Source organism: Achromobacter sp. 01N37, assembly GCF_056399725.1.
On the sequence record NZ_JBFTRX010000005.1, the window covers coordinates 576,717 to 691,146 of the forward strand.

Annotated in this window: 103 protein-coding genes and 3 tRNA genes (2 of these 106 only partly in view); 44 read left to right on the top strand and 62 right to left on the bottom strand. The window is 63.3% G+C overall.

Annotated features, from left to right (window positions below):
• The 4 genes from AC1DSJ_RS14125 to AC1DSJ_RS14140 all read left to right on the top strand — a co-directional run.
• On the top strand, positions 1–1,484 hold the 3' portion of the coding sequence (locus tag AC1DSJ_RS14125) for an efflux RND transporter permease subunit (RefSeq protein ID WP_441370618.1). 1,681 nt of this gene lie to the left of the window's left edge; the window shows 1,484 of its 3,165 coding nt (coding positions 1,682–3,165); the start codon falls outside the window, past its left edge; its stop codon occupies positions 1,482–1,484.
• A gap of 2 nt (positions 1,485–1,486) precedes the next feature.
• The gene (locus AC1DSJ_RS14130) at positions 1,487–2,959 is read left to right on the top strand and encodes an efflux transporter outer membrane subunit (protein ID WP_441370617.1); all 1,473 of its coding nucleotides are present in this window, start codon (positions 1,487–1,489) and stop codon (positions 2,957–2,959) included.
• A gap of 351 nt (positions 2,960–3,310) precedes the next feature.
• Entirely contained in the window at positions 3,311–4,447 is a 1,137-nt protein-coding gene (locus AC1DSJ_RS14135; protein WP_441370616.1) for a C45 family autoproteolytic acyltransferase/hydolase, read from the top strand.
• Between the two features lie 35 nt (positions 4,448–4,482).
• Positions 4,483–6,045: an ABC transporter substrate-binding protein gene (locus AC1DSJ_RS14140; protein ID WP_441370615.1), complete on the top strand. Its 1,563-nt coding sequence runs from the start codon at positions 4,483–4,485 to the stop codon at positions 6,043–6,045.
• A gap of 1,035 nt (positions 6,046–7,080) precedes the next feature.
• Here AC1DSJ_RS14140 and AC1DSJ_RS14145 read toward each other — a convergent pair.
• The 7 genes from AC1DSJ_RS14145 to AC1DSJ_RS14175 form a co-directional block, all read right to left on the bottom strand.
• The gene (locus AC1DSJ_RS14145; protein ID WP_054424199.1) at positions 7,081–8,634 is read right to left on the bottom strand and encodes an ABC transporter substrate-binding protein; all 1,554 of its coding nucleotides are present in this window, start codon (positions 8,632–8,634) and stop codon (positions 7,081–7,083) included.
• A 198-nt stretch (positions 8,635–8,832) separates the two neighbouring features.
• Positions 8,833–9,453, bottom strand: a complete 621-nt coding sequence (locus tag AC1DSJ_RS14150; protein ID WP_054424201.1) for a GntR family transcriptional regulator — start codon at positions 9,451–9,453, stop codon at positions 8,833–8,835.
• Positions 9,454–9,536: 83 nt separating this feature from the next.
• Complete coding sequence (locus tag AC1DSJ_RS14155) at positions 9,537–11,192, bottom strand: ABC transporter ATP-binding protein (RefSeq protein ID WP_441370614.1); 1,656 nt, start codon at positions 11,190–11,192, stop codon at positions 9,537–9,539.
• Positions 11,189–12,010: an ABC transporter permease gene (locus AC1DSJ_RS14160; protein ID WP_054424205.1), complete on the bottom strand. Its 822-nt coding sequence runs from the start codon at positions 12,008–12,010 to the stop codon at positions 11,189–11,191. The genes AC1DSJ_RS14155 and AC1DSJ_RS14160 overlap by 4 nt, the downstream gene beginning before the upstream one ends.
• Positions 12,007–12,951 carry an ABC transporter permease gene (locus AC1DSJ_RS14165; protein ID WP_006223711.1) on the bottom strand — a complete coding sequence of 315 codons (945 nt, stop codon included), beginning with the start codon at positions 12,949–12,951 and terminating at the stop codon, positions 12,007–12,009. The genes AC1DSJ_RS14160 and AC1DSJ_RS14165 overlap by 4 nt, the downstream gene beginning before the upstream one ends.
• Positions 12,952–13,012: 61 nt before the next feature.
• Positions 13,013–13,882 (bottom strand): alpha/beta hydrolase family protein, encoded by an 870-nt coding sequence (locus AC1DSJ_RS14170; RefSeq protein WP_175171712.1) that lies wholly within the window; start codon positions 13,880–13,882, stop codon positions 13,013–13,015.
• A 207-nt stretch (positions 13,883–14,089) separates the two neighbouring features.
• Positions 14,090–15,007 carry a DUF808 domain-containing protein gene (locus AC1DSJ_RS14175; protein ID WP_441370613.1) on the bottom strand — a complete coding sequence of 306 codons (918 nt, stop codon included), beginning with the start codon at positions 15,005–15,007 and terminating at the stop codon, positions 14,090–14,092.
• Between the two features lie 168 nt (positions 15,008–15,175).
• Here AC1DSJ_RS14175 and AC1DSJ_RS14180 point away from each other — a divergent pair, with 168 nt between their 5' ends.
• Positions 15,176–15,484 carry a DUF1272 domain-containing protein gene (locus AC1DSJ_RS14180; RefSeq protein WP_342066144.1) on the top strand — a complete coding sequence of 103 codons (309 nt, stop codon included), beginning with the start codon at positions 15,176–15,178 and terminating at the stop codon, positions 15,482–15,484.
• Between the two features lie 34 nt (positions 15,485–15,518).
• Here the strand turns inward: AC1DSJ_RS14180 and AC1DSJ_RS14185 are convergent, their stop codons facing one another.
• The 4 genes from AC1DSJ_RS14185 to AC1DSJ_RS14200 form a co-directional block, all read right to left on the bottom strand.
• Entirely contained in the window at positions 15,519–15,875 is a 357-nt protein-coding gene (locus AC1DSJ_RS14185) for a gamma-glutamylcyclotransferase family protein (protein ID WP_054424213.1), read from the bottom strand.
• Positions 15,876–15,961: 86 nt separating this feature from the next.
• On the bottom strand, positions 15,962–16,492 hold the full coding sequence (locus AC1DSJ_RS14190; RefSeq protein ID WP_054424215.1) for a hypothetical protein: 531 nt from the start codon (positions 16,490–16,492) through the stop codon (positions 15,962–15,964).
• Between the two features lie 86 nt (positions 16,493–16,578).
• Positions 16,579–16,836, bottom strand: a complete 258-nt coding sequence (locus AC1DSJ_RS14195; RefSeq protein WP_054424217.1) for a hypothetical protein — start codon at positions 16,834–16,836, stop codon at positions 16,579–16,581.
• Positions 16,837–16,876: 40 nt separating this feature from the next.
• Positions 16,877–17,080 carry a cold-shock protein gene (locus AC1DSJ_RS14200; protein ID WP_054424219.1) on the bottom strand — a complete coding sequence of 68 codons (204 nt, stop codon included), beginning with the start codon at positions 17,078–17,080 and terminating at the stop codon, positions 16,877–16,879.
• A 463-nt stretch (positions 17,081–17,543) separates the two neighbouring features.
• Here AC1DSJ_RS14200 and AC1DSJ_RS14205 point away from each other — a divergent pair, with 463 nt between their 5' ends.
• Positions 17,544–17,981: a hypothetical protein gene (locus AC1DSJ_RS14205; RefSeq protein WP_054424220.1), complete on the top strand. Its 438-nt coding sequence runs from the start codon at positions 17,544–17,546 to the stop codon at positions 17,979–17,981.
• Positions 17,982–18,175: 194 nt separating this feature from the next.
• Here AC1DSJ_RS14205 and AC1DSJ_RS14210 read toward each other — a convergent pair whose 3' ends face one another.
• Complete coding sequence (locus AC1DSJ_RS14210; protein WP_427950227.1) at positions 18,176–18,664, bottom strand: RcnB family protein; 489 nt, start codon at positions 18,662–18,664, stop codon at positions 18,176–18,178.
• A 203-nt stretch (positions 18,665–18,867) separates the two neighbouring features.
• On the opposite strand from AC1DSJ_RS14210, the gene AC1DSJ_RS14215 reads away from it, so the two are divergent.
• Positions 18,868–20,220, top strand: a complete 1,353-nt coding sequence (locus AC1DSJ_RS14215) for a hypothetical protein (RefSeq protein ID WP_441370612.1) — start codon at positions 18,868–18,870, stop codon at positions 20,218–20,220.
• Between the two features lie 105 nt (positions 20,221–20,325).
• Here AC1DSJ_RS14215 and AC1DSJ_RS14220 read toward each other — a convergent pair whose 3' ends face one another.
• On the bottom strand, positions 20,326–20,676 hold the full coding sequence (locus AC1DSJ_RS14220) for a hypothetical protein (protein WP_441370611.1): 351 nt from the start codon (positions 20,674–20,676) through the stop codon (positions 20,326–20,328).
• A gap of 120 nt (positions 20,677–20,796) precedes the next feature.
• On the opposite strand from AC1DSJ_RS14220, the gene AC1DSJ_RS14225 reads away from it, so the two are divergent.
• The 3 genes from AC1DSJ_RS14225 (at position 20,797) to AC1DSJ_RS14235 (ending at position 21,899) form a co-directional block, all read left to right on the top strand.
• On the top strand, positions 20,797–20,979 hold the full coding sequence (locus AC1DSJ_RS14225) for a type II toxin-antitoxin system HicA family toxin (protein WP_082387125.1): 183 nt from the start codon (positions 20,797–20,799) through the stop codon (positions 20,977–20,979).
• Positions 20,980–21,030: 51 nt separating this feature from the next.
• Positions 21,031–21,423 carry a type II toxin-antitoxin system HicB family antitoxin gene (locus AC1DSJ_RS14230; protein ID WP_175171709.1) on the top strand — a complete coding sequence of 131 codons (393 nt, stop codon included), beginning with the start codon at positions 21,031–21,033 and terminating at the stop codon, positions 21,421–21,423.
• 71 nt (positions 21,424–21,494) lie between these two features.
• On the top strand, positions 21,495–21,899 hold the full coding sequence (locus AC1DSJ_RS14235) for a GCN5 family acetyltransferase (protein WP_441370610.1): 405 nt from the start codon (positions 21,495–21,497) through the stop codon (positions 21,897–21,899).
• 33 nt (positions 21,900–21,932) lie between these two features.
• Here the strand turns inward: AC1DSJ_RS14235 and AC1DSJ_RS14240 are convergent, their stop codons facing one another.
• Entirely contained in the window at positions 21,933–22,673 is a 741-nt protein-coding gene (locus tag AC1DSJ_RS14240) for an SDR family oxidoreductase (protein ID WP_054424713.1), read from the bottom strand.
• A 72-nt stretch (positions 22,674–22,745) separates the two neighbouring features.
• Positions 22,746–24,296 (bottom strand): CitMHS family transporter, encoded by a 1,551-nt coding sequence (locus tag AC1DSJ_RS14245; protein ID WP_441370609.1) that lies wholly within the window; start codon positions 24,294–24,296, stop codon positions 22,746–22,748.
• Here AC1DSJ_RS14245 and AC1DSJ_RS14250 point away from each other — a divergent pair.
• The 6 genes from AC1DSJ_RS14250 to AC1DSJ_RS14275 all read left to right on the top strand — a co-directional run bounded on the left by AC1DSJ_RS14250 (position 24,222) and on the right by AC1DSJ_RS14275 (position 30,837).
• Entirely contained in the window at positions 24,222–24,986 is a 765-nt protein-coding gene (locus AC1DSJ_RS14250; RefSeq protein ID WP_441370608.1) for a response regulator, read from the top strand. The two genes, AC1DSJ_RS14245 and AC1DSJ_RS14250, sit on opposite strands and share 75 nt — an antisense overlap.
• 4 nt (positions 24,987–24,990) lie before the next feature.
• Positions 24,991–26,418, top strand: a complete 1,428-nt coding sequence (locus tag AC1DSJ_RS14255; protein ID WP_441370607.1) for a sensor histidine kinase N-terminal domain-containing protein — start codon at positions 24,991–24,993, stop codon at positions 26,416–26,418.
• On the top strand, positions 26,411–27,550 hold the full coding sequence (locus AC1DSJ_RS14260) for an ABC transporter substrate-binding protein (protein ID WP_441370606.1): 1,140 nt from the start codon (positions 26,411–26,413) through the stop codon (positions 27,548–27,550). The genes AC1DSJ_RS14255 and AC1DSJ_RS14260 overlap by 8 nt, the downstream gene beginning before the upstream one ends.
• A gap of 166 nt (positions 27,551–27,716) precedes the next feature.
• Positions 27,717–29,417, top strand: coding sequence for a DUF6138 family protein (locus tag AC1DSJ_RS14265; protein WP_441370605.1), 1,701 nt, complete (start codon positions 27,717–27,719; stop codon positions 29,415–29,417).
• Positions 29,418–29,651: 234 nt separating this feature from the next.
• Complete coding sequence (locus AC1DSJ_RS14270; protein WP_082387104.1) at positions 29,652–30,380, top strand: LuxR C-terminal-related transcriptional regulator; 729 nt, start codon at positions 29,652–29,654, stop codon at positions 30,378–30,380.
• A 133-nt stretch (positions 30,381–30,513) separates the two neighbouring features.
• On the top strand, positions 30,514–30,837 hold the full coding sequence (locus tag AC1DSJ_RS14275) for a DUF4148 domain-containing protein (RefSeq protein WP_175171706.1): 324 nt from the start codon (positions 30,514–30,516) through the stop codon (positions 30,835–30,837).
• Between the two features lie 143 nt (positions 30,838–30,980).
• Here the strand turns inward: AC1DSJ_RS14275 and AC1DSJ_RS14280 are convergent, their stop codons facing one another.
• The 4 genes from AC1DSJ_RS14280 to AC1DSJ_RS14295 form a co-directional block, all read right to left on the bottom strand.
• Complete coding sequence (locus AC1DSJ_RS14280) at positions 30,981–31,409, bottom strand: VOC family protein (RefSeq protein WP_346552100.1); 429 nt, start codon at positions 31,407–31,409, stop codon at positions 30,981–30,983.
• A gap of 208 nt (positions 31,410–31,617) precedes the next feature.
• On the bottom strand, positions 31,618–32,667 hold the full coding sequence (locus AC1DSJ_RS14285) for a hypothetical protein (protein ID WP_441370604.1): 1,050 nt from the start codon (positions 32,665–32,667) through the stop codon (positions 31,618–31,620).
• A 216-nt stretch (positions 32,668–32,883) separates the two neighbouring features.
• Positions 32,884–33,867, bottom strand: coding sequence for a Bug family tripartite tricarboxylate transporter substrate binding protein (locus AC1DSJ_RS14290; RefSeq protein WP_441370603.1), 984 nt, complete (start codon positions 33,865–33,867; stop codon positions 32,884–32,886).
• Positions 33,868–33,918: 51 nt separating this feature from the next.
• Entirely contained in the window at positions 33,919–35,514 is a 1,596-nt protein-coding gene (locus AC1DSJ_RS14295) for a sulfatase family protein (RefSeq protein ID WP_441370602.1), read from the bottom strand.
• Between the two features lie 474 nt (positions 35,515–35,988).
• Between AC1DSJ_RS14295 and AC1DSJ_RS14300 the strand changes: the two genes are divergently transcribed.
• Complete coding sequence (locus AC1DSJ_RS14300) at positions 35,989–38,451, top strand: penicillin acylase family protein (protein ID WP_441370601.1); 2,463 nt, start codon at positions 35,989–35,991, stop codon at positions 38,449–38,451.
• A gap of 67 nt (positions 38,452–38,518) precedes the next feature.
• Here AC1DSJ_RS14300 and AC1DSJ_RS14305 read toward each other — a convergent pair whose 3' ends face one another.
• Positions 38,519–39,241: an META and DUF4377 domain-containing protein gene (locus tag AC1DSJ_RS14305; protein WP_342066131.1), complete on the bottom strand. Its 723-nt coding sequence runs from the start codon at positions 39,239–39,241 to the stop codon at positions 38,519–38,521.
• Between the two features lie 480 nt (positions 39,242–39,721).
• Between AC1DSJ_RS14305 and AC1DSJ_RS14310 the strand changes: the two genes are divergently transcribed.
• On the top strand, positions 39,722–40,801 hold the full coding sequence (locus tag AC1DSJ_RS14310; protein ID WP_441370600.1) for a hypothetical protein: 1,080 nt from the start codon (positions 39,722–39,724) through the stop codon (positions 40,799–40,801).
• Positions 40,798–41,190: a hypothetical protein gene (locus AC1DSJ_RS14315; RefSeq protein ID WP_441370599.1), complete on the top strand. Its 393-nt coding sequence runs from the start codon at positions 40,798–40,800 to the stop codon at positions 41,188–41,190. Before AC1DSJ_RS14310 ends, AC1DSJ_RS14315 begins: the two co-directional genes overlap by 4 nt.
• Positions 41,191–41,278: 88 nt before the next feature.
• On the opposite strand, the gene AC1DSJ_RS14320 is transcribed toward AC1DSJ_RS14315, so the two are convergent.
• The 3 genes from AC1DSJ_RS14320 to AC1DSJ_RS14330 form a co-directional block, all read right to left on the bottom strand.
• Positions 41,279–47,419 (bottom strand): DUF3320 domain-containing protein, encoded by a 6,141-nt coding sequence (locus AC1DSJ_RS14320; RefSeq protein WP_441370598.1) that lies wholly within the window; start codon positions 47,417–47,419, stop codon positions 41,279–41,281.
• A gap of 166 nt (positions 47,420–47,585) precedes the next feature.
• Positions 47,586–48,416 carry a lysozyme inhibitor LprI family protein gene (locus tag AC1DSJ_RS14325; protein WP_441370597.1) on the bottom strand — a complete coding sequence of 277 codons (831 nt, stop codon included), beginning with the start codon at positions 48,414–48,416 and terminating at the stop codon, positions 47,586–47,588.
• A 36-nt stretch (positions 48,417–48,452) separates the two neighbouring features.
• The gene (locus AC1DSJ_RS14330; RefSeq protein ID WP_441370596.1) at positions 48,453–49,715 is read right to left on the bottom strand and encodes a COG3904 family protein; all 1,263 of its coding nucleotides are present in this window, start codon (positions 49,713–49,715) and stop codon (positions 48,453–48,455) included.
• Between the two features lie 230 nt (positions 49,716–49,945).
• Between AC1DSJ_RS14330 and AC1DSJ_RS14335 the strand changes: the two genes are divergently transcribed.
• Positions 49,946–50,884: a hypothetical protein gene (locus AC1DSJ_RS14335; RefSeq protein ID WP_054424262.1), complete on the top strand. Its 939-nt coding sequence runs from the start codon at positions 49,946–49,948 to the stop codon at positions 50,882–50,884.
• A gap of 15 nt (positions 50,885–50,899) precedes the next feature.
• Here the strand turns inward: AC1DSJ_RS14335 and AC1DSJ_RS14340 are convergent, their stop codons facing one another.
• The 3 genes from AC1DSJ_RS14340 to AC1DSJ_RS14350 form a co-directional block, all read right to left on the bottom strand.
• A complete protein-coding gene (locus tag AC1DSJ_RS14340) occupies positions 50,900–51,955 on the bottom strand; it encodes a sensor domain-containing diguanylate cyclase (protein ID WP_476760332.1) in 1,056 nt (351 codons plus the stop codon).
• A gap of 183 nt (positions 51,956–52,138) precedes the next feature.
• Positions 52,139–52,738 (bottom strand): nitroreductase family protein, encoded by a 600-nt coding sequence (locus AC1DSJ_RS14345; RefSeq protein WP_054424265.1) that lies wholly within the window; start codon positions 52,736–52,738, stop codon positions 52,139–52,141.
• Between the two features lie 159 nt (positions 52,739–52,897).
• Positions 52,898–53,830, bottom strand: coding sequence for a LysR substrate-binding domain-containing protein (locus tag AC1DSJ_RS14350; RefSeq protein ID WP_441370595.1), 933 nt, complete (start codon positions 53,828–53,830; stop codon positions 52,898–52,900).
• Positions 53,831–53,935: 105 nt separating this feature from the next.
• Here AC1DSJ_RS14350 and AC1DSJ_RS14355 point away from each other — a divergent pair, with 105 nt between their 5' ends.
• The gene (locus tag AC1DSJ_RS14355; RefSeq protein WP_476760333.1) at positions 53,936–54,751 is read left to right on the top strand and encodes an aminotransferase class IV family protein; all 816 of its coding nucleotides are present in this window, start codon (positions 53,936–53,938) and stop codon (positions 54,749–54,751) included.
• A 42-nt stretch (positions 54,752–54,793) separates the two neighbouring features.
• Here AC1DSJ_RS14355 and AC1DSJ_RS14360 read toward each other — a convergent pair whose 3' ends face one another.
• The 3 genes from AC1DSJ_RS14360 to AC1DSJ_RS14370 are packed head-to-tail and all read right to left on the bottom strand — an operon-like array spanning position 54,794 to position 57,557.
• Positions 54,794–55,759 carry a Bug family tripartite tricarboxylate transporter substrate binding protein gene (locus AC1DSJ_RS14360; protein ID WP_054424269.1) on the bottom strand — a complete coding sequence of 322 codons (966 nt, stop codon included), beginning with the start codon at positions 55,757–55,759 and terminating at the stop codon, positions 54,794–54,796.
• 50 nt (positions 55,760–55,809) lie between these two features.
• Positions 55,810–56,295: a DUF3237 domain-containing protein gene (locus AC1DSJ_RS14365; RefSeq protein ID WP_054424271.1), complete on the bottom strand. Its 486-nt coding sequence runs from the start codon at positions 56,293–56,295 to the stop codon at positions 55,810–55,812.
• On the bottom strand, positions 56,292–57,557 hold the full coding sequence (locus AC1DSJ_RS14370; RefSeq protein WP_441370593.1) for a flavin-dependent oxidoreductase: 1,266 nt from the start codon (positions 57,555–57,557) through the stop codon (positions 56,292–56,294). Before AC1DSJ_RS14370 ends, AC1DSJ_RS14365 begins: the two co-directional genes overlap by 4 nt.
• Before the next feature lie 137 nt (positions 57,558–57,694).
• Between AC1DSJ_RS14370 and AC1DSJ_RS14375 the strand changes: the two genes are divergently transcribed.
• A complete protein-coding gene (locus tag AC1DSJ_RS14375) occupies positions 57,695–58,189 on the top strand; it encodes a MarR family winged helix-turn-helix transcriptional regulator (RefSeq protein WP_175171694.1) in 495 nt (164 codons plus the stop codon).
• Positions 58,190–58,270: 81 nt separating this feature from the next.
• Positions 58,271–59,062, top strand: coding sequence for a tyrosine-protein phosphatase (locus AC1DSJ_RS14380; RefSeq protein ID WP_441370592.1), 792 nt, complete (start codon positions 58,271–58,273; stop codon positions 59,060–59,062).
• Between the two features lie 28 nt (positions 59,063–59,090).
• On the opposite strand, the gene AC1DSJ_RS14385 is transcribed toward AC1DSJ_RS14380, so the two are convergent.
• Positions 59,091–59,318: a hypothetical protein gene (locus tag AC1DSJ_RS14385; protein WP_082387107.1), complete on the bottom strand. Its 228-nt coding sequence runs from the start codon at positions 59,316–59,318 to the stop codon at positions 59,091–59,093.
• A 105-nt stretch (positions 59,319–59,423) separates the two neighbouring features.
• On the opposite strand from AC1DSJ_RS14385, the gene AC1DSJ_RS14390 reads away from it, so the two are divergent.
• Positions 59,424–59,729 carry a hypothetical protein gene (locus AC1DSJ_RS14390; protein WP_342066119.1) on the top strand — a complete coding sequence of 102 codons (306 nt, stop codon included), beginning with the start codon at positions 59,424–59,426 and terminating at the stop codon, positions 59,727–59,729.
• A 152-nt stretch (positions 59,730–59,881) separates the two neighbouring features.
• Here the strand turns inward: AC1DSJ_RS14390 and AC1DSJ_RS14395 are convergent.
• From AC1DSJ_RS14395 to AC1DSJ_RS14425, 7 genes are all read right to left on the bottom strand, one after another.
• Positions 59,882–59,966, bottom strand: a tRNA-Leu gene (locus tag AC1DSJ_RS14395).
• Positions 59,967–60,076: 110 nt separating this feature from the next.
• Positions 60,077–62,533, bottom strand: coding sequence for a TonB-dependent siderophore receptor (locus AC1DSJ_RS14400; protein ID WP_476760334.1), 2,457 nt, complete (start codon positions 62,531–62,533; stop codon positions 60,077–60,079).
• A gap of 96 nt (positions 62,534–62,629) precedes the next feature.
• Positions 62,630–63,652 (bottom strand): FecR domain-containing protein, encoded by a 1,023-nt coding sequence (locus tag AC1DSJ_RS14405; protein ID WP_441370590.1) that lies wholly within the window; start codon positions 63,650–63,652, stop codon positions 62,630–62,632.
• A 24-nt stretch (positions 63,653–63,676) separates the two neighbouring features.
• Positions 63,677–64,237, bottom strand: coding sequence for a sigma-70 family RNA polymerase sigma factor (locus AC1DSJ_RS14410; protein ID WP_054424285.1), 561 nt, complete (start codon positions 64,235–64,237; stop codon positions 63,677–63,679).
• A gap of 185 nt (positions 64,238–64,422) precedes the next feature.
• The gene (secG, locus tag AC1DSJ_RS14415) at positions 64,423–64,899 is read right to left on the bottom strand and encodes a preprotein translocase subunit SecG (RefSeq protein WP_054424287.1); all 477 of its coding nucleotides are present in this window, start codon (positions 64,897–64,899) and stop codon (positions 64,423–64,425) included.
• Positions 64,900–64,920: 21 nt separating this feature from the next.
• Entirely contained in the window at positions 64,921–65,667 is a 747-nt protein-coding gene (tpiA, locus tag AC1DSJ_RS14420; RefSeq protein WP_054424289.1) for a triose-phosphate isomerase, read from the bottom strand.
• A gap of 130 nt (positions 65,668–65,797) precedes the next feature.
• On the bottom strand, positions 65,798–66,775 hold the full coding sequence (locus tag AC1DSJ_RS14425) for an NAD(P)H-quinone oxidoreductase (RefSeq protein WP_054424291.1): 978 nt from the start codon (positions 66,773–66,775) through the stop codon (positions 65,798–65,800).
• A 107-nt stretch (positions 66,776–66,882) separates the two neighbouring features.
• On the opposite strand from AC1DSJ_RS14425, the gene AC1DSJ_RS14430 reads away from it, so the two are divergent.
• From AC1DSJ_RS14430 to AC1DSJ_RS14450, 5 genes are all read left to right on the top strand, one after another.
• Positions 66,883–66,970, top strand: a tRNA-Ser gene (locus tag AC1DSJ_RS14430).
• Positions 66,971–67,203: 233 nt separating this feature from the next.
• On the top strand, positions 67,204–67,641 hold the full coding sequence (locus AC1DSJ_RS14435; protein WP_054424293.1) for a universal stress protein: 438 nt from the start codon (positions 67,204–67,206) through the stop codon (positions 67,639–67,641).
• Between the two features lie 128 nt (positions 67,642–67,769).
• Entirely contained in the window at positions 67,770–68,852 is a 1,083-nt protein-coding gene (locus tag AC1DSJ_RS14440; protein WP_342066113.1) for an RDD family protein, read from the top strand.
• 28 nt (positions 68,853–68,880) lie between these two features.
• The gene (locus AC1DSJ_RS14445; RefSeq protein ID WP_441370589.1) at positions 68,881–70,416 is read left to right on the top strand and encodes a tetratricopeptide repeat protein; all 1,536 of its coding nucleotides are present in this window, start codon (positions 68,881–68,883) and stop codon (positions 70,414–70,416) included.
• Positions 70,417–70,995: 579 nt separating this feature from the next.
• A complete protein-coding gene (locus tag AC1DSJ_RS14450; protein WP_254600754.1) occupies positions 70,996–71,544 on the top strand; it encodes a PIN domain-containing protein in 549 nt (182 codons plus the stop codon).
• 59 nt (positions 71,545–71,603) lie between these two features.
• Here the strand turns inward: AC1DSJ_RS14450 and AC1DSJ_RS14455 are convergent, their stop codons facing one another.
• The 6 genes from AC1DSJ_RS14455 to rpsO all read right to left on the bottom strand — a co-directional run bounded on the left by AC1DSJ_RS14455 (position 71,604) and on the right by rpsO (position 78,698).
• On the bottom strand, positions 71,604–73,109 hold the full coding sequence (locus AC1DSJ_RS14455; RefSeq protein ID WP_175171684.1) for a tripartite tricarboxylate transporter permease: 1,506 nt from the start codon (positions 73,107–73,109) through the stop codon (positions 71,604–71,606).
• 9 nt (positions 73,110–73,118) lie between these two features.
• Positions 73,119–73,541, bottom strand: coding sequence for a tripartite tricarboxylate transporter TctB family protein (locus AC1DSJ_RS14460; protein WP_175171683.1), 423 nt, complete (start codon positions 73,539–73,541; stop codon positions 73,119–73,121).
• Between the two features lie 489 nt (positions 73,542–74,030).
• The gene (locus tag AC1DSJ_RS14465) at positions 74,031–75,248 is read right to left on the bottom strand and encodes a threonine ammonia-lyase (protein ID WP_054424307.1); all 1,218 of its coding nucleotides are present in this window, start codon (positions 75,246–75,248) and stop codon (positions 74,031–74,033) included.
• Positions 75,249–75,263: 15 nt separating this feature from the next.
• On the bottom strand, positions 75,264–75,989 hold the full coding sequence (locus AC1DSJ_RS14470) for a hypothetical protein (RefSeq protein ID WP_441370588.1): 726 nt from the start codon (positions 75,987–75,989) through the stop codon (positions 75,264–75,266).
• Between the two features lie 182 nt (positions 75,990–76,171).
• Entirely contained in the window at positions 76,172–78,334 is a 2,163-nt protein-coding gene (gene pnp / locus AC1DSJ_RS14475; RefSeq protein WP_054424311.1) for a polyribonucleotide nucleotidyltransferase, read from the bottom strand.
• A 94-nt stretch (positions 78,335–78,428) separates the two neighbouring features.
• On the bottom strand, positions 78,429–78,698 hold the full coding sequence (gene rpsO / locus AC1DSJ_RS14480) for a 30S ribosomal protein S15 (protein WP_006223612.1): 270 nt from the start codon (positions 78,696–78,698) through the stop codon (positions 78,429–78,431).
• 370 nt (positions 78,699–79,068) lie between these two features.
• Here rpsO and AC1DSJ_RS14485 point away from each other — a divergent pair, with 370 nt between their 5' ends.
• Positions 79,069–79,596 carry a hypothetical protein gene (locus tag AC1DSJ_RS14485; RefSeq protein WP_342066109.1) on the top strand — a complete coding sequence of 176 codons (528 nt, stop codon included), beginning with the start codon at positions 79,069–79,071 and terminating at the stop codon, positions 79,594–79,596.
• A gap of 112 nt (positions 79,597–79,708) precedes the next feature.
• Here the strand turns inward: AC1DSJ_RS14485 and pssA are convergent, their stop codons facing one another.
• From pssA to AC1DSJ_RS14505, 4 genes are all read right to left on the bottom strand, one after another.
• Positions 79,709–80,482 carry a CDP-diacylglycerol--serine O-phosphatidyltransferase gene (pssA, locus tag AC1DSJ_RS14490; RefSeq protein ID WP_054424315.1) on the bottom strand — a complete coding sequence of 258 codons (774 nt, stop codon included), beginning with the start codon at positions 80,480–80,482 and terminating at the stop codon, positions 79,709–79,711.
• A gap of 174 nt (positions 80,483–80,656) precedes the next feature.
• Positions 80,657–81,673, bottom strand: coding sequence for a ketol-acid reductoisomerase (gene ilvC / locus AC1DSJ_RS14495; protein ID WP_054424317.1), 1,017 nt, complete (start codon positions 81,671–81,673; stop codon positions 80,657–80,659).
• Between the two features lie 76 nt (positions 81,674–81,749).
• Entirely contained in the window at positions 81,750–82,241 is a 492-nt protein-coding gene (ilvN, locus tag AC1DSJ_RS14500; RefSeq protein ID WP_006223608.1) for an acetolactate synthase small subunit, read from the bottom strand.
• A gap of 10 nt (positions 82,242–82,251) precedes the next feature.
• Positions 82,252–84,021 carry an acetolactate synthase 3 catalytic subunit gene (locus AC1DSJ_RS14505; RefSeq protein ID WP_476760339.1) on the bottom strand — a complete coding sequence of 590 codons (1,770 nt, stop codon included), beginning with the start codon at positions 84,019–84,021 and terminating at the stop codon, positions 82,252–82,254.
• A gap of 498 nt (positions 84,022–84,519) precedes the next feature.
• Between AC1DSJ_RS14505 and AC1DSJ_RS14510 the strand changes: the two genes are divergently transcribed.
• Positions 84,520–86,742 carry an FUSC family protein gene (locus AC1DSJ_RS14510; RefSeq protein WP_054424319.1) on the top strand — a complete coding sequence of 741 codons (2,223 nt, stop codon included), beginning with the start codon at positions 84,520–84,522 and terminating at the stop codon, positions 86,740–86,742.
• Positions 86,743–86,836: 94 nt separating this feature from the next.
• Here the strand turns inward: AC1DSJ_RS14510 and yaaA are convergent, their stop codons facing one another.
• The 3 genes from yaaA to AC1DSJ_RS14525 form a co-directional block, all read right to left on the bottom strand.
• Positions 86,837–87,613 carry a peroxide stress protein YaaA gene (gene yaaA / locus AC1DSJ_RS14515; protein WP_054424321.1) on the bottom strand — a complete coding sequence of 259 codons (777 nt, stop codon included), beginning with the start codon at positions 87,611–87,613 and terminating at the stop codon, positions 86,837–86,839.
• Positions 87,614–87,628: 15 nt separating this feature from the next.
• Entirely contained in the window at positions 87,629–88,411 is a 783-nt protein-coding gene (locus AC1DSJ_RS14520) for a 3-hydroxybutyrate dehydrogenase (protein WP_476760335.1), read from the bottom strand.
• 103 nt (positions 88,412–88,514) lie between these two features.
• On the bottom strand, positions 88,515–89,861 hold the full coding sequence (locus AC1DSJ_RS14525; protein ID WP_441370587.1) for a cation:proton antiporter domain-containing protein: 1,347 nt from the start codon (positions 89,859–89,861) through the stop codon (positions 88,515–88,517).
• Positions 89,862–90,071: 210 nt separating this feature from the next.
• Here AC1DSJ_RS14525 and AC1DSJ_RS14530 point away from each other — a divergent pair.
• The 3 genes from AC1DSJ_RS14530 to AC1DSJ_RS14540 all read left to right on the top strand — a co-directional run bounded on the left by AC1DSJ_RS14530 (position 90,072) and on the right by AC1DSJ_RS14540 (position 91,034).
• A tRNA-Ser gene (locus AC1DSJ_RS14530) sits at positions 90,072–90,162 on the top strand.
• A 60-nt stretch (positions 90,163–90,222) separates the two neighbouring features.
• Positions 90,223–90,447, top strand: coding sequence for an antitoxin VbhA family protein (locus tag AC1DSJ_RS14535; protein ID WP_245636351.1), 225 nt, complete (start codon positions 90,223–90,225; stop codon positions 90,445–90,447).
• On the top strand, positions 90,444–91,034 hold the full coding sequence (locus tag AC1DSJ_RS14540; RefSeq protein WP_441370586.1) for a Fic/DOC family protein: 591 nt from the start codon (positions 90,444–90,446) through the stop codon (positions 91,032–91,034). Before AC1DSJ_RS14535 ends, AC1DSJ_RS14540 begins: the two co-directional genes overlap by 4 nt.
• 11 nt (positions 91,035–91,045) lie before the next feature.
• Here AC1DSJ_RS14540 and AC1DSJ_RS14545 read toward each other — a convergent pair whose 3' ends face one another.
• From AC1DSJ_RS14545 to AC1DSJ_RS14560, 4 genes are all read right to left on the bottom strand, one after another.
• Positions 91,046–92,668, bottom strand: a complete 1,623-nt coding sequence (locus AC1DSJ_RS14545; protein WP_054424329.1) for a methyl-accepting chemotaxis protein — start codon at positions 92,666–92,668, stop codon at positions 91,046–91,048.
• Between the two features lie 331 nt (positions 92,669–92,999).
• Positions 93,000–93,617, bottom strand: coding sequence for a flavin reductase family protein (locus AC1DSJ_RS14550; RefSeq protein WP_054424331.1), 618 nt, complete (start codon positions 93,615–93,617; stop codon positions 93,000–93,002).
• A 3-nt stretch (positions 93,618–93,620) separates the two neighbouring features.
• Positions 93,621–94,580: a carbon-nitrogen hydrolase family protein gene (locus tag AC1DSJ_RS14555; RefSeq protein ID WP_175171677.1), complete on the bottom strand. Its 960-nt coding sequence runs from the start codon at positions 94,578–94,580 to the stop codon at positions 93,621–93,623.
• A 16-nt stretch (positions 94,581–94,596) separates the two neighbouring features.
• Entirely contained in the window at positions 94,597–96,249 is a 1,653-nt protein-coding gene (locus AC1DSJ_RS14560) for an MFS transporter (protein ID WP_441370585.1), read from the bottom strand.
• Positions 96,250–96,420: 171 nt separating this feature from the next.
• Here AC1DSJ_RS14560 and AC1DSJ_RS14565 point away from each other — a divergent pair, with 171 nt between their 5' ends.
• A complete protein-coding gene (locus AC1DSJ_RS14565; RefSeq protein ID WP_054424338.1) occupies positions 96,421–97,281 on the top strand; it encodes an IclR family transcriptional regulator in 861 nt (286 codons plus the stop codon).
• A 26-nt stretch (positions 97,282–97,307) separates the two neighbouring features.
• Here AC1DSJ_RS14565 and AC1DSJ_RS14570 read toward each other — a convergent pair whose 3' ends face one another.
• Both AC1DSJ_RS14570 and AC1DSJ_RS14575 read right to left on the bottom strand, forming a co-directional pair.
• The gene (locus tag AC1DSJ_RS14570) at positions 97,308–98,291 is read right to left on the bottom strand and encodes a Bug family tripartite tricarboxylate transporter substrate binding protein (protein WP_175171675.1); all 984 of its coding nucleotides are present in this window, start codon (positions 98,289–98,291) and stop codon (positions 97,308–97,310) included.
• Between the two features lie 138 nt (positions 98,292–98,429).
• Positions 98,430–99,557: a mandelate racemase/muconate lactonizing enzyme family protein gene (locus AC1DSJ_RS14575; protein ID WP_054424342.1), complete on the bottom strand. Its 1,128-nt coding sequence runs from the start codon at positions 99,555–99,557 to the stop codon at positions 98,430–98,432.
• A 162-nt stretch (positions 99,558–99,719) separates the two neighbouring features.
• Between AC1DSJ_RS14575 and AC1DSJ_RS14580 the strand changes: the two genes are divergently transcribed.
• The gene (locus tag AC1DSJ_RS14580; protein ID WP_441370584.1) at positions 99,720–100,604 is read left to right on the top strand and encodes a LysR family transcriptional regulator; all 885 of its coding nucleotides are present in this window, start codon (positions 99,720–99,722) and stop codon (positions 100,602–100,604) included.
• Positions 100,605–100,650: 46 nt separating this feature from the next.
• Here the strand turns inward: AC1DSJ_RS14580 and AC1DSJ_RS14585 are convergent, their stop codons facing one another.
• Both AC1DSJ_RS14585 and AC1DSJ_RS14590 read right to left on the bottom strand, forming a co-directional pair.
• The gene (locus AC1DSJ_RS14585; protein ID WP_441370583.1) at positions 100,651–101,841 is read right to left on the bottom strand and encodes an amidohydrolase family protein; all 1,191 of its coding nucleotides are present in this window, start codon (positions 101,839–101,841) and stop codon (positions 100,651–100,653) included.
• A 63-nt stretch (positions 101,842–101,904) separates the two neighbouring features.
• Positions 101,905–102,102 (bottom strand): hypothetical protein, encoded by a 198-nt coding sequence (locus tag AC1DSJ_RS14590; protein ID WP_054424350.1) that lies wholly within the window; start codon positions 102,100–102,102, stop codon positions 101,905–101,907.
• 191 nt (positions 102,103–102,293) lie between these two features.
• On the opposite strand from AC1DSJ_RS14590, the gene AC1DSJ_RS14595 reads away from it, so the two are divergent.
• Entirely contained in the window at positions 102,294–102,791 is a 498-nt protein-coding gene (locus AC1DSJ_RS14595) for an ASCH domain-containing protein (protein WP_054424352.1), read from the top strand.
• Between the two features lie 279 nt (positions 102,792–103,070).
• Positions 103,071–103,418 (top strand): virulence factor, encoded by a 348-nt coding sequence (locus tag AC1DSJ_RS14600; protein WP_054424354.1) that lies wholly within the window; start codon positions 103,071–103,073, stop codon positions 103,416–103,418.
• Between the two features lie 252 nt (positions 103,419–103,670).
• Here AC1DSJ_RS14600 and AC1DSJ_RS14605 read toward each other — a convergent pair whose 3' ends face one another.
• The 4 genes from AC1DSJ_RS14605 to AC1DSJ_RS14620 form a co-directional block, all read right to left on the bottom strand.
• On the bottom strand, positions 103,671–103,919 hold the full coding sequence (locus AC1DSJ_RS14605) for a hypothetical protein (RefSeq protein WP_082387111.1): 249 nt from the start codon (positions 103,917–103,919) through the stop codon (positions 103,671–103,673).
• Positions 103,920–104,162: 243 nt separating this feature from the next.
• Positions 104,163–105,509 (bottom strand): serine--tRNA ligase, encoded by a 1,347-nt coding sequence (gene serS, locus AC1DSJ_RS14610; protein WP_441370582.1) that lies wholly within the window; start codon positions 105,507–105,509, stop codon positions 104,163–104,165.
• A 45-nt stretch (positions 105,510–105,554) separates the two neighbouring features.
• Positions 105,555–106,895, bottom strand: a complete 1,341-nt coding sequence (locus AC1DSJ_RS14615) for a replication-associated recombination protein A (RefSeq protein ID WP_054424359.1) — start codon at positions 106,893–106,895, stop codon at positions 105,555–105,557.
• Between the two features lie 90 nt (positions 106,896–106,985).
• The gene (locus tag AC1DSJ_RS14620; RefSeq protein WP_441370581.1) at positions 106,986–107,777 is read right to left on the bottom strand and encodes a deaminated glutathione amidase; all 792 of its coding nucleotides are present in this window, start codon (positions 107,775–107,777) and stop codon (positions 106,986–106,988) included.
• Between the two features lie 210 nt (positions 107,778–107,987).
• Here AC1DSJ_RS14620 and AC1DSJ_RS14625 point away from each other — a divergent pair, with 210 nt between their 5' ends.
• The 6 genes from AC1DSJ_RS14625 to AC1DSJ_RS14650 all read left to right on the top strand — a co-directional run.
• The gene (locus AC1DSJ_RS14625; RefSeq protein WP_427952037.1) at positions 107,988–109,256 is read left to right on the top strand and encodes an amino acid deaminase; all 1,269 of its coding nucleotides are present in this window, start codon (positions 107,988–107,990) and stop codon (positions 109,254–109,256) included.
• A 113-nt stretch (positions 109,257–109,369) separates the two neighbouring features.
• On the top strand, positions 109,370–110,929 hold the full coding sequence (locus AC1DSJ_RS14630; protein ID WP_054424364.1) for an ABC transporter substrate-binding protein: 1,560 nt from the start codon (positions 109,370–109,372) through the stop codon (positions 110,927–110,929).
• A gap of 131 nt (positions 110,930–111,060) precedes the next feature.
• A complete protein-coding gene (locus tag AC1DSJ_RS14635; RefSeq protein WP_441370580.1) occupies positions 111,061–112,002 on the top strand; it encodes an ABC transporter permease in 942 nt (313 codons plus the stop codon).
• A 1-nt stretch (position 112,003) separates the two neighbouring features.
• Positions 112,004–112,879: an ABC transporter permease gene (locus AC1DSJ_RS14640; RefSeq protein ID WP_054424368.1), complete on the top strand. Its 876-nt coding sequence runs from the start codon at positions 112,004–112,006 to the stop codon at positions 112,877–112,879.
• A gap of 2 nt (positions 112,880–112,881) precedes the next feature.
• Positions 112,882–113,889: an ABC transporter ATP-binding protein gene (locus AC1DSJ_RS14645; protein ID WP_054424370.1), complete on the top strand. Its 1,008-nt coding sequence runs from the start codon at positions 112,882–112,884 to the stop codon at positions 113,887–113,889.
• Positions 113,886–114,430 carry the 5' portion of an ABC transporter ATP-binding protein gene (locus AC1DSJ_RS14650; RefSeq protein ID WP_441370579.1) on the top strand. 457 nt of this gene lie beyond the right edge of the window, so 545 of the gene's 1,002 nt are visible here — the first part of the coding sequence; the start codon lies at positions 113,886–113,888; its stop codon lies beyond the right edge, outside the window. The genes AC1DSJ_RS14645 and AC1DSJ_RS14650 overlap by 4 nt, the downstream gene beginning before the upstream one ends.

The following is a 114,430-nucleotide window of genomic DNA, read 5'->3' on the forward strand; positions in this document are numbered from 1 at the left end:
AGCTGGTGCCGCAACAATTCTTCCCCAGCTCGGACCGCACCGAGCTGCTGGTGGATGTGCGCTTGCAGGAAGGCGCGTCGTTTGCCGCCACGCTGCGTCAGGTGGAACGCCTGGAGAAGGCGCTGGAAGGCCGGCCCGAGATCGATCATTCGGTCAGCTTCGTTGGCACCGGTGCACCGCGCTTTTATCTGCCGCTGGACCAGCAACTGGCCACGCCGAACTTTGCACAACTGGTCATCACCGCCCATTCGGTGGAAGACCGCGAAAAGCTTGCGCAGTGGCTCACGCCGATGCTGCGCGAGCAGTTCCCGGCCGTGCGCACCCGCTTGTCGCGCCTGGAAAACGGGCCGCCCGTTGGCTATCAGGTGCAGTTCCGCGTCAGCGGCGACAAGATCTCGGACGTGCGCGCGGTGGCGGAGAAAGTGGCCGCCGAAGTCCGCGCCGATACCCGCTCGGTGAACGTGCAGTTCGACTGGGATGAACCTTCTGAGCGCTCGGTGCGCTTTGAGATCGACCAGCAGAAGGCGCGCGAGCAAGGCATCAGCACCCGCGACATCTCGGATTTCCTGGCGATGACGCTGTCGGGCTACACCGTGACGCAGTACCGCGAGCGCGACAAGCTGATCAACGTCAGCCTGCGCGCGCCGCAAAACGAACGCATCGACCCCGCACGCGTGGCGACGCTGTCCATGCCCACGGCCAACGGCCCGGTGCCGCTGGGCAGCCTGGGGCACGTGCGCTATGGCCTGGAGTACGGCGTCATCTGGGAACGCGACCGCCAGCCGACCATCACGGTGCAGGCGGACGTGACCAGCGGCGCGCAAGGCATCGACGTCACGCACGCCATCGACAAGAAGTTGAACGCCCTTCGCGCCGAATTGCCGGTGGGGTACCGCATTGAAGTCGGCGGCCCGGTGGAAGAAAGCGCCAAGGGCCAGGCGTCGATCAACGCGCAGATGCCGTTGATGGCCGTGGCGGTGCTGACCTTGCTGATGGTGCAGCTGCAAAGCTTCGCCCGCGTGATGATGGTGGTGCTGACCGCACCGCTGGGCCTGATCGGGGTGGTGGCTGCGCTGCTGCTGTTTGGCAAACCGTTCGGCTTTGTCGCCATGCTGGGGGTGATTGCGATGTTCGGCATCATCATGCGCAACTCGGTGATTCTGGTGGACCAGATCGAGCAAGACATCCTGAACGGCCACAAGCGCGTGGACGCGATTGTGGGCGCCACGGCGCGGCGGTTCCGCCCCATCGTGCTGACGGCTGCCGCCGCCGTGCTGGCGCTGATTCCGCTGTTGCGCAGCAACTTCTTTGGCCCCATGGCCACCGCACTGATGGGCGGCATCACCAGCGCCACGGTGCTGACGCTGTTCTTCCTGCCCGCGCTGTATGCCGCCTGGTTCCGCGTGCGCCATGACGAGCGCGACGAACCCGAAGGCGTGCCGCCCGGCGCCAACGCTGGCGACACGCTGGAACGAGGAGCCTGATGATGAAGACCCCTCCAATTCGCGCAGCAAAGCTGCCGCTGGTATTGCCCCTGCTGCTGGCGCTAAGCGCTTGCGCGTTCGCCCCCGACAGCAAACCGCCTGCGGTAGCGTCCCCCGCCCAGTACGGCGCGCAAGCCACGCCCGAGGCCAGCGCGTCGGCAGGCGGCGTGGCGCAACGCTTTGAGCGCGGCGCGCGGCCCGTGCCCGAATGGTGGAAGCGCTATGGCTCTGATGCGCTGAATGCGCTGGTGGAGGAAGGCCTGGCCAACAGCCCCAACCTGGCGGCGGCCGAACACAATCTGGCGGGCGCGCGCGAACAGTTGCGCGGGCAGGTGAATTCGTCGCTGCTGCCGTCGGTGGATGCGGGCGCGAACGCCACGCGCAATCGCGCGCTGACCATGCCCAACCTGCCGCAGCCCACCGCGCTTTACAACGTGTTCACCGGCCAGATCCAGGCCAGCTATGACCTGGACTTGTTCGGCGCGGCGCGCTTTGCCAATGCGTCGCTGGCGGCGCAGGTGGAGCAGCAGGCATTCCAGCTGGAGTCCGCACGGCGCTCGCTGGCCGGCAACATCGTCACAGGCGCCATCACCTCGGCGTCGCTTGCCGAACGCGTGGCGCTGACGGAAAAGCAGGTGGTGCTGTTGCGGCAGGTGGCGCGTGATACCCAACGGCGGTACGAATTGGGGTCCGCCTCGCAAAACGATGCGCTGAGCGCCGACCAGGATGCCGCCACGCTTGAGGCATCGCTGCCCGGCTTGCGTGCGCAATGGCAAGCCACACGCCATGCGCTGGCCGTGCTGCTGGGCCGCAGCCCCGATCAGGCGCCGGACGATCTGCCCTTCAGCATGCTGGCCGTGCCGGCGCAGGTGCCGGTAGTCGTGCCGTCTGAATTGCTGGCCTCGCGCCCGGACGTGCTGGTCGCCGACGCCGTGGTGCAGGCGGCCGCGGCCGATGTGGGCGTGGCCACCGCGCAGCTGTTTCCCAGCCTGTCGCTGTCAGCCTCGATGGGCAAAGGGGGCTTCAGCTGGCCCGCTGCGCTATCGGGCGCGGGCTCGATCTGGGCGATCGGCGCATCGCTCACCCAGCCCATCTTCCATGGCGGCGCGTTGCTGGCGGAACGGCGCGCGGCGAAGGAACGCTACGAGGCCTCGGTGCTGCAATACAAGCAGACCGTGCTGACCGCGTTCAAGGATGTGGCCGACACCCTGGCCCGGCTGGATGCCGACGGGCAAGCGCTGGCGTCAGCCGAATCGTCGCGGCGCGCGGCCGAGCAGACGTATCGCAACACGGCCAGCCGCGTGCGCCTGGGCGCGCTGGCGCCCTACACCGAGTACGCGGCGGAACAGCATTACGTGGCGGCGCGCTTGCGCGAACTGCAATACGCCAATGCGCGCCTGACCGAAACGGCGGCGCTGTTCCAGGCCATGGGGTCGCCCACCCGTGCGCCGGAGGTGGCCGCGCAGCAGCCCTGACGCGCCCTTATCGATCCATCGGCTGGAACACAGGCCCCCGCGCTTACGGTGCGGGGGCCTGTTCTTTGATGCCTGTTCTTTGATGCCTGTTCTTTGATGCCTGCGCTTTGATGCCTGCGCTTTGATGCGTGAGGCCAGGCCCAGAGATTCGATGCGGCGGGCGGCCGACTGCAATAGCGCCGTGGTCTAGTCTTGCGCGGTGGTATTGAGGCCCATTGCCAGGGGCTGAAGTGGGGAGCGGCAGTCGCATCTGGGTAAACCCTGAGCAATATTGGCGCCAAAATAAGCTAACATTTTTGAAAGTTTGACTCCTCTTCCGACTACACGGCGCGCGGCGCCGCTTTCCCGTCCATGACCCAGATCACGCAATTCCCCTTCGTATCGGTTTCCGGCACGCCCGAAGCCCGCGGCCGTTCCTATGGCCAGCAAGCCGCCGACCGCGTGCGCAAGAGCGCAGCGATGTATGGCCAGACGCTRGTCGACCTGGGTTACGACGCCATGGCGCGCACCCAGCTGATCGCCCACTTCGCCCGCGAGATCGAAAACTTCGCGCCGCACTATCTGGAAGAAATGCGCGGCATCGCGGCCGGCGCCGACGTGCCGTTTGAAGACATCGTGATGGTGAACGCCCGCACCGAAGTCGTCGCCAAGGCCCGCGCCGAAAAGAAAAAGGCCGCCGAGCTGGAACCTGGCGACGGCTGCACCGGCGCCCTGATCCTGCCCACGCGTTCGGCCAACGGCAACCTGATCCATGGCCAGAACTGGGACTGGCGCGCCGAGTGCGCCGAGACTGCCATCGTGCTGCGCGTGCGCAACGACAACGGCCCGGACATCCTGACGTTTGTGGAAGCCGGCGGCTTGGCCCGCAGCGGCTTGAACAGCGCGGGCGTGTCCATCACCGCCAACTACCTGGAGTCTGACCGCGACTTCCGCCAACTGGGCGTGCCGCTGTCGCTGATCCGCCGCAAGGTACTTGAGCAGCAGCATTTCGCGCTGGCCATCAAGGCGGTCGCCACGACGCCCAAGTCCTGCTCGAACAACATCATGCTGGGCATGGCCGCGGGCTTTGGCGTGGACTACGAGTGCACCACCGACGAAGCCTTCCCGATCTACCCGGGCAACGACGACCTGATCGTGCACGCGAACCACTGGGTCAGTGACGTGGCGTTGAGCAAGCTGCGCGATACTGGGCGGGCCAGCACGCCGGAAAGCGCCTACCGCGACTGGCGCGTGCGCCGCCTGCTGAACGAGAAAACGCAGCTGACGCGCGAGGACTTGAAACATGCGCTGTTCGACGACTTCGGTGCCCCCTATTCCGTCTGCCGCCCGCCGCGTCCCGGCAGCCACGACAATCTGTCGGCCACGGTTGCCATGGTCGTGATGGAACCCGCCGCCGGTTTGATGGAAGTGGCGCCGCTGCCCGCACTGAACCGCACGTTCACGCGCTACAGCCTGACCGCCGAACCTGAACTGCTGACCGCCGCCTGATCGGCACCGCGTCCGCGCAACCCAAGGAAGTATCAATGAAAGTCCATCAATTGAGCGCCGCGGTTGCGCTGGCGCTTGCCGGCATGGCCGGCGCGGCTATTGCACAATCGGCCCCGCCGCTGCGCATTTCGCTTACTGCCGACATCCGCTCGACCGAGCCCGGAGTCAACCGCGACAGCAACAGCGACGCGGTGGTGCTGCACATTGTGGAAGGGCTGGTTGCCTATGGCGAAGACGCCGAAGTGCGCCCGCTGCTGGCGAAGTCCATCGACATCAGCGCAGACGGCAAGACCTACACGTTCACGCTGCGCGACGGCATCAAGTTCCACAACGGCAAGCCCATGACCTCCGCCGACGTCCTGTGGACGTGGCAACACTACACCGGCGCCAACTCCGGCTGGCGTTGCGCCAGTGAGTTCGATGGCCGCGGCACGGTCAAGGTCACCGGCGTGGAAGCGCCTGATGCGCACACGGTCGTGTATCACCTGGAAAAACCCAGCAGCCTGTTCCTGGCGTCGTTGGCACGCACGGATTGCGGCGGCACGGGCATTCTGTCCAAGGATTCCGTGGGCGCGGACGGTGCGTGGATCAAACCCATCGGCACCGGCCCGTTTGAACTGGCCGAGTGGAAACGCGGCGAATACATCCGCCTGACGAAGTTCGCGGGTTACTCCAACCTGGACGGCAAGCGCGACGGCTACACCGGGTCCAAGCGCCCGTTGGTGGATGAAGTGCGCTTCATGATCGTGCCGGACGACTCCACCGCAAAGGCGGCGTTGCAGCGCGGAAACATCGACATCATCGAAGACGTCTCGAACAACGACGTGCCGGTGTTGCAAGGCACGCCGAACGTGAAGGTGGCGTATGCGCCGGTGATGAGCATGACGGCGCTGTTGCTGCAAACGAAAGACCCGGTGCTGTCGAGTCCGAAGATGCGCCAGGCCCTGGCCCACGCGATCGACTACAAGCAGCTGGCTGCGGCCGTCACCGAAGGCCTGGCGCAACCCAACAATTCCATCGTGCCGCTGGTGTCGCCCTACCATGACGCGGCGCAGAAGCAGGGCTGGGAGTACGACCCTGCCCGCACGCAGGCGTTGCTGAAGGAAGCGGGCTACAAGGGCCAGGCGCTGACGATCCTGACAACGAAGCGCTACCCGCAGTCGTATAACTCGGCGGTGATTGTGCAGGCGATGCTGCAATCGGTGGGGATCAATGCGCAGTTGTCGGTGGTGGAATGGGCGACGCAGCTGGACCGCTATAACGCGGGCACTTACCAGATGATGACGTTCCCCTATTCCGCCCGCCTGGACGCGGCGCTGAATTACGAGATGGTGACGGGCGACAAGACCAAGCAGCCGCGCAAGATCTGGGATAGCGCGGAAGCGTTGAAGCTGTTGGAAGCGGCGTCCGTCGATACGGATCATGCGAAGCGGCAGGCGTCGTTTGATCAGCTGCATAAGCTGTTCCTGGCGGACGTGCCGAGTATTCCGCTTTATAACGGGCTGGATATCGGGGCTTATCGAAGCGACGTGAAGGGATATCAGCCGTGGGCGGTGAAGAAGCCGCGGGCGTGGGAGGTGGAACGGGTCGGGGGGTGAGGTTTTGCTGGGGTGGCAGTTTGCTGGGATGTTGCTTTGGGGAATGTTGCTTTGGGGAATGTTGCTTTGGGAAGGCGATGCAGTTCTGGCGGCTAGGCCGTTGATCTTTGTAGGTCGCCCATCGTCGCAGTGGCCCTGACTGCGCGCGCCCACGATTGCGGTCCGGAGCCTTCGCTCCGGACTTCCCCTTCGTCATCTTCGTCACCCGCCTTCGGCGGGTTCCTTCAGATTCCCTCGGGCGCATCGAGGTTGCACGCAGTCAGGGCCACCGCGCCGACGGGCTGCCGTTGTCTTGGGTCGTTGCGCTGCTAGGGTGTGCCTTAGTCACGAGTGCTGCGGGGCCCGCCGAGTGGCGGCCGCGCGGGCGGCCTTACTCGGCTTACGCGTTTGTGGGCGTTTGGGCGGTGGCCGCTTTCGCGAATTTGTAGAGCTGGTTGCTAAGGGGCCCCCCGCCGCTTTTGGGGGGGAGAAAGGTGGCGCGCAGCGCGCACTGTCTTGCGCATGCCGACCCATTGCGCGCCACGCACCGGGGTTCAAGTGCCGGCCGTCATTCGTAGGATGGGAAATGACACCGCACTTGGGTTCAAGTGCGGTCATCATGCGTGGGGGAATGATGAATTTTGTGCTGCCAATCATCCCAAGACGCGCGCAAAAAAAACTGAACAACGCAGCCACACGCGAAGCGCACACCGCGACGGCGCTCCGCCGCGCGTAAGCTCCACAAAGCCGCCCGCGCGGCCGGCATGGAGCGGGCCCCGCAAGATCATTCCCACCACTCCGCCGGCGAGTAGAACCCTAAGAACACCACTCGCCCCCGCTGACGTCGCATTCAACTGACGCAGCCTGTGGGGTCGGTGGCCTGGGGTGGGCGGGGCGTCGATAAGCCCAACGGAATCCGTAGGGAGCCGAAGGCGTACGAGGATGAGGCAGGGGCAGTCCGGAGCGAAGGCTCCGGACCGCAATCGTTGCCCCGCGCACCCCAGGCCACCGACCCCACAGGCGTCAACAGAACCCACTCAAACAAAAGCAAAAAACCTACCGAACCTCAGTCTCCCAAACTCTCGGCTTCCCCTCCCACACCGAAAAGCCCTTCACTCGCTTATTACTCGCCCACGCATCTGCGCCGTTGTACAGCATCAGCATCGGCGCCTGTTCCAGCATCAACGCGTGCAGTTGATCAAACAGCGCCTGACGCTTCACCGGGTCTGACTCCAGGAAGCTTTCATCGATCAGCTTCTGCGCGGCGGGATCATCCCAGACCTTGCGCGGCTGCTTTTCCTTGTCGCCAGAAAACTGTTCAAAGCTCAGCGACGGGTCCAGGCGGGACGAGAAGGAGAACGAGCTGATCTGGTACTTGCCAGTGTTGTAGCGGTCCAGCTGGGTCGCCCATTCCAGCACTTCGATCTTCGCGTTGATGCCCACCGACTGCATCATCGCCTGCGCAATCACGGCGACCTGGTAGCTCGGCACATGCGCGCGCTTGTTTGCGTAGATGACGATGGGTTCGCCCTTGTAGCCCGCTTCCTTCAGCAACTGCTGCGCGCGCGCCGGATCGTACTTGTAGCCGCGCTTTTCGGCGTCTTTGTAATAGGCCGATCCCGCGTGGACGGCGGAGTTGTTCAGCTGACCCAGGCCCTCGGACGCAGCGGCCACGACTTGCGGGATGTCCAATGCCGCCGCGATGGCCTGGCGCACCTTCACGTTCTTCAGCACCGGGTCTTGCGTCTGGAACAGCAACACGTGCTTGACGGCGTCATGCGGGCTGAAGACGGTCAGGTTCTTGGCGCTTTTCAGTTCGCCCACATCCGTGTTGGTGATCTGGCTGGCGTCGATTGCGCCCGACATCAGGCCGGCCTTGGACGTTGACGGGTCCGGCACCACCAGGAACTTCACCTCGTCCACCAGCGGGCGCTTCGAGCCCACGTAACCGTCCGGCTTGTCGCCTTCGGGTGACACGTAATCCTTGAACGCCGACAGCAGCGTGTACTCGCCACGCTTCCAGTCCTTGAACTGGAACGGGCCGGTGCCGATCGGCTTGATCCACGAACCGTCTGCCGCCACCGACTCCTTGGCGATGATGGCGGTCATTCCGCAGTCGGTGCGCGCCAGCGAATCCAGGAACACCGCCGACTTGCGGTCCACCTTCATCACCACGGTCTTGGCATCCGGCGCCGACACGTCGGTCACCTTCAGGCCATTGCGCCCGTCGAAGTCGCTGCGGCAACGCCAATCGGTTTTTGGGTCCATGTAGCGCTGCCAGTTCCACAGCACATCGGCGGACGTCAGCGTGGCGCCGTTGTGGAACTTCACGCCGTCGCGCAGTGTGAAGGTGTAGGTCAGGCCGTCGTCCGACAAGGCAACCGACTTGGCCAGCAAGGGGCCAACCGTGCCGTTCTCACGGTAGCCGACCAGGCCTTCGACGATATTGAGCACCACGCCGTCGGTTGTGTTGTCGCGGTTGACGCCGGGGTTGGTCGAGCGGATGTCGGCCGGTTGGGCCACCGTCAACACCGCGGCATGAACCGGCGCAGCGACGGCGGCAAGCGCCAGGGAGAGCGCAAGCGCTCTGGGAACAAAGTGGTGGTGCATGTAAAGACTCCCCGGCGTGCGGCGCAGATTCCACGCGTATATTGGCGCCAAAATAAGCTGCTAATTATGGCGGCTCCACCGGCAGCCGCCATACGGGGTATCCCTGAAACCCACGCACAAATGCATCGCGGCGGCCTCTTTGCAGAAGGCCGCCGCGCAGGCGATGTGAATCGCGAGATCAGAACATCAGCGTCAATGTCAGGAAATGTCTTGCCCAACGTGTTGCGCGATGATTTTTTGCAGCTGCTTCACATCGCGCGCTTCCAGCGCATCGACCATGTCGAAGTGTTCGCGCGCCGAAATCTCGATGCGGGACCGAGTCACCCATTCCTTGGCCGGGGCCGCCGGGCCGCGCGCACGCATTTCCTGGATCAGCGCCGCCAGCTCGCGGTTGCCGCACAGGTCGTACATGCTTGCGTGAAAGGCCAGATTGACCTCGTATTGCTCCAGCAAGGTGCCGTCTTGCAGCAGCTTGACGAAACGTTCCGCCAACGTGCGTAGCGCACGGACCTTGGCCGCCGTAACGTTGGGCATCAGGTCAGCCGCCGCGCCCGTTTCAAGCAGGATGCGGATATCCCGGATCTGCAAATGCTGATCCGGGTCCATCGCGTACACGTGATAGCCCCGGTTCGGAATGTGCGCAATCAGCCGCTTGGCGGCCAACTGGTCTAGCGCCCGCCTGACGTCCAGACGCTTGGCGTCGTAGCGCTCTTGCAGGTCGATCTGTTTCAACCAGGCGCCGGGACCATACACGCCCGACTGAATATCATGGGCAATGCGGTCAACCAGGCCAGGTTGCGTCGCTGCCGGTTTCGGCATGGACCACTCCCATCAATCAATTCCAAAGCGCGTATTTTAGGCATAACTTCCTGCGCCGAATGCAGGGGGTTCCCCCCCTGCCCTCATGCCGTGGCCCGCAGAGGTTCCATGCCATCCAAACGCCAACGCAAGCGCACGCCTCCGGTTTCTGTGGATTCCAAGGCCGGAATCGCCGACAACAGGCTGCGCGTGTAGTCCTCTTGCGGGCGGTCGAACACCGCGTCACGCGACCCTTGCTCGACGATGCCGCCGTCACGCATCACCACCACCCGGTCAGCCACCTGCTCCACCACGCCCAGGTCGTGGCTGATGAACAGGCACGAAAAGCCGTGCCGTTCCTGCAAGTCAGCGAACAGGTCCAGCACCTGCGCCCGCACGGTAACGTCCAGGGCGGACACCGGCTCATCGGCAATCACGAACGCCGGCCGGCGCACGATAGCGCGCGCAATCGCCACGCGCTGACGCTGCCCGCCAGACATCTCATGCGGAAAACGCTTGGCGTATTCAGAGCCCAGGCCCACTTCCGCCAGCACCTCGTCCACGCGGCGGCGCTTGTCGGCCGATGGCATGTCTTGCATCATCCGCAGGCCTTCGCCCACAAGCTGGCCAATGGTCATGCGCGGGTCCAGCGACGAATACGGGTCCTGGAACACCATCTGGCAGTTCAGGCGGTAGTCGCGCCACGCGGCCGATTTGCGGCTGACAGGCTGGCCACGGAACAGAATCTGGCCGGACGTGGGCGCCAGCAGGCCGGCAATGGCGCGGCCGAGTGTGGTCTTGCCCGAACCCGAGCCGCCCACCACCGCCACCACCTCGCGCGGTTTGACGTGCAGGTCGATACCGTTCAAAGCGCGCTTGGCGCCCGTGCGAGAAAACAGGCGCTGGTGGCCGGCGTAGTCCACCACCAGGTTCTTGACCTCGACAATGGGCGCGTCCTGCGTCAGCTTGCGGGCGGGCAAGCGGCGCGGCATCGCGTCCAGCAGCTTGCGCGTGTAGGGATGCTGCGGCCGGTCCAGAATGCCGGCGGTGGTGCCGGTTTCCAGCACCTTGCCGTGCTGCATCACCACCATGCGCTCCGTGTATCGCGCCACCATCGGCAAATCGTGGCTGATCATCAGCACGGCCGTGTGGTGTTCGCGCGTCAGGTCCACCATCAGTTCCAGCACGTCGCGCTGCACCACGGCGTCGAGCGCGGTGGTGGGTTCATCGGCAATCAACAGCGCCGGCTCCAGCAACATCACCGAGGCCAGCATCATGCGCTGGCGCATGCCGCCCGAGAACTCGTGCGGCCAGGCGTCCATCGCCCCCTTCGGATCGCGAATGCCCACGCGGCGCAGCATCTCAAGAATGCGTTCTCGGCGCTGGGCCGTGGACAAGTCCCTGCGGTGCAGCTTCAGGCCTTCGTCCAGCTGGCGGCCGATCGGCATGGACGGGTTCAACGACGTCATGGGTTCCTGGAACACCATGCCGATGCGCGCACCGCGCAGCTTGCGCAGCACGGCCGGCTCGGCCTTCGTCACGTCGACGCCTTCGAACCGGATGGCCCCGCCCGCCACCACCAGCGGCGCTGGGGTCAGGCCCATGATGGCGCGGGCGGCCTGCGTCTTGCCGCTGCCGGATTCGCCCACGATGCCGACCATTTCGCCCGGCGCCACGTCAAACGACACGCCGCTGACGATCTCGCGGCCGCCCGCGCCCACGGTCAGGCTCAGGTTCGATACGGATACCAGTGCGCTCATTGCACGCCCCTCATGCGGGGATCGAGACGGTCTCGGACCGCATCGCCCAGCAGGTTGATCCCCAGCAGCGCGAGCGCAATGGCCAGGCCGGGAAGAATGGATAGGTACGACGCCTGCGCCATGAACGGACGCGCGGCGGCCAGCATGTTGCCCCACGTCGGTGCGGGTGGCGGCACGCCCAGGCCCAGGAACGACAGCGCGCTTTCCGCCAGGATCACCCAGCCGAACATGGACGTGGCCAGCACCGTCAGCGGCGCCACGCAGTTGGGCAGCACATGCCGGAACATGGTGTAGAGCTCGGAATTGCCCAGCACACGAGACGATTCGATGAACTCTTTTTCACGCAAGGACAGCACCGTGCCCCGCACGATACGCGTCACCGACGGCGTGTAGGCCAGGCCCAGCGCCAGGATGATGCCGTACTTGTTGGCGCCCACCACCGCCAGCAGACCCAACGCCAGCAGCAGGCCGGGAAACGCCAGCAGCGCATTGTTGAAGGCCATGATGATGCGGTCGGTCCAGCCGCGCACGAAACCGGTGAGCGTGCCGATGGCGGTGCCGGCGACGATGGCGAACGTCACCGTCAGCAGGCTGATCCAGACGCTGCTGGATGCCCCGGCCAACAGCCGCGACAACTCGTCGCGGCCAAACTCGTCGGTGCCCAGCAGGAAGTCTCCGCCGGGCGGTTTCAAGCGCGCGATGAAGTTGATTTTGAGCGGGTCATGCGGCGTCCAGAAGGCGCCCATGATCGCCGCGATGAGCATCGCCCCCACGATCAGGCCGCCCAGGAGCGCGTTAGCTGCGATTCGCTTTTTCATTCGGCGGTCACTCTCGGGTCGAAGATGGGATAGCACAGGTCGATCAGCAGGTTCACGATCACGTAGACCACGCCCACGAACAGCAGGCAGCCCTGGATGACGGGGTAGTCGCGGGCGAAGATCGAATCCACCAGCAGGCGTCCCAGCCCAGGAATCGTGAAAACGGTTTCCACCACCGCGATGCCGCCCAGCAGGTTGCCCAGCACCAGACCGATCAGCGTCCAGGTCGGGCCGAACGCGTTGCGAAATGCGTGGCGCATCAGCACGGCGGATTCGGACAGGCCCTTGGCGCGCGCATGGGTGATGTAGTCCAGCCGCAGCACTTCCAGCGTGCTTGCACGCGCCATGCGCATCAGCACGCCGATTTCGTGCAGGAACAGCGTCAGGATCGGCATGGCCAGATACAGCAGGCCCGCCTTCCAGTCTTCACCGATCGACACATAACCCACGACCGGCAGCCATTGCAGCTTCAGGCCGAAGAAGATCAGCAGCAGCAGACCCAGCCAGAAGGTCGGGATGGACACCAGCAGCGTGGCCGAGCCGACCAGGAACAGGTCGGGCCATTTGTTCTGCTTCCAGGCGGCGATCATGCCAGCCGGCACGGCGACCAGCGCGGCGAACAGCACCGCCACCAGCACCACGCGCCCGCTGATCAGGAAGCGGTCCCACACCAGCGGCAGCACGGGCTGGCCGGTGTTGATGGACGACCCCAGATCGCCGTGCAGCATGTTGCCGAACCAGATGCCGAACTGGGTCAGCCAGGTCTGGTCGAGCCCCAGGCGCGCACGCAGGTCGGCCAGTGCGGCCGGCGTGGCCAGGTCGCCCAGCAGCAGTTGGGCGGGATCGCCGGGAATCAGCCGGATCATCACGAACACCGCCACCGCCACAATCAGCAGCGTCGGCACGGCCATGACAATTCGGGATAGCGCAAAACGCAGCATGGCCCTCTCCTATTCCTGAACGCGGACGCACGGCAACGCGTGGCGTCCGCCTTCAGCGATATCAATTTTTCGCATGTCGCAACTTGCGCAGCGCGTCCGCCAGGAAGTCCTGCACCTGGCCCACGCATTTCAGACCATCGTGCGGCACGTTATCCACAACATCCAGCACCGCCTTCACGCCTGCCGCTTCGAACGAACGGCGCAGCGACTCCAGGCGTTCGGGGCGCGTCTTGCCGGCGTCATTGGCGCCCGGCATGAAGAACTTGCCGCCTTCGCGGTGGGTGATTTCCCAGGTTTCCAGGTCGGCTTTGCCCACAATCATGTGCACGGCCACTTGCTTGAGGGCTTCAATGTCCACGCCCTTGCCGAAGCGGGTTTCGGCATCGCGCACGCCCACCCACCAATCCTGGCTTGGGTCCAGCAAGGTCACCGAACCCGGCGCGCCGATCGACACGGCCCACAGGCTTTCCGGGTGCAGGTAGGCAAAGCGGTTCACGAACTGGCCGCCGCCGGAATAGCCGAACAGGCCGAACTTCTTGAATTGCAGGCCGAACTTCTCGCCCACTTCCGCGACCATGTCCAGCAGGATGTGGTCATAGCGGATGTTGCCTTCGAGCAGCTGCTTGAAGCCGTCGCGGTTGCCGTCGCCCAGCGGGCCCACGGGGAACAGCGGGCACAGCACGATGCAATCGTTCCAGCGCGCGAATTCAGCGAACGCGTCGCGGTATTCCACAAAGGCACGGCCGGTGCCGTGCATGATGACGACCAGCTCCATCGGATGCCTGGCGGTGTCGATGTGCGGCGGCACGTACATGCAATACGAAAAGCGCGGGTCGGTGCGGGCTGCGAAGACCGTGCTGTGGCCCAGGTCGTACATGGCGCGCGCGAGCGCGGCGTCGGGTTGAAGAGCGATAGCTGCGTTGGACTGCATGATTTCCTCTTTGCCATGGCCGCGTGGGCGGACGCATGGCGGATGCCGGTGGTCGAAACAATAATCACATAAATTGGCGCCAATTTTAGGCGCAGCGGTTTCGACGCAACAAGGCAGGGGATTCCCTAGGCTGGCGGGATGCGCCAACCGGATGCAGACAAATGTATTGATGGCAGGGCCACCCGGAAAGGGTGGCCGCCCGAAACGTCAGCCTTTCTTGAACAGCCGTTTGGCCACGCTGACCACACCCAGCACCACGGCGCCCGCCACGATGCCAAACAAGGCGTTGAGCACAGTGGACGTCAACGCTTGCACCACGCTGCCCCCGCCCACCGCGGCGGCGGCGTGTTCGATGGCGGCATGCACCGGCGCGATGCCGTGGGTCAGGATGGCGCCGCCCACCATGAACATGGCGGCAGTGCCAACGACCGACAGGGTCTTCATCAAATAAGGCGCCGCCCCCACGATGCGCTTGCCCAGCCAGGCCACGCCCTGCGACCGCTTCTGGCTCAGGTAGAGCCCCAGGTCGTCCAGCTTGACGATGCCGGCCACYAGCCCATACACGCCCACCGTCATCGCAATCGCAATGATCGACAGCACGGCGACTTGGCGCGTGAAGTCCGTGCCCGCCACAGCGCCCAGGCTGATGACGATGATTTCTGCCGACAGGATGAAGTCCGTCCGCACCGCGCCTTTGATTTTGCTGCGCTCAAACGCCACCATGTCCACCGACGCATCCTGCAAGGCCTCGGCGCGCGCGGCGTGATTGCCCTCGGCCGATTCGCCATGCGGCAGGAATTTGTGCGCCAGTTTTTCCACGCCTTCAAAGCACAGGAACGCGCCGCCCAGCATCAGCAAAGGGGTGATCGCCCAGGGCGCAAAAGCACTGATCAAGAGCGCCGCCGGCACCAGGATCAGCTTGTTGATGAACGATCCCTTGGCCACCGCCCACACCACGGGCAGCTCGCGGTTGACGGGCACGCCGGTCACCTGCTGCGCATTCAGCGCCAGGTCGTCGCCCAACACGCCGGCCGTCTTCTTGGCGGCCACTTTGGTCATGACAGAGACGTCGTCCAGAATGGTGGCGATGTCGTCGAACAATGCGAAGAAACTACTGCCGGCCATCAAGCATCCCCTGTGCCCGTAAAGGTGATCCGAGTGTACAAGCGGCGGCCGCGTCCAGATGCAACTCGGCTGACCGTTTTCATTCCTTTTTGTGTCTGGATCGGGCGTGGCTAAAATCCGCCGCAGGCTCTACGCTGCGGGTTGCCCAATCGACGTGAAGGATGCCCCATGCTCGCCCTGCGCCCCACCTGCGAACACTGCGACACCGCCCTGCCCCCGGACGCCACCCATGCGCGCATCTGTAGTTTTGAATGCACATTCTGCGCGAGCTGCGTGGACGAGGTGCTGGGCAACGTCTGCCCGAACTGCGGCGGCGGCTTCACGCCACGCCCGATCCGCCCGTCGCAAGACCGCAAGGGCGGAAACTGCCTGGAGAAGTATCCCGCCAGCACCGAACGCAAACACCGGCCGGTGGACCAGGCCGCGCATGCAGCGCTGCGGCACAGCCTGGAAGGCGTGGCGCCGCAGGACCGCTGATTGAGCGCCTCGTCCCCCGGGGTCAAACCCTGGGTCAGGCCTGGATGTAGACCCACGCGTGTACGCCGGACTTCAACAACACCGACACACGCTTGTAGTCCGACACCTCGTAGGTGTCGGCGGCGTGCAGCTCCTGTTGGGTGACCTCGAAGACCGTGCCTCGCACTTCGTCCTTGGGGTCGTAGCTGGCGTAGACAATCGGGTGCTGAGCCTTCCCGCTGGTCTTCAAGACCTCGGGGTCAGTGATGTCGACCCAATGCTGCACATAGCCCGTCATGGCATCGGGCCGGCCGGTCAGTTCACGGCCGAAGTTAGCCAGCTGCACGGCCTTGTCTTGCAAGGTTCCGTAGGAAAACAACAGGATCGACGTCTCAGGGATTTCAGGCACCATCTTGTCCTTAAGGAAAATGATTGGCTTCCAAAGACTTTACATCGGCGTCCAGGCGTTCAAACACGACGCCACATGCACACTTCTTTTCACACCCATGACACCGGCCAATGCGCCAGCCGCGTCGCCAGACCTCCAACATCTTCATACACCGCCAGCACGCCGCGCTTGTTGCGCAAGACCACAACGCGCTTGCCTTCGAATTCGTTGATGTGACTGTAGTGCGCGGGCTCGGAGGCACCGCCGTCCAGCTTGTAGGCCAACTTGGCGCGGTCGACGAAGTCTTCGTCATCACGCCCGGCGCGGGACACGCCTGGCCGCAGCGGCGTTGCCAGTCTGACGCGCAATGCCGTGGCATCCGCCACGAAGCGCGTAATGCGGGCCTGAAGCGCAGGCACATCCGGATCAGCCGGCATCGCCAGCCGGCTCACGAATCGCTGACGCGTGTCGGACGGCAAATCGCTCCATAGGTTCAGCACTGCCACCCCCAGCTCAGCGAGCGTGCGCTGCTGGGCGGCATCCAGTTGTTCAAACGGAAACGGCGGCGCCCACGCGTCGATCGTTGCATTCGCGTCGCCGTTGCCGGGCGAAGATGTGGCCCTGTCGTCTGAATTCATCATGAAACTCTCCTCGACACTCGCCAACAAGAAGGCCGCCCAAGCGGGCGGCCCTGTCTGGCAGGCATGCAGCGTCAAGCTGCGGCATTTCAAGAAGGCCTGGCATGCGCGTCGACGACAAGGCGACCATGATTGATCGCGGCGTCTACCGCCATGCCGGGACTGGAAACAAAGCCGCCCGATTCGAACAACGGCACGGCGTGATGTTCATTGAGCTTGTCCTGATCTGCTGCCAACTCCACCGCGACGGTTGCGGTGAAGGCGGGCCGGCTGCTGCCCCCGACTGTAATCCGGGAAACACTGGCGGTAAGCCGATAGCCCTTGTAGACCATATTGTTGTGAAACATGAAACCCCCTATTTGTTAAAAAGGCCCAACGGGCCTTCATTCACAAAGCGCGGATTTGCGTGGCGTGAGGGCCTTTGGCACCTTGCGCAGTCACGTAACTGACGCGTTGGTTTTCCATCAGGACCTTATGGCCATCGCTGACAATTTCCGAGAAGTGCGCAAATAAATCCTTGCCGCCGTTCTCGGGCATGATGAAGCCAAATCCTTTCGCATCGTTAAACCACTTTACGATTCCGGTTTCCATAATCTCATTCCTTTTAATAGCGGGCACCGCCCGCGAAGGTGAGCCTGTCAAGGAAAGGACTGCGAACAATGTAGCGCCCCTAGGGGAGCAAGACCGGACGAAAATCACGATGCTCGAAAAGCTTCTAATCCACTATGGGTGCAGAGGTTCTTAAAGTCAATCAGCGTTTCCATTTACCACGCATGTATTATTTTCGCGGCTGATTGGGCTTAATTAATGGCAAAACCAAGTAATTCGGGGCGTGCAGCGGGGTTTTCTAAAGTTTGCTTCGCGGTTACTTATTACGTAACCAACGCTGCGTAAGCGTATACCCGAACAATATAAGGCGTATGCTCGGCCAATGGTGCTTGAACGTGCGTCACCTCGCCGTATCGCCATACAGGAGTATGGCTATGCATCATCGCAACACTCGCTTTCCCCGAACCCTCTGCCCCGCGCACGTCCTTTTTATCGCAGATCGAGCGTGAGCGCGATCAGAAGGTCGATCGCCAAATTCGCCAACGCCTGCGTCAAACTGCTTCCGTCAGCCTCTCCGCCGCCCGCCAGCGGCGAGCCGCGTCGCGACCCGCAACGCAGCCATGCCGCCATCTCATCTCCGTGGCGCATCTACCGCATCTACGCGCGGCCTGGCCACTTGCTGATGCGCAATGAACAAGGCCGCATCCTGGACCTTGGCGTCATGAAAGGCGTGGAGCCCAACCTTACCTACCGCCTCTTTGCCCGCGACCTCCAAGGCAAGGGTTTCGCCACGCGCTCGCTGCTGCTGGACGATATCGCCCGCCGTATCGAGGCTGGCGAAGTCAGCAAAGAACTGCTCAGCCTGCCCGATTGGGATCAGCCGCTGGGCGCAGATCTGGACCGTGGGACACATACAGATGTGTCGATGAAGCTGGGGCGTTAGGCAAGCCCCGCCCGGGTCGAGGGAGTCGGGGCGTCAAGCACGCCCCGCCCGGATCGATGAAGCCGGGGATTCAAGCACGCCTCGCCCGGATCGACGGAGTCGGGGCGTCAAGCAAGCCCAGCTAGGGTCGACGAAGTTTGGCGTCCGGCAAGCCGGACTCCCGCAGCACTTCGCGCGGGCGCTCGCGCCTGCAATCAACGATCAAACACTGATTCCAACACGATGCCTGTGGCCACGCCGATCAGGAAGTAGTCGGCGCCCACGCTGATCCACTGATAGCCGCGCGGCGGCTGCTTCAGGTGGTAACCGCGCCAATCATTGATGACGTACTGCGGACCACGATAAGGCTGCGGCACGCGTTCGCCTTTGGACCAGCGCGACGGTGCGGGATCGGGGCGGTCGTAGCCATGGCCGTGCTTCGGACCTGGGCCACGGCCGGCGTCATGGCCCGGCCCTTGGCCAGGACCATAATTCGGCCCCTTGCCCGGCCCCTTGTTCTGGCCGTGGTTCGGCCCCTTGCCCGGTGCGTCGTCGTGGCCATTTCCATGGCTGTTGCCAGGGCCATTGCCGGGACTGCCGGGGCCACCAGGGCCGCCGGGGCCACGATCGGGTTGCGCATAGGCCAAACCGCTGCTTGCTGCCATCACGGCAACCAAAAGAGTAGAGACGATTTGCTTTTTCACGTTAGACCTTCTCAATGCACGGCACATGCCTACGCCACGCATTCTAGGGATCAGATTTAACGCAATCAGGACGAAGCGTTACCGCGTGTTAAGGCCATGCCGGTTTCGAAATCCACTGTGACAGGTATCGTCGCGATGCCCGTTTTCGCCGGCGCTAGACACGATCGGATATTCTCTCGCCTGAAAATATTCAGGGCCCGTTCATGCAAAGCCCAAGCATCGAACGCCCGCTCGTGCAAACCCCGTTCATGCAGACCCCGCTCATGCAAACCGCCACCGAGATTCTGGACACCTTCGAACGCCTGGGTTGGAAAGGCAACGACCCCATGGCGCAAATGCTGCAGCTGCGCGCGCACGATCCGAAGGCGTTGGGCGACCTGGTAGTGCAAGCCTTGGACCGCAACCTGAAGCACGCAACGTTCATTGACGCCGCGCTCGACCTGATGGACGACGACAGCTACATCGCAACCGTCAACGCCGCGTGGCAACGCGCCCGGCAAGGCGCCCGTTCAGACATGCTGAGCGAAGTGCTGGATGCCGCCGCCTTGCAATACCCCGATGTCTTCGCCAGCAATTGGAACGCGTATCTGAGCGCCGTGCACGCCGGCGAAGGCGGCCCCGAGTATTTGGCAGATCAGGCTTGGCGCGCGCTCGACGCCACGACGTCGGCGGAGTGGTGCGCCACCTTGGAAGACGATGTCAGCGACGGCACGCTGGGCCGCTCACGCGCGATTGCGTTGCTGCGGTCGCGCCAGCCCAAAGCTGTGCAGCAAGCATGGTTACGCCTGTTCCCCAACCCCGACGCGCTGGCCCAATCATGGCTGCACCTTGCCGGCTACGCGTCGCAGGATGGCGGCATACGCGCCCTGCATTCAGAGCGCCCCTTGCATATCGGGTTGAGTGCCAGCCAGCGCAAACCCATGCTGGCCGATCAGCCCACATGGCGGCGTGATGTGCAAAAGGCGCATCCCACTTGGGGCGCGAACGCCGAGTCCGCCACCCAAGCGCGCATGGGCGGACGACTGCCCAGCACCTGCGGGCATTGTCACGCGCCGCTGCACCGCTTGCTATCCCTGGATGATCCCGCCGTGGCTGGCATAGCCAGCGCCACGCCGCTTGATGTCGCCACCTGCCTGTCATGCCAAGGGTGGGAGAGCGATGGCGCGATGTTCTATCGCCATGATGGGGAAGGCGTCCCGCACGCCCACCCGAGTCAAGTCCTGGAAAACGCGTCGGCCCCGGACTATGTCGCCGATGCGCTGCTGGACACCGACGTTCAGCTATTCACCGCGCCGTCGCGTTGGGCCTGGCAGGATTGGGGGCAATCGAACGGCAGGCAGAACCTGAACCGCGTGGGCGGCGCGCCAAGCTGGGTTCAGTCCGCCAACTATCCCGCCTGCCCCGACTGCCAGCAAGACATGCACTTCGTCATGCAGCTGGATTCCGGATTGCCTCAAGCCGATGGCGGCGAATGGCTATGGGGCAGCGGCGGCTGCAACTACACGTTCTGGTGCGTCGGCTGCCGGGTCAGCGGCCATCTATGGCAATGCACCTGAGCCACGCCGGGTTCCAGTTCCAGTTCCAGTTCCAGCTGCAGCTCAGGTTCCGGTTCCTGTTCCGGCTCCGGCTCCGGCTCCGGCTCCGGCTCCGGCAACGCCACCCTATTTTTTTAACTGCTCCGCCACGCACATATTGACGACGCCGTTGACCAGCGCTTCGATGCGGTCGCGCTCCGGGCCTTTTTCGTTGGTGACCAGCATCCGGTCATAGGCGGTGTAGTCCTTGAGCACCACTGTCTTCTGCAAGCCGTCCAGCACGCATTGGCAATACATGGCAGAGCGCGTATCCACGTCCGGCCGCGCACCCGCGCTTTTCTTGAAGCCTTCCACGCACGAGCTATACGTCACAAGGCGAATGCTCTCGGGGTACTCATTTTTCTTCCCGCAGCCGGCAAGCCCCACCAAGGCCACCCCTGCGATCACCCCCGCCACCGCTCGCCACGTAGTCTGCATGAACCGCTCCTGTTGAAATTCGAAAACGGGTGCATTTTTGCATAAGGGGCGTGCCATCTTTTGGTCTGATTATTCCCGCGGCAGACCCTTTTCATTTGTGCGATGTGTATGGTACACATCATGGACAGCCGAGAACTCATCAGACAGCTCCGCCAAGCAGGCTGGGTTTACCGAAATGCGAGAGGCTCGCATCACATCTACGTCCACCCGGAAAAGCCTGGGCATCTCAGCGTGCCCCATCCAAAGAAGGACCTTGGAATCGGCTTGGTCACCAAGTTGTTGACCCAAGCTGGTCTGAAGTAGATCGGTCACCGCCATATCTATTGGTCCGCTCACGGCTTACCAAGGAAACTCATGAAATACCCCATCGCCATAGAGCCCGGCAGCGACACGCAAGCATGGGGCGTTGTCGTTCCGGATCTGCCCGGTTGCTTTTCAGCATCCGATTCGGGCATTGATGAAGCCATCGAAAACACGAAAGAAGCGATAGAGCTCTGGATTGAAGCCGCGTTAGATAGCGGCGCGCCCGTGCCGCCGCCCAGCGGCATCGCGGCTCATCAAGCGAATCCAGAATTCACAGGCTGGATCTGGGCCATCGTGGAAATAGACCCTGCCGTCATGGACGACACCATCGAGCGCGTCAATATCAGTTTGCCCCGGCGCATACTCGCCCGAATCGACGCGAAAGCCCGCGCGGCCGGCGAAAGCCGGTCCGGCTACATCGCACATCTGGCGTTGACGCACTAGCCGCGTCGTTTGTCGGATAAGGTAGCGCCCCGGCCGTCCCGACACGGTTAACTTCCTATTCACTCTGCACCATGACGTCATCTGCATCCTCCTCCCACCCCATCGCCATCGACCCCGCCCAGGTTGGCGAATACCCCGCCCTGACCAAATCCGGCGGCGGGTATTTCTATGACGATGTGTTGGAATACCGCGTGTGGGTTCACCCTCACGCGGGCGGCGAAGACTTACACGAAGGTGATGACTATTACTACGCCTTCGCCACCTTCGAAGAAGCCGCCGAGTGCGCCGAAGACACGCCGGGGGCCGAGCAGCCGCTTGTGCTGGTGCGGCAGTTTGAATCCATCAACGAACCCACACCGGGCGTCTTTGAACACGCCATCGCCGAGCGCATCACCGAGTGGCGCGTGGAGTGGCTGGCCGATAGCAAGCGCACCGCCACGTCCATTCCAGATTTTCTGAAAAGCCGCGCGCACTAGGCGCGCAGGCCGCTCAAGCGTCAGCGCACGAGCTCAGCTCATGTACACGCCACCATTGATGGCGTAGTTGGCGCCCGTGACAAAAGCCGCGTCATCGGATGCAAGCCAGGCGCACAGCCCAGCCAAGTCTTTCGCCGTGCCCAAGCGTCCGACCGGCACGCTTTCGATGATGCGGTCCAGCAGCGCGGGCGGGAACGCCTTCACGGTGTCGTCGGCGATGAAGCCGGGCGACACCAGGTTTACCGTCACGCCGCGCGCCGCCACTTCCTGCGCCAGCGACCGCGTGAAGCCGATCACCGCGCCCTTGGCCGTGGCGTAGTTGATCTGGCCGATCTGGCCCTTTTCGGCGGCGACGGAACCAATGTTGATGATGCGGCCCCAGCCGCGGTCGGCCATGCTGTCGACGACTTGCTTGGTGCTGTTGAACAGCGTGTCCAGGTTGCTGCGCAGCACGGCCGACCAGTCGGCATACGCCATCTGGCGAAAGCGCATGTCCAGCATCGACCCGGCGTTGTTGACCAGCACGTCGATGTCGCCCACTTCACGGCGCACCTTGGCGAACGCGGCCTCGGTCGACGCCCAATCCGTGGCGTCGCCTTCGGACGCCACGAAGTCGTAACCCAGCGATTTCTGTTCCTTCAGCCAGCTGTCGCGGCGCGATGAGCGCGGGCCGCAGCCTGCCACCACACGGTGGCCGGTGTGATGCAGCGCCTGGCAGATCGCGGTACCCGTGTGGCCCATTCCGCTGGTGACATAAGCGATACGCAAAGCCATGACCATTCCTTATTCAGATGTGCGGCACGCGCCGCGGATCAACCCACCGAACCCTTCAATTCAAAGGGGCCGTCAACCCACCGCCCCAACCAGGGGGAACAGGCCAAACGCCAGGGCGGCCAGCAGCATCACCATGCAGACCATGGTGGCCCACTTCAGTGCATAGCGTTGGTGGTCGCCGAACTCCACGCCCGCCAGACCCACCAGCAGATACGTGGACGGCACGAGCGGGCTGAGCAGGTGCACCGGCTGCCCGATCAGCGATGCGCGCGCCATTTCCACCGGCGAAATGCCGTAGCCCTGTGCGGCTTCGCTCAAGATCGGCAGCACGCCAAAGTAAAAGGCGTCGTTCGACATGAAGAACGTGAACGGCAGGCTGACCAGCGCGGTGATGCCGGCCAGATACGGGCCCATCGCGTCCGGAATTACCGCAAGCAGGCTGCGCGACATGGCTTCCACCATGCCCGTGCCGGACAAGATGCCCGTGAAGATGCCCGCCGCGAAAATCAGCGACACCACCGACAACACGTTGCCCGCATGCTGCGCGACGCGGCGGCGTTGTTCGGCCAGGTTCGGATAGTTGATGATCAGCGCGACGGCAAACGCAATCATGAACAGCACCGGCAGCGGCAGAATGCCCATCACCAGGCTGACCATCAGCGCCAGCGTCAGGCCGGCGTTCACCCACAGCAGCTTGGGGCGGCGCAGGTCGTGGTCGACTTCGATCTCGGGCAGGTTCTTGGGGCCGTCTTCGTCGTAGCCCGCGTGCAGCGATGCGCCATCCGGCAACGACAGCACGCCCAAACGGCGGCGCTCACGCAGGCCCAGGAAGAACGCCAGGATCAGCAGGGACACGATGGCCACGCCCATCACCGGCACCAGCGGAATGAAAATATCGCCCGCATCCACGTGCAGCGCGCTGGCGGCGCGCGCCGTCGGCCCGCCCCACGGGGTCAGGTTCATGATGCCGCTGGCCAGCATCGCCAGGCAGGTCATCGACAGCGCGTTCATCTTCAGGCGGCGATACAGCGGCAGCATCGAGGCCACCACGATCATGTAGGTGGTGGAGCCGTCGCCGTCCAGGGAAATCACCAGGGCCAGCACGGTCGTGCCAACCACGATTTTCAAGGGATCGCCCTTCACCGCGCGCAGAATGCGGCCCACGATGGGGTCAAACAGGCCGGCGTCGATCATCACCCCGAAGTACAGGATGGCGAACATCAGCATCACGCCCGTGGGCGCAATCTTGCGGATGCCGTCCAGCATCATCTTGTCGATGCCGGCGCCAAAGCCGCCCAGCAGCGCAAAAATAATGGGGACAAGGATAAGGGCGACCAACGGCGACAGGCGCTTGGTCATGATCAGCGTCATGAACGTGATCACCATGCCGAAGCCAAGCAGGGTCAGTAGCATGAGGGGGTATCTCCGACTAGTCGTTGTTATGTGTGGCGCCGCCTTCAGCAAGGAAGGCCGGTGCCGAAGACTAGAAATAAAAGCTGTCTGGAACCTGTCGTTTTTTCCAGATTTGGACGCAGCTACAATCGCCAGATGCGCATCCTGGTAATCGAAGACGACGAGGATCTGGCCGACGCCCTCGTCCGCCGGCTGCGCCGTCTCGGCCACGCGGTGGACCTTCAAAACGACGGCCTGAGCGCCGACGGCGTGCTGCAATACGAGACGTTTGATCTCGTCATCCTGGACATCGGGCTGCCGCGCATGTCTGGCTTTGACATCCTGCACCGCCTGCGTGATCGCGGCAGCAAGACGCCCGTGCTGGCGCTGACTGCGCGCATTGACATCGAAGACCGCGTCCATGCCCTGGATACCGGCGCCGATGACTATCTGGCCAAACCCTTTGACTTTCGCGAGCTTGAGGCGCGCTGCCGCGCCCTGCTGCGCCGGCCAATCGCACAAGCCACCGGTGTGCAGCGCTTTGGAGACCTGGTCATCGACAGCGCCGCGCGGCATGTGTCGCTGGCGGGTCAACGCATCGACCTGCCCAAGCGCGAATACAGCCTGCTGGAAATCCTGCTGGCCGGCATGAACCGGGCCGTCAGCAAAACCGAGATCGCCAACAAGCTGTTCGCCTTCGATGACGACGCCGCGCCCAACGCCATCGAGGTCTACATCGCCCGGCTGCGCCGCAAGCTGGAAGGCTCGCCGCTGCGCATTGAAACGCAGCGCGGCACGGGTTACCTGCTGACGTCCACCGACCGCGCCAATGAACGCGCTGATGCCCGCGCTGATGCCGGGGCAAACGACGGCGCTGATGCCCGGGCGGACGACGGCGCGCCGGCCAAGGCGCCGGACTAATCCCGTGCAGTTGGGCCGCATCTCCGTCCGCCGCCGTCTGCTCACCATGCTGCTGGCGCTGTTCGCCGTGGGGCTGGGCGCGATTTTTCTGCTGGTGCGCGGTTACGCCCAGCAAACGGCCGACACCACCTACGACCAGTTGCTGCGCGCCTCGGTCCTGTCCATGGCCGACAGCCTGCAACTGGTGCAGGGCGAATGGCAGATGGACATGCCCTACGCCGCCTTGGCGCTGCTGGAACAAGCCCCGCGCGACCGCGTGTTCTACCGCGTCGCCGCCGCCGACGGCGCAGAAATTTCCGGATATGCCGACCTGCCGCCTCCGGCGCGCGCGCAAGCAGATGCCGCCGATACGCCCCAGCTTTACACCGCCACCTACCAAGGCGCGCCCGTCCGCATCGCGTGGATGGAACGCAAGATCGCCGGCCCCCGCAACGCCGAAGCGGCCATCATCCAGGTGGCGCAAACTCGCGAAGCCCGCAATGCCTTGGCCGACAGCATTCTTTGGCAAGGCACGCTGACGCTGATCGCCTTCGCTGCCGCCGCGCTGGCGCTGGCGTACTGGGGGCTGCGCCGGTCGCTGTCGCCCATCCAACGCATCGAACGCGAGCTGGCCACGCGTAGCGCCTCGGACCTGCACCCCATCGCCGCGCCCGTGCCGGAAGAGCTGGACACGCTGGTGCATTCGCTGGATGGCTTCATGGCCCGCTTGTCCGAGAACCTGGACACGCTGCGCCTGTTCATTGCCGAAGCCGCGCATCAGTTGCGCACGCCGCTGGCGGCGTTGCACGCGCAGATGGAAGTCGCGCTGGACGAAGACGACGCCGCCGAACAGCGCCGCAGCCTGGTCGCCGTGTTGCGCAACGCCGAGAAATTGTCCCGGCTGGTCAACCAGCTGCTTAGCGACGCCAGCGTCATTCACCGCAGCAACGTCAAACAATTCCAACCGGTGAATCTGGCCGAGCTGCTGAGCCAGGCCGTGTACGACACCGTGCCGCAAGCCGATCCGCAACCCGACGTGCGCCTGCATCTGCCAGCCGTCTCGCCCGAAGATGCGCCCGCGCAAGCGCCCCACGTGCTGGGCGACAGCCTGATGCTGCGCGAAGCCTTCAAGAACCTGATCGACAACGCCTTGCGCCATGGCGCCAACGACGACGGCCATATCGACGTCACGCTTGACGCCCATGACGGGGGCTGGCGCATCACCGTCGCCGACCAGGGGCCGGGCATCCCGCCCGCGATGGCCCACACGGCCTTTGAACGCTTTGCGCGCGGCCCCAACCCCCGCACACCGGGCGCCGGACTGGGCCTGTCCATCATCAAACGCGTCGTCGATATCCATCAAGGCACACTCAGCCTGAGCAACCGTGTGGGCGGCGGGCTGAATGCGGTCATCCTATTGCCGGGGCAATTTCGGAATGACCGTCATGCGTAACGCCCTGCTCCGCATTCGTGGCGTCATCACTCGTGGCGTCATCACTCGCGGCGCTATCGCTTGCGCCCTGCTGCTAGTCGCAACCAGCAGCCACGCCGCCGAGGTCAGCGGCAGCGGCCTGACGCTAGGCCCCGCCGATAGCAAGAACGTGCTGATCCTGCATGCCTCCAACAGCGTGCAGGTGTTCAAGGGCGTGCTGGAAGACTTCAGCCAATTGAACCCCGGCGTCCGGCTGGAATACACCGAGTTATCCACCCAGCAGCTGTATGGCGACACGATCGACCGCGCCAAGGCCAACCCCACCGCCCTGCACGGCCCCGACCTGATCATCAGCAGCGCCATGGACTTGCAGACGAAGCTCGTCAACGACGGCTACGCACGCGTTCATGTGTCACCCGAAACGCGCGCCCTGCCCGCCTGGGCGAATTGGCGCGACGAGGTTTTCAGCATCGGCACAGACCCCATCGTCATGGTCTACAACACCGGCAAACTCGCCGCCACGCGTGTGCCGCACACGCGCCGCGAATTGCTGTCGCTGCTGCAAGCGCCTGATCAACCGCTGGCAAACCGTATTTCGACCTATGACGTGCAGGGCAGCGGCATCGGCTATCTGGCCGCCACGCAGGACACGCGGCTGGACAGCATGGCGGGCGCGCTGCTGGCCGCGTTCGGCCGCAACGGCGTCACCATCCACGAATCCACCGAAGACGCGCTGGACAAGCTCGAACGCGGCGACGTCACGCTGGCCTACAACCTGCTGGAGTCCTACACCCGGCATCGCATCGACCAGGGTGCGCCGCTGGCCATCATCTACCCGCAGGACTACACGCTGATGCTGTCGCGCTCGGCGATCATCCCCAAGCAGGCCCCGCGCGCGGACCTGGGCGCGCGGCTGCTGGATTACCTGCTGTCGCCGCGGGGGCAAGAGATGTTGGTCAAGCAGTCCGGCATGCGCCGCGTCAATGCGTCAGTTGTGCCGGCTGCGGGCGTGCGCCCCATGGCCTTGGGCGTGGGGCTGCTGGTGTATCTGGACCCGCTGAAGAAGCGGCACTTCCTGGATCTGTGGCGGGCGGCGATTTTGCCGCCGGGCGGCTCGGCACGCCCCGCTGATCCGGCAGCATTACCCCAGTAGCATTGCCGTCCATCGCGTTGCCCCGGTAGCATTGCCGTCTCTCGCCTTGCCCCAGTAGCATTGCCGTCCATCGCGTTGGCCCGGTAGCATTGCCGTCCCTCGCATTGCCCCGTAGCATGGCTCCCCTTCATTGATCTTCTCGCGCCTGCCGCGGCGCCCACGCAACATGACGCTAGACACACAAGGCGCAATCGGCCTGCATCACAAGACCGGCCACCAGATGCTGGACGAATCGCTGGCTGCCATCCACGATTGGTTCAACAAGCAGGAAGCCCGCGAAGGCCTCAACGACATCGCGCATCGCACGTCGTTGCAACTTGGCATCCACGACGAAATCCTGCTGGAATACGATCCCTCGCGCATTGTGTTCGACCTGTCGCCCGATTGGTCGCCGAATGGCGGAGATGGCCTGCGTCCGCAAGGCCGCAATGGTCCGCTCAGCCCCGAGCAGGTGCAGGAGCATCTGGTGCCCCCCTTGGCCGACGCGGTGCGCGAACGGATTGCGAAGCTGGGCAGTTCCGTGCTGCTGAACCACACGTTTCGCTTCCGGGCGCAGTTTCCCACCACGGGCGGCCGGCTGCGGCTGACCTTGGTGGAACACATCGACGAGGCCAAGCGCCAGCTGCTGCGCGAGCGCGTGCAGGCGTATCTGGACCAGAACCTTTTTCAAGGCACGCATCCCACCCAACAGCTGGATGTTTTTTTCCTGACGCGGCATCTGCTGGACAAGCAGCTGTTTCCCGCGCCGGACCCCGCCTGGCTCATCCGCATCTTTCAGCGCGTGCTGGAACTGAACGCGGGCCAACCCACGCTGGACGAGCAACGCCACAGCATCATCCACGCGCTGCGCAGCTGGGCTGAAACGCAGTACCTGCCGCGCTATTTCAGCATTGAGCAGAACGCGTTCCGCCAAAACGTCTATCACGCCAAACCCGGCGCCACGCTGGACCCGGCTGACCGCGACGTCGATCTGTTGCTGTACGCCGCCACGCTGATTCTGCGCCACGAGCCGGGATACAGCCGGCCCACTGGCCTGGGCTTTCTGGAACTGGCGCAACAACTGGGCAGCGAACGCGCCGCCCGCATGCTCACCGATGGCAGCGGCGCGCATCCGCCCGAACATCTGCGCGTATCCACGCCCGAGTTCGACGGCGCGGCCAATGACGTGCTGTCCACCATCACCGTGCACATCCGCCAGGAATGCGCCGCCGCCTACCAACAAGCTCTGGCCTTCATCACGCGCCTGCTGCAAACCGGATTTCCGCCGGGCTATCAATTAAGCGTCAAAAGCAAGGCCAGAAATTACCTGCCCGTAAAGGGGCTGGCAAAGTCCGACACGCACCGCTTCTTTGCCAACGCCGCGCAGTACCCGGACGCGCATGACGCACTTGCCGCCTACGCCCGCGCGGCGATCAAGCCGTACGAGTGGTACACCGACGCCGATGACGAAAAAGCCTGCCTGGCAGGCACGTATGCCACCTTCGCGTTAGGCCTGGCCGATGCCCGCCACTTTGCGCTGGTCACGCACTACGTGGAGTTGGTCGATGACGAGCATCAGTCCGCGCAAGACCGGTTCACGCCCTTGTTCATCCAGCAGCACGGGTTGACGCCCGCGTCGGTCGACACCATCGTCGCGTGCGTGCGCCGCTGCACCGACAATTTCAAACTGCCGGGCAAACCCGCCCTGGACGACGACACCACGCTGGACCGCCTGGTCCAGGCCTTGGCCCGTTTGCCCGAGTACGAAGCGCCGGTCGTACGCGAACGCTTATGCGGCCCAGACAAAAAGCTGGCCGCCGAGGCCCGCAAGGCCGATCCCGAGCGCCGGGCGCGATTGCTGCGCTTGCTGGGACAAGACGGCGCGTAACCGCCCGCATGATTCTGATCGGAATAACCCGGTGCACGTGCATCAGGGCGCGACGACGATTTCACGCGCATAATTTGCGCTTCGGGGACGGGCTGCCAACAAGTGCCGGCAAGCCTGCGCCCATCCGCTCTGATCCGCAGCAGCCGAGCGCCGATCCGGCCCCTTTCGCCGGACCTCCCTACCACGTGTGACACGTAACCGCGATTACGTCCGAACCAGCGTTGGAGGCACATCATGGCCGAGCATCAGATTGCCTTACAGCGCCCGTTCGAAGGCGCCCCCCCGCTAAGCGACCCCGCCTCGCCGTGGCAAGACATCCTGCGCAACGCGCACGCCCTGGTGGACGCACGGGGCGCCACCCGGCACAGCCGTCGGCTGCAACGGCAACAGGCGGTTGCTGTCGGCTGGCAATCCATCGACAACGCGTTCTCAAGCGTCGGCGAAGCCGTGATGCTGATCAGCAAGGAATTCCTGGTCAATAAAATGTCGGCGCTGGCGCTGCGCTACCTGGACGATGGCCACGGCTGGACCGTGCGGGGCGGCAAGCTGCGCCATGCCAATGCCAAGTTACAGCGCTTATTCGAAGGCTATTGCGCCGCCATCGGCCGCGACCGCCAGATGCGGTCCCTTGCCACCACCGCCAGCTGGGGCGAGGTGTTCTGGATCGACATCAGCCCGGCGCCCGAGACGCTCAGCCCCGCCGGAGGACGCATGATGCTCGTGCGCATGCGCCGTAAAAGCGCGTTCGCCATGCCCGACGTGGGCAAGCTGGAAGCCGTCTTCGCCATTACTCGCGCCGAAGCCGCCGTGCTGGCGGGCCTGGCCGCCGGTCATAGCGTGGAAGAAGTGGCGACGTTGCGCCAGGCATCAGTGCTGACCGTGCGCAAGCAGGTAGCGTCCTTGCTCAGCAAGATGGAATGCCACCGCCAATCAGAGCTCGTCCGGCTGGCCTCCTTGCTGTAAGCGCGCGCCGGACACCATCCGGCGATGGCAGAGGCGTACCCAATTTGGGGTATGCGGCATCCACCCATGCGGCCCTACCATGAGGCCGAAGCCATGAGAGGGAGGGGTCACTCTCGTCATCAAGGAGTTCCTCATGAAGACAGTCCTAACGTGGCGCGGTCTCGTGCCCATTGCGCTTGCCGCCGCCCTGCTCTCCGGCAGCGCACTCGCACAAACCGCGGTTGCCCCGACCACCGCCGTGCCGGAACCCAACATTCCCCTGAGCCGCGACGAAGTCATGCGCGACCTGGCTGCGTGGAAGCAATCAGGCGTCGAACGCAGCTGGAGCAGCGACAATTCGCCCGACATCACCAGCCCGGAGTACATCGCCAATTATCGAAAGTACATGGACACGGTGCGGCCCGGCAGCGCTGCGCCGCCGATGCAGACGCAATCACAGAACCAAGGCAAGTGGTGATGCAGGCATGACATGTAGCAGCCTTGAATCGGGACGAAGTGGAAATCGCAGAATTTCCGCGCGTCCCGAGGTTGCGTCCGATGCTGCCGGCAGCAGCAGAAGCAGCAGCAGCAGCAGCAGCAGCAGCGATACGCCAAAGCTGTCTAGAAGGTCACCTTGACCGACGGTGCACTGCGCTGCGCCTCGCCGTGGAACACCGCTTCGATATTGTTGCCATCCGGGTCCAGCACAAACGCGCCGTAATACCCCGGGTGATAGTCCCGAAAACCCGGCGCGCCGTTGTCCTTGCCGCCGTTCGCCAGCGCCGCCTGGTAGAACGCATCCACCATCGCCTGGTCTTCGGCCTGAAACGCCAGATGATGACGTCCCGTCAATTCGCCGGATGCCGCCTTGCTCGACGCCGTCGACACAAACAGTTCATCGGCCCAGAAATAATCCTCCGCGGTGCCGCCCATGGGCACCTTCAGCGCGTCAAACACCGCTTGGTAAAACCGTTGGCTGGCGGGCAGATCGCGCACCACGAGTTGAATGTGGTCGATCAGCCGCCCGCGATGAATTTCGTTGGTCTGCATGGGGGTCTCCAGTCAGGTAAGCAATCAGACTGCAATTACGGAGCAGTGCTGAGCAGTGGGGTCGGAGCAGTGGTGTCAGACTGCAATTACGTAGCCTGACACCGCGAAGCGCAGTTACGGGCTCCGCGAAATTGCAGTCTGACACCGGGAAGTCTCACTCGCCACATTCGGCGGGCGCCTTGACGCAGCGTATGTGCCACCAAGATGCTCAAGCAAGGTAAGACGCCACTTCTTCCGCCGTCAGATAACGCTTGAAGGTCATCGACGGTTCCTGCGCATCGTGAATGATGCCGTTGAATCCCGACCAGTTTCGCGTCGTGCCTTCGTCCGTTTCCAATGCAATCAGGACCCGCTTGCCGTGCCTGGCCATGTTGTGGCGCAACGCGGCTTCGCCCCAGGCCCACAGCATCGGCTGGGTCAGTTCGCCGTTGGTGAAAGCGCCGGCTTGCAGCCATTGGAAGTCGGCGGTGTCCCGGTCCATGTCCGGCTGACGCGCGGGAATCTCGCGCTTTACGCCCAACGCTTGCGCATGCTCGCCAATCAAGATCTGCAATAAGGTGAACGCATGGAAGGTGTTGTTGATGGCATGCGCCTGCGCCACGAAACCCGTCTTTGAAGTGGGCAACACCACGATCAATTCATCCTCGTAACTGACCTGCGACGCCATCCACAGATAATGCAGCTGCTCGAACGGCAAGCTGTCGTTGTTCGTCGCCATCGGGTGCAGCAGCGCCATCAAATCCCGGTCTGCGATAAAAGCCTGGTGATTGCGCTGGCTGCGCATCAGCATGGTCATCATCGGCAGCACCAGCACGTCCACGGCTTCTTGCAACGACTCCACTTCCCAGCGCTTCTCTTCCGGCACGGCGGCGAGCCTGGCCTGAGCATCAGCCCACGCTTGACGATCCACGGCCTCGACCTCTTCATCGTCTTCCTCGACTTCTTGCGCGCAGTAGGGCCGCAGCGTTTGCAGCCATTGCTTAAGCAACGTTTGCAGTGTCGGAAAGAGAATGGTCGGATCTGCGTCGTCTTCCACCAGCGAGCCGCACATCAACGCCAGCGCCGAGGCACGGCTGGGGTGCAGATCGGGCAGCAGCGCGGCGCAAGCCTGAAGGTTGGCCGAGGTGTGCGCGTCGTCCTGGGATTCCAGGTAGAAGGCGCGGACCTCGGGGCGGTTGAAGAACTGCTCCAGGGAATCCAGGTCGTCGGGGGAATGAACGGGCGAGGAAAGCGCGGCGGCAAGGTCGGCGATGGGCATGATGATTTTGATGACGCAATCAGGTTGGCGTGGATCATTGCTGGCAGGCAACGTTTGCGATTCCACTTTTCGAAGAGTTTACCTTCAGCCCCCCGAGAAAACCCCGACTCCAAAATCAGTCTCGCCCTACACAGCCCGCCCCTTAGCGGACGTTAATGTGACGCTAGCTACTCGCAAAATTGCAGCACAGCCTGACCTGCAAACAACCCTGCGGCCCTACTCCCCTTTAATCCCTGCCTTTGCGATCACCTCTCCCCAGCTTCCGGCTCGTGTTTCCACCCACTTTTTTGCTTCCACGCGCCCCGCAAACGGCGCGCGCATCCCCAAGCTGGAGATGCTCTTCTGGAACGCTGGCCGCGCGTACACCGCTGCCAAGGTCTCATCCCATTTTTGCGCGATGTGGGGCGGCAGGCCCTTGGGCGCCATGATCAGAAAGGCGAAGGCCGCTTCAAAATCCTTTAACGGCGCCATGCCCAGATTCGCCATGGCGGGCACACCGGGAAGATCCGGGTCCGGCTCGCGTGACGAGATCGCCAGCGCGCGCATCGTTCCCGCTCGCACGTGCGGCTGCACGGCTGAGGCGGCCAGAAACCCTGCCTGGATTTGATTGCCAAGCAAGGCATTGACGGCGCCCGCGCTGCCACGGAAAGGCGCGTGCGCGACGTCCAAGCCAAGCGCCAGGTTCAGTTTTTCAAAAGCGAGATTGCCCGGGCTACCGTAGCCCGCCGATGAATAGGTCACGGCGTTCGCCTTGGCGTATCGGACAAAATCCTCAAATGTCGCCACGCCCAGGTCGGCGCGCACCGTCAGCGCCAGACCAAAACTGCCGGCGACGCTTAGCGGCTCCAGGTACCGGGTTACCTCTTCGGCCAGGTCTTTGAAGACGTGCGGGTTGACAGTCACCAAGGTATCCAGCGTCATGAGCAACGTGTAGCCGTCAGGCTCGGCCTTGGCGACGGCCTTTGCGCCAATATTGCCCGAGGCGCCGGGACGATTTTCAACGATGATTGTCTGGCCCAGCAATTCACTGGCGGCCATCGCAATGGCGCGGGCGCCAATATCCAGTGGACCGGCAGGCGAAAAGTTAACGATGAGCCGGATAGGACGATTCGGATAATCGGCCGGCGAGGCGGCAGACGCGCCCGGCCCAATCAGCGGCATGCAAAACAGCGCCATGCAGAATAGCGAAGGCTTGAACATTTTTCTCTCCGGGGTGTCGGCCGCACGCAAGCCGCGGCCTGGGCGGTGCCATCAGGCAATAGCGGTGGGATGGGGGCTCGTTTCCGCGTGACGGATCATGGCCTTCGACAACGCGAACAACAGTTCGCCCCGTGTGGCGGCGGCGGCCGGCGCATCCCATAGGTTGCGCAATTCGTCGGGGTCTTCCTGCAAGTCATAGAGTTCGCCCCAGCCTGCGTCCGCGTAGACGCTTAAACGATGGCGCGACGTTTGCAGCGTTCGCATGCGCGTGCGGCTGGGAAAACCGAACATCGTGCGTTGGCTTTCTTCTTCAATCAGCACCGCATCGCGTACGGTGTCGACGGCGCCTGACATCAGCGGCAACAACGACATGCCCTGCATGCCGTTGTATTCAGGCAGTTCTGCTCGCGCCAGAATGGTTGCGGCGATATCGGCGGTAGAGCACAACGCCTGACTGCGCGCGGCGGCGGGCTTGGATTGCGGGTCGCGCCAGATGAAGGGCGTGCGGATCAGGCCTTGATAGTGGATAGGCCCCTTGAACAGCAACTGGTGATCGCCGAAGTAGTCGCCGTGGTCACTGGTGAAGATGACGACGGTGTTGTCATCCAGCCCTGTGTCGCGCAACGTCTGCATGACGCGGCCGATCGTGGCGTCGATATGGCTGATGGAACCGTAGTTCAACGCGATGGCTTCCCGCGCTTCGCGTTCCGTGCAGGCGAACACGGCCGGCGTATGTTTGACCGCTTTGCCCTGATCGCGCTGCTGATACAGCCAGGCCACATGCGGAGGCGGCGCGTGGCCGGCAGCCGCGCTCGCGTGAAATGAGGCCGGCAGCGCGACGTCTTCCGGCCGGTACATGTCCCAGTACTTCCCATGCGGCGTGTAGGGATGGTGCGGGTCGGGAAAGGAGCACTGTAGGAAGAACGGCGCGCCGCTTGCCGCATGCTCGCGCAGTTGCGCGATGGTCTGATCGCCGATGTAGGCGGTGGTGGAACACTCCTCGGGCACCCGCGTCCGCCACGCTTGCTGATGCTGGGTCAATACGAAGTCAGGCGCAGGCAGCGCGTGCTCGGGACCCCAACGCCGCCGCGCTTCGGGATGCTCGCGCGCAAGCCAGCGCCCGTAATGGCCCCAGACCTGATCGCCATGATCCACCGCCAACGCCACGCGGTCGAAACCGTAGAAAGGCGTATCCAGATCGTGGCCAGGGTCCGACCGCCAGAGCGGCCCCCACTCCTGATCGTAATTGCCGGGTTCGGCCGCCCAGGCTTCACCGTGGGAGGGAATGCTGCCCGACGACGGCGGCGGCGGCCATAGCGGCCCCTTGCCCGTCATGTTCTGCAAATGCGACTTGCCGATCAATGCCGTGGCATACCCCGCGCCGCGAAGACGTTCAACGAACGTGGTGGCGCGCTGCGACAGCGGAATGCCGTTATGCCGCACCCCATGCACAGACGGCATGCGGCCGGTCATCAACGTGGCGCGGTTGGGCATGCAGATCGGCGAGCCCACGTAGAAGCGGTCAGCAGACCACCCTTGCGCCGCCAAGGCGTCCAGCGCTGGCGTGCGCAGCATGGCGTTGCCATAGCTGCCCACGTGATCCGCGCGCTGTTGATCCATGATGAACAACAGGAAGTTCGGCTGCATCAGGTCTCCTTGCCTCCGGCTCGTGCCGGCTTGGCTTTTTAGTGAGGCCATTATGGGCAGCGATCGGTGCGAATTTGTCCTGCCGCCCCGCAATATCGGACCAAGTGACGCGCCCGTCATTAAATTTGAGTTTGAAGCCTGAAATGCCGCGCCAGCTGTTGATGAATGGCCACGGCAAAGTGCCACTCCAAGGCATCAAGCGGCAAGGCCACGCGCCCCTACATGTATCCATTGAATTCCGACTAGGGCCAGTTCATTGACCCATCAATGGTTCGGGAAGACTGGCGCCCGCTTGATCCCGCGCCAAAATGCTCACCCCCTGCCCGCGTTACAAGCCATCCCAAATCTCAACAAATAAAACACCTGTCACGCCGCAACTGATTTAGTTGTATGAGTTGCTTGGGGACACACCCGGCGGCATGAGGCCTCGGGGTCTGCAGGCAGATAAAAAAGCAACAAATCGGAGGAGGAGCCATGCGTTTAATCAATCGCAGGATCGCCGCATTGCTGGCGAGCGGGCTGATTGCCTTGACGGCGGGGTGCGCCGCGCCCGGAGGCAAGAAAGACACCATCAACATGGCGGGGCTGACCCAGCCCGTGGAGATCGTGCGCGACAAGCACGGCGTGTCGCACATTTATGCGCAGAACCAGAATGATCTGTTCTTTGCCCAGGGCTTCAGCGCAGCGCGCGACCGCTTGTGGCAACTGGATCTGTGGCGCCGGCAAGGCGAAGGCAAGATGGCCGAGCAATTCGGCCCGCGCTTCATCGAACAAGACCGCGCCGCGCGGCTGTTCCTGTTCCGGGGCGACATGCAGGCCGAGTTCGCCAGCTACCACCCCGAAGGCCGCGCCATCCTGACGTCGTTCGCAGCCGGCATCAACGCTTATGTGAATTGGGTCAAAGCGAACCCCGAGCAACTGCCTCCCGAATTCAAACTGACTGGCACGGAGCCGGGCTATTGGAGCCCGGAGACGTCGCTCATCCGCATCTATGCACTGACGCGTAACGTCAACGAAGAAGTCAAAATCGCGCAGCAGGTGGCCAGCCTGGGCTTGAACGCCGTACAAGGCTTGAGCACATTCGAGCCGCCCTTGGCCTTGCAAGTGCCGGCCGGCCTGGACGTGCGCCAGATCGACAAGACCGTGTTGGCCAATTACACGCTGGCGCGCGATGGCCAGAAATTCGTTGCGGCCGACTTCCCGCGCAGCCCGCTTGCGGCCGATCAGCGCGAGGCGCTGGCCAGCGCATTATCAGAAGGCCGTATGGCGTCGCTGGACCCGAACTTCGATCCCATGGCGACCCGCTATGAAAGCAACAACTGGACGATAGGCGGCCAACACACCGCCACCGGCAAGCCCATACTGGCCGGTGATCCGCACCGCTCCATCACCATGCCGTCCTTGCGCTACATGGTTCATCTGAACGCACCGGGCTGGAACGTCATCGGCGCAGGCGAACCCGCGTTGCCCGGCGTGTCCATGGGGCACAACGACCGCATCGCCTTCGGCCTGACGATCTTTGCCTTCGGCGACGAAGAAGACCTTTACGTCTATGACACCAACCCGGCCAACCCCAATGAATACCGCTACCAGGGCGGCTGGGAAAAAATGCGCCAGACCAGTGAATCGATTCCCGTACGCGGCGCCACCGCCGCCGTGCGCGAATTGAAATTCACGCGCCATGGCCCGGTGATTCATGAAGACCCGGTACGTCACAAGGCCTACGCATTGCGCGCGGCGTACCTGGAATTTCCCGGCACCGCCGCCTACCTGGCCAGCCTGCGGTTGAACCAGGCGCAAAACTGGAACGAGTTCGTGGCCGGCATGGAAAAGCACTACACGCCCAGCGAAAACATGGTGTACGCCGACGTGGACGGCAACATCGGCTGGTTCGGCGGCAGCATCGCGCCGATTCGTCCGCGCGGCGACTGGTCGGGCATGCTACCCGTGCCAGGCAACGGTGATTACGAATGGCGCGGCTTCCTGGACGGCCGCGCATTGCCACGGGTGTACAACCCGCCCGAAGGCTATGTCGCCACCGCCAACGAATACAACCTGCCTGCCGACTTTCCATACAAGGACATGTCTGCACGCACCTGGGCCGAACCGTACCGCGTGCAACGCATCCGCGAAGTGGTGGCTGAAGGCAAGGGCCTGACGGTGCAGCAGTCGCAAGACTTGCAATACGACAACCTGTCGATTCCTGCGCGCACATTGGGCGGCTACGCCAAGTCCCTGAATGCCGCCGACCCGGGTTTGAACGAAGCCTTGGGCCTGCTGAAAGACTGGGACTACCGGATGAACACCGATTCGCGCGCCGCGTCGGTCTACGCATTCTGGCTGCCCGAGGTCGTCAAGCGTGTGTCGGATCTCTACATCCCGGCAAACGGGCGCGCGGCATTCGGCGAGCTGTCCACCCGCAAGACGCTTGAAAAACTTGCCACACCCGATGCCGCCTTCGGCCCCCGGCCGGAACAGGGACGAGACGCTTTGCTGCTGCAAGCGCTCGCGGACGGCACGCAGAAACTGCGCGCCAAGCTGGGAACGGACGCCACCCAATGGCAATGGGGCAAGCTGCATCACATTCAGTTCGAACACAGCCTGGCCAGCCTGCTGCCGCCGGACACCGCGAAAGCCTACGGCACGCCGCGCTATCCGGTGGGTGGCGACAACGACACCGTGCATCGCGGCACGTTCCGCAAGAGCGATTTCCGTCAGATCAGTGGCTCGTCGTATCGCCAGGTGATTGATGTGTCGGACTGGGACAACTCGCGCATCCAGAACGTGCCGGGCCAATCCGCCGACCCGCGCAGCCCGCATTATCAAGACCTGTTGAAGGGCTGGGCTACCGGGGAATACTTCCCCATGGCGTTCAGCCGCGCCAAGGTGGACAGCGAACGCTCAGACACGCTGACACTGCGGCCGTCCGGCAACTGAAGACGGCGCATCAAAAAAATGCCGGGCTGCGATAAGCAGCCCGGCATTTTCAATCAGCGGTGTTGAATTACTTCTTCGACGCGTCCTGCTCCACCACCATATCCAGCACATACACCTTGGACGGCGCATCCGCAGGCGGATTCTTCCAGTCGTAACGCTTCACGCGCAACACGGTGCGCACGCCGTCCTGGTGCTCGAACCCTTCGATGGACTGATACAGCGGATGCCATTTATCTTGCGCCGGCTGCTGCACGCCCGCCTCGTTATAACGGCGCTCGCGCACCATCAGGCATTGGTAATTGGGAATCATCGGATGACTGCATTCCGCTTTCTTCGCAGCCACTTCCAGGAACATGATTTCACCGGCGCTGCCGTACAGCGTTTCCGGCGTGGGCTCACCCACGAACTTCAGCACCGTGCCGTCCTTGGCCGCCAGCTCCAGCGCGGGTTCATGCGTATCGCCTGACAGCGTGGCGCGCAGATCGCCTTTCAGACGCTCGTTGATCTCGGCATCCAGCTGCATCAAGCTCTGCTCGCAAGCCTTCATCGTGGACGCCAGATTTGCCACTTGCAGCACGCCATTCTGATAGCGATAACCGCCAAACTGCGTGTTGCAACCGCCACGAATATTCAACGCATCCTTCGTAAAGGCCAAACGCAGCTGATGCTCAACACCCGGCTGCAACGCCGGAATCGACTTGCCCGACGCATCGGTGGCAGATACCAGACGCCAGTAATAGGCGGGCAAGGTCAAAGCGCTGGCGGGCGACGTCGCGGTAGTAGTGGGCATAGAGGACGATCCTTCGCTGGGAGAGGAAACCTGCGCGCAAGCCTGAAGCAGCGCGGCGCATGCGGACGCCAGTAGGATTATTTTTTTCATCGTTCGTTCCTATGAGCCGTATGGCACTGATCAAAAGCGGCATTCTACGTCCGTGGAATGGACGGATCAGGCCAGCAGCCGATCAGAGGGTTTCAAAATCTTGCTGGATGGTAGGGCCGCAGATTGTCCATATACGAGTGTGGTGAGCGAGTTTCGTAAGGAGGTGGATGGACCAAAGCATGGAAATATTCAGCCCCGCCCTGTCATCGCACTATTACAGTCTGACACGTTAACGTCCTGCTGATAATCCAATCCACGACCACGAAAACTGTGGAGGGTTCCCTCTCCTGCGGCAGCGATCGAGAACTAGCGCTGGACGGGATGCGCACATCTTGTGGCGCAGTTTTGCTCGCTAGTCAGCAATTTTGGCTAGAGGAGTATGGCTCCGGTATGTCCTCACCGCCAGAAAAAAGCGAGCAACCTCCAACGGAACGGCCAGAAGAACCGACCAAGCAACTTGTGTACGGTATGGCACAGGTTTCTTTTTACATCCAAGATCGTCGCCAACCTATTGGCATTGGACGTTTGGCGGCAGAGTTACTTGCGGACCGCAGCCCCGAACATGTGAAACGCTTCATAAAATTGAACGACCATCTCGGAAAATATGCGCAATACGGCAGCATTATTCTCGTCTCGAGCGATTACGAGAATGAGAACTACACTGCCGAATCAATGAAGCTGATCCACTCAGTCAAAGAGGTTGAATCGCTACGAACAAAACTCGCGGTTCATCATGTGCAAACCATGTTCGACAACTGGGATCTTCTTGCCTACGCGATCGGACAAAATGGCGATAACGTCGTGGGAGCCACAGGCACGTTCTTGAAATCGTATGGACAGGGCATTAAGTCTGCGCTGGATCGTCTTGAAGACGCGGCTCAGCAAGCGCTTGCACGGTCAGGAAATCTCAGAGACGCTCAGTTTCGCGCTGAACGGGCAGCGATTCTTGCGGACATTGATACCAAGTTCAAACGGATGTTGCTGGCTCGAGCCGGCATCCCCGATCAAATAAAGTTGTCCGCGGCGCTGAATCTATCGAGCAAGTCCGTTACACATATCTGGCGCTCAGGCGGCACCCCCATCTATGTGCGATATCAGCAGCAAATATATGACTGGTTTCAAAAATATGAATCAAGAGCTGCAAAACTGGCGCTAGCCTTCAGCGTTGGCAAGGCAGGGCAAGATGTATATGAGGTCTGCGCGGCAGAGGACACAAGCCAAAAAGAATGCGTGGTCGCGAGCTCACGAGAAACGCTAGGGCTAGCTGCCAACATTGCAGGTGAATCAATGGCGGCGTCGGGAGGCGTTGCTTTCTGCGCTATGCTCGTTCCGGCAGGAGGCGCCCCCGGTTTGATATGCGCGGCGGGCGTCATCGGCGCGTCCATATGGGCAGGGAACGAAAGCGCCGCTCTCGGTAAGTCGCTCGGCGCTGACTTGAGCACAACGGGATACGAGCTGATTTTCGAATGACAGAACTAAGCGGACAACATATCGGCGCCATTGCAGGACTGGTCTTTGTCTTGGCGTTCGTCGTTTATATTTCCTCTGCAGCGTATTTCTACTACTTCAAACTAGACGACGCCATCCGGTTGACAAGCCACCCCATGGCGAATGGCAGGACCAGATCTCAACTGACGCTCTACGAAAAATTGGCCATTTCCACCACGCTCCTGATATGGCTAGTTCTTCACAAAGCGACGTTTTGGCCAATCAATAATGTTCATCATATTTTTGGTGAAAATGATGTTCGCACCATACCTTCCGATATAAAAATTCCGCTTTACCTCGCTTACGGCGGGATGGCTGTTTCGGTATTGGCGCTGCTTATAGGTAGCGCACTTAAACACCTATATGCATGAACGTATCGGCGCTGGAGGTTGCACCAGAACTCCCAATGACACAACTTACCAGCCAACACATCAGCGCCGTAACGCCCCGCCCGGCCACCTACCCCACCCGCAACATCCCCATCTCTTCCCGCACCACGCCGCGCTGCGCCAGCGCGGCTATCGCGTGTGCGATGCGTGCTTCTGCATCCGCCAACGTGCGCGACATGCCTAACATCCGGCACACCGACTTGATCACATCCGCTTTCGGCGCGTTGCCCGTCATGGACAGCACGTGCAGCACGCCGTTTGCCAGTTCCTGAATACACACATCATCCACGCGGCGGCGGGTGGCGTCGTCGTCGCTTGCGCCGCGGAACCCGTTCCAGGTTTCGGGCGCGACGCCAGCGGGCCAATAGAACGTGGCGTCGCCTTCGTCCGTCTGACCCACGTCCATCGGCGTCAACGTCCGCAACCGTTCAACGATCCGGACGCCGGTGCGTTCCAGGCCCCAGGCACGGGCGACTTTACGGTGCAGCACGGTCTCGGCGATGGGGCCTTCCGTGTCGATGACCAGCCGTAATTGTTCCGCCAATTGCGCGTTGTTGGTGCGGCTGTAGAAGGCGTCTGAATCACCGCCGGCAGCGCTCAGGTCGGCCAGTTGATAGGTCGCGACGCCACCCGTGGATACGCTGCCCGTCGCGCTGTCCGCCGATGCCCACGCAGCTTCGCCTTCTTCCGTCGTGATCACAAACTCCCGCGCGCCCGCGGATTCAACAGCGGATTCAACAGCGGACCCAACGACGGACCCAACAGCGGCTTCGGCCTCGGCCTCCGCGGCTTCCCCCTCGGGCTCGTCTTCGACCTTGCGTTCCAGCTCCGCATTCAATTGGGCCAGAATCTTCTCCACTTCACGTTCGGGGTTGATCCACCAGTCGGTGGACCACACCCGATGCAGCCGCCAGCCCAGCCCTTCAAGCACGACCTGACGCAAGCGGTCGCGATCGCGCGCGGTGGCGCCCGAGTGATACGCGCGGCCGTCGCACTCGATGCCCATCAGATAGCGGCCTGGCGCGCGCGGGTCCACCACGCCCATGTCGATGCGGTAGCCAGAGCAGCCCACTTGCGGATGCACCACCCAGCCATGATTGCGCAGCACCTTGATGACTTGCGTTTCGAAGGGGCTGTCCGGCTCGCGGCCGGTCGGCAGCGATTGTTCCACCAAGGCGCGCGGCCCTTTCAGCGCAAACTCCAGGTAGTGCTTCAAATCGCGCACGCCGGTGGCCCGAACGCGTGACAAATCGATCTGTTCCGGCATCAACGTGCTGTAGATGACCACGCCTTCGCGCGCGCGGGAAATCGCCACGTTCAGGCGGCGGTGTCCGCCTTCGCCGTTCAGCGGCCCGAAATTCATCGTCATCTTTCCGGCGGAATCCGGGCCAAACGTGATCGAGAAATAAATCACGTCGCGCTCGTCGCCCTGCACGTTCTCAAGATTCTTGATGAACAGCGGTTCACGCGACTGCGCCGAGATCGCCTTGTCGAGTTCGGCGTTGGCGCGGCGGCGGGCGTCCAGCAGGGTTTCGATCAGGGATTGCTGCGGCTGGTTGAACGTCACCACGCCCAATGTCTGGCGGCGGCGGGCCTTGTCCAGATAATGCTGTTCGATGCCTTGCACGATGGCTTCAGCTTCGCGGCGATTGGTACGGCTGCCGCCCCGGTCGTAGATGCCCGCAACCTTCTCCAGCCGCACGGCCACGTCATCGGTGACGGGCGACGGGAAGGTGATCAGCTGCGAGTCGTAATACGTGACGTTGCTGAACGTGATCAGGCTTTCGTGCTTGCTGCGGTAGTGCCACTGCAAGCGCAGCCGGTTCATGTCGGCGCCCAGACACTCGTCCAGAATGCTCTCCAGGTCTTCGACCTGGCCATCATCGCCCGTGCCATCCTCTTCCGGCGTGGACTTGCTGAAGAAGCTTGTGGGCGGCAGCTGCTTGGTGTCGCCCACCACCACCACTTGCTGGCCGCGCGCAATGGCCCCCACCGAATCCCACACCGGAATCTGCGACGCTTCGTCAAAGACCACCACATCAAACTGTGAATGGCCGGCGTCCAGATACTGCGCCACCGACAATGGCGACATCAGCAGGCAAGGCTTGAGCTTGGGCAGCAGCGACGGCAAGCGCTGCATCAATTGGCGCACGGGAACGTGGCGCGTCTTCTTTTGCAGTTCGCGGCGCAGCAAGCCCAGCTCGCTATCCGGGCTGACCAGAACACCGTTGCCATCGGGCACTTTGCCGGCCAGCACGGCGGCAATGTAGGCAGACGTCAGCTTCTGGAAGCGGTCGTCGGCATCGCGGAATTCGCGGATCTTGCGCTCGTGGTCGGCACTGGAAAACGCGCGCAACACGGGCGAATGGTCGATGACTTTCTTCACCCACCAGTTGCGATAACTGAATTCAAAATGCGCTTCGACCTGTTCCAAGGGCACGCGGCCCTGCTCCAGGAAAGCAACCAGGCCTTGCAGTTGCGACGCAGTGGCCTGTTCGCGCGCCTGACGCCACACGCACCACGGCATCAAGAACTGCTTGTTATGACGCCAGCCCGCCAGCACGCCCTGAATGCGTTCCAGCGCGCCGTTGGCATCCGATGCGCCCGCCAGTGCTTCGTTGGGTTTGGCCAGCGCATTCACTTCCGCCAGTCGGTCTTGCAGGGCGCGCCATGCATCCCGATAGGCCAGCAACGATTTGCCCAGCGGCGAACCCGGTTGCAGGAAGGCGCGGTTTTCGCCCACCAACGCTTGCAGGCGGGTGCGCAGGGCCGCCGCCGTCAAGGGGTCGCCCGCAACCCGCGTGACGGCATCGGCGAAGCGCTCAGCCCATTGTTCATGCCGCTGCACCTGTTCCCAATCAGTGGACAAGCCTGTGTAGCTGTCTTGCAGCAAGCGCTGCGCGTCCGCCTTCAAGACGGCCAGTTCGCGGTCTTCGATATTCACCAGCGCCAGCGGCGCCAGCATGGCGGTAATTGACACCTCATCCGGCCGCTGGCCATCCGTGCGATAGATCGCCAGACGCTTGCGGATGCCGCCCTTGGCGAAGACGGACTTCGGCCACCATGCCGAACATGCCGACAGCCACTCGGCTTTCAGCGTATTGGCATCAAGCTCGGCCAGTTGCGCGTTCCATTGCGCCCCCACCTGCGCCCAATGGGCGTTGCGCGCCAGACCGTGGCGAGCCAGCGCCTGCACTTGAAAGCGCGCCGCCGGGTCGTGCGCCTGCGTGGCCAGGCCCGCAGGCACTTGCGGCGCTGCGAGCAGCACGTCGATCAACTGATCCAGATGGGCGTAGGCATCCAGGCTCAACCCTTGCGCCGGCACGCCGACGCCGTCGCCCGCCGCCACGGCCTGCGCCTGAAAGCCTGCCACCGCCTGCTCCAGCGCCTGCGCCGCGGCCAGCAGCGCGTCTTGCCAGCTGGGGCTCCATTCGGCCATGCCGATATGCGCCAGCGGATGGCCATGCAGCACGCCAAGTTCTTTGGACAAGGTCGACATGCGGCGCGCCGTCTCGCGCAGTTGCGCAAGGTCTTTGTATTGGTGCGCGTGCGCATCCGCCCAGAACATGGGCGACGGCTCCTTGCCCGCGTTCTGAATGCAGGTGCCAATGGCGTCATACACCGTCAGGCCATTGGAATGCGTGTGATGCAACGCGTCGACCAGCCCGTTCAAGTCCTGGCGCAGCACCGTCAGGCGTTCGGCTTCGCGCGCCCAATCGTCGCTTGTGCGCTGGCCGCTATGGTCCAGCGCGCGGCCCAGCTGTTGCAGCACCTCGGATTTACGCGCCTTGGACGAATGCAGTTCCAGGCAGAACGGGCCCAGGCCGATATTGGCAAGACGGCGGTGCACGACTTCCAGCGCGGCCATCTTTTCCGAGACGAACAACACCGTCTTGCCGCGCGCGAGCAGATGCGCAATCAGGTTCGTGATGGTCTGGCTCTTGCCCGTACCCGGCGGCCCTTCCAGCACCAGGTCGCGTCCCGCGTCCACCGCGCAGATCGCCTTCAGCTGCGAGGAATCAGACAGCAGCGGCGTCAGCAGGTCTTCGGGTTTGTAGCTTTCGTCCAGGCGGTCAAAGCGTTGATCGAAGGGTTCTTTTGCAAACGCCTGCCCCGGGTGGTCAATCAGATGCTTGACGACGCGGTTGGCTTTCAGCTGCTCGGTACGGTCTTGCAGGTCTTTCCACATCAGGTACTTGGTGAACGAGAAGATCCCCAAGTGCACCTGTTCCAGCACCTCCCAGCCCGCGATTTCCCGCACGGCCAGCCGGAACGCCTGCAACACACGAGCCACATCGACGCCCTTGTCATCAGCGGGCAGGATGTCCAGGCCCGGAATGCGCAGCTCGTAGTTGTTGCGCAGCATCTGCAGCAACGTGGGGTTGATGATGGTCTCGTCGTCGTGGCGCACCAGCCGGAAACCGCTGCGCACCGACTGCCGTTGCAACGACACCGGCACCAGGATCAGCGGCGCCAGATGCGCGCTTTCCGCGCCGGGGCTTTCGGTCCAGCGAAGCATGCCCATCGCCAGGTACAACGTGTTCGCGCCGCCCTCTTCCAGCCCGGTGCGCGCTGCGCCGAAGATGGTCAGCAGGTTGGCGTCCAGCGCCTCTTGGGTGACGCGCGCAATCAGTTCCTTGTTGCCCAACGCGTCCAGCGCCATGTCATCCAGCGGCGCGCGGCCGCCTCGGCTGACATGCACATCGGCCACGCGCGGGTCGCTGCCATCCATCAGTGCGGCAGGCAACGGACGGATGCGGAATTCGCTGCCGTCGACAATGGCGTCTTCCAGCTGGGCCAGATCCGGCACCACAAGCGGCAAGGTGGACTTGGTCAGCTTGAAGTTCAGCAGACGGTTGCGCAGCGTCAGGTCGAGCAGGCGCGACTTCCACTTGGCCAGCCGGCCTTCCGGCGTGTCGTCGGCGGGCTCCAGGCTGATCACGAATTCCGGGTCCAGCGGCGGCAGGTCGGGCGTGGGTTCGATGGCGGCGGGGCGTTCGGCGTCATCCGCATCCGTGGGCGCCACCGAGACCACACGCGACGGCAGCGGCTTGATCTGCAATTCCCGCGCGCGATGCACATCGATGGCGTAGCGGAAGGTGTTCTCTTCGCGCAGATGGGCTGCGCCCTGCTCCAATGCGCGCCGCAACGACGGGCGAAAGTTCGGATGCTGCGCGATGCCGGTGGTTTCAAACACCAGGAATTCGCCGCTGTCCACGCGCTTTCTGACGGCTTGCACGTCGTCCGTCAACGGGTCAGCAAAACAGGCCTGATGCAGCCACACGCCTACCCAGGCGTGCCCGTCCTTCATCAGAATGACCGGGCGCAAGCCCGCCTGCTCCAGGCAGGACGAGAACAGCATCGCCAGATCCAGGCACGTCGCCACCCGGGCGTCCATGATGCGATCCGGCGTGCGAATCTTCTGGCCGTCCACCCCAAACGACGCGGGCGGTTCGGCGTAATGCAGCGATTCTGCGGCCAGCGTGCTGTAGATGGCGGACACCTGCTTCCACACCACATCGCGGCTTTTGGACTGGTAGCCGTTCATTTGCAGATCGGCGTGCTGCGCGCGCAGCAGCTTGGACGCCTTGCCGATCAGCACATCCACAGCCGGATTGTTCGGCATGGAAAACGCGGCCAACAATTCCGGCAAGGCACGCGTGCCGGCCCATTGGTCATACGCCAGCACGGAAATCGCTTGCGATGCCCGGCCCAATTCCTGCGTGCCTGACTGCACCACCGCGTCGATGCTGGCGCGCACGGCTTCTTGCAAGTCGGCCACGTAGGCGTGGTCGGGCGTCAGGTCCAGCGGAGAAATTCTGCGGATTTCTCCTGGCACCAGCACGTCAAAGCGCAGCGTCACAGGAAGGGCGAAGGCGGGATTGCAGCGCAGCCGGACTTCAATATTCTCGAAGGTATGCGCCGACCGGTTCGTCACGCGCAACGTGCGAACGATGGGAACCGCGTTTTGAATCGAGGCGTAGCCCAGCGTGGGATCGGCTTCGATATCGATGGCGATGGCGTCGGCGATGGCGTCGGCGTCGGCGATGGCGATGGCGTCGGGCGTGTTCGACCCTGCCGTGTGCAACGCGGTAGCAGGCGCAGTGCCGGCCTGAGCTGCGCCGGTCTGCGCGGGGCCTGTGAGCCCTGCGCCCGCCTGCGCCGCGCCGTCCTGGATCGCCAGCGGTTCCAGGTCTTGTCGCTTATCCATCGATATCTCTCGGTTCGGTTTCGAGGCCATCAATGCGGGCCGCGAAAATCTGCAATGCCGGATTTTAAGACGCGATGAAGCCTCTGCCCGCTGGAAACAGAAAGTTTTGCTGATCAGCCTAAATATCGGCGGGCATGAGCCTTAATTCAGCCCGCTACCCGTTGAACTATTGCGCGGGCGGATACGCGGGGTCCGTCAGGCAGGCCTGCACCCATTCGGTATCGTCCGACGCGTCGATCTCGCCATCCAGCTTCGGCAAGGGCTTGTCGGCATACACGTACTGCGGCGCTTCAGGCTTGCGGTTCCAATTGGCTTTCGTGTCGCCGACCGTGGCGCAGGCTTCATCGGCGCTGCTGAACGAGCACGACGCAATGACATGCGGCTTGCCATCCACCACGTTGGCGACGTAGCGCTTGGTGTAGACCGACCCCGACGCCCAGGACTCGTCCACCGAGCACACGCGGTCATTGTTTTGGTAGTGGCGAATGGCAAAGCAAGCGTAGTCAACGTCGTCACCGGGCATCACGTCGCAAGTCGTCCAATAGCCCGCGAAAGCGCCGCCCGTGAATCGCGACTGAAACGTCTGCTGCTGTTGCGCCTGGCGAATCATGGTGGGTGCGACGGTCCCCCTGCCGGATTCCTGGAACTGCCCGATGCGGTTCTCGATCAGCTCACGCGCGATGTCACTCATGCTCTTGTCGTCAGGCACGCCGTCCGGGTCCGTGAGCAGACGGTCCAGCGCCCGGTCACGCGCTTCGAGCCACCGCTTCTGGCTGGCCACCAGCATCGCGCGGATGCTGTCGTCCGGCGCCAGCTTCAAGATCGCCTGGTAGGCGCGATTCAGCTTGGCATCGGCCGCCACGGTTTTCTTGTCTGAGCAGATCAGCTTTTCGACGGCGGTGCCAGCCTTGGCGCAATTGATCGCCATCGCCGGCGCGGACAGCGCGAACAAGCCGGTCAGGAACACGGCTTTTACTGCGGAATATGCCAATTTCATTGCGTTCTTCTCTTTGCAAGGGCCTGCCGGTTCGGCTTAGCGGCTGATGACTTCGCTGTCTTCCATCACGATGCGATAGTTGTTGCGCAAGTCCAGCACGTAGGTGAAGTTCGAGGTGCCAGAAGCGGTTTTACCGCGCTTCGGGCTGGAAACCTTGTAGTCGTAGATGCCGGCCACCAGGCAGCGGCCGTCGGTGCAGCGCGCCACCAGCGAGGTCTGGTCCACGGTGAACCGGCGAATAGGCCAACGCGCAAAGTACGCTTCCTTATCCGCCAGGATTTCCGACTTCGGACGCCGCTTCTTGAAGTAGTCGACCGTATCCGCGTAGAACTCACGCGTGAATTTCAGCGCGTCTTCGTTGTTGCCCGCGCCCGTTTGAATCATCAGGGCCGCCGCGTTGATCGCCCGCTGCTCATCGGTCAGCGGAGCCGGTGCGGCGTCCTTTTGCAGCGTGGGGGTGGCGGCGGGCGCCGGTCCTGAATGCGCGGATTGAACGGGGGCTTGGGGTTGGGGCTGTGGCTGCGATTGAGGCTGCGGTTGCGATTGCGGTTGCGGCTGCGGCTGCGATTGCGGCTGCGGTTGTGGCTGCGATTGAGACTGCGGCTGCGATTGCGGTTGCGGCTGCGATTGCGATTGCGGCTGTGGCTGCGATTGCGACTGTGCCGTCGCTGCCGCTGGCGCGTAAACGTGCCCGCCTTGCGGTGCGCTGCGCTGTGCCGTCTGCGTGTTCCCCGTCCGGTTGATGCCGTACTTGGCGATCTCCTGCGGCGAGAAGAAGTACATCTCTTTCGAAGGCGTACTGAACATGATGCCCAGCACATCCGCCGACACGCCGTACTTCGGCAAGGTGGCCACAATGTCCGACACGCCCAACTGCGCCTGTTCGCTCGTCATCTCGGGCGAGGTGATCTGATGCACGCCCAAGCGCCCGTCCGCCACGCGCTGACGCCCGGCAAAGAACACGAACGCGCATGCGGATGCGCAATAGCTGTCTTTGGGAATGTAGGTATTCAGCCCGCGCTCGTAGACCTCTTCACCAATGATCAGCCCCATATGCACCAGCCCGCCGCCGTTGTTCTGCAATACCAGCGTGGCAATGGACGGGTGCTCGCGCAGCACCTTCTTCAGGTGCAGCATGTCGTTGGCGCCCACGCCCGTGTTGTAGACGAGCAGGTTGGGCGCGCTGGGAAAGTAGACAAAGGGGCCGTAGCGCTCGGACGGTTCCGACGGCTGTGGCGCTTGCGCGGACGCCTGCTGCGGGGCCTGCGCGTAGGACGCCGCCGTGCCCGCCAGGGACATCGCCGCGCCCATTCCAAAAGCCGTTAGTGTTCTTTTAAGCATCGGATCTGTTCTATCGCCGGGGAAGGCGCAAATTTATCAGGCATCGCCGAAGCGTCTTGCCTGTCGTCGCCAGCAGCGCGCCATTTTGCATGAAATCAACTTACAAAATAGAAACAGAGTTCAACGTTCTGAAACGTGCGCCCGGGCTATCCTGCGCCGGCCTCCTCTACCGAGACCGCTTCCTTCCCATGCGCAACCGACTCGCATCGCTATTGTTGTCTTCCCTGTTCGGCGCCGGCCTGCCCTGCCTTCCCGCATCGGCCGACACCACCGTGCCATCCCTGGACAAGGCCCGCAGCGCCCTCCAAACGGAAGACGCCCGCAGAATGTACGACAGCCAGATGAGCGGCGCGCCCCAACCCGACGGGCTGGGCGTTGCCTTGCCCCCCGGCTTCACACGCGAATTCCTGGTGCAGCAATTGGCCCCCGGCCAAGATCCCAAACGCCTTGTGGTGGCTGGCGCAAAGCCCTGGGCGCAACGCGCCGGTACGTTCGTCGCAATGGTGTGCCTGGCGTCGACGCCCGAACGCGCGGCGCAATTGCTCAAATTTGGCGGCGGAGAATGCGCCGATTTGTCTAGCGACGATGAGAAGAACGGCGTCTGGTTCGGCGTGTTCGGCACGACGCCCGGCGCAGCACCCACCTTGCTTGCGCGCACCGATGGCCCGGTCAAGACGCCTACCGACTGGAGCGACACCGACATCGACTTGCCCCAAGACCTGGCCACTGAAGACGCAAAAGCCCCGCTGCTGTCGGTACCCACCGAATGGAAGCGCTTCGACCTGGCCGCCTACAAGATCGCCCCCGGCGCCGTGGCCTTCGGCGTGCGCGCCGGATGGAGCGAAGGCTATTCAGGCGGCGGCGCCAACTTCGAAGCCCTGTACCTGTTCCACATCGACGGCCCCACGCTGCGCGTGGTCTTCGCACAGCCCATGTCGTTCTTCAAATCCATCGCAGGGGATTGGCACCCCGATGGCACACGCGACCACGACATGTCCGACGCCAGCAACATCCTGGTGGTGCTGCCGGAGAAGACGGACGGGTACTTTGATCTGCAATTGCGCCAGCAAGGTGGCAAGTGGCGCAAGACGCTGAAGTGGTCGGCGGCGGAGCGTGCGTATCGGTGATGGGGCTATTACCCCTCAATGTATCGTCCGCGCCCCTTTGCGCGCCCGCTTGATTTCGTACATGCGGGCATCTGCCAGGCGGACGGCGGATTCGGCGTCCAAGCCGCGGGGGTCGACGGCCACCACGCCGACGCTGGCGCCCTCGTAGGGCACGACCGCATCGCCCAACTGATAGCGGCCGATGGTGGCCGCCGTAGCGCGTTCTTCCAGCGCGCGGGCGGCGTCTTCGGCTTCGCCGCGTTGCGCTTCGCCGCCGTGGCCGATGTTGCCGCGTTCAATGGCCGGGCCGGGGCCGATCAGCACGAACTCGTCGCCGCCGATGCGGCCCAGCATGTCGGACGTGCGCAAGGTGCTGGCCAGCCGGCGTGAAATCTCTTGCAGGAACACGTCGCCCTGCTGGTGGCCGTAGGTATCGTTGATGCCTTTGAAGCCGTCCAGGTCAATCACGCCGACCAGGACGCTTCCGCCTTCTCGCAGCGCCCGCTTTTCAAGGCGCTCAAGTTCTTCATACAAGGCGCGGCGATTGGGCAGGCCCGTCAGCGGATCAGTCAGCGCGTAGGACAGCAGCTGGACATTCGCGGCCTGCAACTGCTCCATCAGAATTTCGCGTTCCAGAAAATTGGCGATCACGTTGGAGAACAGCTTCAGCACCACTTCGGCCTGCGGCGGGATCTGGTGTTGTTGCGCGCTGGCTGCGCAAAGCGTCCCAAGCAGCGTGCCTTCATCGGTACGAACGGGCGCGCTCACGTAGGTCTGGATGCCCAGTTGGCGGGCGGCTTCGGAGTCGGGCCAGCAATTGGCGACGTCGCTGGTACACAGGCGGCCTTCTTCCAGCGCACGTTTGCATAGCGTGTCGGACCACGGCACCGACAAGCCTTCCGGAATCTGCATATCGCCCGCATTGCGTGCAAAGCGCACATGCTGCAAGTCGGCCGCCAAATCGATAGAGGTGAGATAGGTGGATTCCAATCCTGTGACGCTGCCCAGCATGTCCAACAACGGGCGGGTCAATTGCTCGACGGTCTTGGCCTGCGGCAGTGATCTCGACAGTCCGGCAAGTATCGGGTCCAACGGCATCTCCTCGAAGCGTGCGCGCATGTGGCGGCGCGGTTAAGCAAGCCCTGCCACGGTCAGAATGCGGGCGGGTCAGCGGACATTATGCACCGATGAAAAAACCCGCATTCCCCTTGATGGGTAATGCGGGTTTGAGACCTGCCGTCATGCAGACGCCTGACGGCGTCCCGGCGATTTGATTCAGCCGACCACGCGGAAACGCTCGGCGTCGTCCATGAAGGGCTTGTCGCCAAAGCCGTTTTCGTTCGAGCCGAACGGCATTTGCGCGCGCAGCTTCCACGAAGCCGGCACCTTCCATTCACGCGCCACTACGCCGTCGATCAGCGGGTTGTAGTGTTGCAGGCTGGCGCCGACATCAGCGTTGGCCAGCGCAGCCCAGACCGACAGCTGGGCCATGCCGCCCGACTGTTCCGACCACACGGGGAAGTTGTCAGCGTACAACGCAAACTTTTCTTGCAGGCTGCGCACAACGTCCTGGTCTTCGAAGAACAGCACGGTGCCCACGCCAGCGGCAAAGCTCTTGAGCTTGGCTTCGGTCTTGTCGAACCCTTCGGCCGGCGCCACCTTGCGCACTTCTTCGATGGCCAGATCCCAGAGCTTCACGCTTTCAGCGCCAAACAGGATGACGGCGCGCGAGCTTTGCGAATTGAACGACGAGGGGCTGTGCTTGATCGCGTCTTGGATCAGGGTTGCCAGTTCTTCTTTGGAGGCCGACAGGTTGCGGCCCAGCGAATACTGCGTGCGGCGCTTCTTGAGTGCGTCGAGATATGCGTTGCTCATAAGAATATGGACCTTTCGACTGGTAGATAGGGGGTGATATGCGGTGGGATTCTACCGGCAGGCCCATGACGGACGCACTAGTCCCCGCCCAAAAATGGCCGATTTTGGACGGAACAAACTGTTCTATTCATGGCACCAATGTGCTGTGAACCTCTACATCTACGGTGCAATATGCGTAGACGTTTGCCCGACAAGATTCAATATCCAGTTCCGGAGCGCGGACACGCGGGGATCGGCATCGCTGCCTTCGGGGTACACGAGGTGATAGGCGTACTGCGGCGCCACCCGCACGCCCACCTCGAACAGACGGACCAGGCGGCCGGCCTGCACATCGCGTTCGACCAGTTCCCATTCCACCAGCCCAACGGCCCCGCCATCGATCACGGCTTGCACGACGTGACTGGATTCCGTGAACGCAACGCTGCGGCTGTCGTCGAAATCGTCGATACCAGCCGCCGCCATCCACATCGGCCAATTCGGCCAGACGATGCCGCCGGGTTTGCAGTCCACAAAGCACAAGGTGTGGTTGAACAGGTCGCGCGGCGAGACCAGCGCGGGGCTCTGTTCGAGCAACGCCGGGCTGCACACCGGCACGACGACGGTATGGAACAAGCGATGCGAGATCGCGCCGGGGGTGTGGCCCGCGCCGAAGCGGATGGCCACGTCTACATCCTCCGCATCGAAGTCGCGCACGGCGTCGCTGATATCGAACGTCAGCTCAAGCCCCGGGTGCGCGTCGCGAAACGCCGGCAGGCGCGGCAGCAACCAGTTTGTGGCGAAACGAGCGCCGACAGACACGCGCAGATGCCTGGCCCCGCGGCTCATGCGCCGCGCTTTGGCGGCCGCACGGTGCAGGGTATCGAGCGCGTCTGTCGTCGCGTCAAACAGCACCACCCCCGCAGGCGTCAACTGGATGCTGCGGCTGGTGCGCGTGAACAGCACGACGTCCAGTTGCGCTTCGATCTCTTTGATCTGGTAGCTGACAGCGGCGGGCGTCAGCCCGACCTCGTCGGCGGCCCGGGTGAAATTCAGATGGCGTGCGGCGGCTTCGAAGGTGCGTAACGCGCGGGTGCCGGGCAGCATTCGGTTCATGATCTTCAAGCCAGATTTAATGATCGGATGAAAATTACTCGTTTCCCCCGGTGATGGCAATTCGGGATAGTGGTGGAACTTGATGATCATCCTGGAGTTTTTCAGATGTCCGCCGCCCCGCTTTCCTTTGTCACGCAACGCAATGGCCAAGCCGCCACCGCCGCAGACCTGGCCCCGCTGGCTTTCGCCGGCTACGCGCACTTCACCGCGATGCAGGTGCGCAGCGGCCAGGTACGCGGGCTGGATCTGCATCGCGCGCGATTGCGCGCCGCCTCGCTTGAGATGTTCGGCCAGGCGCTACCGGATGCGGTCATCTTGAACGCGCTGCGCACCGCGATCCAGGCGGGCCCCGCGGACGTGTCGCTAGTGGCGACCGTGTATTCCCCCGCGGGCGAGTTCACCGTTGCGGGCAGGCACACGCCGCTGGACGTGTTGGTGCGTACCAGTCCGCCCTCATCCGGTCCGGCCGGCCCCTTGTCGCTGGCGGTGGTCGAACATGAGCGCATGCTGCCGTCGGTGAAGCACGTTGGCGAAGTCGCGAAGACCTATCTGCTGCGCCAAGCCGCCGCGCAAGGGTTTGACGATGCGGCATTCATGGACCGCCATGGGCGTATGAGCGAAGCGTCGATCTGGAACCTGGCGTTCTGGGACGGGCGTGCCGTCGTATGGCCCGATGCCGCCATGCTGACGGGCACCACGATGGGCATCGTGCAACGGCAACTGGAAAAGATGGGCGTGCCGCAACGGGTGCRGACCATCACGCGGGACACGCTGCCAACCCTGGCGGGCGCGGCAGTCATGAATTCCTGGACCCCGGGCATTGCCGTGAACCGGATCGGAGACACGGCCATGCCCGAGGCGCCGCCCTTCATGGCGTTGCTGCATGCGGCGTATCAGGCCGAGGAGCCTGTATTGCCCTGATCGTGCCGGGTGCCGCACATGCGCCCCCGGCACGTGACGCGATCAGTCCGCCCGGAAGCCCGTGGCTTTCACCACGTCGGACCAGCGTTTGGATTCCGTCGTCAGCAGTGCTTGCAGCGCTTGGCGGTCGGACCCCACCACGACGAAGCCTGCCTCACCCAAGCTGCGCACGGCGGCGGGCTGGCGCAATGCGGCGGCGCTGTCTTTCTGCAAGCGGTTCAGCACTGCCTCCGGCGTACCGGCGGGCGCAAACAGCGCAAACCAAGCGCCGAAGTTGATTGCCGGCAACCCGCGTTCCGCAAACGTCGGCACGGCCGCCAGCGCGGGCGAGCGTTGCGCGCCGGTGATGGCCAGCGCGCGCAGCTTGCCGCCTTGCACCTGCGGCACGGCCAGCGCCGTCGTCACGAACGCGGCCTGCACCGCGCCGGATACCAGGCCCGACACCGCATCCCCCGTGGACCGGTAGTGGATGGCCTCGATCTTCATACCCGCTTCGCGTGCGAACAGCTCCGCGCCAAAATGGCCCGGTGTGCCGGCGCCGAAGGTCGCGAAATTGATGCGGTCTGACGCTTTCTTGGCGCCATCAACGAACGCGGCCAAGTCCTGATACGGCGAATCGGCCGGCACGACCAGCACGAAATCGGCGCGCACCACTTCAGAGATCGGCGCAAAGTCGCGCGACGGGTTGTAGTTCAAGTTGCGATACGTGGCAGGCGAAATGCTGATGGAGCCGACCTCGCCCAGCAGCAGCGTCTGGCCGTCGGCCGGACTGCGCGCCACCGTCTGCGCGGCGATCTGCCCGCCCGCGCCCACCTTGTTTTCCACCACCACGCTTTCGCCCAGCAGCGGCCCCATGTGTTGCGACAAGGTGCGAGCCACAATGTCCGGCCCGGTACCCGGCGGGAAGCCCACGTTCAGGCGCACGGGGCCATTGGGAAACTGCGCCATCGCCGCAATCGGCAGGCACAGCAGGAAGCCGCCAAACAGGCGGCGCAGCATTGATGTCATGGTTGTCTCCGAGTCGTTTTTATATTCATGCCGCGGCGGGTGCCGCGGGTTCAGCAAATGCGGTAGAAGCGCAATTCGACGCGATCCGGGTAACGCGCGCCCGTGCCGATGAAAAGGCTTTCATTCATCCAGCCCAAGGCGGGCGACGCCGTTTCAAAACGCGGATAGCTGCGGAAATAAATGCGGGCGGGGTCAACCGGTTCGCCGCGTACGAGCCGCGCGATGTCGTCCGCGTGGCCGGTACGGATGCCGGTGTTCTCAACATAGATGCGTTCGCCATCCGGCGTTTCGATGACGTAGCGCGCGTGGATGTCGGTGTACGTGGCCGAGCGAATCACCTGGAAATCCGCCCCGCCCGGCAACACTTTGCCGCGCAGGCGCGGGCCTTCCACCGTGCCGCCGGTAATGGGAATCACGCGGCGGCAGCCTTGCGGCGTGTCGCCCACTTCTTGCGGCACGCCGACCTCGACGACAACGGTCGCCACATGTTCCAGCTGCGGCGCCAACGGGTCCATCAATGCGTCGTGTGTGCTCATGGCATGGTTCCCCTGTTCTTCTGCAAAGCCGCGGGGTCGAAGCCCGCTAGTTGTTTGTAGCGCAACGATACCGCCGCCAGCTCTTGCTGCGCGATCACGTCGTTGATGTCCGCAAAGCCTTGCGGCGCGCGCTCTTCGGCCATCTGCATGACTTGCTCGGGGCCGTTCAAGCGGTTGCGCAGCACGATGCCCGCCGTACGCGGCAGACGATCCGCTTCATATTCCAACAAGGCGGTTTCAAGCGTGCGTACGCCACCCTTGGCCGCTTGCGCCAGCCAGTCGGACAAACACCGCGCATCCAGAATCGCTTGGGCCGATCCGTTCGAACCAATGGGATACATGGGATGCGCGGCGTCGCCCAGCAGCGTCACGCGTCCCCGCGTCCAGCGCGGCAAGGGGTCGCGGTCAACCAATGGGAATTCATAGATGGCCTGCGCGCCGTCGATGATGGCGGGAATATCGATCCAGTCCCAGCGCCAGTCGGCGAACCGATCCGCAAAGACCGACTTGTCGACCTGGCGGTTCCAATCGGTGGCGGGCAACTCCGCGCCGGGTACCGACAGTTCCGCGATCCAGTTGATGAGCGATCGGCCCTGCTGGCGCAACGGCTCTGAAATGGGATAGCAGACGAACTTCTGGTCCTGGTGCCCGGCCATGAACATGCTGCGGCCGTCCAGATAGGGCGCGGCTTCGGTCACGGCGCGCCACAACATGCGGCCGGAGAAGCGCGGTTCATCACCCACGGGATGCAGCTGGCGGCGCAACGCGGAATGAATGCCGTCCGCGCCCACCAGAATGCTGCCCCGCACGCGATGCGTGCTGCCATCCGCGCGCCGGCGGAACAGCGCCGTGGCGCCAGAAGCGTCCTGCTCGGCGGATTCCAGCACCATGCCGGTGACGATCGCGCCTTCGCCCAATCGTTCACGCACCGCTTGCGCCAGCAGCATCTGGAATTCACCCCGATGCACCGAGAACTGCGGCAACGGATACCCGGCTTCCAGGCCACGCGGCTCACGCCAGATCGGCCGACCCAGCTTGTTGTAGTAGTGCAGCTGCGAGGTTTCGATGGCGCGTTCGGCCAAGGCGGGCATCAGGCCCAGCTGTTCAAGCTCGGCCACGGCGTGGGGCAGCAGGTTGATGCCAACGCCCAAGGGCCGCAGTTCCTGCGCGCTTTCATATACGCGGCAATCGATGCCGTGGCGATGCAGCATCAAGGCGAGCGTCAGCCCGCCGATGCCTGCGCCGGCGATGACGATTTGCATGTCTACTCCTGGTTTTATTTGTTATGCAACATAACAAAATCCGGGTAGGTTTCGCACCCCGGGGATTTCCCGTAATGCGGTAGCGCGGCGGCATTGACTGCATTAGTGTTGAGGCCCCGAATCGCGATTGCCCCTCCATGTCCCGAGCTGCATCCCAACGCCCCCGGCGCCCCGCCGCGCGTGGCGAACATTTCGACCCGCACGTTCCCGGTATCCAATACGGTGCACTCGACGGCCTGATCGGCTATGCCATCCGGCGCGCACAGATCGTGATCTACGAAGACTTCCTGGCCGCGCTGGCCCCGTGGGACATCACCCCCCAGCGCTTCTCAGCCCTGACGCTGATCTCGGCCAACGCCTGCTTGAAGCTCACCGACCTGGCCCGCATCCTGGGGATCGCGCGGTCGGGCGCGGTACAGATCGTGAACCAGTTGCAAGACTTGGGCTACGTTGAACGGCTTGATGCCGAACACGACAAGCGCGCCTATTCGCTGGCGATGACAGCGGCGGGCAGCGTGGCGTTGGCGAAAATTACGCAGGCGGTGCAGGCGCACGACGCCCGCATGAGCCACCAGCTAAGCGCGGCGGACAAGGAGCGGTTGATCAACCTGCTGGGGAAACTGGGCAGTTAAGCGCGTGCGAACGCGTGGGCGAGTTCGTGCGCGGCGGCGGTGATACGATCATTCGACCGCTAATTTGAAACCCAGGAACGCATGCCCGCCACCACCCGCCACACGGACTCTTTCCAGACAACCCCCGAAGCCATTCAACGCCGCCTGGTCCTTGAAAACGTGCACAACGCGCGTGACCTTGGCGGGCTGTCGGGCGCCGACGGCCGCCGCGTGCGCACGGGCAAACTTTTCCGCAGCGGGAACCCCGGCCGGGCCAGCACCGCAGATCTGGAACAGTTGAGCGCATTGGGGTTGGAAGCCGTCATTGATTTCCGTGCCGAACCCGAGAAGGCGCATGATGAACCGCTGTTCGGTCAACGCTTTCACTGGATTGCATCGCCCGTGCTGGACGGCAATATGGCCATGGCCGTGCTGCTGCCGCGCTTGCGCGAAGCCACGCAAGACTTCAGCACGTCGATGATGGTGGACATTTATCGCGAATTCCCGTCGCGCTATCAACAACCCTTCGGCGGATTTCTGCAAACCGCAATGACCGGCAAGACGTTGCTATTCCATTGCACGGCGGGCAAGGACCGCACTGGCTTCGCCTCGCTGTTGCTGCTGTCGGCGCTGGGTGTGGCGCACGACGACATCGTCGCGAACTACCTGGAATCGAACCATTGGAATGCCGGGTTCTTCCAGGAAATCCTCGTCAAGTCCGCCGCGCGCGGCGTCAAAGACGATGTGATGATGCCGCTGCTGGAAGTGGCGCCCGCCTACCTGGATGCATCGGTGCGGGCAATCGAGCAGGAATTCGGCGGAATGGACCGGTATCTGCGCGACGTGTTGAAGGTAGACGCGGAGATCTTGCGGGAACATTACCTGGAGGATTGAACCCGCGGCCTGCCCGCCAAACACGGAATCAATTGCTACGCCGCAACCTGTCCGAGGACTGCTTGTTCAGGCGCTTGGCTTCCTCTTCCGCGTAGTCCTCTTCACCAGGTTCGTATGAACCTTCGTGCATGCAGCTGCTGCGATACCACTGGCACTCGCTACTGCGTGAATCTCCAAGTCCGACCATGGAACATCCCGAACCCATCGCGATAAGAGACAGCGCCGCACCGCAACGGATCAACATTTGAATCGACATATGCTCGCCCTACGTTGAAACATCAGTCCCCTTTATACCAGCCGGCCTTCGCCCTTCCGAGGGTCGACTGACATCTGCTAACGCAAAGACACTCCAGGACCAAACATGCTGAAAGACCGCGGATTCCAGATCTGGCTTGCCGTGTTTGCCGTCGTTGCCGGATGGCTGATTGCGCTGCTATGGCCGAAAAGCAGCGGCACGCCGTCGATTGGAGGCGGTGGCTACGATCTGTCTGATTGGGTCTACACGCTGGCGTTGCTGGCGTTCACAGGGCTGTGGACGGTGATTGCGGTGATCGTGGGGATGAGCCGTGGGAATGCCCATGCGAGCAAGCGCGCGTATACGTTGGCGGCGATCAGCGCGGTGACGTTCGTGGTGTCGGCGATTGCGTTTGGGGGCAATCTTCACTGAAGGCTGAGGGCTGAGGGCTGAGGGTGTTTGTAGCGTTGGTTTGCTATGCGTTTTTTGGCTACGCACTTTGCCTATGCACTTTTGCCTATTCAACCGGCAAGCAAAAAGCCCGCTGAAACTTGCGTTTCAGCGGGCTTTTTACGAGGAATTCTTGGTGCCGACGGCGAGACTCGAACTCGCACAGCTTTCGCCACTACCCCCTCAAGATAGCGTGTCTACCAATTTCACCACGTCGGCTTTCACCAGATTTCTGGCGCTGCCCATAGGCAATGCCAGAAAGTCGAGCATTCTAGCACGGAATTTCTTAAACACAGAACCCCTCAGGGAAATGGGGGCACCTCGCCCCCTTAAAACGCGTACTTCGCGCTCAGCATGACGTTGCGGGGTGCGCCGTAGACGCCGCCATAGGCGCTCAGGCCGCTGTAGTAGGCCTTGTCGAACAGGTTGTTGACGTTCAGGGTGGCGCTGAATTGCTTGCTGAATTCGTAGCGGGCCATCGCGTTGACAACGGCGTAGCTGGATTGCTGCGCTTCGCCCACATAGCCCGACGTGCTTTGCCAATTGACGCCGCCGCCGACGGTCAGCCGATTCAGCGCGTCCGGCAAGCGGTAGGTCGTGAAGAGTTTGACGCTGTGGCGGGGAATCTGGGCGATGGCGCGTTGGCCGTTGGCGTCTTCGCTGAGCGAGTACGTGTAGCCCGCCGCCACATTCCAGCCGCGGCTGAGTTCGCCCGTCAGTTCCAGTTCGGCGCCCTTGGTCGTGATGCCTTGCAGCGCCACGTACGACGAGGTGGCGGCATCGTAGTTCGCCAGGTTGCTTTGCCGGGTTTTGAATAGCGCCAGGCCTGCGTTCAGGCGCTCGTCGAAGAAGCTGGATTTGACGCCCAACTCGTAACTGGTGCCGCGCTCCGGGTCCAGCACGTTGTTGTTGACGTCGCGGGTGGCGGCCGATTKCGGGCTGAAGATGCGGGTGTAGCTGCCATAGACGGACCAGTTTTCGTTCAGCTCGTGAACCAAGCCGGCATAGGGAACGATGACGCCGGTCTCGCGCGTGTCGGCGCGCGTGCTGCCGGGTACACCGACGACGCTGGTGTCGGCCTTGCGTTCCCAGTTGATGACGCGGGCGCCGGCGATCAGGCTGGTGGGGTCTGCCAGCTTGAAGCGTGACGTGAGGTACGCGCTGACCTGCGTTTCCTTGGTTTGGGTGTCGCCGGCCTTGACGAAGTTGGGCTGGTTGGACGCGCCATCCCAGTGATGAAAGTCGGCAATCGTGCCGTCATAACCCGTCCACGGACCCAGCCATCCGCCATAGCTGGGCGTGTCGGAACGCAGTTGGGACAGCGATAGCCCGGCAACGACTTCGTGTTGGCGGCCCAGCAGGTCAAAGGGGCCGCTGATCTGAGCGTCCAGCGTGGTCTGCTTGTCGTTGCTTTTCCAGCGCACGGGCCACAATGCGGCGCCCTGCCCCGTTGCCTGATCAATGGAGCCGGTCAGGAAGTACAGGGCGCTGTCGTAGTTGTAGCGCGTGTGCGTGACTTCGACTTTGCCGTTCCAGCCTTTGCCGAAGTCGTGTTTGACGGAGGCAAACACGTTGCTCAGTTCGCTATCGTAAAAGCTCCAGTCAGGCGCGGGGTTGGTCGACCGCTTGAATTGGGTGGGGACGCCGTTGCTGTAGGCAAACGGCAGGCCCGTGCGCAGGGGCGAGTCGTTATTGTTGGTTTCGTAGCTGAAGCCCAGCGTGAGCAAGGTGGCGCTGCCCAGGTCCAGCTCGGTAATGCCATAGACAAGCCGGCTTTGTTTTTCGTAGCGATCAATCCACGAATGCTGGTTCTCTTCGTCGACGACCAGGCGGCCGCGCAGTTTGCCGTTTTCAGACAGTGGGCCGGACACGTCGGCGCCCAGGCCATAGCGGTCCCAACTGCCGGCCTCGGCGCTGATGCTCGCCTGCCAATCCGCGGTCGGACGCTTGCGCACCAGATTGATGCTGGCGGCGGGCGTGCCCATGCCGCTCATCAGGCCGGTGGCGCCTCGCACGACTTCGATGCGGTCGTACATGGCGGTGTTGCGCCAGTAGCTGGACGACCCCAAGGAACTGGGAATGCCATCAACCAGGAAGTTCGAAATCGTGAACCCGCGAGACCACAGGCCGCTTAGGTCGGTGCCCATGCCCTGACGGAACGCGGTGACGCCGGTGGTGCTTTCCAGCGCATCAATCACGCTTTCCAGCTTCTGATCGTCCAGCCGCTGCCGCGTAATAACGGTGACCGACTGCGGGGTCTCTTTCAGGCTCAGCGCCAGCGGCGTGCCCGTGGCGCTGGGTCCGGTTGACGTGTACGAGCCGGTGTTCTCGGTGACGGCGGGATCACGTTCGCCCGTGACCTGGACCGCCCCCAGCGTCACGACGCCGGCCGCAGGGGCCAGCGGGCGCCGCAATGCCCAACTGCCGCTGCCGGTGCGCAGCAGTTCCAGCCCGCTGCCCGACATCGCCGCATGGGCGGCCTGTTCGGCCGTGTAGCGTCCGCGCACGGCGGGCGCATCAATGCCACGCACCAGCTCGGCATCTACCGAGATCGCTTCACCGCTTTCGCTGGCAATGCGGGCCAGGCTGCTGCCCAGCGCCTGCGCGGGAATGTCGTAGGCGCGCAGCGTGCTGGCCGTGTCGGCAGGGGCAGAGACGGGGCTGACCATATCGGCAGGGGCGGCGGCGTGGCTTGCCGTGGGCTGCGCCCGGACGAGCGGTGTCGAGAACAAGGCGACCAGGGCCGCGGCCAGCAGCGACAGCCGCAGATCGGTAACGGTAGACATGACGAGATTTCCCTCAAGAACGTCGTGAATCGAACTAGCTTCAAGAGGGATGTGGCGCGACGGCGCAAAAGTGACAGTGGGGGCGAACGTTTTTTTTCAGCCGTCGGCGGGGGTATCAATCAGGACGAGCATGCCGCCGGCATAGCGGCGCACGCGCACGGGCAGCGTCTCGGCCACGATGGCCAGCGTGCGGTCGGTGTCGTCCAGCGGATAAGTGCCGTACGCGCGCAGCCTGGCCGCGGCCGGACTGATGCGGACATAGCCTCGGCGATACGGCCGCAGGGCCGCAACCAGATCGGCCAGCGGTTGATCATGCAACTGGACTTCGCCCTGCTCCCACGCGCTAGCGGTCGCGGCGGGGGCCGATAACGGCTCTACGCCGCGTTCGGTCATGATTGCGGTTTCGCCTTCTTCCAAAGTGGCCGGGCGGCCCTCCAAGGGAATCAACGCCACGCGGTGCTGCAACATGGCAACCCGCGTGTTGCCCGGGTTCTGCCGCACCGCGATACGGGTGCCCAGCGCGCGGATCGCTCCCTGCGCCGTGCGCACCACAAAGGGCGGCCGAGCCGCCGGGCCGATCCCGGATGGCGCTACATCAATGATCAGTTCGCCTTCGCGCAGGATCAGTAATCGCAGCGCATCGGAATACACCACATCCACCGCGGTGCGCGCGTTCAGCTGAAGCAGGCTGCCATCAGGCAAGGCCACGGCGCGGCGTTCTCCGGTGCCGGTGACGTGATCCGCCAGCAATTGGGTCAGCGGCATCGTGCGCTCGGCCAACGCCAGCGCGGCCAAAGAGCCCACGCCCGCCACGCTTAGCGCGCCCTTGAGCCATTGGCGGCGCCCGCGTCCTGCGGCCTGAGCGCGCAACAGGGCCTGAGACAACAGGTCTGCCCGGCTGCCTGCGGCCTGAACGGCTTGAGGCTGGCGCACCACACCCAACGGGCGGTCGACCGCGTCGACCAAACGGCTCCAGGCCTGCGCGTGCGCGGGGTTTGCACGCAGCCACGCCTCATGGTCCTGGCGCTCTTGCGCAGTCACCTCGCCAGAACGCATGACGACCAGCCAGCCTAAAGCGGCATCATTGACCTCGGACTCTTGGGCAGCATGCGCATTCACGAACGCACGCTCCGCGCTGAGGGCCTAGCCGATGACATTCAGGCCTGCCATCCGCCGGAACGCCTGCGCCATGTACTGGCGCACCATGCTGGCCGACACGCCCAACTTGTCTGCGATCTCGGCATAGGTCAGGCCGTCCAGCTGGCTGTACAAAAACGCCTGCTGCGTCTTGGCGGACAGGCCTTCCAGCGCCGCCGCCACGCACTCCAAGGCTTCGATGACCAACTGATGTTGTTCGGCGGAAGGCGCCACGCCCTCGCCTTGCACGGCCAGCGCTTCCAGGTAGGCCTGCTCTAGATCGCGCCTGCGCCACAGCTGGAAGATCTGCCGTTTGGCGATGGTGGTGAGAAAGGCGCGCGGCTCGCGCACCGCGTTCAAGCCCTGGTTGTGGGCCTGGATGGCGACCGCCTGCGAAAACGTTTCGGCGGCCACATCTTCGGCTTCCGCCCGGTTGCGCAAATGCCGCTGCACCCGATCCAGCAACCAGCTGTGATGCCCCCGGAACCAGCTTTCCAGCACGGCCATCGCACGCGTGGGCGCGATCGCCGGACGGGCGGCTTGAGCGTCGTCAGTCAGTAGGGGCATGAGAGGCTGGCGCGGGATTGGTCAGTTGGGCATGGGAAGAAGCGGGCGGATTATATCAATCATGAGAACCATTCTCAATATCTTTTCCCCAGACCCAGACCCAGACCCAGCCCTACCCCGCCTGCCGCGCAAAAGAAAAAGGCCGGCATTACGCCGGCCTTCTTGCACTGACTGAGGCTTACTGCTTACTTGGCGGGCGTCTCGGCCGGCTTGTCACCGGTAGCCGGTGCGGCAGCGGCCGGAGCCGGGGCCGAGGGCACCGATGCGTCAGGCTTGGCCGGCGCAGCAGGCGCTGCCGGAACCGAAGCCGCGCCCGGAACGGACGAGCTGCCAGCGGCCGGAGCGGCGCCCGGCACTTGCGGCACGGAGCGGTCGGACGGGAAGCTTTGCATCACGCCGGAATCAACGGCCGGGCCGCTGGTGCCCTTGTGGCTGACATAAGCCAGGCCCGCGGTGGACGCGAAGAAGACGACGGCGGCCCACTTCGTGGCGCGCGACAAGAAGTTCGCGGCGCCGGTGGCACCGAACAGGCTGCCGGACGAGCCGCTACCAAAAGCGGACCCCATGTCGGCGCCCTTGCCCTGCTGCAGCAGGACCAGAACGATGATAGCCAGCGCCGAAATAACTTGGACGGCCAGCAAAAGTTTAAGCATCAAGGGCATTACAGACTCCGGAACGGAAACTTAGATGGCGGCAATACGCAAAAATTCTTCAGCCACAAGCGACGCGCCGCCGACCAGGGCTCCGTCGATATCAGTCATGGCGAACAAACTGGCGGCGTTGGCAGCTTTCACGCTGCCGCCGTACAAAACTTGCACCTGCGCCGCGCCCAGCGCGCGCAAGGCGGCGCGGATGGCGCCGTGAACTTCCTGCGCCTGCTCGGGGCTGGCGGTGCGGCCGGTGCCGATGGCCCACACGGGCTCATAGGCCAGAACCATGCGCGAGACGGCTTCAGCGCCCAGCGCCAGCACGGGCTTCAATTGGCGTTCGATGACGGCCAGCGTATTGCCGGCTTCGCGATCGGCCAGCGATTCGCCCACGCACACCACCGGCGTTACGCCAGCAGCCAGCGCAGCTTGCGCCTTGGCGGCGACGATCTCGTCGGTTTCACCGTGCAGCACACGGCGCTCGGAGTGGCCGGCCAGCGCCCAGCGGCAGCCGAATTCTTTCAACATGGAGCCGGAGACTTCACCGGTGTACGCGCCCTTTTCGTGCGCGCTGACATCTTGCGCGCCCCAGGACACGCTGCTTCCGGTCAGGGCCGAGCCGGCTTGCGCCAGATAGGGAAACGGAACACAGATGCCGATTTCGCAGTGGCTCGCAGCATCCGCGGCGCGCAGCTCGGTCAGCAACGCGGCGTTCTCGGCCAGGTTGCCGTGCATCTTCCAGTTGCCCAGCACGAGGCGGGCGCGGTTTTCGACTGAAGTCATGGCGAAGTGTCTGAGTGGGGTGAGCCCCGAGGGATGCGGCAACCGCCCACGGGCCTGCCTGGAAAAAATTCCAGGCGAAACCCGAGATTGTATCCTGTTGCGCGGCGATACGCCGAACGCCGCGCGTTTCTTACATTGTCAGCACAATTTTGCCAATATTTTCACCGCCTTCCATCATGGCGTGCGCCTTGGAGGCCTCGGCCAGCGGGAAGGTTGCGTGCACGATCGGCTTGATGTCCCCTTTTTCCAACAGGGGCCAGGCGTGGTTGCGCAGGGCGCGCGCGATAGCGCCCTTGAACTCGACCGAACGGGGACGCAGGGTGGAACCCGTGATGGTCAGGCGGCGGCGCATGACTTGCGAGGTATCTACGCTGGCCGTCGATCCGCCCAGTTGCGCAATGATGACGATGCGGCCGTCATCGGCCAGGCACTGCATGTCGCGGGCAATGTAGTCGCCCGCCACCATGTCCAGGATCACGTCCACGCCACGCCCGCCAGTGGCGTCCATGACTTCCTTCACGAAGTCCTGCGTCTTGTAGTTGATGCCCTTTTCTGCGCCCAGCGCTTCAACGGCGCGAGCCCGGTCGTCGCTGCCGACGGTAGCGTAGACCTTGTGGCCCATGGCGCGAGCCAGCTGGATGGCGGTGGTGCCGATGCCGCTTGCGCCGCCGTGAACCAGCAGGATTTCGTCGCCGGACAATTGGCCGCGGTCGAACACGTTGCTCCAGACGGTGAAGTACGTTTCCGGCAAGCCGGCCGCTTCGATGTCGGACAAGCCCTTCGGGATCGGCAGGCATTGCGCCACAGGCGCCACGCAGTACTCGGCGTAACCCCCGCCAGCCACCAGCGCGCAGACCTTGTCGCCCACGGCAAAGCCGCTTCCGGCAACGTCGCCGCCGACGATTTCACCAGCCACTTCCAGGCCCGGCAGATCGGATGCGCCCTTGGGCGGCGCGTAGTTGCCCTTGCGCTGGAACACGTCGGGGCGATTGATGCCCGCGGCGCTGACTTTGATCAGAACTTCACCCGCGCCAGGCTCGGGCGTGGGGCGTTCTACGGGGACCAGAACCTCGGGGCCGCCAGGGCGGGAGATTTCAACAGCGTGCATCGCGTGCCTCCTTTGCAGCAAATCGATTATTATTGCGCCCTTTACGGCATATCGCGTTTCCGTTCCGGCAGAATGTTTGCCTGACGGCCGAATCGCCAGACCTTTCCGGAAGCGTGGCAGAGTGGTCGATTGCACCGGTCTTGAAAACCGGCAACGGGCAACCGTTCGTGAGTTCGAATCTCACCGCTTCCGCCAGATATCTATGGCAACCGCCGGGCACTCGCCCGCGGATCAGTTGGCGCCCCCCCCTGCGCGCCGCTGCCCTGAGGCCCCAAAGCCTCTTTCAGACCGGCACTTGATCCGCGTCACAAGGCCTCGCCACGCGCGTCGCTGGCGGCCCGTCAGAGGCGTAGTATGTCCCGTGTTGTTCTCGCTCTTGACCGGCGGCCACGACGCACGGCCGCCCTCCGCCCCTACTGGAGGTTGCCATGTACAAGCACATACTCATTCCTATCGACGGCTCCAGCCTGTCCAACGCAGGCCTGGAGCTCGGACTGGGCCTGGCCCGCGCGCTGGGCGCCCGCGTGACGGTCGTGACGGCCTACGCGACCTTCCACGCGCCGTCCATGGAAACCGTGCAGTTTGAAGGCGTGCGCACCGCGTACGAGAAACAGGCCAGCGAACTGGCCCGGTCCTATCTGGCAGACGCCGAGGCAAAAGCGAAAGCGGCTGGCGTGCCATGCAGCACCGAGATGCGCGAAAGCGATGCCCCGCATCAGGTGATCATCGACATTGCGATGACGCAAGGCTGCGATCTGATCGCGATGTCGTCCCATGGGCGCAGCGGCATGGCGGCCCTGCTGCTGGGCAGCCAAACCCAGAAAGTGCTGGCTCATTCAACGTTGCCGGTGCTGGTGTACCGCTAGCCTTTGTCATTCGGGCACGACGCAACAGCACGACGTCTTGCGGGTGAAGCTGCGGGTTTTCGATACACTGCCGCACTTCAGCCGCACCCGCATCGCCGGGCGGCAGCATCCAGAACAAGACATCGACCATGCAGTGCCCGAAATGCAATTGGCAGAACCCGGCCTCGAACACACGTTGCTTCAGTTGTCAGGCGGCCTTGCCCGTCAAGCCCGCAGCTGCCAAGCCGGCTGCCGCCACACCCAAGACAGCTCCCTCCCGCCCACAACAGGCTTCACTCTTTCCCAGCATCTGGTCGCGCTTGGGCGCCACCGCGATCGATGGCATGTTCATGGCGGTGGCGATCATCGTGCTGATCAACGCGGCCTCGTACACCTATGAAGGGCTGGCGGGTACGCCCAGCCCCATTCTGCTGACCATTGCAGCGGGGCTGCTGGGCTGGCTGCTTCCCGCCTTCATGGACGCTTGGGGCAATGGCTCGCCTGGCAAGCGGCTGTTGAAAATGCGCGTGGTGAATCGCAAGGGCCAGGCGCCCGGCCTGTTGCGGTCAATCTGGCGGCATCAGTTGAAATACACGCTGAACGTCGTGCTGCCCGGCATCTTCCATCACATCCAGCAGATGATTTTCGGCGAACGCGCCATGCACAATTCGCTGGCCGGCACGCACGTCGTGTCCAGCACGGCAGACGCCCGCGCCATCGCGCCTGCGGTGGCCAAGGCGCGCGCCGTCACCAGTGCCGGAAAGTTCTTGTTCATCGTGTTTGGCATGCTGACGTTGATCGTGGGCGGCGTGATCATCGGCTTGGCCATCAAAGATTCAGACAAGCCCGACAACCCGCTGCACGCCGAGATCACACGCCTGGACCTCGTGTCGGACCCGGTGCGCCGGCTGGCGGAAAACCATTACCAGCGCACGCGGGCGTTTCCCGCGACGCTGGCGGATCTTGGCGTGACGCCGGAATCGTTGCTGGGCAGCGGCTTTTCCAAACTGGAGCTGAACCCGGTGAACGGCGTGCTGCGGTTCACCATCGCTGGCACACCCCCCACCGATGGCTCGCCCAGCCTGGCCGGCAAGCACCTGGCCTACCTGCCCGAGATGCGATCGGAAAAGAAAGGCGGCGGCATCCGCCGCTGGGAATGCGGCAGCGATGACATCGCGCCCGACGACCGCATCTACCGCTGCCGCCACGACACCAGCGCCTTTGCGCGCTAGCCCGCCCTGCTGAATTCGGAACACCTGCATGTCCCAACTGATTGAAGCCATTCTCCGCGCCGACGACGGCAGCGACCTGACGCAAATGCAGTCCCTGTGCGAACAAGGGCTGCGCGAACAGCCCGCGTCATCCGTCATGTGGGCGTTGCGCGCCCGCTTTCACGCCCGGCGCAACGCCTACGCGGCGCGTGACGCCGACCTGGCCCGCGCGCTGTCGCTTGACCCCCAATGCAGCGAAGCGCTGAGCGTGCGCGCCATCGCGCTCTACGACGCCGACGCGAAGCAGGAAGCGTGGGCCCTGCTGCGCGAAGCCCGCCAGCGCTCGCCCGCGCACTATGGGCTATTGATGGCTGAAGGCTATCTGCTGATCAATGATCGCCGCCTGGAAGACGCCATCGCCAGCTGGACGCGCGCCGCACAGATGCGCCCCTCTGCCGCAGCACCGCATTGCTACATCGGCTCGAACCTGCACAACGCGGGCCGCTACGAAGACGCGCGGCCCTACCACCAGCGCGCCGTCGCACTGGCGCCCAACAATGGCGGTTTTCTTTACGACGCCGGCAATAACTACCGCCGCCTGGGCGATCTGCAAAACGCCATCGCCATGTTCGACCGCGCCCGCGCCATCCTGGGCGAAGAGAACGCCATCCAGCACAACCGCGCGTCTTGCCTGCAAGCGCTGGAGCGTCACGCCGACGCCGTCGAAGAGTGGACCAGCCTGCTGCGCCGCGAGCCCGACTGGGACTGGCCGCTAGAGGGCAAGGCCCGATCCCTGCACCGTTTAGGGCGCGCCGACGAAGCCGCGCCATTGTGGCGGCACCTGGACGCGCTGTCGGACTCCGGCTGGGAAGGCCGCAAGGAACAGGCACGCGAATTTGTCCGTAGCGGCGACCCCGAGCTTGCCGAACAGGCGCTGCAAGGGCTGGACCCGATGACCAGCGGCGATGCGCAATTGCTGTTCGTGGCCGGCAACGCCCAACGCGATCAAAGCAACTGGGAAGAGGCGCTTGCGTACTACCTGCGCGGCTACGAAATTGCCCCCGACAACGATTTTCTGCCAGGCAATGCCGCCGATGCGCTGACCCGCCTTGAGCGCTACGACGAAGCGCTGCCGCTGTCGGAAGTGGCGATTTCTCTGGACCCAGACTGGCTGAAATGGCGCCGCGTGCGCATCGATGCGTTGACGCATCTGGGCCGGGGCGCAGAGGCCGTGGCCGATGCCGACCGCGCGTTGGAAAAGTGGCCAGACAGCGGCCCGCTGCACGCCGAACGCATCAACGCGTTGACTGGCGCGAAGCGGTTCGAAGAAGCCCTTGCGGCGTGTGACCGGCTGATCGGGCTGGACCCGGACTACCGCAACTGGGCGCTGTTTTCGCGGGGCGAGATTTACGGCCATATGAAGCGCCATGCGGAATCGGCCATGGCGTATCGGCAGGCGGCGGCGTCGTATCAGCAGAATGGCAAGGCCAATTACCAGGACCTGTCATTGCGCCGCGCGCAAGCCGCCGAAGAAGCCGCCGCCGCACCGCGCGGCTTTCTGGGCCGGCTGTTCGGGCGCAAGTAGGCGGTGGAGTGACGGCGTACCCGCCGGTGCAAGTCATCTCGTGATTACCCCAATGCGCGCCGGCCGTGTGAATGCCCCTGCGCGCAAGATGGTATAGTCTCGCCCGCTGCCGGCCCTGCATGGGCCGCGCACGCCCGAGTGGTGAAATTGGTAGACACAAGGGACTTAAAACTAATTTGAGCCCTTTGGGGGAAACTCCAAAGGTGTAGCCCGTCAAACTCGGCGAATGCCCTGGACCTGTTCCGAGCCAACGCCGAGCCAAGCCCCGATTGAAAAATCAGGGAAGGTGTAGAGAGCAGACGGCGGGCACCTACGGCCGCAAGGCTATGGTGAAGGCGTGCTCCAGACCACGAACAGCCTTGTGCTGGCGGCGAAAGCCGAAGTGGTAAGAAAATCCCTCGACTTCGCGGTCGTACCGGTTCGATTCCGGTCTCGGGCACCATTTTTAGTGGTCGAAAGGCTTCGGCCTTTCCGGCCGCCTGCCTTGCGCCTGGCCTCTCGCTTTCCCCTATTCCCCTCGTCCTCTTGACCGCCCCCGCCGCCCGCCCCCCTTTTATCGTCCTGGATGCCTGCGTCCTGATGTCAGGCATTTTGCGGCGGCTGTTGTTGCGTCTTGCCGAAGCCGGCGTGTACACGCCGGTCTGGACAGAACGTATCGGCGAGGAATGGCGGCGCAATGCGGCGCGCATATGGGATATTCCGCCGGAAGTGTTGACGGAGTTCTGGGCCGAGATGAACGCGCGCTTTCCCGAAGCGAACGAAGCCGGCACGCAGGTGTACGAAGCGTCGTTGCGGTACAGCGATCCGAAGGACTTTCATGTGATTGCCGCCGGTCTGGCCCGCCGCGCGCGCTGCGGCTTGCAGCAACCGCCGGTGGTCCAGGTGCTGACCTGGAATCTGAAGGATTTCAATCGATCAGAGTTGCGGCGCCAGGGGCTGGACGTGTACAACCCGGACCGCATGCTGGTGCAATGGTGGCAGGCAGACGCAAACGCCATGCGCGCAGCCATTGCGCAGATTCCCGCCGATTACGTCGCGCTGGGCCGCGAACCCGAACCCCTGGCCACGACCTTGCACCGCGAACGCCTGTATGGCCTGAAGAGCCTGGTGGCGCGCGACGCCGCCTAAAAAAAGGGCCTGGACAGCTTGCGCCGCACCAGGCCCGGAGCCAATCGGGTTCCCCGCGGTCAGTCGACCTCGACGAACGTTTCTTCGCGCTTCTTGCGCAGCGCCGGCAACAGCACCAACACCAGCAGAATGGCGGCCAGCGCCAGCAACGTTGCGGACAGCGGGCGCGTGACGAAGGTGCTGAATTCTCCGCGAGACAGCAACAGCGCCCGACGGAAGTTCTCTTCCATCATCGGACCCAGGACCAGGCCCAACAACAGCGGCGCCCCCTCGCAGCCCAATTTGCTCCAAACATAGCCGATGACGCCGAAGATGGCGAACATGAAGATGTCGAACACGTTGTAGTTCAGCGAATACACCCCGATCGTGCAGAACACCAGAATCGCCGGGAAAAGCATGCGGTAGGGAACGCGCAGCAATTTCACCCAGATGCCGATCAGCGGCAGGTTCAGAATCACCAGCATCAGGTTGCCGATCCACATGGAGGCAATCAAGCCCCAGAAAAGCTCTGGGTGGCTGGTCATCACTTGCGGACCCGGCTGGATGTTGTGGATGGTCATCGCCCCCACCATCAAGGCCATGACGGCGTTGCCGGGAATACCTAGCGTCAGCAGCGGGATGAACGAAGTTTGCGCACCCGCGTTGTTCGCGGATTCCGGCCCAGCCAAGCCCGCCGGATGCCCCTTCCCAAAGCGCTCGGGTTCTTTCGACAGCTTTTTCTCAAGCGTGTACGAGGCGAAGGCTGACAAGACGGAACCCCCGCCCGGCAAAATGCCCAGCGCCGAACCCAGGGCCGTGCCCCGAACAATGGCGGGCGCCGCTTCGCGGAACTCTTGCCGGCTGGGATACAGCGACCCCACCTTGTCGGTGATTTCAACCCGGTTCTCTTTCTGCTCCAGGTTGGCCATGATTTCAGACAGGCCGAACACACCCATCGCGACAATCGCGAAATCAATACCGTCCTGCAATTCCGGAATGCTGAAATCGTAGCGGGCCACGCCCGAATTGACGTCGGTTCCGACCATGCCCAGCAGCAGCCCCAGCAAGATCATGCAGATCGCTTTCGGCAATGATCCCGATGCCAGCACGACCGCGCCAATAAGCCCCAGCGCCATCAACGAAAAATACTCGGCGGGCCCGAAGGCGAACGCCACTTCCGCCAAGGGTGGCGCGAATGCCGCGATCAATACGGTTGCGACGCTGCCCGCAAAGAACGATCCGATCGCGGCAAGCGACAGTGCCGCACCGGCACGCCCATTGCGCGCCATCTGGTGGCCGTCCAGCACCGTCACCACCGCCGACGTTTCACCCGGCAAATTCACCAGAATAGCTGTCGTCGATCCTCCGTATTGTGTGCCGTAGTAGATGCCCGCCAGCATGATCAAGCCGGCCGTGGGCGGCAGCACATACGTGATGGGAAGCAGCATCGCAATGGTGGGAACGGGGCCCAAGCCCGGCAATACACCGACCAGCGTGCCCAGCAGGCAGCCCAGGAATGCATAGCTGAGATTCTCGGGCGTGAACGCCACGGAAAAGCCCAGCATCAGGTTTTGTAGAAGTTCCATGGTGGCCTCCTAGTTGCCGAATGCGCTGGGCCACAGCGGAAAGATCAAGCCCAGGCCGCGTATGAACGCAAGGTAGGAGAACGCCACCAGGAACAGGCCGTTGGCGACGGCAACTTTCCAATTGAATTCGTGGCTGGCGAGACTGCTGATGAGCACCAGCAGAAATACCGAGAGGTATAGCCCCAGGAACTGAAGCGCGAAGCCGTACAAAACAACCGAGCCGACCACCAGGAACAGGATTCGAAAATCGAAGCGGCTTATCGAGGTGGTCTCAGCGCGCTTGGCTAGCGCGCCTATCAGCACGACGGCGCCCATCAGCGCCAGGACGATGCCCAGCCAGAATGGGAAATATCCCGGTCCCATACGAGCCGCGCTTCCCATGGAATATTCGGTGGCCTGCGCGGAAAAGGCCCCTCCCAAAACGATGAACATGGTTCCGGACCAGAAGTCCTGTCTGTTTCTAATCAAGCTGCGGTCTCCCTTGTCTGGCGCGCCGAAAAATCACTTCAAACCGCGGTGCGCCCTTATGTCAACGCCTTCCCGCACTGCGCAAACAGCGGGCAGAAAAGCGAAGTGGCAGATGCTAAATCGCATGGCGACATACCGAATATCCGTATGAACCATGACTTTTTTCGGGATATCCCTAGGCCAAATAGTGGACAGATTGCGCGTGTTTGAAGGGAATAACGGCTTACGAAATACCTTCAATTTGCTTTCACGCCAGACAGGACGGGGATGTATTCAATGTCGAAAAAAGTTCAACGGAAGGCGAAATAAAATTTGGGCTCTGGTCCGCGCCGGGCATCTTTTTTTTGCAACAACGTCCGACCAAGCCCTCAAACGCACGTAAAAACGCCCGCGAAATGCGGGCGCTTGAGGTCGATACGCTTGAGATCAAAGCGGCTGATCCAGCCGCGACGGTCAGTGGTCGTGATTGCTGGCCGCAAAGCCTGCGGCGTTCAGGATGTCGATGACTTCCAGGATGTGCTCGGGACCGCGCGTTTGCAGCACGAAATCCACCTCGACATTGCGCACCGGCAATGACGTGAAAGCACGCTGGTGATGCACTTCGGTGATATTGGCCTGCGCATCGGCGATGAGCTTGGTCGCGTGCGCCAAAGCGCCCGGCAGGTCGCGCAAGTCGACGCGGATGCGGGCCAGACGGCCGGCGCGCACCATGCCGCGTTCGATCAGTTCGCCCAGCATCAGCGGGTCAATGTTGCCGCCCGTCAGCACCAGGCCAATCCGCTTGCCCTTGAAGCGGTCGCTGCCCGCTTCCTGCGCACGCAGCAGCGCGGCCAAGCCGGCAGCGCCCGCGCCTTCCACAACCGTCTTTTCAATTTCCAGCAGCACGACGATGGCGTGTTCGATATCCGCTTCGCTAACCAGTTCGATGTGATCGACCAGCTGGGTCACGATGGGCTGGGTCAGTGCGCCCGGCGACTTCACCGCGATGCCTTCGGCGATCGTGTACTGGCCTTGCGGCATGGTGATGCCCTTGACGGCGGCGTACATCGACGGAAAGCGCTCGGTCTGCACGCCCACGATTTCGATGCCGGGCTTCAAGGCCTTGGCCGCGGTGGCCATCCCCGAGATCAGCCCGCCGCCGCCAATGGCGATGACCAGCGTGTCCAGTTGCGGCTGGTCTTCCAGCATTTCCAGCGCCACGGTGCCCTGCCCCGAGATGACGGCTTCGTCGTCGTAGGGGTGGATCATGATCAGGCCGCGCGCTTGCGCGAGCTCGTAGCCGTGCGCCTTGGCGTCATCGAACGTGTCGCCCGCCAGCACCACTTCCGCGCCAAAGCGGCGCGTGTTGGCGACTTTGACGGTGGGCGTAAAACGCGGCATCACGATCACCGCCGGCACGCCCATGCGCTGCGCATGGTAGGCCACGCCTTGGGCGTGGTTGCCGGCCGACACGGCGATCACGCCCTTGGCGCGCTCTTCGTCGGACAAGGTCAGCATGCGGTTCAGCGCGCCGCGTTCCTTGAACGATGCCGTGAATTGCAGGTTCTCGAACTTCAGCCAGATCTCGGCGCCAAAGATGTCGGACAGCGTGCGCGACAACGTAAACGGGGTCTTCAGCACCTGGCCGCGCAAGTTTTCGCGGGCGGTCTGGATAGAGGCGATATCGATCACGATGGGTAGATCCGGTTAGCGCACAGGCAGAAAATTAAACAGCAGCAAGCCTTGCGCATAGTTGATCCCGATACGCCGCGAATTCTCGCCGAGCAGGTTGGCGATCAAGTCCAGGCGGCCGATGATGGCGCCGAACTCGCGCTCAAAGCTGAGGTTCGTGGCGTTGGGAGATATTTCATTGGCCAGCAAAAGCAGCTCGCCCTGGTTGTTGCGTCGCGACGCCAGCAACCAGGCGGCGGCCTCGACGTTCCGAGCGGCATTGTAGACCCGCTGGCCGTCCAACGCGTCGGTGGCATACAGGCGGGTCTTGCCGTTATGCGCCGCGATGATGGTGTCGGCCATGCCGTAGATGAAGGCGCCGACGCGGTCGCCGGAATAGTTCGGGTCCAGCGACACGGCCAGGATCTGGATGTCGCGCAAGCCGGATAAATCGCTAGGCGGAATGCGGACTTCGATGGCGTGCTTGACGCGGTTGACGGCGGTTTTTTGATCGGTCACGCCGGTCTTGCGCCATTCGCGCGGGTTGCGGCGGTAGAGCTTGTCGAGCAGGGAATAGAGGCTCGCCAGGTTGTCGCGCACTTCCAGCGTGACGGTGCGGTTGAAGTCAGTCTGGCCGAACTGGTCGGCGGTCATGGCTTCGCTATTGGGCCCGCGCTGGCCTGGACCGGGGCTGCTCATGCAGCCGGTCAAGAGCGCGGCAAACAGCGCCACGGTCGTCGCAACGACCGGCCAGTTCATCATGCTTGGCTCATCCAATCCCCCCTTTCCTCGCGCAAGACTTTACAGCAAGGTCGGCGAAGTTGGGAGACGTCAGGGGCCTGAAGTCGCAAGAGGATGAATCAGCCTGCCGGCGCGCTTTTGTGGCGCAGCAATAAAAAAACGGCGCCTTGCGGCGCCGTTCTTCGTTCAATCAGACTGCAAGCTTATTCAGCTTGCGGTTCCGATTGGGGGGCAGCTTCCGGAGCGGCAGCGGGTTGCTGCGCTTCGATACCGCCAATTGCCTTGATGGACAGGCGCAGACGGCCCTTGTCGTCGGCCTCGATGACCTTGACGCGGACTTGCTGGCCGACCTTCAGCACATCGTTGATGTTCGCGATGCGGTAGTTGGCGATTTCCGAGATGTGCAGCAGACCGTCGCGGCCCGGCAGCACTTGCACGATGGCGCCGAAGTCCAGCAGACGCAGGACCGAGCCTTCGTAGATCTGGCCCACTTCGACGTCGGCGGTCAGTTCGACGATGCGGCGCTGGGCTTCTTTGGCCTGCGCTTCGTCGACGCTGGCGATCACGATCGTGCCGTCGTCGGAGATGTCGATCTGCGTGCCGGTTTCTTCGGTCAGCGCGCGGATGGTGGCGCCGCCCTTGCCGATCACGTCGCGGATCTTCTCGGGGTTGATCTTGATGGTCAGCATGCGCGGGGCGAAAGCCGAGAGCTCGCCACGCGAACCGTCCAGCGCTTCCTTCATCTTGGTCAGGATGTGCAGGCGGCCTTCGCGGGCTTGAGCCAGCGCCACYTGCATGATTTCCTTGGTGATGCCCTGGATCTTGATGTCCATCTGCAGTGCGGTGACGCCGTTTTCGGTGCCCGCAACCTTGAAGTCCATGTCGCCCAGGTGATCTTCGTCACCCAGAATGTCGGTCAGCACAGCGAACTTGCCGCCGTCCAGGATCAGGCCCATGGCCACACCGGCCACGTGATCCTTGACCGGCACGCCAGCGTCCATCATGGCCAGCGAGCCGCCGCAGACCGAAGCCATCGACGACGAACCGTTGGATTCCGTGATTTCCGACACGATACGGATCGTGTATTGGAAGTCTTCCGGCGCCGGCAGCAGCGGGATCAGCGAGCGCTTGGCCAGACGGCCGTGGCCGATTTCGCGGCGCTTGGGCACACCGATGCGGCCCGTTTCGCCAGTGGCGAACGGAGGCATGTTGTAGTGCATCATGAAGCGGTCACGGTACTCGCCCATGAGCGCGTCGATGATCTGCTCGTCTTGCTTCGTGCCCAGCGTGGCCACGACCAGTGCTTGCGTTTCACCACGGGTGAACAGCGCGCTGCCGTGTGCGCGGGGCAGCACGCCCAGACGCACGCTGATGGGGCGGACGGTGCGGGTGTCGCGGCCGTCGATACGCGGTTCGCCGTTCAGGATCTGGCCGCGGACAATGGCCGATTCCAGCGAGAACATGATGTTGTCGACGGTCACGGCGTCAGGCAGCGATTCGCCCTTTTCGGCGGCAGCAGCAGCCAGCTTGGCCGACACGTCAGCCGACACTTCACGCAGCTTGGCGGTGCGAGCTTGCTTTTCGCGGATCTGGTAGGCGGCGTTCAGGCCTTCCTGGGCAGCCGAGGTCACGGCGGCGATCAGGGCTTCGTCCTTGGCCGGTGCTTGCCAGTCCCAATCGGGCTTGCCAGCGTCCTTCACCAGTTCGTGAATGGCGTTGATGACAGCCTGCATTTGCTCGTGGCCGAACACCACGCCGCCCAGCATGATTTCTTCGGACAGCTGTTGAGCTTCCGATTCCACCATCAGCACGGCGTTTTCCGTACCGGCAACCACCAGGTCCAGCTTCGACGACTTCAGCTGCGAAGCAGTCGGGTTCAGGGCGTATTGGCCGTCGATGTAGCCCACGCGAGCGGCGCCGATCGGGCCGTTGAACGGGATACCGGAGATGGCCAGCGCAGCCGACGCGCCGATCATGGCGGCGATGTCGGGGTCGATCTCGGGGTTGACCGACAGCGTGTGGATGACCACTTGGACTTCGTTGTAGAAGTCTTCGGGGAACAGCGGACGCAGGGGACGGTCGATCAGGCGCGAGGTCAGCGTTTCCTTTTCGGACGGCTTGCCTTCACGCTTGAAGAACCCACCCGGAATACGGCCGGCAGCGTAGGTCTTCTCGATGTAGTCGACGGTCAGCGGGAAAAACGTTTGACCCGGCTTGGCCTTCTTGGAAGCCACAACAGTGGCCAGAACAACGGTGTCCTCGATCGACACCACAACGGCGCCGGAGGCCTGGCGAGCGATCTCGCCAGTTTCCAGGACGACCGTGTGCTGGCCGTACTGGAACGATTTTGTCACTTTGTTGAACATGACGATTATTCCTTACAAATGAAAAACCGTGGCCGTCGCGACAATACGTCGCACCGACCACGGTTATTGCGTCATGGGGAGCCAGCCCCGTCGATCACTTGCGCAGACCGAGCTTTTCGATCAGAGCGCGGTACGAATCGGGATTGCGGCCCTTGAGATAGTCGAGCAGCTTGCGGCGACGGCTGACCATACGCAGCAGACCGCGACGCGAGTGATGGTCCTTCATGTGTTCTTTGAAGTGACCGGTCAGTTCGTTGATACGGGCGGTGAGCAGAGCTACCTGAACTTCGGGGGAGCCGGTATCGCCTTGAGCGCGTTGGAATTGCGCAACGATATCGGATTTCTTGATGTCAGCTACAGACATTGATGACCTCTTCGGACATGCGACAGGGCCGAGGTGCCCTGACGTGGTTTGGAAAAAATTTGCGTAGACCCGGCGATAAGCGTTTTTGCTTTCTCACTGCTGCTTCAATAGCTGCTTCGGGCGACCCACCCCAGCCAGAACGTCGTCTGACGCCCTGAGCGCCTTGGATTCCGTATAAGAACCCCGGCCCGCTGTTGGGTTGTTGGGTACCCTTTGCAGCCGGACTGCCGGCGCAAAGCATCTTGCAAAATCAATACATTTGATAAAGCTCGATGATTATAGCTGATTCGCTAGAATTACCCCAGAGACGGTTTCGCCCTTTCGGCAGAGGCCGGCAGGCGCCCGACGGGCGTCCAAGAGGAGCAAGATCATGTCTAAATATTACAGAACGGCCCGCATCGCTCGCATCGCCCTCACCTCCTTGGCCCTGACAGGGCTGGCCGCCTGCGCGAATCTGGCCCAGGTTCCGCCCGGCACTCCCTACGCGGAAGTGCTGACTCAATTCGGCAAGCCCAACTTTACCTGCCCGCAAGCGGGCGGCGGCCAGCGCGTGATCTGGACGCAGCAGCCCATGGGCCAATATGCCTGGGGCACGAATGTGGGCACCGATGGCCGAGTGGGCCAGGTGGTGCCGCTGCTGACCGACCAGCACTTCAAGGTGCTGGAAGTGGGCGAATGGGGGCCGGAGCGTGTGCGTTGCGAGTTTGGCCCGCCTGCCCGGATCGAAGAAACCGGCCTGGGCGAAAAGCGCGAAGTCGTGTGGTCGTACCGCTACAAAGAAAACGGCGTCTGGAATTCGCTGATGTACGTCTACATGAGCCGCGACGGCAGCAAGCTGACCCACTTCCACCCCGGCCCGGACCCCATGTACGACGACGAAAAGTTCATGTGGCGCTAGGATCACGAGCGGCCCGCATCGGAAGGGCCTGAAAGGCCAAGCGCCGCAAAAAACAAAACCCGCCATCTGGCGGGTTTTGTTTTAGCAACAACAGCGATATTCCAAATTCGGATCAGGAAGAATGGCCGCGGCGCTCTTGCGTCAGGCGGCGCGCCTTGTTCCAACGCCACGCCCACATCACCCAACCCGACAGGCCGTACAGCACGAACAGGCCAAACAGCACGACTGGGGGGTCGCTGGATACGAACACGAATACGGCCACCACCAGCAAGATGCCCCAGAACGGCACGCTGCGGCCCAGCGCGAAACTCTTGCCGCTGAAGAACGGTGCGTTCGACACCATCGTGATGCCCGCGTACATGGTCAGCGTGAACGCCACCCAGGCCATCAGGCTGTCATGGATGGGCAGCTTGTTGTCCACCGCCAGCCACACAAAACCCGCCACCAGCGCGGCCGCGGCCGGGCTGGGCAAGCCCTGGAAATAACGTTTGTCGACGACGGCGATGTTGGTGTTGAAGCGCGCAAGGCGCAACGCCGCACCCGCCACATACACAAAAGCCGCCAGCCAGCCCCAGCGGCCCAGATCGTTCAAAATCCATTCGTACATGACCAGCGCAGGCGCGACACCAAACGACGTCATGTCGGACAGCGAGTCGTATTGCTCACCAAAAGCGGACTGCGTGTTGGTCAACCGGGCGACACGGCCATCCATGCCGTCCAGCACCATGGCCACGAAAATGGCGATGGCGGCGACTTCGAAGCGGTCGTTCATGGCTTGCACAACGGCATAGAACCCCGCGAACAGCGCTGCGGTGGTGAATGCGTTGGGAAGCAGGTAGATGCTTCGGTGGCGGTTCTCGGAATCGCGCATGGAAAAATTGGGCATAGTCTCAATAACTTACAACGGACTGTGAAAGGTTAACCCATCTGGCCCCGCTTGCGGGACAGAGCAAGCCGCGTGCCTGCGCAAAAAAGCCAAGAAAAAAGCGGCATGCCCTCGCAGGCATGCCGCTTTTGACCGGCGCGGCGCGGAGCATGGCCCCGCGCCTGGGCGCATCGATCAGTTCTTGGACTTGTCCACCAGCTTGTTGGCGGCGATCCAGGGCATCATGGCGCGCAGCTTGCCGCCCACTTGCTCGATCTGCGATTCCGCGTTGATGCGGCGGCGCGAGGTCAGCGTCGGGGCGCCGGCGGTGTTTTCCAGGATGAACTTCTTGGCGTATTCGCCGGTCTGGATGTCCGTCAGGCACTGGCGCATGGCCTTGCGGGTTTCGTCCGTGACGATCTTCGGGCCCGTTTCGTACTCGCCGAACTCAGCGTTGTTCGAGATCGAGTAGTTCATGTTGGCGATGCCGCCTTCATAGATCAGGTCGACGATCAGCTTCAGTTCGTGCAGGCATTCGAAGTACGCCATTTCGGGCGCGTAGCCGGCTTCCACCAGCGTGTCGAAACCGGCCTTGATCAGYTCGACGGTACCGCCGCACAGMACGGCTTGTTCGCCGAACAGGTCGGTTTCGGTTTCTTCGCGGAAGTTGGTTTCGATGATGCCGGCACGGCCGCCGCCGTTGGCGCTGGCGTACGACAGGGCCACGTCACGCGCGGCGCCCGACTTGTCTTGGTACACGGCCACCAGGTGGGGCACGCCGCCACCTTGCTTGTACGTGTTGCGCACCGTGTGGCCCGGGGCCTTCGGSGCRATCATGATSACGTCGATGTCTTCACGCGGCACGACCTGGCCGTAGTGGACGTTGAAGCCGTGAGCGAAAGCCAGGGCAGCGCCGGCCTTGATGTTGGCGTGCACTTCGTTGTTGTAGACCGAAGCGATGTTTTCGTCCGGCAGCAACATCATGACGATGTCGGCGGACTTGACGGCTTCAGCCACTTCCTTGACTTCCAGGCCGGCGTTGGCGGCCTTGTTCCACGAAGCGCCGCCCTTGCGCAGGCCGACGATGACCTTCACGCCCGACTCATGCAGGTTCAGCGCGTGGGCGTGACCTTGCGAACCGTAGCCGATGATGGCAACGGTCTTGCCTTTGATGAGGGACAGATCGCAGTCTTTGTCGTAGAAAACTTTCATGGTTGTGCTCCAGATTCCAGTATTTTGGATATTCGATTAATTCAGATGTAGGGTGCGGCTTGGCCTGGAAGGCCGGTCAAATCTTCAAAATCCGTTCACCGCGTCCGATGCCGGACACGCCGGTGCGTACGGTTTCAAGGATGGCACTGCGGTCCAGGGCCTCCAGGAAGGCCTGTACTTTTTCCTGCACCCCGGTCAATTCGATGGTGTAGGACTTGTCGGTCACGTCGATGATGCGGCCGCGGAAAATGTCCGCCATGCGCTTCATCTCTTCGCGTTCCTTGCCAACGGCGCGCACCTTCACGAGCATCAGCTCGCGCTCGATGTGGGCGCCTTCGGTCAGGTCCACCACTTTAACGACATCCACCAGGCGGTTCAGGTGCTTGGTGATCTGTTCGATGACCTCATCGGAACCGGTCGTCACGATCGTCATGCGCGACAGCGTGGAGTCCTCGGTGGGCGCCACGGTCAGGGTTTCAATGTTGTAGCCCCGCGCGGAAAACAGCCCCACCACGCGCGACAGCGCGCCGGGTTCGTTCTCGAGGAGGACGGAAATCACGTGCTTCATGGTGGCCTCCTTACAGGTCTTCAGAGCCAAGCAGCATTTCGGTCAGCCCGCGGCCAGCCTTGACCATCGGCCACACGTTTTCCGTGCGGTCGGTGATGAAGTCCAGGAAGACCAGGCGTTCCTTGTGCTTGCCAAAGGCTTCGCGCAGCGCGGGTTCGACATCCGCCGGACGCTCGATGCGCAGACCCACGTGGCCATAGGCCTCGGCCACCTTGACGAAGTCGGGCAGCGAATCCATGTAGGACTCGGAATAGCGCGAGCCGTAATCGATCTGCTGCCATTGCCGGACCATGCCCAGAAAACGGTTGTTCAGGCAGACGATCTTCGGCGTCAGGCGGTATTGATGGCAGGTCGACAGTTCCTGGATGTTCATCTGGATCGACGCTTCGCCGGTGATAACGGCAACGTCGTGTCCCGGGTTGGCCATCTGCACGCCCATCGCGTACGGCAGCCCCACRCCCATSGTGCCCAGGCCGCCGGARTTGATCCAGCGGCGCGGCTYGTYGAACTTGTAGTACTGSGCSGCCCACATCTGGTGCTGGCCCACGTCGGACGTGACGAAGGCGTCGCCGCCCGTCACTTCCCAGAGCTTTTCCACCACGTACTGCGGCTTGATGACTTCGTCCGAGTTGGCGAACTTCAGGCATTCCTTGCCACGCCAGGTCTCGACCTGCTCCCACCACTTGGTGATGGACGCGGGCTTGTGCTCGGCGGCCGCCACTTCATATTGGGCGGACAGGTCGGCCAGCACATCCTTGACGTTGCCCACGATCGGGACGTCCACGCGCACGCGCTTGGAAATCGACGACGGGTCAATATCAATATGGATGATCTTGCGGGCGTTCTGGGCGAAGTGCTTGGGGTTGCCAATCACGCGGTCATCGAAACGGGCGCCAATGGCCAGCAGCACGTCGCAGTGCTGCATTGCCATATTGGCTTCGTACGTGCCGTGCATGCCGGGCATGCCCACGAACTGGCCGCTGCTGGCCGGGTAGCCGCCCAGACCCATCAGGGTGCTGGTGCACGGCGCGCCCAACTGCGACACAAGCTTGTTGAGCTCGGGCGCGGCGTTCGACAGGATGACCCCGCCGCCCGTGTAGATCATCGGCCGCTCGGCGGCCAGCAGCATCTGCACGGCTTTCTTGATTTGCCCCTGGTGGCCCTTGTTGACGGGCGCGTAGGAACGCATCGAGATCTCGCCCTTGGGCGGCGTGTACTTGCACTGCGCGACGGTGATGTCTTTGGGGATATCCACCAGCACCGGGCCGGGACGGCCCGTGCGCGCAATATAGAACGCGCGGCGCATGGTTTCGGCCAGGTCCTTGACGTCACGCACCAGGAAGTTGTGCTTGACGCAGGGACGCGTGATGCCGACGGTGTCGCATTCCTGGAAGGCGTCCTCGCCGATGGCCGCAGTGGGCACTTGCCCGCTGATGATGACCATGGGGATGGAATCCATATAGGCGGTGGCGATGCCGGTGACGGCATTGGTCACGCCCGGGCCGCTGGTCACGAGGCAGACGCCAACCTTTTGCGACGAGCGCGAATAGGCATCGGCGGCGTGCACGGCGGCTTGCTCGTGACGAACCAGGATATGCTGAAATTTGTCTTGCTTGAAGATCGCGTCGTAGATGTAAAGCACTGCGCCGCCGGGATAGCCGAAAACGTGTTCCACGCCCTCATCGGCCAGGCAGCGCACGACGATATCGGCGCCATTCATTTCCATGTTGTATTTCCTTTCAGTACCGGCCCTGCAACCCTGACTGTTGCTCGCCCGGATACGGCGGCAACGGAACCCATACCGGCTACGACAACATGATCCGGCGCTTAGCGGCTCACGGAGCCACGCCACCCGGACACCTTGCCGACCCGGCACACGCTCGACAGAACGCAGTGCAAACGCCCCTTGGGGACGCTGGAGGTCGAAATGGAAGCTTTGGCAACACACGCTTGTGGCGCGGCCAACAGCAGGTATCACTGCGGCAGGATGGCTGGGAGGTGACCCTGACCAACTTGCCTCAACGCGCCGGTATCGGATAGGCAGACCGACGCAAGAGATGGAATTTACCGCGTTGCGTCAAAGGTAGCAAATCGGTGTTTCGGGACCGTTGCATGGGCGACGCAGACGGCCATCAGAGACAGTCCGGCAGCCATCTGCCCCCAAATCCAAATGCTCTCTTGCTTCCCGCCGTTTGGGCGCGCTTTGCCAGCCGGGAAAGGCCCGAAGCGCAGGGCGCATCTATATACTTGCCGCATCGCGAGAATTAGGCCCCGCCCCATGGATTTGCGCATTGCCAGCATTCGCCGTTTCCTCTACAGCCATTACTTCTTCGGAGGGGTGCGCCAGGGGGTCGGCATGCTTTTGCCCGTGCTGGTGCTGGGCGGCCTCTTTGGCAACTACACGACGGGCCTGGTCGCCACCTTCGGCGCGCAGTGCCTGGCCATCATCGACCAGCCGGGCGGGCCACAGCGCCATCGCACCAACGAAATGCTGGGCGGCGCGGCGCTGGGAACCATCACTGTCATCATCACGGGGTTGGCGTCCACGCATCCCGTCCTGATCTGGCTGGTGGTCATTGCGCAGTGCTTTGTCTATTCAATGTTCACGGTGTTCGGCAAACGCGGCGGGCTGATCGGCTTTGCCGGCCTGCTGCTGATGACCTTGACGATGCATTCGCCGCTGGAACCGCACGAAGTTCTGGCGCACGCCGCCGCCACCTTGGGCGGCGCCCTGTTCTACGTGGTCTTCAGCCTGGGCTTTTCGCGCCTGTTCTGGCTGCGCGAAGAGCAGCAAGCCATGTCGGTGGCGCTGTTCGCCACGGCCGACTACGTTGCCGCCCGCGCCGCCTTCTATGATGAAACGTCTGACCTGGACGAAGCCTACCGCACGCTGATCCAGCGCCAATCCGTCATGACGGAAAAGCACCAGGCCGCGCGCGACATGGTGCTGCGCGCCCTGCCCCGCGGCAAAGGCCTGGGCGACCGCCAGCGCGTGATGATCTGGAACATGTTCGTCGACATGCTTCAGTTGCTGGACACGCTGGTCGCCACACATACCGACTACGCCACCCTGCGCCGCACGCTGGCCGGCAACGACTGCCTGATGTTCATGCGCGACGCGCTGGTGAAGATGTCGCTGGAACTGAACCGCATCGCGCTGGATGTGTCGCGCGGCCGGCAGGTGCAATACCGCAGCAGCGCCAAGGCCGAACTGCGCGCCATCGAATACGAAATCGAACAGCTCAAGCAGCAAGGGCTGGGCGAACGCGAACCCGAAATGCTGGCGCTGATCATCCAGGTGCTGCGCCGTCTGCGCAATTCGGCCCGCATCGTCGACCGCCTGGCGGACCACACCGCGGCCTCGCCGGATGCCAAGCCCACGGACGCCCTGCGCATCAACAAGTCCTTGACGCGATTCATCTCGCGCCAGGAATTCCGCTTTGGTCTCTTGACCAGCAACCTACGGCTGGACTCCCCACACTTCCGCTATGCGCTGCGCGTGACGGCAGCGGCCGCCATTGCCATGACCCTGGCCAGCCGCTGGCTATCGCCGGAATTTTCCGCGCACAACTACTGGATCATGCTGACCATCGTCATCATCATGAAGCCCGGCTTTGCGCTGACGCGGCAACGCAATGGCTGGCGTCTGGGGGGCACGCTGATCGGCTGCATCTGCGCGCTGCTGCTGTTCAACGTAACCGACCGGCCCGAAATCCTGTTCGCCGTGCTCTTGGGCGCGTGCGTCATGGGCAACAGCCTGGTGCAGCTGAACTACATGGCCAGCGCCATTTTCAACACGCTCTTCGTGGTGCTGGTGTTCCACTTCGTGTCGCCCGGCACGGTGTCCATGGCGGTGATTGGCGAACGCGCCATCGACACGCTGCTGGGCTGCGCGCTGGCGCTTGTTTGCAGCTACATCCTGCCGTGGTGGGAGGCGCGCTATCTGAAGCCGCTGGCGGCTGCCGCCACGCGCGCCAATCGCGAATACCTGCTGGCCGGCCTGCGCTATGTGGAAGCGATGCAATCAAACGGCGTGGCCACGACGGGGCCGGCTTCTGATGTGCCTGCCGTCATTGACGCCGACTTGGCATGGCGCCTGGCGCGCAAGAACGTGCACATTGCGTTCAGCAACTTTGCCGAAGCGTTCTACCGGATGATGAGCGAACCGAAGTCGCACCAGCTGAGCGTGCCGGAGCTGAACAACCTGCTGATCCAGAACCACGTGCTGGCCTCGCAGATCACAGCGGCAATTCCCATCCTGGCGGCGTTGCCCAAGACGCCCGAAGCCGTGCAGCTGGCCCTGAATGGCATGGTCGATCTGCTGGACGAAAAGCGCCCGCAGATCGCCACGACGCTGCCCACGCAATTCGACACGGAAGGCGAACAAGCCGCGCTGGCCTATCCGCTGAAACAGATGTTGAAGGCGTCACACATGATCCGCCAGGAACTGCAAGCGCTGGCTGACCCGACGCACGCGCCCCCGGTTGCCGCCACGGCGTAAAGCAAAGGCATCAACGCGCGCAGGACGAGTCAAGCGCGCGTTAATGCGTAGGTTGGGTCAAGCGCACGCAATCCGCGCTGAACCCATCACCCCATCAATCCGCCAATTTCCGGCGGAACACCAGCTTGTCTTCCGTCGACGCCGACGCGTCGTACGCATAGCCTTCCAGATCAAAGCCTTGCAAGCCTTCGGGCTTCGCAACCTTGTGCTGAATGGCATAGCGGGCCATCAGGCCGCGCGCGCGCTTGGCGTGAAAGCTGATGATCTTCCACGCGCCGTTCTTCCAATCCTGGAACACGCACTGCACCACGCGCGCCTTCAGCGTCTTCAGGTCGACCGACTTGAAATACTCTTCAGACGCCAGGTTGACGATGACCGGCGACTTCTTGCCTTCCTGACGCTCGTTCAGGTAGGCGGCGATGGTCGACCCCCAGTACTCGTACAGGTTCTTGCCCTTGGGCGTTTCCAGCCGCGTGCCCATTTCCAGGCGATACGGTTGCATCAAGTCCAGCGGGCGCAGCACGCCGTACAAGCCGCTGAGGATGGCCACGTGTTCTTGCGCCCATTCCAGCTGCTTGGCCGACAAGGTGGAYGCGTCCAGCCCTTCGTACACATCACCATTGAAGGCCAGCACGGCCTGGCGCGAATTGGTCTGCGTGAACGTGCGCTTCCAGTGCGCGTAGCGCTGCACGTTCAGCTCGGACAACGCCGGGCTCAGGCTCATCAGGCCGGAAATATCTTCCGCGGTCTTGGTCTTCAGCACCTTGATCAGGCCGGCAGCCTGATCCACAAACAGCGGCTGGGTGTGCGTCTCGATGTGCAGCGGCGAGTCGTAGTCCAGCTTCTTGGCGGGAGAAAGCAACAACAACATTCGGGGATTCCTTTATTAACGCGCCGTCCAGCCGCCATCGACAGAGACGGACGTTCCAGTGATTTGCGCCGCCGCATCCGAGGCCAGGAACACGGCGGTGCCGCCCAGTTGTTCCGGCGTCACGAATTGCAGCGACGGCTGTTTCTCGCTGAGCAGGTCGCGCGCGGCGGTTTCCTGATCAACACCATTCTTTTCCGCCAGCGCGGTGATCTGCTTTTCAACCAGCGGGGTGCGAACCCAGCCCGGGCAGATCGAATTGGCGGTAATACCCTGGCCGGCCGTTTCCAGCGCCGTCACCTTGGTGAAGCCCACCACGCCATGCTTGGCGGCCACATAGGCCGACTTGTTGGCAGACGCCACCAGGCCGTGCGCCGACGCGATATTGATGATGCGGCCGAAACCCTGCTGCTTCATGTGCGGCAAGGCGGCCGCGGTGCCGTGGAACACGGCCGACAGGTTCAGCGCCAGAATGGCGTCCCACTTCTCGGCGGGAAAGTCTTCGATCAGCGCGGTGTGCTGAATGCCGGCGTTGTTGACCAGGATGTCGATGCGGCCCATCTGGCGCACGGTGTTCTCGACCAGCTCGCGCACGGCGGCGCCTTTGGACAGGTCGGCGCCATCGTAGATCACCTTCACGCCATGCTTGTCGGCCAAGYCGGCGCGCACTTTTTCGATCTCGGCCGCATCGCCAAAACCGTTCAAGACGATATCGGCGCCTTGTTGGGCGAAGGCCGTGGCGATACCCAGACCGATGCCGCTGGTGGAACCGGTGACAAGGGCGACTTTTCCTTTGAGCATGAGCATTCTCCTGTGATCTGGCAGGTAGGCGGGAAGCAAAGCGGGTTCAAGTGTAGCCGCCCGGCAAGACGGCAATCATGCCATGCCCCCACGCGGCGCGGGGTCAAACGGGAGGCTTGTCTTGGGCGGTGGACGCAGGCGGCCTACCGGCATCGATGGGAGCGGCCACGAGCTCGGCCGAGGGTTCGACCAAAGGCGGAGTCACGGGGTCTGCTGCGGGGTCTGCTGCGGGGTCTGCTGCGGGCTCTGCCGCGGGCTCTGCCGCAGGTTCTGCCGCAGGTTCTGCCGCAGGTTCTGCCGCGGGCAGGTCCGCCATGCCGCCCAGCCGTTCGGGCACACGCTCCAACAGCTTGATCAGCACTGGCACCACGCCCATCGACACCGCCACCACGACCGACAACACATCGCGCTGCTCGATGTTCACCAGATGGTTGTCCCAGGCTTCGTTGAAGATGGCGAAGCTGAACTCGCCGCCTTGCGCCAGCACCATGGCGAACAACAGGCGGTGATAGCGCGGCAGGCCCAGCGCGCGCGCGAACCCGTACAGCACCAGCGCTTTCACGACCAGCAAAGCGGTGACGCCGGCAATGATGAACGACCAGTGATCGGCCACGACCTTCAAATTGATCGACATGCCGATGGCCAGGAAGAACAGGCCCAGCAGCAAGCCTTTGAAGGGCTCAATGGCTTTTTCCAGATCGTGCCGATAGCGGGATTCGGCCATCAGCACGCCCACCAGAAAACCGCCCAGGCCCGCCGACAGCCCGGCATAGTCAAACAACTGCGCCGCCCCCACCACCATCAGCAAGGCGGCCGCAGTGAACAGTTCATTCAGCTGCGCCTTGGCGGCCCAGCCCAGCAACCGCAATTGATAAGCCAACGCCACCACCGCCACGGCGATCAGCGCTTCCTTGAACGACGGCGCGGATGTGCCGTCCGAGCCCAGCAGGCCAGCGGCCACCAGCATCGGAATCGCCGCCATGTCCTGGAACAGCAAGACTCCCAGCGCCGAACGGCCCAGCGGCGTTCGAGTCAGCGTGCGTTCGTCCAACAGCCGTAACGCCACCGCCGTCGACGACAAGGCCAGCGACAGCCCGCACAGCACCGCCGCCTGCCATTCCATCCCCGCTATGTGGCGCAGCGCCGCGCCAAAGACCAGCCCAAGCAACAGGCCGCAGACAAGCATCTGCAAAGATCCCAGCAGAAAGACCTCGCTGCGCATGGCCCACAAGCGTTTGGGCGACAACTCCAGCCCGATGATGAACAGCATCATCACCACGCCCCACTGCGAGACGTCGATCATGGTGTCGACATTGGTCACGAGCTTCAGGCAGGACGGCCCGATCAGCACCCCCGCAATCAGATAGCCGGGGATGGCGCCCAGCCCCAGGCGCTGGGTGATGGGCACGCAAAGCACCGCGGCAAGCAGAAGGATAAGGATCAGGTCCATGGACGCGATTCTGGGCAAAGATCCACGCCGCCGGAAGATCGGGATAAGCCCTTGTGAAGATTTTTTCGCACCCCCTTTACACAAGCGAAAAAATTCCTGTAGAATTGCGGGCTTCGCTGCTCCAACAACGAAGATCCTTCCGACCAGGGATCTTTCCGTGAAGCCTCTTTAGCAACACCAAGAGACAACGCCGTTTTGGAACCCAGCCACGGAGAGGTGGCAGAGTGGTCGAATGTACCTGACTCGAAATCAGGCGTACGGTATCCCCGTACCGTGGGTTCGAATCCCACCCTCTCCGCCAGTATTCAAGAACGAAGCCCCTGAGAAATCAGGGGCTTTTTTCTTTGTGCTGCGGCGTAAAATGACCCATTCATTGATCACAGGACGAGTCATGATTGCAGAGCAAGAAGTCCTTGCCCGCCGTGCCGTGGTGAATAGCGCACTGGCCAGTCAACGCATGGAAGGCCTGGAGCCGGACGCACAGGTCATCAAAGATGCCGAGTTATGGGCGTCGGGCGAAAAATCCCTGGATGACGCCATTGCCGAATACAAGGCGCGGCTGGGCCTCAATCGATCCGAGAAATGAAATACACCGTGCAGGACGGAGATCCCTACCTCGACAAAGGTACGGGGATACTCCGCAACCTTCTGGGTATCAAGGATCAGGCTGCACTCGATAAGGCCGAGTCCAGCCTGTCATTTTTGCAGGCGGCCAAACTGCGCGAGCAGCCCGTTGACGGCAAGTTCGACCTGGCGCATCTGCAGCAAATCCATCGGCGCTTGTTTGGCGACATCTACGACTGGGCGGGGGAAATCCGTCAAGGCGAGATTCAGAAAGGCGACACGATGTTCGCTCGTCACCTGATGATCGACAGCGCAGCCCGGCAATTGTTTCAGCAGCTTGCCCAAGAACGCTACTTGCAAGCGTTGGATGCTGAGCATTTCAGCCATCGCGCGGCTTACTACCTTGGCGAAATCAACGTGCTGCATCCGTTTCGCGAAGGCAATGGACGTACGCAACGGGAGTTCATTGGGCAACTGGCGCGTAACGCGGGCTATGACATTGACTGGACTGGCATCAGCCAGGCCGAAATGATTCAGGCGTCAATTGACGCCTATAACGGCCATACGGATAGCCTCGCCCGCCTCATTCGGCAAGGCATCCGTTGCTGATTGGGTCAAGGTCAGGACCGAAGGGCGACAGCCCCCGTCATTGTTAACGATCGGCCCGTCGTGACCCGTTCCGTGCCACGCCCCATTCCCCCTCCTCCCGGCAACTTGAACGCACTGACCGCGCGCGTCAGTTCTGCTGCCTGATCCTGCATCGACCCGGCGGCCGCCGCGGCTTCTTCGACCAGTGCGGCGTTCTGTTGGGTGACTTCATCCATCTGCGACACTGCGCGGTTCACCTGTTCGATGCCGTCGGCTTGCTCGGCGGACGCGGCGGCGATTTCGCCCATGATGTCGGTTACGCGCTGCACCGAGCTGACGATTTCCTGCATCGTCGTGCCGGCGCGTTCGGCGCTGACGGAGCCCTGGCTGATCTTCTGCACCGTATCTTCGATCAGCGTCTTGATTTCCTTGGCCGCTTGCGCGCTGCGTTGCGCAAGCGTGCGGACTTCAGCGGCGACGACGGCGAAGCCCTTGCCTTGTTCGCCTGCGCGGGCGGCTTCAACGGCGGCGTTCAGCGCCAGGATGTTGGTCTGGAAGGCGATGCCGTCGATCACCGACACGATGTCGGATATCTTGACCGAGCTGGAAGATATTGCGCTCATCGTGCTGACGACTTCAGACACGGTGGCGCCGCCACGGGAAGCGGTGTCGGACGCGGCCGCAGCCAACTGGTTGGCCTGGCGCGCGCTGTCGGCGTTTTGCTTCACCGTGGCCGAGAGCTGCTCCATCGACGCCGCCGTTTCTTCCAGCGATGCTGCCTGCTGTTCAGTGCGCGACGACAAATCAGTATTGCCCGCCGCGATCTCGCCCGAGGCGGACGCCATGCTGTCCACGCCCGTGCGGATGCTGGCGACCGTGCCGGCCAGGTTGGCGTTCATGGATTCCAGCGCCTGCATCAGCTGGCCGATCTCGTCGCGCGAGCGCACGGTGATCGTGCTGGTCAGGTCATTGGCGGCCACGGTTCGGGCGACACGCACCGCGTCGGACAAGGGCCGGGTGATGCTGCGGGTCAACAGAATGGCCAACAGCAGGCCGCTGACCAGCGCGATGGACCCAATCGCGATCATCCAGAAATTCGCCACGCCATAAGCGCTTTGGATATCCGCCGCGCTCGCGTCGATTTCCGCGCGCTGCAAGTTCGTCAGCTTGGTGATCTGATCAATGAACTGACGCGTGGCGGGCAAAAATTCCTGCGTGAAGACCCGGTTGGCGGCGTCCACATCGCCGTCCTGCTTGGCCTTGAAGATGGCGTCGCGCGTGCGCAGGTAGTCGCCGCGGGATTTGCGGATGCCTTCCCACAATTGCTTTTCTTCGTCGGACTCGATCAGCGGTTCAATCTTCTGCTGCAATGCCGAGGAATTTTTCGTGGATGCCGCCGCCTCTTCGGTGAAGAAGCCGGCCAGGCTGGCATCGGCGCTTTTGGCGATGGCGGTGGTTCGGGTGACGCCGGTCTGGATGTTGCGCGCCCAATCGCTGATCAGGCGTTCCTTGATCAGCGACCGCTGCGTCACGGTTTCCACCGAGTCGTTGATGTTCGCCAGGCTGACCAGCCCGACGATGCTCATGATGATGATCATGGCGAGCAAGACGGAAAAGCCACCCGCAAGACGGGTTCCAAGCTTCATATTCTTCATACTGCCTCCAGCATCCAACCAGGCGCTTGAATGCGGGCTTCGGCAGTTGCGAGAGCGCCGGACAAAAGCCGCCGCCCCCTGCAAGCCAGACGCCCGTAAGCCCCTGGATGATCCGCCCCCAAAATATTGGTGTTCGTTGTGTCAAAAAAGCGCCGCCGGAGAAGTCGGATTCGAGGATTCTCTCAACGGTCCGGGAAATGCTAGCAGCCCGGATTTGACCGGCAATGGGCGAAAGGGGGAGTGTTTTGGCACAAGCTCCCGCGTTTGCGTAACCGGCCCTGCGGCCGATGCGAAGGCGAAAAAAAAGCGGCCATCACGGCCGCCTCGGGTTTCAGTCCGCGACCGTTGGCCGCGCAAGCTGGAACAAGTCTGTACTGCGTGCATACCAGCCGCTGCCGTGCATGCGGGCAACCAGCCCCATCTCGGCGGTTTTCACGTAACCGCGTTCGGCGTCCTGCACAAAAGCGTCGTCCACATGCGCGCCCAACACCCGGCCAATGACCACGACTTGATGCGGGCCGGTCACGATCGTGGCCTGACTGACGCATTCCAGCGACACCGGGCTGCCCTGGATCAACGGCGGACGCACATGCGCCGCCGGCAACCCGGTCAACCCGGCCTTGGCCAGCTCGTCGACGCCCGGCGGGTAGTCGGCGCAGGTCTGGTTCATTTGCTGCATCAGCGATTCAGGCACCAGGTTCACCACGAACTCGCCGTTCTCGATGATGTTGGCGCTGGTGTCCTTCAAGTCGCCGTTGGCGCGGCGCATCAGGCCGATGGCCACCGTGGGCGGTTCATGGCCCATCACGTTGAAGAAGCTGAACGGCGCCGCGTTGACGCACCCGTCGCCCGAAATCGTGGTGACCCACGCGATCGGGCGGGGGGTGACGGTCGAGGTCAACAGCTTGTAGACCGTCTGCGAAGGCAAGGCGCTGAAATCAAAATGCATGGCTCAAGGCTCCTGCTGGCCGCCCGCGCCGATGGCGGAGACGGCCCGCTTCTCGCGGGTGTCGACCTGAAGCTGGAACACGTCCGGCCGCGCGTAGTGGCCCGACACGTCAAAGTCGTACTTGCCGCGCAGGATCTGGTTGGGGTTGATGTCGGCGTACAAGATGGTTTCGTCCGAAAAGTCCGGACCGGCCAGCACTTCGCCCAAGGGGTCGATGATGGCGCTGCCGCCGCGCATCAGCACGGTGTCGGGCGCATCGCCCAACGCGCATTCGAAGTCTTCCGGATACGCGTTGCGGCGCAGATGCTGGCAAGCGGTCAGCACATAGCAGCGGCCTTCCAGCGCGATGTGGCGCATGCTGGGAATCCAGCTGTCGCGGTCGTCTGCGGTGGGCGCGCAATAGAGCGCCACGCCCTGGCTGTACATATACATGCGCAGCATGGGCATGTAGTTTTCCCAGCAGATGACGGCGCCGATCTTGCCGTAGGGGGTGTCGAAGACGGGCATGGTCGAGCCGTCGCCAAAGCCCCAGATCAGCCGTTCGCCTGCGGTGGGCATCAGCTTGCGATGCTTGCCGATCAGCCCGGCGTCGCCGTTGAAGTACAGCACGGTGCAGTACAGCGTGCCGCCGTCGGCTTCGATGCAGCCCATGACCACGAAACTGCCGGTATCGGCCGCGGCCTGCGCCACCACCGCGACTTCCTCGCCGTCCAGCCGGATGGCCTGCTCGTGGTAGCTGGCGAAGGCGTCACGGCCTTCGGGCTTGCGCATGCCGATGGGCGCGCCAAATGAATTGCCCTTGGGGTAGCCGCCCAGAAAGGCCTCGGGGAACACCAGCACCCGGGCGCCCTGCTCCGCCGCCTGGCGGATCAGCGAGGCCGCCTTGTGGGCGCAAGCAACGCTGTCGGTCGGGATGGACGCTGCCTGGATGACGGCAGCCTTGAATTGCGATGGCACGGACATGTCTCTCCTCGCTGTTTTAGTGGATGGGGTCTTCATCGATGGCTTGGGCGCGGGTGTTCGGCAGGAACAGGCTGCCGATGACGCCTACGATCACCATCACGACAACCGGGTACATCAGGCCGCCAAAGATATTGCCGCTGGCTTGCGCCAGGTACGTGGCGGTAAAGGGCACGATGCCGCCGAAGATGCCGGCGCCGATGTGGTACGGGAAGGATAGCGCGGTGTAACGGATGCGCGCTGGGAACAGCTCGACCAGATAGGACGCGACCGGGCCGTAGACCATGGCGACCACCGCCGTCATCAGCACCAGGATCAGGATGATGGTGGCGCGGTCAACGCGGGCGGGGTCGGCGCGGTCGGGGTAGCCAGCGGCGGTCAATGCCTTGACGTAGCCGGCGCGGTCGAAACCGTTGACGGTGACGCCGCCCACGCTCATCGCGATGTCCTGCCCCGGCAGGGGTGCTGCGTATTCAAAGTTGATGCCCTTGCCGACCAGGAATTTCTTGGCCTGCACGCACACCTTCTTATGGTCGGCATGGCTGCCGATCATGGCGGCTTGCAAACCGAAGTCGCACGCGCCGCCGCTGGTGTCGGCATGCACGCGCACCGGCGTGCTTTGCATAGCTTGCGCCAACGCCGGGTTGCCGGCCTTGAGCAGCACATCGAACATCGAGTGATACCCGATGGCGGCGATGAACAGGCCCGCCATCATGATCCACTTGCGGCCGATGCGGTCAGACAGCCAGCCAAACAGCACGAAGGTCGGCGCGCCGATGATGAAGCCGATCAGGATCAGCGTGTAGACGCTGGTCTGGTCGATCTGCACGGCTTGCTGCAGGAAGATCATCACGTAGAACTGGCCGGTGAAGTAGGTGGCGCCCTGGCCGGCCGTCACGCCAATCAACGCCAGCAACACCAGGCGCAGGCTGGACCACTGGCCAAACGTTTCCTTGATGGGATTCTTCGACAGGCGGTTCTGTTGCTTCATCCGCGTGAAGACGGGCGATTCATGCAGCTTGGCGCGCACGTAGATCGAAATGGCCAGCATCACGATCGACAGAATGAACGGCAGGCGCCAGCCCCACTGGCGGAAATCGTCGGCGCTCATGGACGCCTGCGTGCACAGGATGACGATCAGCGACAGGATCAGCCCGGCGGATGACGTGATCTGAATCCAGCCCGTCAGCAGCCCGCGGCGCTTGGGCTCGCAGTGTTCGGCCACATAGATCACGGCGCCGCCGTATTCGCCGCCCACCGCCAGGCCCTGCACCACCCGCAGCGTCAGCAACAGAATCCACGACAAGTGGCCCGCCGACTCATAGGTGGGCAGGCAGCCGATCAACACCGTGGCGCCGCCCATCATCACCACCGTGATCAGGAAGGTGTACTTGCGGCCCCACTTGTCGCCCAGATAGCCAAACATCACCGCGCCCAGCGGCCGGATGATGAAGCCCACCGCCAACGCGCCCAAGGCGGCCAGCAGCGCGACCGTGGGATTGTCCTGCGGAAACAGCACCTGGCTCATGAAGACCGCCAGCGTCCCGTAGATGAAAAAGTCATACCACTCGAACAAGGTGCCCAGCGTCGACGCCACGACGACCTGGCGTTCTTCTTTGCGGCTTAGCGTTGGCCCGGCCCCGGCCTGCGGCATTGCGATGTTTGCTTCCATGCTTGCTTTCCCCTGGTGTTTTTAATTGATACTGCTGTACGCATTAACTATTATCAAACTTAAAACCGGGCAGCACAAAGCTGGGGGAAACCCGGAAAACGGCGGCGGCCGCCTGCGGGAACGCGCCCGAGCCGCTGCTACACTGCCGCCAAACACACAGTGGAGGCAGTGATGGCAAGGCCCGCCGGCAAGGTTGAAAAGAACACGGACAAGGCGCCAGCCGCTGCGCGCAGAGGCATCCAGTCGATTGAGGTGGGGTTCCGGATTCTGGACGTAATCCGAAAGACCGGCCGGCCGATGCCCTTGAAGGAAATCGCCGACGCCTGTGAATTGACGGTGCCCAACGTGCACTACTACCTGGTGAGCTTCCAGAAGGTGGGCGTGGTGCAGCAGCATGCCGACACCGGCCATTACGGCTTGGGCCCCTACGCGCTGCGGCTGGGCTTGGCGGCGCTGGAGCAATTCGACGTCTTCACGACCGCGCGGCCCATCATGGCCGAAGTCGCCGCCGTTACCGGGCACACGGTGTTCCTGGGCGTGTGGGGCAACAAAGGCCCCACGATCGTCTACCGCGTGGAAGGCAGCCGCAGCCGCCCCCTGCTGGAATTGCGCGTGGGCACGGTGATGCCGCTGCTGTCGTCCGCCCTGGGCCGCAATTTCCTGGCGCACCTGCCCGATGCGCTGACCCGTGATCTGCTCGAGCAAGAGCTATCGTCATCCCAGCCTGAAAGCCACGGCGGCGCGCCGGGCAATTCCTACACGCTGAAAGACGTGCAGGCGATACGCGATGAAGTGCAAAAGCACCACATCAGCCGCTGCCGCCACGCGCTGCTGCCGCACTTCACGTCGCTATCCGCGCCCATCTTCGACATGCTGGGCGAGATGACCGCAGCCATCACGCTGATGGGGCCGGTAGGCGCGATTGACGATGAACTGGAATCCGGCACCGCCCGCTTGCTGCGTGAAAAAGCCCGCTCGATCTCGGCGATGGCGGGCTGGGTGGAACCGGACGGGGACGCTCAGGCAGGCTGATCTGCCCGCCCCGGCGCATTCTGGCGTCAGCTTTCGACGACGATCTTCGCGTCTTTGATGGTCTTGGCGTACTTCTGCTGTTCCTGCGACATGAAGTCGGCAAAGCGCTGCACGCTGCCGCCGCCGTCTTCCGCCCCCACCTGCGCCAGCTTTTCCTGCACGTCCGCCATGGCCAGCACCTGGTCGATGTCGCGGTTCATGCGCTGAACCATGGGGGCCGGCATCTTGCTTGGCCCCACCATGCCAAACCAAATGCTGGCCTCGAAACCGGGGTAGCCCTGCTCGGCCACGGTCGGCACATTCGGCTGGCTTTTGGAACGCTGTTGCAGCGTTTGGGCCAACGCAATCACCTTGCCCGATTGCAGCAAAGGCGTGGCCGTGGTCATGCCTTCAAAGCAGTACTGCACGTGGCCGCCCAGCAGATCGTTCATCAACGGCGCCGACCCTTTGTACGGCACGTGCAGCACGTCAATGCCAGCGCGCGCCTTGAAGATTTCAAGCGCCAGGTGCTGAGCCGACCCCGCCCCTGCCGACCCGAACACGATCTTGCCGGGCTGGGCGCGGCACAGCTTGACCAGATCAGGCAAGGTCTTGGCGGGCTGCGACGCGCCGCCGATCAGGATGGTGGGCGTCTTGCCCACCAGCGCGATGGGCGAGAAATCGCGGTCCACCGCGTACGCCAGCTTGGGTTGCAAGCCCGGCGCGATGCCGTGGCTATTCACATGCGCCATCAACAGCGTGTTGCCATCGTTGGGCTGGCGGGCCACCTGCTCGGCCGCAATGATGCCCGCCGCGCCCGCGCGATTTTCCACGATGACGGGAATGTTCCACATGACGCCCAGCTTCTGCCCGAGCAGGCGCGCCAGCACGTCCGTGCCGCCGCCCGCCGGAAACCCCACCACGATCTTCACCGGCCCAGACGGCAGGTCCTGCTGCGCCCGCGCCGCGATGGGCAGGACGAGTCCTACGCCCAGCGCTGCGGCGCCGGTCATGAATTGCCTGCGTTGCATGCTTGTCTCCTCGCGCCGGCGTCCGTGGACGGCGGCTGGTTATGGAAGCAATGTCTGCTTCTGCGGCATCCGGCCATCTGACGCGGCCGGGATGCCGCCCTCCTTTACCTACGCTTGAATAAGAAAGCCACACCGCCCTTAACGGGCAACACGCGTCCACTTGCCGTAGCGTTCAACCATGCGCTCATCGAAGCCAAAGCCCAGGCCCGGGTCTTGATGCAGTACTACGCGGCCTTGCTTGTGCGTCAGTTGGCGATCAACCAGCTTGCGGAAATTCAGCACCTGGTCGTCCCAGAAGAATTCCACGTAGCGCGCGTTTGGCGTCGCCGCGACCAGCGGTGCATGCACGTCGTGGAACCAGTGCGGGCACACCACCACGCCGTAGCTGGCGGCGGTGGCGGCAATGCGCTTCCACTCGGTGATGCCGCCGCACACAGCCGCGTCCGTTTGTAAGATGCCGGCCGCGCCCTTGTCCAGCAATTCCTTGTGATACCAGCGGCCATAGCCAATTTCGGCGGTGGCGATCGGCAAGTGCGTCAGGCGCGCCAGCTTGGCGTGGCTGTCGATATCGTCCGGGCCAAAGGGCTCTTCGATGAAGTACGGCTCGTACTGTTCAAAGCGGCGGATGTATTGCATGGCCTGCGTGACGTCCTCCCAGGCGTTATTGCAATCCATCATCAATTCAACGTCCGGGCCAACGGCCTCGCGCGCGGCCTTCAGACGCGCCTCTTCCTCGCGCGGCGACAGGCGGCCCGTCTTCATCTTGACGGCGCGAAAACCCTTGTCCACATAGCTGGCCATTTCCTCGCCCAGATGCTGCGGGGTCTTGCCATCCAGGTAATAGCCGCCGCTGGCGTAGGCCGGCACGGTTTCCAGTTCCACCGCGCCCAGGAATTTGTGCAGCGGCAGGTTTGCCGTCTTGGCGTTTAAGTCCCACAGCGCGATGTCCAGCGCACTCAGCGCGCGCATCACCGTGCCTTGGCGGCCTTGCAGCAGCGCCTCTTGATACATGGACTGCCACAGCCCTTCGACGGCATGCGAGTCCTTGCCCAGCAGCACGGGGCCCAGCAGGCTTTGCACGGCCGCTTCGAAGATGGCCCCGCCTGCGCTGCCCACATAGCAAAAGCCGATGCCTTCGACGCCGTCGGTGGAACGGACTTTCACCAGGCCGTAGTGGCGCGTAGACACCGTACGGTTGGAAAACGAGGTGACTTTGTCCAGCGGGACGGCGGCGGCGCAGACGTCGATAGATTCAATGATGGGCACGGTGGGCTCCTTGGTAGCGGGAAGATGCTGAAGGCGGCGCCGGCGCGACGTGCGGCGGGCTACTCGCTCTGGACGTATTCTTCCCGCCGCCAAAGAAAACAACAATTATCGTCATCCATCTTTAGAATACGAAAAATCCATCTTCCCAAAAGGCTCGCCGTCGTGGACTCGCGCTTTCTGCAAACCTATGTGCATGTGGTGGAGCTGGGTTCCATCGCCCAGGCCGCCCGGCACCAGGGGCTGACGCCCGCCACCGTTCAGCAGCGCTTGCGCGCACTGGAGGCGGACGTGGGCAGCGCGCTGATCGCCCGATCCGGGCGCACCGTCAAACCCACGCCAGCCGGCATCCGCATCCTGGAACGCGCGCGCCACATCCTGCGCGACGTGCGCGACTTGCGCTCGGCCGCCAGCGACACCGAGCTGCCCGCCGGACCGCTGCGGCTGGGCGCCACGCCCACGGCGCTGACAGGCATCATGCCGCCCGTGCTGCGCACGTGGGTGGCGCGCCATCCCCACATCGAAATCTATATCGAACCCGCGCCCACGACGCTGCTGTACAGCAAGGTGCTGTCGGGCGAACTGGATGGCGCGCTGCTGGTGCATCCGCTGTTTACGCTGCCCAAGACCTGCGACTGGCGCGACCTGCGTCACGAACCGCTGGTGCTGGTCACGCCGGCCGACATGACGGTGGGCGATCCGCTGGCGATCCTCGCGCGCGAACCCTACATCTGCTACGACCGCAGCGTGGTCGGCGGCAAGATGGCCGACGATTATCTGCGGGCGCGCAATCTGCGGCCGCACGTGCGGTTTGAACTGGATGGCATCGATTCCATCGCCAAGCTGGTGGCGGAAGGACTGGGGGTGGCGCTGCTGCCAGACTGGGCGACAACCGGCGAGGCGATGGCGCGCGTCAAGCGCTGGCCGTTGCCAACGCCCTGCCCCGTGCGCACCGTCGGCGCCATCTGGCTGCGCGCCGGCGTGCGTTCGGAATTGATGCGGGCGTTTGTGGAGTTGACCGAGTCGCAGCTCGGCCTGTCCCGCCCTTAGGCGACACGGCCTGTCCCGTACTTGGGCGACTCGGCCTGTCCCGCCCTTAGGCGATGGCGTCCTGCCCGTTGCGCGCCACGACAACGCCGCCTGACACCACCAGGCGGCGAGGCTTGCGCGTGACAACGGCTTCGGCCACGCAGCTGGCGTCGACCAGCACCAGGTCGGCGCGTGCGCCCATCGTCAGGCCGTAGTCGGCAAAGCCGCAGGCGCGCGCGGCGGCGCCGGTGACGCAATCAAACGCCCATTCGACTTCATCGTCACGGCGCAGATCGTTGCGCAGCCCGATCATCATGGCGCGCGCCAGCATGTCGGGGCTGCCGTAGGGCGTCCAGGTATCGCGAATGCCGTCGTTGCCGCCGAAGATCGTGACGCCCGCTTCGCGACAGGCGCGCACGGCCGGCACGGGGCGGGACGGCGGCGCGGTGGTCAGCACGGCCACGTCCAGCGCGGCCAGCCGCTTCAGCAATCCGTCCAGTCGCTTGGCGTCCACGCCGCCCAGACAGAACGCGTGGCTGATGACTACCTTGCCGTTCATGCCCAAGGCCGCCACGCGGTCCAGCGTCAGGTCCAGCGTGAACGCGCCCAATTCGCCGGGCTCGTGCAAGTGGATATCCACGGGCTTGCCATGCTTGTCGGCCAGGCCAAACAGCACATCCAGCGAGCGCGCCGGATCACGATCAATGGCGGAGGGGTCCAGCCCGCCCAGCACATCGGCGCCATCCGCCAGCGCCTGATCGAGCAACTCGGCCGTGCCAGGACGGATGAGCAAACCCGATTGCGGAAACGCCACCGTTTGAATTTCCACGCGGCCCGCCAGTTCGGCGCGTGTGGCGTGAACGCCATGCAGATGGCGCAGGCCGGCGTCGGTGTCCACGTCGACATGGCTGCGGATGCGGGTGGTGCCTTCGCGCAGGAAAGCCAGCGCCAGCGCACGCGCGTGGCTGGCTGCGTCATGCCCGGTGCTGGCGCGCCAGGCGCGTTCGTTGTCGATGCGGTCGGTCAGCGCCGAACCCACCTCGTTCACGTACCAGGGCGATTCCCAGTTGGTCTTGTCCAGATGGGTGTGCCCTTCCACCAGACCGGGAAGCAGCAACGCGCCGCCGCCGTCTTCCGTCAGGGTGTCGGGCGTCGCAGAAATCTGCGGGCCGATTTGCGCAATGCGGCCACCGCGCACCAACACATCCACGGCACCGCTTGGGGACACGCGGACATTCTTCAGCAACAGATCAGTCATGGTGAGTCCGGGACAAACGCAAGCGGCCGGCCACGCGGGCCGGCCGTGAGAGGCCTTGCGGCTTCAAACTTGCGGGGGTTCGATCCAGAAGAAGCGTTCGCCTTGGCGGACCATATCGGCCACGCCTTCGGCGCCGATGCGATAGTCCGAACCCATGAGCGAAGCGCCACCGTCTTCATGGATGTGGATGACGGCCAGCGGGTCGTTGGCCATGGTGTACCAGTAGTAACCGGGCTTGAGATTGTGCAGGTCTGTGTTCATTCCCTGAGTATACAAACATCGATGCTTTGTACAAAAAGACAACACAAATACAAACCGTGCCTGACATCGTGAACCCGACAAGTCATACTGCCTGCTCCTAGGCTGAAATAGCTGGTGCAGTTGTCACGCATCGATTTCGGCACCTCAGCGACCAACGCGGTGCCGTTCATCGAGAGGAGAATAGCGAGCGCATGAAAAGGCAGTCACTTCAATTCAGCGAGCCGCTTAAACAAGCCGTTTTAAACGGCTCAAAGGTGCAAAGCCGCCGCATCGTGAAGCCACAGCCAACCAAGCCGACCACGGTCTGGTATGCGGACGCTGCCGATTCCGGCAGATGGGTCGCCATGGGCCCCAACCGCGACAACCCCACTGAACTCCGTAAGACCTCAAGCTGGGTGCGATGTCCGTACGGCAAGTCCGGCGAGAGCATTGTCTTGACGGACGAAGCCGGCACGCCATTCGCCACCGCGCTTGTCGTCGGTGTGCGCATCCAGCGCTTGCAGAACCTGACCGAAGCGGATGCGCGCGCCGAAGGCACACAAGCGCTGTATGAATCCTCTGCGCTGCTGCCTGGCGTGCCACTTCAAACGGCGTTTGCGTTGACGTGGTGCGAACGCTACGGCGCGCACGCTTGGGCGGCAAATCCGTGGGTATGGGTGGTGGAGTTCCGCCGCACGCATGGCGACTGACGTGGCGGATGCGCCTCACACCGCCCGCGGATGGTGACGGCGTGTAACGCCCCCTATTAACTTCATCTCATTCCACTCGATTTCAATCGATTTCAAGTCCGGGTTTACCAGAGCGGACGCACTACCCCGCAGTGCAACACCCAAGCGAATTCGAACACGGGGACGGTTGCGGATTGTCGCTATTGAGGAAGTGGCGCTTACGAAAAGCGGGCGGAAAAGCCCGAAAATAGAGGCGTCGAATACTCAACTTTGCTGTGTCGCGCAGCAGGCAGGTGCAACATGAAAAAATGGCTTATCGCTGGTGCAGGTGCCGCAGGTCTGCTGATCTCAAGCGTGGCCTTGGCTCGTGTGGATGTGGGGATTTCCATTGGCGTACCCGGTGTGGTGTATCCGGCGCCGGTGTATGTCGCCCCCGCCCCGGTCTACGTGGCGCCGCCCCCGCCCGTCTATTACCGCCCGGCTCCCGTATACGTGGCGCCCCCGGTGGTTTACCCCGCCCCGGTCTATTACCGCGGCGGCCCCCACTGGCGCGGCGGCCCGCCCCCGCGCTACTACGGCCCGGGCCCCGGCTACTACCGCGGACATGGGCACGGACATGGCGACGGCCGTGGTGACTGGCGCCGCTAAACGCGTCAACTTAACCGCGGTGTAAAAGCCGCGGCCAAAAGCAAAGGCCACTCGAAAGAGTGGCCTTTTTTTTCCGCCGGGACAATGTCCGGTGCCCCGTTGGAAGGGATTCAGGCCGCAGGGGCCTGCACAGGTTTGCCTGCCACAGCGGGCGTCTGCGATACCGGGTTGGCCTTGTTATCGGCCCAACGCGGCGATTCTTGAACAAGATCGATCCATCGACGAGGCGCACTGGACGCCCGCCACCAGCCATTATGCGGACGCATGAGCAAACTCCGGTTCACCGTTGAAACGCACACCATTGATATCTTGGAACAATTGACGGCTTTCCTGTTCTGCTTCGTGCAAGTCTGAGAACGGCGCCTGTCCCGGCACAGTCCAGCATTTTTCCGGTGCGGTTCCGCCCACTCGGCGGGTCCATATCTGCACGCGGTAGCCCTGTTCGTCCTCACGAGCGACAGAGCATCTCACACGAAAATCTCCAATCATTCTTGAAGTCATGGACAACTCCTTGTTATATAAGTGAATGAAGCGTGTAGAACGCGGGTGTATTGTGCCGCAACTATCCGGCCCTTTTATTAGAAATACACAATTGCTCACATCAAAATCAAGCACTCACCCCGAGATCTTAAATAGCAAAAACGACAAGAATATGTCGACATGATAAAAAAAAAACGGAGCCCGGAGGCTCCGTTTTCTTATCCGCCAAATGGCCGATAGACGCGATATACAGACCGCTTTTCTTTACGGCTTCAGCACCGTCAGACCGCCCATGTAAGGCTGCAAGGCTTCGGGGATCAGCACGCTGCCGTCAGCTTGCTGGTGGTTTTCCAGCACCGCCACCAGCGCACGGCCCACGGCCAGGCCGGAACCGTTGAGCGTGTGCACGAACTCCGGCTTGCCCTGGGCATTGCGGAAGCGCGCCTGCATGCGGCGGGCCTGGAAGGTTTCGCAGTTGGACACCGACGAAATTTCGCGCCACGTGTTTTGCGCCGGCAGCCACACTTCCAGGTCATAGGTCTTGGCCGAACCAAAGCCCATGTCACCCGTGCACAGCAGCACCACGCGGTACGGCAGGCCCAGCAGCTGCAGCACGCGTTCCGCGTGGCCGACCATGTCTTCCAGCGCTTCGTACGATTGCTCGGGCTGCGTGATCTGCACCATTTCGACCTTGTCGAACTGATGCTGGCGGATCATGCCGCGCGTGTCGCGGCCGCCACTGCCCGCTTCGGAACGGAAGCACGGCGTATGCGCGGTGAGTTTCAGCGGCAGGTCGGCGGTGGCCTGGATGGTGTCGCGCGCCACGCTGGTCAAGGTGATTTCCGACGTGGAGATCAGGTATTGGTCTTCGCGCACGTAGGGGTTGCCTGCGGCATCCACCTTGGGATCGTCGTCGCCACCACCCTTGGACACGGCGAACATGTCGTCCTTGAACTTGGGCAGCTGGCCCGTGCCGTACAGGGTGGACGCGTTGACGATGTAAGGCGTGTAGCACTCGGTGTAGCCGTGCGTGCCCGTTTGCAAGTCCAGCATGAACTGGGACAGCGCGCGGTGCAGGCGGGCGATGGGGCCGCGCATGAACGAGAAGCGCGCGCCCGACAGCTTGGCCGCCATGTCGAAGTCCAGGCCCAGCGGCTCGCCGATAGCGACGTGGTCACGGGCGTCGAACGCCAGGGGCGGCGGGTTGCCATCGGCGCCGGCTTCACCCGGCAGCCAGCGGCGCACTTCGACGTTGTCGTCGGCGGACTCGCCCAGCGGCACGCTGGCGTGCGGCAGGTTCGGCACCGACATCAGCAGCTCATTCAGCGGCGCCTGCAAGGCGGCCAGCTCTTCTTCCAGCTGCTTCAGGCGGACCGGCACGGCTTGGGATTCCGCCATGACGGCGCTGGCGTCTTCGCCCTTGGCCTTCAACTGACCGATCTGCTTGGCCAGCGCGTTGCGGCGGGCTTGCAGGGACTCGGTCTCGGTCTGGACGGCCTTGCGGCGAGATTCCAGGTCGTTGAACCGTTCCGTGTCGAAGGACACGCCACGGCTCTTGAGGCGGTCTACGACGGTTTGCAGGTCTTTGCGCAGCAGTATCGGGTCTAGCATCGGTGAGGTCGGTTGAGAGTTGCGTGAAGCAACGGGCGTGGCCCGTTACCGGTTCTTGGCGCGTTCCTGCGCGTCCAGCTCGCGCAGAAATGCCAACTTTTGCTGGATTTTAGCCTCCAGGCCGCGATCGGTCGGCCGATAGAAGGAAGGCTTGAGTCCATCAGGGAAATATTGCTCGCCGGCGGCATAGCCGTGCGGCTCGTCGTGCGCGTAGCGATAGGCCTTGCCGTGGCCCAATTGCTTCATCAATTTGGTGGGCGCATTGCGCAGATGAATCGGCACCGGCGCGCTGCCGTGTTCGGCCGCGAACTGGCGCGCCTGGTTATAGGCGTTATAGACCGCGTTCGACTTGGCCGCGCAGGCCATGTAGACCACGGCTTGCGCCAGCGCCAGCTCGCCTTCGGGCGAGCCCAGGCGTTCGTAGATGTCGGCCCCAACGACGGCCAGATCGGTGGCGCGCGGGTCGGCCAGGCCGATGTCTTCCACCGCCATGCGCACCAGCCGGCGCGACAGGTATTTGGGATCGGCGCCGCCGTCGATCATGCGGCAGAACCAGTACAGGGCCGCGTCCGGGTTGGAGCCGCGCACCGATTTGTGCAGCGCGCTGATCTGGTCGTAGAACGCGTCACCGCCCTTGTCGAAACGGCGCAGGTTCTGCGACAGCGAGATTTCCAGCCAGGCGGCGTCGACCGTGTCGCGCCCCGCCGACTGCGCCGATTCCGCCACGACTTCGACCGCACTGATCAACCGGCGCGCGTCACCGTCGGCCCACGCGGCCAATTGTTCGCGCGCATCGTCCTCGACGCGGATGGCCTCGCCGTCTTCCACCCCGTCGTTCAGCGCGGTCACCGCGCGATCGACGAGCTGTTGCAATTCTTCAGGCGACAGCGATTGCAGCACGTACACCCGCGCCCGCGACAGCAAGGCCGAGTTGACCTCGAACGACGGGTTTTCGGTGGTGGCGCCAATGAACGTGAACAGCCCGCTTTCCACATAGGGCAGGAAAGCATCCTGCTGGGCCTTGTTGAAGCGGTGCACCTCGTCCACGAACAGGATCGTGCGGCGGCCCTGGCCTTGCGCCACCTGCGCCACCGTGACCGCTTCGCGGATATCTTTCACCCCGCCCAGCACGGCCGAGATGGCGATGAACTGGGCATCGAAGCCGTCGGCCATCAGGCGCGCCAGCGTGGTTTTGCCCACGCCGGGCGGCCCCCAGAAAATCATGGAGTGCGGACGGCCCGATTCGAAGGCGACGCGCAGGGGCTTGTCAGGCCCCAGCAGGTGCGATTGCCCGACGACGTCAGACAAGGTGCGCGGACGCAGGCGTTCGGCCAGAGGCACATAGGGCCGATGCGCAGGATCGGCCGCGAAGAGATCGTTGCTCATTGGCAGCAGATGAGGGAGGACAGCGTGAAGTTCAAGTCAGCATTACACCATGACGGCCATGCCGACTGACTTGCGCAGCCGGCACGTCGGCTAGGCCAATTCCGGCGGCGCAAAACGGCGGTTGGCCAGCACCGGCAGCACCTTGCGGGCATGCGCCAGACGCTCGGGGTCGATATCGGCAAAAACCAGCGCCGGCGCCTCGCCCGCGCGGGCCGTGACGACACCCAAGGGGTCCACCACCATGCTGCAACCGATATTGCGTTCGCCGCATTCGCCCGTGGCGGCCACATAGCAGGTGTTTTCCAGCGCGCGCGCCGTGACCAATACCTCCCAGTGCATTTCCTTCAACGGCCCGCGCACCCACGCGGCCGGCAGCACCAGCAGGTCAGCGCCGTCCAGCGCCAGGCGGCGCGCCAATTCGGGGAAGCGCACGTCATAGCAGGTCATCAGGCCCACGCGCAGGCCGGCGATTTCCAGCAGGGGCGGGATCTCGGTGCCCGGCGTGACGTTGGTAGATTCCTTCATCGTGAAGGCGTCATACAGGTGCAGCTTGCGGTACTGCGACACGATTTCGCCGTCGCGCAGCGTGACCAGCGTGTTCCAGACGCGGCCGTCCCCGGTGGGGATATGGACGCACATCATCGTCGACAAGGACGAGCCGCGGCTGGCTTGCAGCAGGCGGGTCATGAACGGGCCATCCAGCGGCTGTGCGGCCTTCAGCACGATCTGCGGGTCGGTGATATCGCGGGCCAGGATGCCTTCGGGCAGCACCAGCAGATCCGCCCCGCCCTCGCGGGCGCGCGTCATCAGGTCGACGCAGACTTGCGCGTTTTCTTCCCAGACGCGGCTGACGGCGAACTGGCCCAAAGCGACTTTCAGCATGGCATTTCCTTGTTTGGCGCGATGAATTTCGAACGTTTCGCTATTGTCGCGCCAACTGGGCTGCCGTGTGGAGAGCCGTGTAAATCCCTGTGGAGCCACGTGGGCCGCCCTGTCGACTAGGGTAACTCCTAGCTCCCGCTTGTAAATTTCTTTCACGATAATGAAAAAAACGAACTTTGACGTAAATATTTTCCAAAGCAGGCGCCCACCATGACGAATTCTTCTTCCCCCGCAGCCTTGTTGGACGTGAATGGCAAAGGCCTGGGCGCGTTCCCCGAGTCCTGTACGACCGCGGGCGTGGCGGCCCTGAACTGGAACCTGCTGGACGAAGACGTCAGCCTGCCCGTCGCCGTGCTCTATGAAGCCCGCGTGCGCCACAACCTGCAATGGATGCAGCAGTTCATGGAGGCGTACCACGTCAAACTGGCGCCCCACGGCAAGACCACGATGAGCCCGGCGCTGTTCAAGCGCCAGATCGACAACGGCGCCTGGGGCATCACGCTGGCGACGGCTCCCCAAGTGCTGGCCGCCTATCAACACGGCATCCGCCGCGTGCTGATGGCCAACCAGCTGGTGGGCCGCGCCAACATGGCCATCATCGCCCGCCTGCTGCAAGACCCCGCCTTCACGTACTTCTGCATCGTCGATTCCCCCGCCAACGCCGCCCAACTGGGCGAGTTCTTCGGCGAGCAAGGCCTGACCCTGCCGGTGCTGATTGAACTGGGCCCCACCGGCGGACGCACCGGCGTGCGCGACGACGCCCAACTGCAAGCCGTGGTGGAAGAAATCGGCCGCTGGCCCGGATTGGCGTTGGCCGGCATTGAAGTCTACGAAGGAGTGTTGCAGGAAGAAGGCGCCATCCGCGCATTCCTGCGCCGCGCCACCGACGCCCTGCGCGGCCTGGCCACCGCCGGCCGCCTGCGCAAGAACGGCCCCGCCGTGATCTCGGGCGCCGGGTCGGCCTGGTTCGACGTCGTGGCCGAAGAATTCTCGCAGCTGGATATTGGCGCACCGCTGGAAGTGGTGCTGCGCCCGGGCTGCTACCTGTCGCACGATGTGGGCGTGTACCGCTCGGCCGCCGAACGCATCAACGCCCACAACCCCGTGGCGCAAAAAATGGAGCCGGGCCTGCTGCCCGCCTTGCAGGTCTGGGCCTACGTGCAGTCGCTGCCCGAACCCGGCCGCGCCATCATCGCAATGGGCAAGCGCGACGCCGCGTTTGACGCCGGACTGCCTACGCCCGCCCTGCACTACCGTCCGGGGCGAAGCGCCCCGGCCGACGCGAACCGCGCCTGGAAGCTGACCGCCATGATGGACCAGCACGCCTTCATGCAGATCGCCGACGGCGACGACATTCAAGTCGGCGACATGATCGCCTTCGATATCTCCCACCCCTGCCTGACGTTCGACAAGTGGCGCCAGGTCTTGCTGGTGGACGAGCAGTACCGCGTCACGGACGTGGCCGAAACCTTCTTCTGAACGCCCCCTGCCTGACGCATCGCGCCAGGCCCAAGGGGGCTGAATGACTTGGGAACCGGCGCTTACCTGATTTCACGCGACAACCTGTTTTTGACCCCTCTGGAGAGAGAATCATGAACTTCCGACCCTCCCGGCGAGGCGGCGGGCTGACCAGCCTGCTCGCGGCCGGCGCAATTGGCTTGACCGCAATGTCGTCCCCCGCCCTGAGTGCCACGCCGGTCAAGGGGGGCACGATTTCCGTCGCCACCATCGGTGAGCCGCCGACGCTTGACCCCATGACCAGCACCGCTGATCTGGTGGGCATCCTGACACAGCACTTCTTCGAAACGCTGTACACCTTCGACGCCAAGTGGAACCTGACTCCGCTGTTGGCCGACAAGATGCCGGACGTGACCCCCGACGGCCTGATCTACACGATTCCGCTGCGTCAGGGCATCACGTTCCATGACGGTTCGAAGATGGATTCGTCGGACGTGCTGGCCTCGTTGAAGCGCTGGACGGAAACCGCCACGCGCGGCAAGGGCGCCGCCAAGGTCATCCAGAGCATCGAAGCGCCTGACGCCAACACCATCCGCATCACGCTGAAGCAACCCTATGCGCCGCTGACCGCGCTGCTGGCGATGAACAACGCCGCCGCCGTCATCATGCCCAAGGGCAAGATCGCGCCGGTGCTGACCGAAATCGTCGGCACGGGGCCTTACCAACTGAAGGCGCGCGTGCCGGACCAGTACATCCAGCTGGTGCGTTTCGACGGCTACAAGCAACGCGAAGGCGAGCCCGACGGCTACGGCGGCGCACGCAAGCAATACCTGGACGAAATCCGTTTCGTGCCGGTCAGCAACGCCAACACCCGCTCGGAAGCCGCTGCCGCCGGCCAGTTCGACTACGTCGACTCGCTGCCCGTGGAAGCGCTGGAGAAGCTCAAGGGCGGCCGTTCCGACCCGGTGATGCTGAAGCCTTTCGGCTGGCCGCGCCTGGTGCTCAACACCAAGCAAGGCATCATGTCCAACCTGGCCGTGCGCCAGGCCGTGCAGCTGGCGCTGAATGAAGAAGACATGCTGTTTGCCGCGTTCGGCAACAAAGACTTCTACAAGCTGAACGGCGACCTGTATCCCGAAGGCTACCCGTGGGCCACGTCGCTGGGCGGCAAGGTCTACAACAAGGCCGACTCCGCCGCCGCCAAGAAACTTTTGGACAGCGCCAACGTCGCCGACAAGAAGATCCGCATCCTGACCAGCCAGCAGTACGAGTTCCATTACAAGATGGCGCTGGTGGCCGCGGAATACCTGAAGGCAGCCGGCTTCACGGTGGACATGCAGGTGGTGGATTGGGCCACGCTGACGCAACGCCGCCAAGACCCCGCCGTGTGGGACATCTTCATCACGCACAGTGTGTTCCTGCCGGAACCCGCGCTGATCGACTTCCCGTCCAAGGACGCGCCGGGCTGGTGGGACACGCCGCGCCGCGCCCAGGTGATGGACGCCTACAACCAGGCCCGCACGCAGGAAGAGCGCATCAAGCGCTGGGCCGACGTGCAGCAGGCCGTGTATGACGAAATCCCGTTCGTGAAGGTCGGCGATTTCAACGCCCAGGCTGCGCGCTCGCCCTCGCTGCAAGGCACCCAGCCCGCCCCGTGGCCGTTCTTCTGGAACGCCTGGAAAAGCCCTAAGTAAGGATGGGTAAAGCGCGGCAGCGCGGTCGCAAGAACAAGACCGCCCGCCGCGCCCCCCCATCGCTGGGAAGGGGCGTGCAGTAAGGCCCCCGTCCCTCATGCACTGATTGACGCTTCTATTAGGACATCATCGTGTTGCGTTATCTCTTAAACCGGCTGGTCGGGCTGGTGGCCGTGATGTTTATCGTCGCGACCATCGTGTTCGTCATCATCCGCGTCACGCCCGGCGATCCGGCTGCCGTGATGCTGGGTCCGCAAGCCAGCCAGCAGGACATCGCCGCGCTGCGCACGCAGCTGGGGCTGGACCAGCCCATGGCGCTGCAATACGTATCGTGGCTGGGCAAGCTCGTTCAAGGCGATCTGGGCCAGTCCATCTTCATGAACAAGCCCGTGCTCTCCGCACTGGCTGACCGCGCCGAACCCACGATTTTCCTGACGTTGATGTCGCTGCTTATCGCCAGCGCCATCGCGCTGCCGGTGGGCATTCTGTCCGCCGTCAAACGCGGCACCACGCTTGATCAGTCGGTGCTGTCGTTCTCGATGTTCACCTCCAGCGTGCCCAGCTTCTGGCTCGGCCTGCTGCTGATGCAGATTTTCTCGGTGAAGCTGGGCTGGCTGCCGGTGTCGGGCTATGGCGGCCCCGACGCGTCGCTGACCACGCGCCTTTCGCACCTGATTCTGCCCGCGGTGGTGCTGGGCCTGGTGAACTCCGCGCTGATCACCCGCTTCATCCGCGCCAGCATGCTGGACGTGCTGCGTGACGACTACGTGCGCACCGCGCGCGCCAAGGGCCTGCCGGAAAGCAAGGTCATCCTGAAGCACGCCGTGCGCAATGCGCTGATCCCCATCCTGACCGTGCTGGGCCTGACCACCGCGCTCTTGATCAGCGGCGCCGTCGTGACCGAAACCGTGTTCGGCCTGCCCGGCGTGGGCAGTCTGGTGGTGTCGGCGGTGCTGCGCCGCGACTACCCCGTCATCCAGGGCGCGCTGCTGATCATCGCGGCCATCTATGTCCTGATCAATTTGATCATCGATCTGCTGTACCTGCTGGTCGATCCCCGGGTGCGCTACTGATATGGCTATCGCAACTTCTCCCCAATCCGCCGGCGGCGCCGACCGCTGGCAGGTGCTGCGCCTCTTGGTGTCGCGCAAGACCGTGCTGCTGAGCCTGATCGTCATCATCGTGCTGGTGGCCGCCGCGCTGCTGGCGCCGTGGGTCAGCCCCTACGACCCGTTCAAGCTGTCCATCATGAACCGGCTGAAGGCGCCGGGCGCCGCGCACTGGTTCGGCACCGACGACTTCGGCCGCGACGTGTTCAGCCGCGTCATCTATGGCGGCCGCCTGTCGCTGATGGTGGGCTTTTCCGTGGTGGTCGTGTCCAGCGTGCTGGGCATTGCGCTGGGTCTTATCGCCGGGTTCTTCCGGTCGGCCGACAAGTTCGTGTCGCGCCTGATCGACGCCATGATGGCGTTTCCCGACATCCTGCTGGCGATCTCGCTGGTGGCCGCGCTGGGCCCGTCGCTGATCAACGTGGTGATTGCGCTGGGCATCGTCTACACGCCGCGCCTGGCCCGCATCGTGCGCGCCTCGACGCTGGTGATCCGCGAGCTGCCTTTCGTGGAAGCCGCCCGCGCGCTGGGCGTGCCCACGTGGCGCATCGTGACCGTGCACGTGCTGCGCAACCTGGTGTCGCCCATCCTGGTGCAAGGCACGTTCATCTTCGCCTACGCGATTCTGGCCGAAGCCGGCCTGTCGTTCCTGGGCGTGGGCGTTTCGCCCGACATTCCCACCTGGGGCACCATGATCAACGCCGGCCAGCAGTACATGGGCTCGGCGGACTGGATCATGATCTTCCCCGGTATCGCCATTGTGCTGTCCGTGCTGTCGCTGCAATTAGTGGGCGACGGGCTGCGCGACGTGCTCGACCCGCGCCTGCGCAAGGAGCTGTAATCATGACGGCAAGCACCCGAGACGTCGTGCTGTCCGTGGAAGGGTTGAAGACCTGGTTCCACAGCCGCGACGGCATCGCCAAATCCGTGGACGGCGTCACCTTCGACCTGGCTCGCGGCGAAACGCTGGCCATCGTCGGTGAATCCGGTTCCGGAAAATCCGTAACCAGCCTGTCCATCATGGGCCTGTTGCCCAAACCGGCGGGCCGCATCGAAGCCGGCAAGATCCTGTTTCGCGACCGCCAGGGCGTGCAGCATGATCTGGCCCACGCCACGCCCGCTACGCTGCAGAAAATCCGTGGCGCGGAAATCGCCATGATTTTCCAGGAGCCGATGACGAGCCTGAACCCGCTGTACACGGTGGGCGACCAGATCGCCGAAGCCGTGTTGCAGCACGAAGGCGGCTCGTATGCGGCGGCGCTCAAGCGCGCCCGCGAAATGCTGGAACGCGTGGAGATTCCCGCTGCCGACCGGCGCGTCAACGAATACCCGCACCAGATGTCGGGCGGCATGCGCCAACGCGTGATGATCGCGCTGGCGCTGGCCTGCAACCCGGCCGTGCTGATCGCCGACGAGCCCACCACCGCGCTGGACGTGACCGTGCAGGCGCAGATCCTGGACCTGCTGCGCCGGCTGCAGAAAGAGATGAACATGAGCATCCTGTTCATCACCCACAACCTGGGCGTGGTGGCCGAGATCGCGCATCGCGTGGCGGTAATGTACGCAGGCCGCGTGGTGGAAGACGCGGGCGTTTACGACCTGTTCGAAAAGCCCACGCACCCGTACACCCGCGGCCTGTTGTCGTGCCTGCCCACCGCTGCGCTGCTGGCCTCGGGCGAACGCCTGCGCGCCATTCCCGGCAACGTGCCCAGCGTGCTGTCGCTGCCGGCCGGCTGTACCTTCGCGCCGCGCTGCGAGCTGGCGGCCGACGACTGCCGCGCCGCCGTGCCGGAACTGGTCACGGTACAACCCGAACATCGCGCCCGCTGCATCAAGGTGAACCCGATATGACGAGCCCTCAAGTGACCGTGCGCGCCGAAGCGCCGCTGGTCCGCATCGAAGACCTGAAAGTGCATTTCCCGACCTCGCAGGCGCGCCATGCGCCCGTCGTTCGGGCGGTGGACGGCGTCAGCTTCGACGTACCCAGAAACACTATCGTCGGCCTGGTGGGTGAATCTGGCTCCGGCAAGACAACGACGGGCCGCGCGCTGCTGCGCCTGTTTGCGCCCACTGCCGGCCGCATTGAGTTCGATGGCCAAGACATCACCAAGCTGAATGAAAGGCAGATGCTGCCGTGGCGCCGCCGCATGCAGATCGTGTTCCAGGACCCGTATGCCAGCCTGAACCCCCGCATGACGGTGGCCGAGATTCTGGGCGAGGCGCTGGACACGCACAAGCTTGCGCAGCACCGGCGGTCGGCCCGCATCGGCGAACTGCTGGAACGCGTGGGCCTGAACGCCGATCATAGCCGCCGCTATCCGCACGAGTTTTCGGGCGGCCAGCGCCAGCGCATCGGCATCGCCCGCGCGCTGGCGGTCGAACCCGACTTCAT

Bases quoted from the DNA above. Each gene is read 5' to 3' on its own strand.
- AC1DSJ_RS14130 (WP_441370617.1), top strand. From the start codon at position 1,487: ATGAAGACCCCTCCAATTCGCGCAGCAAAGCTGCCGCTGGTATTGCCC.
- AC1DSJ_RS14140 (WP_441370615.1), top strand. From the start codon at position 4,483: ATGAAAGTCCATCAATTGAGCGCCGCGGTTGCGCTGGCGCTTGCCGGC.
- AC1DSJ_RS14145 (WP_054424199.1), bottom strand. From the start codon at position 8,634: ATGCACCACCACTTTGTTCCCAGAGCGCTTGCGCTCTCCCTGGCGCTT.
- AC1DSJ_RS14150 (WP_054424201.1), bottom strand. From the start codon at position 9,453: ATGCCGAAACCGGCAGCGACGCAACCTGGCCTGGTTGACCGCATTGCC.
- AC1DSJ_RS14155 (WP_441370614.1), bottom strand. From the start codon at position 11,192: ATGAGCGCACTGGTATCCGTATCGAACCTGAGCCTGACCGTGGGCGCG.
- AC1DSJ_RS14160 (WP_054424205.1), bottom strand. From the start codon at position 12,010: ATGAAAAAGCGAATCGCAGCTAACGCGCTCCTGGGCGGCCTGATCGTG.
- AC1DSJ_RS14165 (WP_006223711.1), bottom strand. From the start codon at position 12,951: ATGCTGCGTTTTGCGCTATCCCGAATTGTCATGGCCGTGCCGACGCTG.
- AC1DSJ_RS14170 (WP_175171712.1), bottom strand. From the start codon at position 13,882: ATGCAGTCCAACGCAGCTATCGCTCTTCAACCCGACGCCGCGCTCGCG.
- AC1DSJ_RS14180 (WP_342066144.1), top strand. From the start codon at position 15,176: ATGCTCGCCCTGCGCCCCACCTGCGAACACTGCGACACCGCCCTGCCC.
- AC1DSJ_RS14185 (WP_054424213.1), bottom strand. From the start codon at position 15,875: ATGGTGCCTGAAATCCCTGAGACGTCGATCCTGTTGTTTTCCTACGGA.
- AC1DSJ_RS14190 (WP_054424215.1), bottom strand. From the start codon at position 16,492: ATGATGAATTCAGACGACAGGGCCACATCTTCGCCCGGCAACGGCGAC.
- AC1DSJ_RS14195 (WP_054424217.1), bottom strand. From the start codon at position 16,836: ATGTTTCACAACAATATGGTCTACAAGGGCTATCGGCTTACCGCCAGT.
- AC1DSJ_RS14200 (WP_054424219.1), bottom strand. From the start codon at position 17,080: ATGGAAACCGGAATCGTAAAGTGGTTTAACGATGCGAAAGGATTTGGC.
- AC1DSJ_RS14215 (WP_441370612.1), top strand. From the start codon at position 18,868: ATGCAAAGCCCAAGCATCGAACGCCCGCTCGTGCAAACCCCGTTCATG.
- AC1DSJ_RS14220 (WP_441370611.1), bottom strand. From the start codon at position 20,676: ATGCAGACTACGTGGCGAGCGGTGGCGGGGGTGATCGCAGGGGTGGCC.
- AC1DSJ_RS14225 (WP_082387125.1), top strand. From the start codon at position 20,797: ATGGACAGCCGAGAACTCATCAGACAGCTCCGCCAAGCAGGCTGGGTT.
- AC1DSJ_RS14230 (WP_175171709.1), top strand. From the start codon at position 21,031: ATGAAATACCCCATCGCCATAGAGCCCGGCAGCGACACGCAAGCATGG.
- AC1DSJ_RS14235 (WP_441370610.1), top strand. From the start codon at position 21,495: ATGACGTCATCTGCATCCTCCTCCCACCCCATCGCCATCGACCCCGCC.
- AC1DSJ_RS14240 (WP_054424713.1), bottom strand. From the start codon at position 22,673: ATGGCTTTGCGTATCGCTTATGTCACCAGCGGAATGGGCCACACGGGT.
- AC1DSJ_RS14250 (WP_441370608.1), top strand. From the start codon at position 24,222: ATGCGCATCCTGGTAATCGAAGACGACGAGGATCTGGCCGACGCCCTC.
- AC1DSJ_RS14260 (WP_441370606.1), top strand. From the start codon at position 26,411: ATGCGTAACGCCCTGCTCCGCATTCGTGGCGTCATCACTCGTGGCGTC.
- AC1DSJ_RS14265 (WP_441370605.1), top strand. From the start codon at position 27,717: ATGACGCTAGACACACAAGGCGCAATCGGCCTGCATCACAAGACCGGC.
- AC1DSJ_RS14270 (WP_082387104.1), top strand. From the start codon at position 29,652: ATGGCCGAGCATCAGATTGCCTTACAGCGCCCGTTCGAAGGCGCCCCC.
- AC1DSJ_RS14275 (WP_175171706.1), top strand. From the start codon at position 30,514: ATGAAGACAGTCCTAACGTGGCGCGGTCTCGTGCCCATTGCGCTTGCC.
- AC1DSJ_RS14280 (WP_346552100.1), bottom strand. From the start codon at position 31,409: ATGCAGACCAACGAAATTCATCGCGGGCGGCTGATCGACCACATTCAA.
- AC1DSJ_RS14285 (WP_441370604.1), bottom strand. From the start codon at position 32,667: ATGCCCATCGCCGACCTTGCCGCCGCGCTTTCCTCGCCCGTTCATTCC.
- AC1DSJ_RS14290 (WP_441370603.1), bottom strand. From the start codon at position 33,867: ATGTTCAAGCCTTCGCTATTCTGCATGGCGCTGTTTTGCATGCCGCTG.
- AC1DSJ_RS14295 (WP_441370602.1), bottom strand. From the start codon at position 35,514: ATGCAGCCGAACTTCCTGTTGTTCATCATGGATCAACAGCGCGCGGAT.
- AC1DSJ_RS14300 (WP_441370601.1), top strand. From the start codon at position 35,989: ATGCGTTTAATCAATCGCAGGATCGCCGCATTGCTGGCGAGCGGGCTG.
- AC1DSJ_RS14305 (WP_342066131.1), bottom strand. From the start codon at position 39,241: ATGCCCACTACTACCGCGACGTCGCCCGCCAGCGCTTTGACCTTGCCC.
- AC1DSJ_RS14310 (WP_441370600.1), top strand. From the start codon at position 39,722: ATGTCCTCACCGCCAGAAAAAAGCGAGCAACCTCCAACGGAACGGCCA.
- AC1DSJ_RS14315 (WP_441370599.1), top strand. From the start codon at position 40,798: ATGACAGAACTAAGCGGACAACATATCGGCGCCATTGCAGGACTGGTC.
- AC1DSJ_RS14320 (WP_441370598.1), bottom strand. From the start codon at position 47,419: ATGGATAAGCGACAAGACCTGGAACCGCTGGCGATCCAGGACGGCGCG.
- AC1DSJ_RS14325 (WP_441370597.1), bottom strand. From the start codon at position 48,416: ATGAAATTGGCATATTCCGCAGTAAAAGCCGTGTTCCTGACCGGCTTG.
- AC1DSJ_RS14330 (WP_441370596.1), bottom strand. From the start codon at position 49,715: ATGTCCCTGGCGGGCACGGCGGCGTCCTACGCGCAGGCCCCGCAGCAG.
- AC1DSJ_RS14335 (WP_054424262.1), top strand. From the start codon at position 49,946: ATGCGCAACCGACTCGCATCGCTATTGTTGTCTTCCCTGTTCGGCGCC.
- AC1DSJ_RS14345 (WP_054424265.1), bottom strand. From the start codon at position 52,738: ATGAGCAACGCATATCTCGACGCACTCAAGAAGCGCCGCACGCAGTAT.
- AC1DSJ_RS14350 (WP_441370595.1), bottom strand. From the start codon at position 53,830: ATGAACCGAATGCTGCCCGGCACCCGCGCGTTACGCACCTTCGAAGCC.
- AC1DSJ_RS14360 (WP_054424269.1), bottom strand. From the start codon at position 55,759: ATGACATCAATGCTGCGCCGCCTGTTTGGCGGCTTCCTGCTGTGCCTG.
- AC1DSJ_RS14365 (WP_054424271.1), bottom strand. From the start codon at position 56,295: ATGAGCACACACGACGCATTGATGGACCCGTTGGCGCCGCAGCTGGAA.
- AC1DSJ_RS14370 (WP_441370593.1), bottom strand. From the start codon at position 57,557: ATGCAAATCGTCATCGCCGGCGCAGGCATCGGCGGGCTGACGCTCGCC.
- AC1DSJ_RS14375 (WP_175171694.1), top strand. From the start codon at position 57,695: ATGTCCCGAGCTGCATCCCAACGCCCCCGGCGCCCCGCCGCGCGTGGC.
- AC1DSJ_RS14380 (WP_441370592.1), top strand. From the start codon at position 58,271: ATGCCCGCCACCACCCGCCACACGGACTCTTTCCAGACAACCCCCGAA.
- AC1DSJ_RS14385 (WP_082387107.1), bottom strand. From the start codon at position 59,318: ATGTCGATTCAAATGTTGATCCGTTGCGGTGCGGCGCTGTCTCTTATC.
- AC1DSJ_RS14390 (WP_342066119.1), top strand. From the start codon at position 59,424: ATGCTGAAAGACCGCGGATTCCAGATCTGGCTTGCCGTGTTTGCCGTC.
- AC1DSJ_RS14410 (WP_054424285.1), bottom strand. From the start codon at position 64,237: ATGCCCCTACTGACTGACGACGCTCAAGCCGCCCGTCCGGCGATCGCG.
- secG (WP_054424287.1), bottom strand. From the start codon at position 64,899: ATGCCCTTGATGCTTAAACTTTTGCTGGCCGTCCAAGTTATTTCGGCG.
- tpiA (WP_054424289.1), bottom strand. From the start codon at position 65,667: ATGACTTCAGTCGAAAACCGCGCCCGCCTCGTGCTGGGCAACTGGAAG.
- AC1DSJ_RS14425 (WP_054424291.1), bottom strand. From the start codon at position 66,775: ATGCACGCTGTTGAAATCTCCCGCCCTGGCGGCCCCGAGGTTCTGGTC.
- AC1DSJ_RS14435 (WP_054424293.1), top strand. From the start codon at position 67,204: ATGTACAAGCACATACTCATTCCTATCGACGGCTCCAGCCTGTCCAAC.
- AC1DSJ_RS14440 (WP_342066113.1), top strand. From the start codon at position 67,770: ATGCAGTGCCCGAAATGCAATTGGCAGAACCCGGCCTCGAACACACGT.
- AC1DSJ_RS14445 (WP_441370589.1), top strand. From the start codon at position 68,881: ATGTCCCAACTGATTGAAGCCATTCTCCGCGCCGACGACGGCAGCGAC.
- AC1DSJ_RS14450 (WP_254600754.1), top strand. From the start codon at position 70,996: ATGTCAGGCATTTTGCGGCGGCTGTTGTTGCGTCTTGCCGAAGCCGGC.
- AC1DSJ_RS14455 (WP_175171684.1), bottom strand. From the start codon at position 73,109: ATGGAACTTCTACAAAACCTGATGCTGGGCTTTTCCGTGGCGTTCACG.
- AC1DSJ_RS14460 (WP_175171683.1), bottom strand. From the start codon at position 73,541: ATGTTCATCGTTTTGGGAGGGGCCTTTTCCGCGCAGGCCACCGAATAT.
- AC1DSJ_RS14470 (WP_441370588.1), bottom strand. From the start codon at position 75,989: ATGATGAACTGGCCGGTCGTTGCGACGACCGTGGCGCTGTTTGCCGCG.
- rpsO (WP_006223612.1), bottom strand. From the start codon at position 78,698: ATGTCTGTAGCTGACATCAAGAAATCCGATATCGTTGCGCAATTCCAA.
- AC1DSJ_RS14485 (WP_342066109.1), top strand. From the start codon at position 79,069: ATGTCTAAATATTACAGAACGGCCCGCATCGCTCGCATCGCCCTCACC.
- pssA (WP_054424315.1), bottom strand. From the start codon at position 80,482: ATGCCCAATTTTTCCATGCGCGATTCCGAGAACCGCCACCGAAGCATC.
- ilvN (WP_006223608.1), bottom strand. From the start codon at position 82,241: ATGAAGCACGTGATTTCCGTCCTCCTCGAGAACGAACCCGGCGCGCTG.
- AC1DSJ_RS14510 (WP_054424319.1), top strand. From the start codon at position 84,520: ATGGATTTGCGCATTGCCAGCATTCGCCGTTTCCTCTACAGCCATTAC.
- AC1DSJ_RS14525 (WP_441370587.1), bottom strand. From the start codon at position 89,861: ATGGACCTGATCCTTATCCTTCTGCTTGCCGCGGTGCTTTGCGTGCCC.
- AC1DSJ_RS14535 (WP_245636351.1), top strand. From the start codon at position 90,223: ATGACCCATTCATTGATCACAGGACGAGTCATGATTGCAGAGCAAGAA.
- AC1DSJ_RS14540 (WP_441370586.1), top strand. From the start codon at position 90,444: ATGAAATACACCGTGCAGGACGGAGATCCCTACCTCGACAAAGGTACG.
- AC1DSJ_RS14545 (WP_054424329.1), bottom strand. From the start codon at position 92,668: ATGAAGAATATGAAGCTTGGAACCCGTCTTGCGGGTGGCTTTTCCGTC.
- AC1DSJ_RS14550 (WP_054424331.1), bottom strand. From the start codon at position 93,617: ATGCATTTTGATTTCAGCGCCTTGCCTTCGCAGACGGTCTACAAGCTG.
- AC1DSJ_RS14555 (WP_175171677.1), bottom strand. From the start codon at position 94,580: ATGTCCGTGCCATCGCAATTCAAGGCTGCCGTCATCCAGGCAGCGTCC.
- AC1DSJ_RS14560 (WP_441370585.1), bottom strand. From the start codon at position 96,249: ATGGAAGCAAACATCGCAATGCCGCAGGCCGGGGCCGGGCCAACGCTA.
- AC1DSJ_RS14565 (WP_054424338.1), top strand. From the start codon at position 96,421: ATGGCAAGGCCCGCCGGCAAGGTTGAAAAGAACACGGACAAGGCGCCA.
- AC1DSJ_RS14570 (WP_175171675.1), bottom strand. From the start codon at position 98,291: ATGCAACGCAGGCAATTCATGACCGGCGCCGCAGCGCTGGGCGTAGGA.
- AC1DSJ_RS14585 (WP_441370583.1), bottom strand. From the start codon at position 101,841: ATGACTGATCTGTTGCTGAAGAATGTCCGCGTGTCCCCAAGCGGTGCC.
- AC1DSJ_RS14590 (WP_054424350.1), bottom strand. From the start codon at position 102,102: ATGAACACAGACCTGCACAATCTCAAGCCCGGTTACTACTGGTACACC.
- AC1DSJ_RS14595 (WP_054424352.1), top strand. From the start codon at position 102,294: ATGAAAAGGCAGTCACTTCAATTCAGCGAGCCGCTTAAACAAGCCGTT.
- AC1DSJ_RS14600 (WP_054424354.1), top strand. From the start codon at position 103,071: ATGAAAAAATGGCTTATCGCTGGTGCAGGTGCCGCAGGTCTGCTGATC.
- AC1DSJ_RS14605 (WP_082387111.1), bottom strand. From the start codon at position 103,919: ATGACTTCAAGAATGATTGGAGATTTTCGTGTGAGATGCTCTGTCGCT.
- serS (WP_441370582.1), bottom strand. From the start codon at position 105,509: ATGCTAGACCCGATACTGCTGCGCAAAGACCTGCAAACCGTCGTAGAC.
- AC1DSJ_RS14615 (WP_054424359.1), bottom strand. From the start codon at position 106,895: ATGAGCAACGATCTCTTCGCGGCCGATCCTGCGCATCGGCCCTATGTG.
- AC1DSJ_RS14620 (WP_441370581.1), bottom strand. From the start codon at position 107,777: ATGCTGAAAGTCGCTTTGGGCCAGTTCGCCGTCAGCCGCGTCTGGGAA.
- AC1DSJ_RS14625 (WP_427952037.1), top strand. From the start codon at position 107,988: ATGACGAATTCTTCTTCCCCCGCAGCCTTGTTGGACGTGAATGGCAAA.
- AC1DSJ_RS14630 (WP_054424364.1), top strand. From the start codon at position 109,370: ATGAACTTCCGACCCTCCCGGCGAGGCGGCGGGCTGACCAGCCTGCTC.
- AC1DSJ_RS14640 (WP_054424368.1), top strand. From the start codon at position 112,004: ATGGCTATCGCAACTTCTCCCCAATCCGCCGGCGGCGCCGACCGCTGG.
- AC1DSJ_RS14645 (WP_054424370.1), top strand. From the start codon at position 112,882: ATGACGGCAAGCACCCGAGACGTCGTGCTGTCCGTGGAAGGGTTGAAG.